Genomic DNA, 112,108 nt, shown 5'->3' with positions numbered 1-112,108 from the left:
CCTATCACGTCGGCGCCCTGGTCGATGAGTGCGGCGGCGGCGGCGCGTTCCTTCACCGGGTCGTTCCAGGCGCCGGTATAGATCACGTTCACTGTGGCGTTCGGGTTCATCTTCTGCGCGCCGAGCGCGAAGGCGTTGATGGTCCAGTTCACCACGCCGAAGGGGTTGGCTGCGACGAAGCCGAGCTTGCCGGTCTTCGATGCGGCGCCTGCGGCCATGCCGCAGAGGTACTGGCTTTCGTAGGTGCGGCCGTAGAACGATTCGAGGTTGCTGCCGTTGGTGGTGCCCGAGCCGTTGAGGAAGGCGACATCGGGGTACTTGGCGGCCAGGTCCTTGAAGCTGTCGGAATAACCGAAGGCCGTGCCAATCACGATGTTGGCCCCGCGCTGGATGAACTTCTCCGCAGCGGGCTTGATGGCCGATGCGTCTTCGGGCACGTTCTCGACGAACTGGATCTTCTGGCCGATTTCCTTTTCGATCTTCACGCGGGCCTCGTCGAAGGCCTGCGTCCAGCCGCCGTCGTTCTTCGGGCCGAAGTAGAGCATCGCGATCTTCGGCTTGTCCTTCAGCGTGAAGCCGTCGGCGGCCGCGGCGGGCAGTGTGGTGAAGAACGCGCCGCTGGCTGCGATGGTCATCGCGAGGCCCAGGCCGGGAGTGAGGGTGCGCAACTGCATGGGGCTACCTTTGGTGAGAGGCTTTGAAGAAATGGAGGACGGAAAAAAGAGAACGAGCGCAGCGCGCGTCACATCATGAAGTTGATGCGAAACACATTGCCCTCGGGATCGAGCAGCACCGACTGGTACCAGTTGTAGTAGGTGACGTACGGCGGCTTGACGAGCGTGGCGCCGGCTTCGAGCGCGACCGGCACCATGCGGTCGACGTCGGCCTGGCTGTCGACGTCGATGTTCAGCAGGAACTTGACGCCGCGTGTGTCTGAAAACTCGCTCAGGTGCAGCAGTTCGTAGGCATCGAGTGCGTTGAAGCCAAGGCTCGACTTGCCGGTGTCCAGGCCTCGGAAGATGGGTGAGCGGATCGCTTCGATCTCTTTGAAACCGAATACTCGCTGGTAGAAGCCGCTGAGTGCGACCACGTCTTTTGCGAAGACGTTGACGTAGGAGAGGTGGGCCATGTCAGTTGCTCATTGGGCGTTTGCTGTTGTTCTTGTTCGGGGTGCGAGCACGCCGTCGGCGTGATCGCACCCCGAAGAACAGCAGGCAGTCATCTCAAGCCATCGCCTTCGTGCCACCAAAGGTCGTCTGCTTGACGAACTTCGACGTCAGGTGGTCCCCAGAAGAAATCGGCGCGTATTTCGCCGACTCCCCGGGCGCGAGGCAGCTAGGCAGGCACTCGACCATCGCGTCGTAGTTCGGCTGATGGAAGAACACCAGCGATTGCCGGCGATTGGTGCTGGCGATCTCGAAAGGCGGGTTGATCACACGGTGCAGCGTGGACACCCACTGGTCGTTGGTCCACTGCATCATGAGGTCGGCGATGTTGACCACCAGACCACCCTCAACCTGCGGCACGTCGACCCACTGGCCGGCCTTGTTGAACACCTGCAGGCCCTTGTCGTCGGGCAGCACGATGGTGAGGCTGCCGTAGTCGCTGTGCGCCCCCGCGCGCAGCTGGCCGGGCAGCGGTTGCTCGCGCTGCGGCGGATAGCTCAGCACGCGGAACATGCTGATGTGCTTGTCGATCTTGTCGTCGAAGAAGGTCTCGGGCAGCGACAGGCCGAGCGCAAAGACACGCATCAGCGAGCGCGAGAGATCGCTCATCGCCTCGAAGTAGCCTTCGTAGGCTTCGCGGAAGCCTTCGATGGGCGGCCAGCTGTTGGGCTCGAAGTGCGGGCCGGCGGCGGGGCCGCGGTGGTAGTCGTCTTGCGGCACGTTCGACGGGCCGATAGAGAAAGATTCCTTCAGGTCGCCGGGGGCCGCTTCTTCGAGGCTGTACGAGAGCCCTTCCTCGCCCACCGCGCTGTAGCCGCGCACCGCGTCTTCGCGCGGGCGGTCGACCTTGCGCTTTTCACCCAACGGCATGTCGAAGAACTTGCGCGAGAGCGACGACACGCGCGAGATCAGCTCGGGCGCAATGCCGTGGTTCGTGATGACGAGAAAGCCGATGCTGCGGCAGGCCTCGTCGACCTTCTTCGCGACCTCGGCCTTGCCTTCGGCGGTGCCCGCGAAGTAGGGCTCTAGATCGATGATGGGGACAGACAGCAGGGTCATGGCAGGTTCCTCATGCTTGGCATGCCTTTCGCCATGCAACGTCTGTGCCAGTTGGACCAAATGGACAAAACGCATTCGTCGCGTCAGCATGGTGCGCAACGACGCGCTGCGAAGGCTGCTGCGGCGCAAGGCGATGCACCACGGCCTTACAGTGGTGCGCTGTGTTGCCTGCCGATTCACCAACGAACGAACAAGAGCGAGGGAAGATGCCGAAGACCAAAGCGCTGGCTGCCAGTGCCAGCAAAGAGAAGAGCCCAGCGCGCAAGCGCGCAAAACCCGCGGTGCGCAGCGCGTCCGCGGTGAGCCGCCGGCTGCGCCAGATCGAGGACAAGCGCAGCGCGATCCTCGGTGCGGCGCTGGGGCTGTTCTCCCGCTTCGGCCTGCATGGCACGTCGATCGACCAGGTGGCGGCACGCGCCGATGTATCGAAGAGCAACCTGCTCTACTACTTCGCGAACAAGGAAGAGCTCTACGTCAACGTGCTGCGCGATCTGCTCGCGCTGTGGCTCGAACCGCTGCGCGGCTTCAGTGCCGAGCAGGACCCGGCGGAGGCCATCGGCGACTACATCCGCCGCAAGCTGGTGGTCTCGCGCGACAGGCCCGATGCATCACGGCTCTTCTGCCTGGAAATGATCCAGGGCGCGCCATTGCTGCGCGACGAGCTCGACCGCGAACTGCGCACGCTGGTGGAGAAAAAGTCGGAGGTGATCCGCGCGTGGGTCGAAGCGGGAAAGCTGGCGCCCGTCGATCCGCATCACCTGATCTTCGCGCTGTGGGCGGTGACGCAGCACTACGCGGACTTCGGCGTGCAGGTGCAGGCGCTGTCGGGGCATACGCTGGACGATGAGGCGTTCTTCGAGAAGACCGTCGAGAACGTGCAGCGCATCTTTCTTCAAGGCATCACGCCGCGCTGATTCGGGAGGAGGTCAGTGCGGCGGCGCCGCGATCTCGTGATAGCGCCGGTCGAAGTAGATCAAGCCCTGCGTCGCACCACCGATGACAATGGCCACCGCTTCGCAGAACAGCACGTCGTGCGTGCCCGCGCTCGTCGCATGCACCATGCGGCAGTCGAAGGACACGGCTGCGTCGTCGAGCATCGGCGAGCCTGTCATCTTGCGGCTCCACTGGCCGGCGGCGAAGCGCTCATCCATCGGCGTCTTGCCGCCGAACAATGCGGACAGCGACTGGTGCCCCGCGGCCAGCACGTTCACGCACAGCACGCCGTTGGTCTTGAATGCCGGGTACACCGAAGCCGAACGGTTCAGGCACACCAGCAGCGTCGGCGGCTCGTCGGTCACGCTGCACACGGCCGATGCCGTGAAGCCGGCGCGTCCCGCGGGGCCGTCGGTGGTGATGATGTTCACCGCCGCGCCCAGCCGCGCCATCGCGTTGCGGTAGTCGGCCTTCTCCAGGCTCGGCAGCAGGCCGGCGGGGTTCGATGACGATGAAGCAGCGTGGGAGGCCATGGCATTCAGCAGCATGTGGTGAGTCCTTCAGGCCAGCACGCAGGCCTCGTCGAAGGGCAGCCGCGGCAGGCGGCCGAACACCTTCGACGCATCGCCGTGGCCAAGGTTGATGAGGAAGTTGACGGTCCAGTCGGTGCCTTCGAAGAAGGCCGCGTCGACCTTCGCCTTATCGAAGCCCGACATCGGGCCTGCATCGAGGCCGACCGCGCGTGCTGCGAGCAGCAGGTAGCCCGCCTGCAGGCTGGCATTGCGAAAGGCGGTTTCGTGCGCGGCCTCGGGGCTGCCGGTGAACCAGCTGCGCGCATCGGCATGCGGGAACAGCGTGGGCAGCTTGTCGTAGAACTTGCGGTCCCACGCGGCGATGACCGTGACTGGCGCGGCCATGGTCTTGTCGAGGTTGCCCTTGGAGAGAGCGGGTGCGAGGCGTTGCTTGCCTTCGGGCGTGCGCACGAATACGAAGCGCGCGGGCGAGCAGTTGGCCGAGGTGGGACCGAGGCTCGTCAGCGCATAGATCTGCTGCAGCTGTGCGTCGGTGACGGGTTCGCCGGTCCAGCCGTTGTGGGTGCGCGCGCCGGTGAATAGCAGCGACAGCGCGGCGTCGTCGAGTGTGGATGCAAGAATTGTGGTCATGCTGGAACGGCGGATGCGCTGACCCGCGAGAGAAAGTCGAGCAGGCTGCGGTTGAAGGCTTCGGCTTCGGTCACGCTGTGGGCATGGCCGCCGTGCGGCATGAAGTCGAGCGTGACGTCGCTCAGGCCATCGGCCAGGCGCTGCGAGCAGGTCCACGGCACGAGCGTGTCGTCTTTCGCCGCGGCGATGAGCGTGGGCGCGGCGATGTCGGCGAGGCGGGCGTCGATGTCGAAGGCACGCAAGGCGGCGATGCGCGCGCGCATGTTGGCCTCGCCCGGGAAGTGCGCGAAGGCGTGATCGACTTCGTCGGCCACGCGCTGTGCGTGTTCGGCGGCCCAGGCTGCGGGGTACAGGAAGATCGGTTGCGCTTCCACGTACGCGCGCGGGCCGCAGGCGCCGAGCAACGTAAGTCGCGCATCGAAGCAGCGCGCCGAATGCGGGTTGGGCTTGGACCACGCGTTGATGAGCACAAGGCTCGCAATGCGCGAGGGCGCGTCGAGCGCGAGCTGCAAACCCACGAGGCCGCCGAGCGCATGGCCCGCGAAGTGGCACTGCGAAGTGTTCGTGGCATCGAGGATCTCGATCACGTCCTTCGCCATGTCTTCGATGGCATACGTCTCTGGCAACGCTGCAGGGCTGCGGCCGGTGCCGCGCTGGTCGTACGCAATGACGCGGTGCCCGGCGGCAACCAGCGCGCCGAGCTGCGGCTGCCAGAACCCGGCCGAGCCACCGAGGCCCGACGACAGCAGCACGGTGGCTGCGGCATCGGACGGTCCGTGCACCTCATAGTGCAGGGCGCTCATGAAGCTCAGCCCTTCTTGCCGACGTGCGCGATCGAGGCAATTTCGATCAGCGCATCGGGCTTCACCAGGCCGCACTGGATGCAGTAGCGCGCGGGCTTGGTGCCGGGAAAGAACTCGGCATACACCGCGTTGATCTTCCCGTAGTCGGCCCAGTCCTTGAGCATGATCTGGTTGAAGGTCACGTCGTCCATGGTGCCGCCCGCGGCCTCGACCACGCCCTGGATGATGGTGAGTACGTGACGAGCCTGCGCGGCTGCGTCGCCCACATGCACCACGTTGTTGTCCTTGTCGAAGGGCAGCGTGCCCGACACGTAGAGCACGCCGTCGGCGAGCGTGCCGGGAACATAGGGGGCGAGTGGCACGCCGGTGCCGGGCGGGATGATGGCTTGCTTGGGCATGAAGAGAGCTCCTTGAAAAGAATCAGACAGTGGCCGCTTCGGCCGGTGCGGGTTGGGTGATGGATGCGGGTGCGAAGGTGCTGCAGAAGTGATCCACCGTGGAGACCCATCCGAAGAAGGTCTCGACGTTGTAGACCGATGCCTTCTGGATCGCGGGTCCGCCGAGTTCGTGCGTGGCGTCTTCGAGCATCACGGCGAAGTATTCGAGGTGGAATGCGTCGCGCAGCGTCGATTCGACGCACACGTTGGTGGCGATGCCGGTGAACACCAGGTGGCGGATGCCGCGCGCGCGCAGCGTGCTGTCGAGCGTGCTGTTGAAGAAGCCGCTGTAGCGCGTCTTCGGCACGACGATGTCGCCGGGCTGCGGCTTCATCTCTTCGATGAGTTCGTAGTCCCAGCCGCCCTTGGCGAGGAACTTGCCCTGCAGCTCGGGCTTGGCACGCATGGTCTTGAGCGCGTTCGACTTGTGCCAGTTCGGCGAGCCAGGGCCGCCGGCCTCGACGTATGCAGCGTCCCAGCCGTTCTGCAGAAACACGACCAGCATGCCGGCCGCGCGCGCCGCCGCTATGGTGCGCGCGATGTTGACGATGGTGCCTTGCGCGCCGGAGATGTCGAAGCCGGCCGAGTCGACGTACCCGCCGATGGATGCATAGGCGTTCTGCATGTCGACGACGATCAGCGCCGAATCGGTCGCGTGCAGTGCCAGCGGTTCGGGGCGCGCGGGCAGCACCAGCGGTGCCGGGGCGCCCGGCAGGCGCGGTGCGCCGACGGGGGTGTTCGATGTGAGGGTGGTGTTGCGTGCCGGAGTGCTCACGTGACGCTCCTGTTCAGGCCGCGAGGCGTTCGGGTTCGACCCGCGACGGCACGGGGCTCTGCACGTGCGCGCGGCTCTTCATCAGCGGCTGGATACGTTCGCCGAAGGCCTCGACGCCCTGCAGGAAATCGTCGAAGGTCAGCAGCACGCCTTCGGTGCCGGGCACCTCGGCCATTTCGTCGAGCATGCGCGCGATGTTTTCATACGAGCCGACGAGCGTGCCCATGTTGATGTTCACGGCCGAGGTCGGGTCGGCCATCTGGCGCACGTTGGTGTCGGCGCCCGACTTGGTGTCGGCCGCGCCCTGCTGGCCCAGCCATGCGATCGCTTCATGGTCGGCGCCGGCCTTGTAGTGTTCCCACTTGGCGCGTGCGGCTTCGTCGGTCTCATCGGCGATCACCATCATCAGCACGTAGGTGGTGACGTGGCGCCCGGTCTTCGTGGTGGCTTCGATCAGCTTCTCGGCCGCGGGCGCGAAGGCCTTGGGCGTGTTCACGCCCTTGCCGAAGCAGAAGTTGTAGTCGGCGTACTTCGCGGAGAACTCCATGCCCGCGTCGCTCTGGCCGGCGCAGATCACCTTCATGTCGGCCTGCGGCTGCGGGCTCAGGCGGCAGTCGTCCATCTTGAAATGGTCACCCTTGAAGTCGGACTGGCCGGTGCCCCAGAGGTCGCGCAGCACCTGGATGTATTCGCTCAGGTACTGGTAGCGCGTGCCGAAGAACTGGTCGCCGGGCCACATGCCCATCTGCGAATACTCGGGCCGCTGCCAGCCGGTGACGAGGTTCAGGCCGAAGCGGCCGTTGGAGATCGAATCGATGGTCGACGACATGCGCGCCACGATGGCCGGCGGCATGACCAGCGAGGCGGCGGTGGCAAAGAGCTTGATCTTGCTGGTGACCGCCGCGAGGCCGGCCATGAGCGTGAAGGACTCCAGGTTGTGGTCCCAGAACTCCGTCTTGCCGCCGAAGCCGCGCAGCTTGATCATGGACAGCGCGAAGTCGACGCCGTAGCGCTCGGCCTTCAGCGTGATCTGCTTGTTGAGTTCGAAGCTGGGCTTGTACTGCGGTGCGTTTTCCGAAAGCAGCCAGCCGTTGTTGCCGATGGGAATGAAGATGCCGACGTTCATGGAAGGGCTCCTGTTGCGAGGTCGCGAAGCTCCTTGCATGCACCGTGCCAGCTGGATAAGTCGTTTCAAATCAATGGCTTATGGAAAAGTTGCCTCTACATTTTGACCATTTGGTCCAAAGTGGAGCAGACGTTCCAGCCGGATTGCGGCAGCACGGTGCAGGCCGGACCAAAGCGGTGCAGTGCCGCCGTCACGGACAGCGCGGCAAAATCGCGCAATGCCCAAGACCCCACTCCGCGCCGCTGCGGCCATCGGCGGCACTGCCGACGACGTCGAAGCGGCCTTCTATGAAGCGCTGCAACGCGGCGACATCGATGCGCTGATGGCCTGCTGGGCCGACGAGGACGAAGTGTTCTGCGTGCACCCCGGCGGCCCACGGCTGGTGGGGACCGTGGCGATCCGCGCGGCCTTCGAGCAGATGTTCGGCAACGGCGCGATCCATGCCATGCCGGCTCGGGTGCGCAAGATCGAGTCGCTCGGCAGCGCCGTGCACAACGTGCTCGAGCGCATCGAGGTGCTCACGGCCGAAGGCCCGCGCCATGCCTTCGTGCTTGCCACCAACGTCTATCACAAGACCGCCCAGGGCTGGCGCATGGTGGCGCACCATGCGAGCCCGGGCAGTGCGCGCGAGCCCGACGACGCGAACGATCCGCCCCAGACCCTGCATTGATGCCTTCCTTCGTCACTTCTTCTTCGGCTTCTTCTCCTGCCGCTCTCCAGTCGATGGACTACGCGGCGCCGTGCTGGCTGCCCGGCGGCAACCTGCAGACCATCTGGGCCGCGCTCTACGCCCGGCGCTTCGAAGGGCCGGCCCCGGTCTACCGGCGCGAACGCTGGCCTACGCCGGACGGCGACTTCATCGACGTCGACTTCGTGGATGCGCCAACGCCAGGCCCGAGGCCGCTGCTGGTGCTGTTCCACGGGCTCGAAGGCTCGTCGCGCAGTCATTACGCCGAAGCCTTCGCTGCCTTTGCAGCGGCTCGCGGCATGGCCTTCGCGGTGCCGCATTTCCGCGGCTGCAGCGGCGAACTGAACCTGGCGCCGCGCGCCTACCACTCGGGCGACTTCGAGGAGGTCGGCTGGATCCTGGCGCGCATGCGCGATCAGCATGTGCAAAAGGGCGGAGGGCCGGTGCTGGCGGCGGGTGTGTCGCTCGGCGGCAATGCGCTGATGCGCTGGGCCTCGGAGGCGGGCGAGACCGCTTCTGGCGTGGTGGGTGCCGTGGCCTCGGTCTGCGCGCCGCTCGACCTTGCGGCGGGCGGCGAAGCCATTGGCCAGGGCTTCAACAAGCTGGTCTACACGCGCATGTTCCTTGCGACCATGAAGCCCAAGGCGCTGGCCAAGCTGGCGCAGTTTCCGGGCCTGTTCGACCGCGAGCGGCTGATGTCGTCGCGCAACCTCTACGACTTCGACAACGTCTTCACCGCGCCGCTGCACGGCTTTCGCGATGTCGACGACTACTGGTCGCGGGGCTCGGCCAAGCCGCACCTGGCTTCGATCCGCGTGCCTGCGCTGGTGGTGAATGCGCGCAACGATCCGTTCATTCCGGCGCGCAGCCTGCCGAAGCCCGGTGAGGTGGGGGCGCACGTCACGCTGTGGCAGCCCGCGCACGGTGGGCATGTCGGCTTTCCGATGGGGCTGCCGCCGGGGCATGTGCGCGGCATGCCGGAGCAGGTGGGCGGCTGGCTGCAGCTGCATGGCGGCGCTTCGGCTGACGGTAGGGGCTTGTCGCCAGGACGAGAATGACGCGATGGACGACATCGTCAAACAAGCATTGGCCAAGTGGCCCAACGTGCCGCACTGCTACGGCTGGCTCGGCCTCGACGCGCGCGGCAACTGGTACATGCGCGACGACCGCACGCAGGCCATGGGCCCATTCCGCTCGGCCAAGGGCTCGATGCTGCGGCACGACAAGCTGATCGACTTCATCCATCGCAACTACGAGCACGACGACGAAGGTCAATGGTTCTTCCAGAACGGGCCGCAGCGCGTGTATGTGGAGCTGGAGGCTTCGCCGCTGGTATGGCGGGTCGCCGAAGACGAGGGTGGTGGTTTCACCGTCACGGCCCATACGGGCAAGGCGACCGAGGTATCGGGCTGCCTGCTCGACGAGGACGGCCGGCTCTATCTGGTTTCGCCTTTCGGGCTCGGGCTGGTGCACACGCAGGACGTGGGCATCGCTGCCGAGGCCGTCGAACGCGGGCTGTGGATACCGGAGGCGGTGCAGGCCAGCGAGCTGCCCGGCCGCTTCGGACACGTGCTGAGCCCGGCTGAGCGCCACGCCGAAGCGGCCACACCAGCCCCGGCCGCACACCCATGAAAAAAGCCGGCGCTGAGGCCGGCTTTCTTTCGTGACTAGGGAAAACGCTTACTTGGCAGCAGCGCTGGCCGCAGGGGCCGCACCCGAGGCACCTTCAGCGGGTGCAGCAGCAGCAGCAGCCGGACGGTCCGGCACCGGGAACTTGGCTCCGCCGGCGTTGGCCATGTAGACCACTGCACGACCCACTTCGAGGTCTTCGAAGTCGCCGCCGCCCTGCGGGGGCATGGCGCCCTTGCCCTTCAGGGCATGCTCGAGGAGCGTTGCATAGCCTTGGCCGATGCGGGGACCCCAAGCGGCTGCGTCCTGGAAGTGCGGGGCGCCGGGAATGCCGGGCGCTCCGTGGCAGGCGACGCACTGGGCCTTGAACACGACCTCGCCTGCAGCGAGCGGGCGGTTGGCGTCGCGGATCTCGATGGCTCCGACCTTCTTGAGGCGTTCGGCCACTTCGCGGTCGCGCGCTTCCTTGGTCACGCCATAGAGCGACATGCTGTCGCCCTCCGCGATGCCTGCGGGCTTGGTGCCCGAGACCACGTAGGAGACAAGACCCACGATGATCAGGATCGGGGCTATGAAGGAGAAAAATACCGCGAGCAGCAGTTGCTTCGGGTTCTTGATCGGCCCGGTGTGGGCTTCTTCTGTGGCCTGGTAATGCGGGTCTGCGCTCATTGGCGTCCTCAATTATCGGGGGCTCGTCGGGGGGCTTGTCCTAACCAACCGGCGATTATAGAGAGGCCCCTTGCCCGAACGGACAAGGGACCACCCTTATCGGACGCCTTGGCGTCTCAGCCCTTGTCGCGTGTGGCCCAGCCGCCACCCAGCGTCCGGTACAGCGTGACCTGGTTCTGCAGTTGCAGCAGGCGCGTGGTCACGGCCGATTGCTGCGCCGTGAACAGCGAGCGTTGTGCGTCGAGCAGGTCGAGCGCGCTGGCGATGCCGTTGCGATAGCGCAGGTCGGAGAGCTTGAAGCGCACCGCCTCCGCATCGGCCTGCGCACGCTGTGCGCGCACCTGCTCGCCCAGCGTGGCGCGGCCCGCGAGGGCATCGGCCACTTCGCGGAACGCGGTCTGGATCGATTTCTCGTACTGCGCCACCGCGATTTCGCGCCCGGCCTTGGCTGAGTCGAGCGTGGCGATGTTGCTGCCGGCGTCGAAGATCGGCAGCGTCACCGTCGGCGCGAAAGACCAGGCCTTCGAACCGCGATCGAACAGGCCCGAGAACTCGCTGCTCGCGGTGCCGATGGAACTCGTCAGCGACACACGCGGGAAGAAGTTCGCGCGCGCCGCGCCGATGTTGGCGTTGGCCGCAATCAGCTGCTGCTCGGCCGAGCGGATGTCGGGCCGTTCGGCCAGCAGGTCGGAAGGCAGGCCGGCAGGCACGTCGGGCATCGGCTTGATGCCGTCCAGGCCCTTGATGCCGCCCGCCGTGGCGTCGGGTGGTACCGGCGCGCCCAGCAACAGGGCGAGGGCGTTCTCGTCCTGCATGCGCGCGCGCTGCTGCTCCGCATAGGATGCGCGCGCCGTTTCCAGCAGCGAGTTGGCGGCCTGGAAGTCGAGCTCCGACGACACGCCGTTGTCGAAGCGCATCTTCGTGAGGCGCACCGACTCTTCGCGCGTGACCATCGTCTGGCGCGTGATCTCGAGCAGCTCATCGTCGGCCAGCAGCGTGAGCCAGCCGTTGGCGACCGACGCGATCAGGCTGATCTGCACTGCCTTGCGCGTCTCGTCCGTGACGAGGTACTGCGCCAGCGCCTGGTCCTTCAGCGCGCGGATGCGGCCGAAGAAGTCCAGCTCCCAGGCGTTGAAGCCCAGGTTGACGCTGTACGACGACGACACGCTGCCCACGCTGGAGTCGAAGGCCTGGTAGGGGTTCGGGCTCGAGCGCGAGCCCGAACCCGTGAGGCCCACAGCCGGGAACAGCGCCGAGCGCTGGATCTGGAACTGCGCGCGCGCCTGCTCGATGTTGAGCACCGACACCCGCAGGTCGCGGTTGTTCACGAGCGCGGTCTGGATCAGGCCCGCGAGCCGCGCGTCGGTGAAGAAGTCCTGCCAGGGCAGGTTGGCTGCGGCCTGGCCGGGCGGCTGCGCCGGGTCGCCCGGGTAGGTGGTGGGCACAGGCGCGGCGGGGCGCTCGTAGGTCGGAATCAGCGAGCAGCCGGCCAGCAGCATGGCGGCGGCCAGGGCTGTGGGAATCAGTTTCTTAGTCATGTTTTTCCTCCGCGATGCCGGCGGCTTCGGCGTGTCGCTTGTCGGCTTCATGCTGGCGCGCGCTGCCCTTGAACAGGGTGCGCACCACCACGAAGAACACCGGCACGAAGATCACGGCCAGTGCAGTGCCCGTCACCATGCCGCCGAGCACGCCGGTGCCGATGGCGCGCTGGCTGGCAGAGCCGGCGCCCGAGGCGATTGCGAGCGGCACCACCCCGAGGCCGAAGGCCAGCGAGGTCATGATGATCGGGCGGAACCGCAGGTGGGCGGCGGCCAGCGCCGATTCGATGACGCCCTTGCCCTGCGCCTGCAGGTCCTTGGCGAACTCGATGATCAGAATCGCGTTCTTCGCGGATAGGCCGATGATGGTGATCAGCCCCACCTGGAAGTACACGTCGTTCGAATAGGCGCGCAGCATCGTCGCCACCAGCACGCCCAGCACGCCCAGCGGCACCACCAGAATCACCGACAGCGGGATCGACCAGCTTTCGTACAGCGCGGCCAGGCAGAGGAACACCGCCAGGATCGCGAAGCCGTACAGCACGATGGCCTGCGAGCCCGCGAGCTTTTCTTCGCGCGACTGGCCGGTCCACTCGAAGCCGAAGCCTTGCGGCAGCTGCGCGGCGAGCTTTTCCATCTCGGCCATTGCGGCGCCCGTGCTATAGCCGGCGGCGGCGTCGCCGCTGATGCGGATCGCCGGGTAGCCGTTGTAGCGCACCGTCTGCGTGGCGCCCGTGACCCACTTGGTGGTCGCGAAGGCCGACAGCGGCACCGGCTGGCCCTGCGTGTTGCTGGCGTTCAGCTTGAGCAGGTCGTCGGGCTGCATCCGCGCCGGAGCGTCGGCTTGCACCACCACGCGCTGCAGGCGGCCGCGGTTCGGGAAGTCGTTGATGTAGCTCGAACCCAGGCCGGTCGACAGCGTCGCGTTGATCGCGTCGAAGCTCACGCCAAGCGCATTCGCCTTGTCGCGGTCGATGTCGATCTGCAGCTGCGGCGCGTCTTCCAGGCCGTCGGGGCGAACCTGCGCCAGGACCTTGCTCTGCGAGGCCATGCCCAGCAGCTGGTTGCGTGCGTTGATCAGCGCCTCGTGGCCCGCGCCCGAGCGGTCCTGCAGACGGAAGCTGAAGCCGCTGGCATTGCCCAGTTCAGGAATGGGCGGCGGGCTCAGCGGGTAGATGAAGGCGTCGCGGATGCCCGACAGCGCACCGAAGGCACGGCCGGCCAGCGCGCTGGCCGAGTGGGCCGGGTCCTTGCGCTCGTCCCAGTCCTTCAGCGTCACGAAGGCGAGGCCCGCGTTCTGGCCCTGGCCCGAGAAGCTGAAGCCCATCACGCCCACCATGCTCTGCACTTCGGGCTGCTTCAGGATGAAGCCCTCGACCTGCTGCATGACCGACAGCGCGCGCTCCTGTGTCGCACCAGGCGGCAACTGCACGTTCACGATGATGTTGCCCTGGTCTTCCTGCGGCAGGAACGAGCTCGGCAGCCGGGTGTAGGTGAACACCACCGCGCCGATGATGGCGAGGTAGATCACGAGGTAGCGGGCAGCGCGGCGCAGGATGCGAGCGACCACGCTCTCATAGCCCTTGGCCGTGCGCGCGAAGCCGCGATTGAACCAGCCGAAGAAGCCGGTCTTCTCGTGATGGTGGCCGGCCTCCACCGGCTTGAGCAGCGTGGCGCACAGCGCCGGCGTGAGCGACAGAGCCATGAATGCCGAGAAGGCGATCGAGGCCACCATCACCGCCGAGAACTGGCGGTAGATGTTGCCGGTCGAACCCGCGAAGAACGCGAGCGGCACGAACACCGAGATCAGCACCACCGTCACGCCGATGATGGCGCCGGAGATCTGCTTCATGGCCTTGCGCGTGGCTTCGAGAGGCGGCAGCCCCTCCTCGCTCATGATGCGCTCGACGTTCTCCACCACCACGATGGCGTCGTCCACCACGATACCGATCACCAGCACCATGCCGAACATGGTCAGCACGTTGATCGAGAAGCCGAGCGCCAGCAGCGAGGCAAAGGTGCCCAGCAGCGCGATCGGCACCACGATGGTCGGGATGATCGTGTAGCGCCAGTTCTGCAGGAACAGGAACATCACCACGAACACCAGCGCCACGGCTTCCAGCAGCGTCTTGACCACTTCGGTGATCGAGATCTGCACGAAGCGCGAGCTGTCGTACGGAATGTTCCACTTCACGCCCTGCGGGAAGTAGCGCTCGAGTTCGGCCATCTTGGCGCGGACCGCCTTGGCCGATTGCAGCGCGTTGCCGTTGGGCGTGGGCTGGACGCCGATACCGACCGCGGGCACGCCGTTCAGGCGGGCCGAGGTGGCATACGACTGGCCGCCGAGTTCGACGCGCGCCACGTCCTTCAGCCGCACGGTCGAGCCATCGGTGTTGGCGCGCAGCACGATGTTCTTGAACTGCTCAACGTTGACGAGCTGGCCGTTCACGGTCACCGTGGCCGCGATGGCCTGGCCGGGAATGTTGGGCAGGTCGCCGAGCGTGCCCGAAGACACCTGGGCGTTCTGTGCACGGATGGCGTTGTTGACGTCGGTCGCCGACAGGTTGAAGCCCTGCAGCTTGGCCGGATCGATCCACACGCGCATCGCGTTCTCGGAGCCGAACAGCTGGGCCTGGCCCACGCCGACCACGCGCTGCAGCTCGGGCACGACGTTGCGCGCGGTGTAGTCGCCGAGCGCCACCGGGTCGATGTTCGGGTTGTCCGAGGACAGCATCACGAACATCAGGAAGTTGTTGCGCGACTTGTCCACGCGCACGCCCTGCTGCGTCACGGCAGCCGGCAGGCGCGGTGTTGCGCGCGACAGCCGGTTCTGCACGTCCACCTGTGCGAGGTCGTCGTTGGTGCCGGCCTCGAAGCTGATCGTGATGGAGCCGGTGCCGTCGGCCTGGGCCACCGATTCCATGTAGATCAGGCCTGGCGAGCCGTTCATTTCACGCTCGATGACGGACAGCACGCTGTCCTCGAGCGTCTGGGCCGAGGCGCCGGGGTAGGCGACGTTGATGACGATGGCGGGGGGCGCCACCGGCGGGTACTGCGAGATCGGCAGCTGGGTGATTGACACGCCGCCCACCACCAGGATGAACAGTGCGATCACCCAGGCGAAGATCGGTCGGTCGATAAAAAATTTGGCCATTTGCGGGCGCGCTCCTGATTACTTCTTCTCGGCCGCGGCCTTGTCGGCCGGGGCGGCAGGCGCCGCCGGTGCGGACCCCGCTGCGGCCGGCGTGGCCGCGGCGTTCGGGTTCGGCTTGGTCCAGGGGACAGCCTTCACCGGCGTGCCGGGCGGCATCATCTGCAGCTTCTGGAAGCCGTCGACCATCACCTGCTCGCCGGCCTTCAGGCCATCGAGCACCACCCACTGGTTGTCCTTGGCGGCGCTGATCTTCACGGTGCGCTTGCTGATCTTGCCGTCCTTGTCGACCACTGACACGGTGTCACCCTGCTGGGTGCGCGTGACGGCCTGCTGCGGCAGCGTGATCGCGTTGGTGGCCTGTGCCTGTTCGAGCTTCACGCGAACGTACAGGCCGGGCAGCAGCTCGCCCTTGGGGTTGGGCACTTCGGCGCGCAGCGTGACCTGGCCGGTGGTGGAGTCGACCGTGAGGTCGGAGAACAGCAGCTTGCCTTCCAGCGGGTAGTCGGTGCCGTCCTCCAGCACCACGCGGATGGTTGCGGCTTCCTCGCCGCTCGCGCGCTTGTATTGGCCGGCGGCCACTGCGCGGCGCAGCTTCATCGCGTCGGAGGCCGACTGCGTGAAGTTCACGTACAGCGGGTTGATCTGCTGCACCACGGCGAGCTCGGTGGCGTCGCCTTGGCCCACCAGTGCGCCTTCGGTGACGAGGGCGCGGCCGATGCGGCCCGCGATGGGCGAGGTCACGTCGGCGTAGCCCTGGTTGATCTTGGCGGTCTGCAGCGCCGCGCGGCCCGAGGCCACATCGGCTTCGGCCTGCTTGGCAGAGGCCACGGCGGTCGCGTATTCCTGCTTGCTGACCGCATTGGCTTCGACCAGCGGCTTGTAGCGGTCGGCGAGGGCCTTGGCCTGCACGGCATTGGCTTCGGCGCGGGCCAGCGTGGCCTGGGCGTTCTGCGTGGCGGCCACCAGCGGGGCGGGGTCGATGCGGAACAGCAGCTGGCCGGCCTTCACGTCGCTGCCTTCGCGGAATTCGCGCTTCAGCAGGATGCCCGAGGCACGGGCGCGGACCTGGGCGACGCGGGAGGCCTCGAGGCGGCCGGGCAGTTCGGTGACGAGGCCGACATCGGTCGGCGCAGCCACCACCACGCCCACCTCGGGTGCAGGGGGATGGCCGCCACCGCCGGCGCCGCCCGGACCGGCGGGCGCATCGCTCTTGCCACAGCCCGCAAGGACCAGCAGGACGACGGCGGCCACGGTCGCGAGACGCGGCGAAAAGGACGAATGACGCGAAACATGCAGGAGAGGCATGCGATTCCTTTGAAGCGAAGACGGGAGATGGCGCGTTCGCGGAACAAACCGGAAACCTGTGTAGCCAGGTGGGCCATCGAGGAAACCGGCGAGTTTACATACATTCATGGATGTATAGTGACAACCACGAATGGCCCCACGATACATAGAGGGCGTTGTCTTTACAAATCAGGAGACTTGGTGGCACGTCGGACGAAAGAAGAAGCATTGGCCACGCGGCATCGGTTGCTCGATGCCGCGGAGCTGCTGTTTCAGGCGCAGGGCGTTTCGCAGACCACGCTGCAGCAGATCGCGCAGCAGGCCGGCGCGACGCGCGGCGCCATCTATTGGCATTTCAAGGACAAGGCCGACCTCTTCAACGCGATGATGGAGCGGGTCATCCTGCCGCTGGAAGCCGCGCCGAAGTCAGCCACCGCAGGCTTCGCGGACGACCCCCTGGCCGAGATCGAGGAGGGCATGATCCACGCGCTCACCCTCATGGCCACCGACCCCCAGGTGCGCCGCGTGTTCGACGTGGCGACCCACAAGGTCGAATACACCCACGACATGGCCTCGGTGCAGCAGCGCCACCTCGACGCCCGCAACGCCTGCGTGGGCGACTTCGAGAAGGCCCTGCGCCTGGCCGCGCGCCGCGGCCATATCAAGCTGCCGCTGCCGGGCAACGCGGCGGCGCAGGGGTTGCACGCACTCATCAGCGGGCTCATCCAGAACTGGCTGCTCGACCCCGAGGCCTTCGACCTGGTGCAGACTGGAAGGCGCACTTTCCGGGTCTATCTGGCGGGGCTCGGGTTCGCCCGGCCGCTGCCAGGCGCCGCTGTTGCGGCTGAAGCCGAAACGGTCGCCGCCTGATAAGCGATAATGCGTGGCTCCGGTGCATGCCGGACCCCAATTCCTCGCTGTATTTCAACGGATAGAATTCGGCCCTCCGAAGGCTGAGATCCAGGTTCGATTCCTGGCGGCGGGACCAGACCCTCATTTCAACGGGTGTCACACCATCTCAAAAACCGCTCGCTCCATAGGCGTAGCGGGTTTTTCTTTGCCTCGGCGCATCTCAGCCCGTAGCATCCCATGTCGGTACTTTGTCGGTACTTCTGCAGGTACTCAGCAGGGGTGGAAATCGAGGTACCGACATACCAAGGATGACTGATGGCGCTGACAGACACGTTCGTAAAGCAGGTGAAGCACAAGGGCTCGGTGATCGGCGAGCGCTATGCCGATGGCGGTGGCATGTACCTGAGGGTCAAGGCCGCCGGCAAGTACTGGCGCTTGGACTATCCTGATGTCAACTTGCCTGTACGGCACTTTACCAACCCAGAGGAAATCACATCTGAAGACATCGAGCGCGGGGCTTGCGAGTGCCGCGACCTCTGGCGCTTGGGGCGCAGTGTCGTACAAGACCTTGCGCTGGTCGTCGAAGGCGCCGGAGTCATCGTTGTCCGCGAAGAGACGGGCATCGCTCAGATCGAGGGGCTTTCGGCCTGGAGCAAAGTCGTTGGGCGACCGCTCATCCCGCTTTCTGCCGACAAAGACAATGGCTATCGCAGCAGGTTTGACCTCGCGCATGAACTCGGCCACCTAGTCCTGCACCGTCATATCGTTCGACCGACCGACCGAACGAGATCGGCACAACCTCCTAGAAAAGCAGGCTCACCGGTTCGCAGGTGCTTTCTTACTGCCGGCCGAGAGCTTTGCAGCAGAGGTTCGCATCCCTCCAACACTTGATGATCTGTTGATCCTCAAGCGCCGGTGGGGAGCGTCTGCCGCAGCGGTCATCATGCGTCTGAAAGCCTTGAACATGCTGAGCGAAGACGGTGCACTCACCCTTTTTAAACGATGCTCCGCACGGTGGGGAGCCAAGTCGGAGCCTGGCGATGGTGATCGAGTGCCCGAACAACCTCGCCTCCTCCGCCGCACCATCGACCTGCTGGTGGATGAGAACGTGATGCCGCTCGCATCCATTCCTCAGCGCATTGGGTTAGCCGCGTCCGACATTGAGGCCCTCGCTGGACTTCGAGAGGGCTACTTCGAGGGAAGGAGCAATGTGGTTCAGTTTGCACGCATGAGAAATAGCTCACCAGCATCGAGCGGGCAGTCCGACCAGCCCAGCACAGTTGTGCCATTCAAAGCACCAGTCAAAACCTGACCCCGCCTCGTTTCCAGGTACAGCAAGTTATGCAGCCAAGAGGCCGTGCTCCTTGCAACCGGTGTGAGGTACCCGTTCGCTGAGTGAATTCGCGCGCAGTTATAGAAGCCCTCGATCCAGTCCAGGATGTCCAATCGTGCCTAGGCACTGGTGTCGAGCGTGTCTGGTGTGCCGTTGGAACGGCAACTGAAATGCCTTCTATTGCGACCTATCGTGGCTTGCTGAAGACCCTTGCATGTTTGACGGTATTTTGATATTCAAGCTTAGGACGATTGTGGTTCCAAAGACCTCAGATCACCAATCAGCAGGGATGCCACGGCTTCTTCCGGAATGGCCAGTCCGTGCGACTGCATGGTGGTGCCCAGGGTGGCATCCCAAGATGCATTCACGGTGGTTTCCGAGAGATCCCGCTCTTTGTGCGGAAACGAATCGACGGCTTGGCTGTAGTCGTCGGACCGGAATCGCCACGGCGTGGCCGCGCACAACCGCATGACGTTGTTGGCGATATGGATACCAGCCCAATCGAAGTCCCCGTGGTAGAGCAGCGTGGCACCAGCCTCGGCGAGTTGCGTCAGCAACACCCTCTGGGCTGCAGCAGGCATGCCGTCGGTGCAGACCAGTGGCGCGCAGGCACGCCCCAAGCGGTCGGCCGCGATGGACACGATGTTGGGGTTCTCGCAGACACGGACGATCTGGCCAGCCACCGACCAGGTGATTGACGTTCGCAGCAACTGGCGCAGGGACAGATAGCCGGGTTCGCCAGGCGCGGCAAGTGGAACGGAGCCGTGATCGACTGGCAGGTTCAGGAACAGGGCAGGGCGAGCCAGTTCATTGACCAGAACGCCCGCCTGTGCCCAGATGTCCCGCGCCCGTTCTGCAGGGCGGTTGATGTTCTCCGCCTCCGTGACGTCTTCAGAGAGGTCGTGCTCCTGTGCGGCATCGTTGGCGCCGTACCGCAATACGGCCAATACTAAGGTGGCCGTTGGCTGACCGTTGTCGAGTGCATGCGCATTGCCGAGCACGTCAGCCGCCAGCTGAGCGCGTGTCAAACCCGCGGCTGGCAGATGCAGAAAAACCGCAGTGACCTGCTTCAGCAGCCTCGTGGCCGTGTCGGGATTTTGTCGGGCCATACGCTTGATCAAACTGGTAGCCGAGGTTGTTTGCAACCAGGCGCTGAGCACCAGATGCGGTGCGTGGGTGCTAAAGACTGAGTCCCAGCGCGCACGCAGTTCTTCCTTGGCCGCAGTCCGATTGATGAGAGGGCCGTCGATTCGTTCCAGCGCCTCGCGCAGCGAATCCGAAATTTCCGCATTGCGCAAAGCGGCATCGAACTGGGCGATATCAATGCGAACAGATGGTGTGAAACGAGACGGGAGACCGACGATCAACGCGAGAGCTTCATGTTCGACGGGGCTGAGACCTGTGAGCTGAAGCACTCTTTTCTCAGAATTGTCGCCATGGCGCTCGAAGTGCCGCCTCAATCGACGGCGCAAGGCACTGAGTTCGGGTCCCCCGAGCCGGCGTTCCAACTTCGCATCGCTGTGCGGGGGCATCGTCATTCCTGCAAGGATGTGGGAAAGCGGCGGTCCGGGTCCTCTTCGCGTCGCTTCGCGCGGCCGTCCCAGATCCATCGAGAAACGAACACTGCATCCATCCCTTCGCGCCGCTGCAACTGACAGATGGAAACGCCTGGCAGTTCCGCATAGCACGCCCACTCGCGCTCGCTCGTGATGACGAAATCGAGATCGAACTCGTGGATCAGCCCCATGCAGTGGGCGCGCGCTGCGTCATCGATGCCCGCAAAGGCTTCGTCGAGCAACATCAATCGGGGGGCATGCGGGCTGCCACCCCGTCCGTAGAAGCTGGAAATCGCTGCGAACAGAGGGACCGTCAGGCCCAGCGCCCGTTCGCCACTAGAGGCAGGTCCGGAGAGCTTGCGCCACGGATCGCCCTGCTGATGTTGACGCTCGACACGGAAGCGATGCCAACGACGGTAGTCCAGCGCGCGGGCCAACTGGTCGATCAGGCTGCCGCCGGGGCCGGCAGTATCGGCATCTGAACGGGCGCGCTCCATGGCGATCTGTTGCTGCAGCATGACGCCCACGACCCGCCGGTCTTCCGTCGACCACATATCGGAACTGCTGTTGAGTAAACGCTCGCGTGCAACACCCAATCCTGCCGGCGCCCCTTCTTCGACGGTCAGCGGTTGCCATTGCAGTCGATAGCGCACGCCCGTGGACGTAGGACGCTTGTGAAGCTCTTCGTTGATGGCGGTAACCTGCTTGTCTGCAGCTCGCATGAGGCGCTGGATTTCGGCCGCGATCTCAGCTTGCAGGTGATTCTCCAGAACTTCCCGCTCCTTGGCGGAAAGAAGCTCATTGCGCTGGGCGATGTCATCGGCCAGCCGGGCTGCCAGGGTGTCGGGCCGCTCAGGTCGGTTCTGATACATGACGTGTACAGAAAAGCCCCAGTCGTTGGGTTCGGAGGTCGCCTGGTGGCCCAATGCGCTCAACGCACGCTGCAGTTCGGTCAGGTCTTCTGCTACCTGACGTTGGATGCGGCTCCATGCTGCGTCATCGTCCTGTACCTTGGCGAGCGCTTGCTCTGCCCGTCTCGCCAGATTCAGTGCTGGATCGATGGTCCAGGGCGCAGTCTGATCTGGGATCGGAAAATCCGGTAGCGCGGAAGCCAGCAGACTGCTGTCGGCGAAGTGCTGGAGCCGTTGGATCGCTTGTGCGCGGGCGGCGGTGCGCTCGTCCAACAGCCTTTCCGCACTCTGCGCCTCAGTGCTGGCGACGGCGCGTGTTTCGCTGGCTTTCGTGCGCTTGGTCTGGTTAAGGTCTACGACACCATCAGCGGTTTTCACTTCGTTCGCGGCTGCAGTGAGCTGCAGCCGAAGGGACTCTACTTTCGCGCCAATGGAGCTTTTGAGGACTCCGTAGCGCGTCTTGGCCTTCTCTGCCCGCTCGCTGGCAATGGCCAGCTCCTCTTCCCGTTGCTGCGCTGTGCCGCGCGCTTCTTCCTCGCGCTCCTGCTGTTGGAGATGGTCAGGGCCAGCGCTGCACCATTCACGCGCAGCCTGCATCAGGTGCTGATGGGCATCGGTGAACCGGTCCAATGCATCCGACACAGGCGATAAATCATCGAGTGCGCTGGGCAATTGAAGGTCAGCGGCGTCACGCTGCACGGCGTCACGTGCGGCCTGCAATTCTGATTCCGCGGTTCGGCATTGGCTATCGGCCGCGTCAAGGCGCTTGCCGGCCTGCAGGACGTCGCGTGCTGCGCTGGCGGCCGCCTGGATCGCCTTGTGAAGCGGACCATCCGACGGCGTTTCGCTCCATTCGCGTTCTGCGCTGCTGCGGGCTGTCGCCAGGTCTTCGAGTTCTTGCGCCAGTCGTTCATCTTCATCGTCGATTGCCAAGAGCCGTGCGGCAATCTCTTCGAGGCGGCGCTGCCGCGCGCGCGTCCGGGCTGTGTGGCCGATGTAAACGGCTTCCGGTTTTTGCCAAGCCCCCGCCAATGCGCCAAGGCGGTACTGGCCGTCGGCTCCAATCCACGATTCGGCCTCACCGGAATCATTCGAGCTGCATGCCACCGTTGCGAGAACGGCCGCCACAAACGCCGATGAAACGGTGCTGTCGTCGGGCACGACCGCCTGAAGCACATTGGCCAGGCTGTCGGTGAAAACAGACGGCCGTTGCACCCATGCGCTGTCCAGCAACGGCGTGCCATCGGCGTGCGTCAAAACTCCGTTGGGCGATAGCCATGCGTCGAGCAGGCCCGAGGCTTCGAGCGCCGCCTCCAGCCCGGCGCGTTGGTGGGCTTCCACATGAGGAAGAAAATCGACCAGTTGCCAAAGCGGTGCGCCCACGCGTCCCTCCCGGAGACCCGGAATGCGCGTGGCCGGCGTCGGCGGTGCCGCGTCATGGCCTGCAGCCAGCCGATCCCTCTCGCCAACGAGCGTGGCGCGCTCCAACTCCAGATCGCCCCCTCGGTTGTCCAGTTTGAGCTGCTGACCCGCATGCCGCAAGGCGGCCTGTCGATAGGCCTCCGTCAGCGCCGCAAGGACCGGGTTTGGGCCCTCCGGCAACGCAACCCATGTGGCGAGTTGTTCGAGTGGATCAAGGGCATCGAAGCGCAGATGTACCAAGCGGGCGCAATGGGAAGACCATGCGTCTGCCAATTCGTTGCCCGCGGCCTCTGCCTCCTGATCGGCAACAGCCCGAAGTTCGGCCGATTCTTCCAGCTCCGCCTGGCGCTCGCGTTGCGTGGATTGCGCTGCATGAAGCATTGTTTGCTTGTTGGTCGCTGCGACATGGCGCTGCTCAAGATGGCGGATGCTCTCGCGACGTTTGTTCGAGGCTTCCCGCAACAAAACTGCGGCAGGTGCGAGCTGCGCGATCGGAAGCTGTGCCAGATCCTCCAGTGCCAGCGCGGAGAGTGGGTTGTCCACGAGTGCAGCGTCCGTGCCGGCCAGCGCCGCTTCTGAAACGCACCGTGCGCGGGCGATCAGAAGATCACTCTTTGCCGCTTCGAAACGCTGGTTTGAGCGCCGACTGCGCTCTTCTTCACGAATCAGGGCTTGCCGCGCACTGTCACGCAACTGGATGGCCGTATTCGCCTCCTGTTGCCGTTCCGTCGCATCCTTCTCGGCCTGGCTCAGGCGGTTGGCATCCTGGTTAGCTGGATCGCTTTGAAGCGTTTCCAACCGTTCCCGGGCGGCAACCAAGAGCCGCTTCGCATGCTCGTGATCGGCGATGGCTTGGGCCTCGTCGGCTTGCGCGGTCACCAGTGCGGCACTCGCCTTGTTGCGATCCTCGCTGGCGTTGTCGAATCCGGTCTGAGCCTGCCGCAGTTCCTTCGCTTGGCGTCTCGTCAGCGTGCCTGCGTAAGTCCGGTAGCGTTGTTCGAAATGCTGGACGGCCCGTTCCAGTTGGCGTGTTTCGTCAAGTTGGATGCGATCTTCTTCCAACTGGTTCAGCGCTTCGGCGACGTCGCCGAGCAACTCCGTTGGCAAGGGCGGGAGCGCCTCGGTGAGCGCGTGGGACAGGCCCGCTTCATCCGGCTTCTTCGACAATTGTGGCTGGCGCAGCTGAATCAAGGTATCCATCAGCGCTTCATAGCGCTTGGTACCCAGTTGGAACAAGCGCTCGTCGACTGCTCGGCGATAGCTGTGGGCGTTCTCGAAGATCTTGCCTCGCCCCCGTGCTTCAACCGCTTCACGCAGACGCTCTCGGGTGAGAACCACGCGTTGTTCGTTGGTCAACCAGATGTCTTGGCCAATGCGGGGGTCTTCGCCTGCTGCGCCCCCCTCGAGGATGAAGAACCAGCTTTCCACTTGGGTTTTGCCCGTGGCCGCGGACAGACCGGCTCCCAGCGTGAGGTAGCGGTGCGTGCCGTCCGGCATCCGGCGACCGAATTCGATCCAGGTGTAGCCGATGCGGCGTTGATATCCACTCATCAGCAGGTTCCAGGCCATCTTCTTGCCGTTGTCTCCGTCAGGCTCGATCCGCGAGGGCCGCAGGTTCGCATCGAAGAGAAATGGCAAGGTCAGCGAGAGCACCTTGGATTTTCCGGTGCCGTTGTTGCCGCGCAGGAGCAAATGGCCGTCCCTGAACCAGAACTCTTCGCTGTCGTAGTGGAACAGCTCGACCAGGCCGAGCCGAAGAGGCTGCCAGCGATCACGCAGAGGCTCTGGCAGCGTCGGACGCAACGATGAAGGCAAATCAAAAAGTGCGTCTGTCATGTGTCGAAGAACGAATCTGCGGCGCCATTTTGGACGGCGTGAGTGGAAGGTGGTCGGATCTGAGTTTCACCGATGGCGAATCGAGCGATAGCCGCCAAGGGGCGGATCTGGCCGTTCTGATGCGCAATGAGTTGAAGTTTGTGCAGCCTGTCCAGCGTGATGTTGGCCAGTTCCTTCTCGGCGCCGGGCTCGCGCGCCGATTTGCGCCAGTAGCGGCCATACCGGTCTACCGCACCCCGCAAGAACGCTGCGATCGCATCGTCCGTGGTGACTGGAGAGGCTTGCGCATCGTGCAATCGTTGAGCCAGATGTTCTGCGACCAGCAACGTGGCGTGGGCCTCGGTACCTTCCGCAGGCATAGAAATATCGGTCAGCTGCCCGGATTCATCGGTCAGTGCCAGCCCTTCGGCGCGTTGCTCTGCAATCAGGCCGGCCGCCTCGCACAGCCGTCCTGCCATCGCACCGCGCTGGTTGACGAAATAGGCTTGCGTGTCCGCGTCCAGGGAGGCCGTGTAGATCACCGGGTCATCCAGCAGCCGGCGTGCAAGGTGATGGCGCAGCGCATCTCGGCGTCCCTGCTCACCATCGGCCGCATGTTCGATCACCAATGATCGCAGTCGGTCCTCGAAATCGACTGGCATGTCCTCCAGCCGCCACGTGGAGGGCCCTCGCACGGCCGCGAGCATGCCGGCCAGCATGCGACGTTGCACGTCGTAGAGCGCGTCGTGCTGGGCCGCGCTGTGGTCGTGAATAAAGCTCTCCTCATCCCCCGCCACGCGTTGCAGCACACCGTGCTCAAGCAGGGTCTTGCAGACGGCGACGAGATCTCGACGATCCGCGGCACTGCGCAACGTGAACTCGAACCCGCGCGAAGTCAAGGTGGCTTCCGTTGCCCACTGCACCACGCGCTCACCCAGCAACTGCAGCGTGATCTGCGGATCGGCCCGTTCGAGCACGGCGCAGGCCAGGCAGAGCAGGACATAGCGGCGTTTGTCGTAGGTCGGCAAACCTCGCGTGTCGTCGGTCAGGTTTGCCGGACGTTTGAACAATCGAGCACCTTCGCGCTCAATATGCAGGGGCCAGCCGGCTTCGCGCGCGAACCAGTCGCGCAGCCGTTCGGCCTGACGCCTGACGGCCGGAAAGTCCTCGTTGCCAGGAGCCATCAATGGGCGCATCAAAAGGGCACGAACGCCGCGACTGAACTCGTCTTGCTGCTGCGCCTTCTGGAGTTCTCCGATGCGCTGGCTGTCTTGGCGGGGCAGGGGGCGAACACTCATATCGACTCCTGCGTGAAGGCGATCGTGAGCAGGTGGTCTCTGCCTGAGAAGACGCCCGCCGGCGTGCTGATATGGGCCCAACTACCGCGATCTAACGGTTCCATTCGGATCTGCAGTAGTCCGTCCCCGGTCTGGCGCTCGATGGTCTGATCTGGACTTGACTGTTCCGCCAACGCTTCGGCGAGCAAGCTCAAGAACAGGCCGAATGCGTGGGTATCGAGATCACCGAGTTCTGACAGCCGGGTGGGGCGGCCGCTCGCCAGACGCTGGCGCGCCGCATCGACCTGGCGTGACTCCTCCGCGAGTTGCTGCGCCATCAGCGCGCGTTCGGCGCTGCGATCGCGCACGCGTGCCAGCGCACCGCGCGGTGCCGCCTCTCCATATTCGCGCAAGCGTGGGCTGATCTGCAGCGGTGGGGCATCCGCCCAGGAGGTGCTGGGTGGCAGATCCTCCTCCGCTTGGGGATTGAGTGAGAAATGGCGGGCCGGTTGGAGCGCGAATGCGGCCCGTGCCATGCGATGTGCCTGGCTCTCGGTTTCGCAGGCAGCAAACCACCGGGCCAGTGTTCGGAAGTCCGCCGAACGATCACTGCGCCCACTACGCCGTTCATTCATGGCGGCTATCGCACCCAGCAACTGTGGAATAGCAGCACGGGCCCGCGCGCGCAACAATTCTGCCTGGGGCGGTTCAGCGCCCGTTGCCAGGAACCAACCTCGCAGTCCTTTCCACCGTTCTCGCCATGCGCGCCAGCGACGCATCTCTTCGTCGGTCTGATTTTGCGCATCGCCAGGCGCTGTGTCGCGCGCCTCGCGCGCTGCGATCTGAAGAAAGACGGCGTCCACACGCGATGATAGGTATTCGATGAGTTGAGCGATGCCGTCCGAGCGGCGCACCAAGTCGCTCATGAAGCGCTCCAGGTAGTCGATCAGGCGCCGCTTATAGGCGATGACCGTGTTGGCCTCGGCCTGCTGGAGTTCCAGGCTGCGCGCCACACCTGCCATGAAGGCCTGGGCGTTTTCGGCCAGGTCCTCAAACACCCGAACTAGGTCGCGCAGGATCTCATGCATCTTGGCGACATCTGCTCCTTCAGCTGAGGCCGATTCGTCGATGAGGTGCCGCAGTGACTCAAGTCCACTGGCGATGTCCTCCAATGCGACAGTCTGCAGTTGGGCTCGACGCCGCAAGGTCTGGAAAAAGACGGACAACCCAGCTTCCGCGGCTTCACCGCCATGGGACAGGCGATAGAGAAAACGCGCACGGTAGAAGTCGCTCAGTGACGACACACGCGCGGTGTCGGGCTGGGATTCGAGGTTGCCCCAGACGGCCAGTTGAGCCAAGGCGCCATTAACTTCCTCAATGCGTGGAGAAGGTGAGGGCCAATCGGCTTCAGCCAGCACCTCATCGGGACGCAGTTGGAGCCGGTACTGCCGCTTGGCTGCCGCGAAAACGTCCATGATGCAGCGATAGAACGCGGCCTTCTCCACATTCAAGTGCTGAAAAAGCTCGGCCGCCGTATTTGTCGTGAGCACAGAACTGGCTCCTGTTTTAGACCTTCGCTGAGGCGAATGTTATAAATAGTAACCGGAAGGCTTGCCTGAACGGCTTGCGAGTCAGTTCATGGGGAGTGCGGCTTTGTTTTGCGGCGTGATTCTGTGATTCCTCCGTAAGTCTCGCAACTGAGCTTGTCGCCTCGATAAGCCACGCGACTTCGTCATTCGATCGTCGCGCGGAACGGATGCCAAGAACGGATCCGCGCAAATGGTGATCCACCCAGATCGCTTGATGGCGGAGCCACCGCTCGAGAAGCCGCCGCCAAAGTGACCAAAATCGATCCTCCTTTGAACCGAAATGCGAAACGAAGTAGCCGCTGAAGTCCTGTCCGTCATTGACCAGTATCTGATCGAGAAGGGAAAACAGAACATCTACACCGTCCTAGAGGGCCAGGGCGTTCGCGATGTGAAGGCGAAGGTCTTCGACTATGCGTGGGAGGTCCCTACTGGCGCGCCCATCTTCACCGTTTGGGCCGAGGGCGTCGCCGTGCACCCGATGTCTGGCCAGATGTTCTATGTGGAAGACTTGGCCAAGCGCACGAGGTTGCTTGGAGGCGCGGCGATGGACCCCGGGCAGCTCAAGCGCGCGGAAGAGCGGAGCAAAAAAAAGAAAAGGCGCTATTAACTAAATAGCAACTTATTCAGTGCCCATGCGGCTTGCGAGTGGTAGGTCGTGATGGGCTTGAACCATCGACCAACGGATTAAGAGTTCGCTGCTTGCGACCGCGGTGGGGATTTTGCTGCTCGGTCAATGCGGCCTCAGTTTCGAGTAGCAGTTCGCCTGCGGTGCGACCCAGAGCGTGCGCGATGCGCAAGATCATCGCGAGCGTTGGCATGTGCTCGCCACGTTCGATTTTTCCCATATGGGATCGTTCGATACCGGCCTGATGGGCCAAGGCTTCCTGTCCAACACCATCCGTTGTTCGGAGCGCTCTCACGACTGCGCCAAACGCAAGGGCAGGCTCAACCTCAAATGTCGTTGCCCCTAGCGGCCTTCCCCTCCGAGTTACGTGCTTCTGCATAGACAGAAGGCTCGGATATAGAGACAATTAAAACCACGTTATCTTTAACTCATTAGTCACTCTCTTGAAGCAGGTCTCTCAGTCGAACTACGCATCGCCGCTGCCAACGAAATCCAAATGACACGTCGCCAAGTCGCCTTGCCTCTGCCAACAGCCCGCCCTCTGCGGCTGCCGGCCTCGGTGACGCGCGTCCAGCCTCGGCAGCCAGCGCCAGTCGTGCGCAGCCTGTCCGCCTCGCGCATCGGCGCGCAGGTGAGGGCGCTTCGCATGGCGGCTGGTGTGTCCGGCGGCGCGCTGGCGCAGGCCTCGGGGATTTCCTCCTCGATGCTCTCGCGCATCGAGCGCGGGCTGGTCTCGCCTTCGGTGGAGACCCTGGAGCGCCTCGCGCAGGGGCTTCATGTGCCGACGTCGCGCTTCTTCAGCGACCAGGCGCGCCGCACGGATTTCTGCCACGTGCGCGCTGGACGTGGTGTCCTTGTCGACCGCATCGGCGCGGTGGCGGACTACCGCTACGAGCTGCTGGGCCACTTGCTGTCGGGCAACCTGTTCATCGAGCCCTACATGGTCACGCTGCTGCCCGGCGCCGACCCCTACGTGACCTTCCAGCATCCTGGCCTGAAGTTCCTGTACTTCCTGTCCGGGGAGGTCAGCTACCGCTACGCTGGCAAGACGGTCGAGGTGGGGGCAGGGGACTCGCTGCTGTTCGATGCGACTGCGCTGCATGGCATCGATACCATTCATTCGGGGCCTGTTTCGTACCTCTCGGTGGTTTTCACGCTGCGCGAGTAGGCTGCTCGCGGCGACGCTGTCGTGTTGTGGAGCGAGGTGGATGCCCAACCAAATTGATCGCCCGCGCATTCGCTATGTGCCGTATTCCCCTTCCTCATCCTTTCCTCAATGTTCGGCATGCCGAACATGCTCGAATGCACCGGCACGCAGGTCAAGGACCTCGGATTGAGAGGCGAGGGCATCGACTTCATGGGCAGCAACTTCGAGCACTTGCAGTTCGAGGACACGATCCTCAACAGCGTGGTGTGACGGGGCGTTCTTCGCATGATGCTGCGCAGGCGTACGCACAGTTGCCATGGTCCCCGCACTCGTGACACCATGGCCGCATGCCCTACCAACTCCATTACTGGCCCACCATCCAGGGCCGCGGCGAATTCGTGCGGCTCGCGCTCGAGGCGGCTGGCGCTGACTATGTCGACGTGGCGCGGCTACCTGAAGCCAAGGGCGGAGGCGAGTCTGCCCTCGGCGAGCGGCTGGGCGACCCCAACAGTGCGCGCCCCGCGTTCGCGCCGCCGTTTCTCGTCGATGGCGACATCGTGGTCGGGCAGACCGCCGCGATCCTGCTGTACCTGGGGCCTCGGCTCGGCCTGTCTGGCGTGGGCGAGTCCGACGGGCTGTGGACACACCAGCTGCAACTCACCATCGCCGACGTGGTAGCCGAGGCGCACGACACGCACCATCCGATCTCGGTTGACGCCTACTACGAAGACCAGCGCGACGCGGCGGTTCAGCGCGCACGAGCCTTTCGTGACGAACGCATCCCGAAGTTCCTGAACTGGTTCGAGCGGGTGCTCCAGCGCAACCCTGCGGGCAGCCTGCACCTTGTGGGTGACGTGCTGACCTATGCGGACCTGTCGCTGTTCCAGCTGGTGGACGGCCTGCACTACGCATTTCCGAAGGCCACGGCGAGAGCACTGGCCGCAACGCCCGCGGTCGAGAAGCTGCATGCCAACGTCAGGCGTCGCCAGCGCGTGCATGACTACCTGCAGAGCCCGCGCCGCATTGCGTTCAACGAAGACGGTATCTTCAGGCGCTACGCCGAGCTGGACGGCTAGGGCTAGGCTTCCTTCGCGCCATTGCGAATGCGCAGCGCGGTTTCATACAGCGTATTGCGCGGCGCGCCGCTGATCTCGGCAGCCAGCTTCACCGCGGTCTTCACAGGCAGTTCGGCCAGCAACAAACGCAGCACACGTTCACCTTCCGCGCCGCCGTCGCCGCTTACTGCTACGGGGTGCAGCACCAGCGCGAACTCTCCACGCGTGCGGTCGCGGTCGGCGCTGAACCACTCGGGCAGGGCGCTGGCCGCGACGGTGGCGATTTCCTCGAACTGCTTGGTGAGCTCGCGGCCCACGGTGATGCGGCGCTCGCCCAGCGTAGCCAGTGCGCGCGCCAGGCTTTCGATGCGGTGCGGCGCTTCGAGTAGCACCACGGCGCGCGGCTCCTGTGACAGGGCCTGCACGGCGGTGTCGCGCTCACCGGCCTTGCTCGGCAGAAAGCCGGCGAAGACGAAGGCGCTGCTGCTGGCGTTGCCGTCGCTACCGCCATCGGCCACGAGGCCCGCCGCGCTGATCAGCGTGGTCACGCTGCTGGCGCCCGGCAGCGGCAGCACGCGCTGTCCGGCCGCGCGCACGGCTGCGGCCAGTCGCGCGCCGGGGTCGCTCACGCCGGGAGTGCCGGCGTCACTGACGTAGGCGATGCGCTCGCCCTGCGCGAGCCGCGCGACCACGGTCTGCGCGGCCTCGGCTTCGTTGTGCTGGTGCACCGCCAGCAGCCGCGCGCCGGAGCGGTCGATGCCGTAGGCGCGCAGCATGCTCTGGGTGTGGCGCGTGTCCTCGCAGGCGATGGCGTCCACCAGCTGCAGCACGTGCAGCGCACGCAGCGTGATGTCGGCCAGGTTGCCGATGGGCGTGGCGACCACGTAGAGCGTGCCCTGCGGATAATGCTGCGCACCCGCGGCGTCGTGCGCGGCCGCGAGGGCGGCGCCGAAAGAAGCAGGGGCGAGTGAAGCCAAGAGGTTTCTCCGTCGGAACGAACGAACAAAAAAGAAGATTGCAGGCAGGGGGCGATGAAGACCACCACAACGAAGCATCGGGGCGATGCGGCGGAAGACGCCGCACTCGATCACCTGCGGGACGCCGGCCTGCTGCTGCTCGCGCGTAATTATCGGACGCCCGGGCGCGGCGGCGGCGAGATCGACCTGATCATGCGCGATCCGCGCGGCTCCTCAGGCGGCACGCTGGTGTTCGTCGAGGTCCGTCAGCGCAGCGCCGGCACGCACGGCGGCGCGGGCGGCAGCATCACAGGGCTGAAGCAGCGGCGCATCGTGTTCGCCGCGCAGCACTACCTGAGCCGGCTGCGCGTGGTGCCGCCATGCCGTTTCGACGTGGTGCTGGTCGAGGAGAAAATCACCTGGCTTCAAGGCGCCTTCGATGCCGGCTGAAGTGCCCCGCATGGGGAACTGAAGCCCTGCCGAGGGCTCCACAACTCACACGTCTTGTTTCACAACCCCCAGTTATCATCCCGCCTCATGCTTGAGCAACGTATTCAGCAGCACTTCATCGATAGTGCCGACCTCAAATACCAGACCGGACCGGTCCTCAGCAAACCCATCTCTCAAGCGATGCAGGCCATCCTGGCCTGCGTGACCAGCGGCGGCAAGGTGCTGGCTTGCGGCGCCGGCGTGTCTGGCCTGCTGGCGGCCCAGTTCGCCGCGCAGTTCGTGGGCCGCTTCGAACGCGAGCGGCCCGAGCTCGGTGCCATCGCGCTGCCCGGCGACACCACCGACCCCGAGGCCGACAGCGCCAGTGCTGCGGACTCCGATCGCTTTGCCCGACAGGTGCGTGCGCTCGGCCAGGCCGGCGACGTGCTGCTCGCACTGAGCGCCAGCGGGCAGTCTGCGTCGGTGCTGGCTGCGGTGGCGGCCGCGCACGAGCGTGACATGACCGTGGTCGCGTTGCTGGGCAACGCCGTTTCGGGCGTGCCTTCGGCTCCGGGCGCGGGCAGCAGCGGCTCGGGCGGCGCCATTGGCCGCGCGCTGCGCGAAACCGACGTCCAGATCAGCGTGCCGCACGAGCGTGCGGCGCGCATCCACGAAATCCACCAGATCGCGCTGCATTGCCTGTGCGACGGCGTGGATGCCCAGTTACTCGGAGAACAGGAAGCTTCCTCATGACCATGACGACCATGAAGACGACATCGACCCAGCGTTTCGCCCTTGCCCTCACCTTGGGCGCCGCATTGGTTGCAGGCCTTTCCGCCTGCGTGCCGCTCGTCGTGGGCGGCGCGGCCGTGGTGGGCGTGGGCATGGTGGCCACCGACCGCCGCAGCTCGGGCGCGCAACTGGACGACCAGGGCATCGAACTGCGCGCCGCGGCCCGCGTGCGCGACATTGCAAACGACCAGATGTACGTGAGCGTCACCAGCTTCAACCGCCAGGTGCTGCTGACCGGCGCCGTGGGCAGCGATGCCGACCGCCGCCGTGTCGAGGACGAGGTGAGCCGCATCGTGAACGTGCGCTCGGTGGTGAACGAACTGACCATCGGCGCCTCGAGCACCTTCCAGGACCGCTCGAACGACCTCTACATCACCGGCAAGGTGAAGGCCTCGCTGCTCGATGCCAAGGACATCTTCGCCAATTCCTTCAAGGTGGTGACCGAGCGCGGCACGGTCTACCTGATGGGCATCGCCACGCGGCGCGAAACCGACCGTGCCACCGAAATCACGCGCGGCATCTCGGGCGTGGTGAAGGTGGTGCGGGTGGTCGAGATCGTGAGCGAAGCGGACCTGGCAGCCAGCCAGGCGGCGAACCAGGCTGCGGCGCAGCGCGGCGGTACGGGCCCGGCGCCGGTGACGTCGGCCTCGCCGTCCACGCCTTCGTCGTCGTCGTCTTCTTCCACCTCGCGCGTGCCGCTGCCGCCGATGGAGCCGCTGCCTGCGTCGGGCTCCACGTCCACGCAGCCTTCGGGCAACGCGACGACCTCGCCGGTGCGCTGACAAACAGGCAGCAGCGTCGCAATGAAAAAAGCCCGCATCAGCGGGCTTTTTTCATTTGAGTCGAATGATGAGGCTCGACGTGTCCCAGCGTCGCCCGCCGGCCTGCTGAACATCGGCATAGAACTGGTCGACCAGCGCCGTCACCGGCACGCGCGCGCCGTTGCGCTTGGCCTCGTCGAGCACCAGGCCCAGGTCCTTGCGCATCCAGTCGACCGCGAAGCCGTAGTCGAACTTGCCTTCGATCATGGTCTTGCCGCGGTTTTCCATCTGCCAGCTCTGGGCCGCGCCCTTGCTGATGACGCCCAGCACAGCCTCCATGTCGAGCCCGGCGCGCTGGCCGAAGGCGATGGCTTCAGACAGGCCCTGCACCAGGCCCGCGATGGCGATCTGGTTCACCATCTTCGCGAGCTGGCCGGCACCGCTTTCGCCCAACAGCGTGACTGCGCGCGAGAACGCCATGGCCACGGGCTTGATGCGCTCGAACGCCGCCGCGTCGCCGCCGCACATCACGGTGAGCGCACCGTTCTGTGCGCCGGCCTGGCCGCCCGAGACCGGCGCGTCGATGAAGTACAGGCCCAGCGCCTGCGCGGCCTTGGAGAGTTCGCGCGCCACGTCGGCCGAGGCGGTCGTATGGTCGACCAGCACCGCGCCCTTCTTCATGCCGGCGAAAGCGCCGTCGCCGCCCAGTACCACTGAGCGCAGGTCGTCGTCGTTGCCGACGCAGCAGAACACGATGTCGGCGCCGGCGGCCGCTTCGCGCGGGGTGGCGGCATGGCGCCCGGGCGGGCCGAACTCGGCGGCCCAGGCCTGTGCCTTGGAGGGGGTGCGGTTGTAGACCGTGACGCTGTGGCCGGCCTTGGCCAGGTGGCCTGCCATGGGGCCGCCCATGACGCCGAGGCCGAGGAAAGCCACTGTCTGCGCGGGGACGGATTCGTAGGTGCGGGTGTTGATGCTGCTCATGGGGCGACAGCTTAAAGCCATTCCGCGACAGGTGCGATGGCCTAAACCTGTACGTGAACGTACAGGTTTGAGTAGAATGCCCCGACCATGACCGACCCGAGCCCCGCCAAGACCATCACCGTGCGCGATGCCGCGGCCCGGCTCGACGTGACGCCGCGCACGCTCAAGTACTACGAGGAGCTGGGCATCGTGGTGCCGGTGCGCAGCGAGGGCGGCTACCGCCTCTACGAGCAGGCTGACCTCGACAAGCTGGCGCGTGTGCTCCGCATGCGCTCGCTGGGTTTTTCGCTGACAGCCATCACCACGATGCTGCAGCAGCCGATGGAGGCGCCGGCCGAAGGCGGGCGCCCGCGGCTGTCGAACGCCTCGCTCAAGACGCTGCGCGAAACGCTCACCGGGCAGTTGGGCACGCTCGATGCGCGCGTGGCGCAGGTCCGCAGGGAGCTCAAGGAGGCGGCTTCGCTACAGGCTCAATTGCGGCGCGACCTCGACTATGTGGAGCGTCGCCTGGCCGGCGAGCCGGTGGAAGAGGCGCTCGAACAGCGCCGCAAGGAACGGCCGGCGTCATGAACACTTCGGCTCTGGCGCGGCCTTCGCGCGGCAATGCCGCGGCCGCGCTGCTGCCCTGGGCCATCGGCCTCGTCACGGCCATCGACTATTTCGACAACGCGCTGTTCGCCTTCTTCGCCAGCTACATCGCCGGCGGCGTCAACGCCTCGCCCGACGAACTCGTGTGGGCTTCGAGCGCCTATGCGCTGGGCGCGGTGCTCGGCATCCTGCATCAGCATGCGTGGATCGAGCGGCTGGGTTACCGGCGCTACCTGGCCGTCTGCATGTTCGCCTTTGCCCTGGGCGGCGTGGGCGCGGCGCTGTGCGACAGCTCGGTGCAGCTCACGCTCGCGCGCGCCGTGCAGGGCTACTTCGTCGGCCCGATGCTCGGCGCCTGCCGCATCCTGATCCAGATCGGCATTCCGCCCGCACGCCGCGCCAAGGCGCTGAAGGCGTTCATGGTGCTGATCGTCTTCGGCGGCGCTCTGGCGCCCATCGCGGGCGCCTTTCTCGTGACCAACTTCGATTGGCGCTGGCTGTTCGCGAGCACCGCGCCGGTTGCGGCGCTGATCGGGCTGCTCGTGCTCTGGACGCTGCCCGACATCGGCGACGTCGAGCCGCACGAGCGCACCGAGCCGCACTACGTCGCCTACGTGGTGTTCGCACTCGCGCAGGCTGCGCTGCAGGTGGTGCTGACGCGCTCGCACTTCGAGCTGTTCACCGGATCGCCAGCGCTGATCGGCCTCACCATCGCCGGCGTGGCGGGGCTCGCGTGGTTCGGCTGGCAGCAATGGCAGCACCCCGCGCCGCTGGTGCGGCTGCATGCACTGCGCAACGCATCGTTTCGCGTGGGGCTGGCGCTGTACGTCGTCTACTACTACCTCTCGACGGGCTTCAGCTACCTGCTGCCGCGGATGATGGAAGGCGGACTCGGCTTCACCGTGGGAAACACCGGCTATTTCACGGGCGCGGCCTCGCTCGCGACCGGGCTGCTGGTGTTCGTCTACCTGAAGTACTCGGCGCGGTTGGCGCGCAAGAAATGGCTCATCGTCACGGGCTTCGGTATTGCGGCGCTGGCGGCGTGGTGGCTGTCGCGGGTCACGCCGCAGGCGGGGCGCGAGGCCTTGCTGGTGCCGCTGCTGTTGCGCGGGCTGCTGATGCTGTTCGTCGTGCTGCCGGTGGCGAACCTCACTTTCAAGCCATTCGCGGCAGAGGAGTTCGCGCACGGCTACCGGCTGAAGAACCTCGTGCGCCAGTTGGCGATTTCATTCGCGACCTCGAGCGTGATCGCGCTGCAGCAGCACCGGCTGGCGCTGCACGAGGTGCGGCTCGGCGAATCGGCCAATCCCGCGAACGCGAGCTTCATGCAGGCGCTGGATTCGTTGACCCGTGGGTTCGCGGCGGCGGGCCACGCTGCCGGCGAGGCACATGCCATGGCGCTGGGCACGCTGTACCGCACGCTGGAACAGCAGGCCACGTTCATGGCCTCGCTGGACGGGTTCACCGCGATGGCGGTGGTTGCGCTGGCGGCGGGAATCTTCGCTGCGTGGCAGCGAACGATCGATTGACTGCCGCTCAAACGATCGCGAAGTGCTCCGTGCCTGCAGCCAGGTCGGTGCTGCGCGCACGCTGGCTGTTCAGCTTGATCTGCAGCCGCAGGTCGTTTGCCGAGTCCGCGTTGCGGATGGCATCTTCGAAGGTGATCGAGTGGCTTTCGAACAGGTCGAACAGCGCCTGGTCGAAAGTCTGCATGCCCAGGTTGCGGCTCTTGCGCATGATCTCCTTGATCTCGCCGACCTCGCCTTTGAAGATCAGGTCGGAAATCAGTGGCGTGTTCAGCAGCACTTCAACCGCGGCCACCCGGCCCTGGCCGTCTTCGGTTGGCACCAGCCGCTGCGAGACCAGCGAACGCAGGTTCAGCGACAGATCCATCAGCAGCTGTGCGCGGCGCTCTTCGGGGAAGAAGTTGATGATCCGGTCCAACGCCTGGTTGGCGCTGTTGGCGTGCAGCGTGGCCATGCAAAGGTGGCCGGTTTCGGCGAAGGCCACGGCATGCTCCATGGTCTCGCGGTCGCGGATTTCGCCCATCAGGATCACGTCTGGGGCCTGGCGCAGCGTGTTCTTGAGCGCGGCTTCCCAGCTGTCGGTATCGATGCCCACTTCGCGCTGCGTCACCACGCAGTTCTTGTGCGGATGCACGAACTCGACCGGGTCTTCCACCGTCACGATGTGGCCGTACGAATTTTCGTTGCGCCAGTCGATCATCGCGGCCAGCGTGGTCGACTTGCCCGAGCCCGTGGCGCCCACCATGATGGTGAGGCCGCGCTTGGTCATCGACACGTCTTTCAGAATCTGCGGCATGCCCAGGCCGTCGATGGTCGGCAGCTTGGCGGGAATGGTCCGCAGCACCATGCCGACCTTGCCCTGCTGCACGAAGGCGTTCACGCGGAAGCGGCCGATGCCGGTCGGCGAGATCGCGAAGTTGCATTCCTTGGTGCGCTCGAACTCCGCCGTCTGGCGGTCGTTCATGATCGAGCGCGTGAGCGCCAGCGTGTGCGACGCGCCCAGTGCCTGCTGCGACACCTTGGTGACCTTGCCGTCGACCTTGATGGCCGGCGGAAAGTCGGCGGTGATGAACAAGTCGCTGCCGTTGCGGCTCACCATGAGCTTGAGCAGGTCGTTGATGAACTGGCTGGCTTGATCGCGTTCCATGATGTCTGTGCTCCGAAGGGCTGTGGATCAGCCGGGGAAATTCTCGGGAATCTTCGCCTTGCCGCGGGCTTCTGCAGCCGAGATGGTATTGCGGCGCACCAGCTCTGTCAGGTTCTGGTCGAGCGTCTGCATGCCCGAGCCCTGGCCGGTCTGGATGGTGGAGTACATCTGCGCAACCTTGGCCTCGCGGATCAGGTTGCGGATGGCTGGCGTGCCCAGCATGATCTCGTGCGCCGCCACGCGGCCCTGGCCGTCCTTGGTCTTGCACAGCGTCTGCGAGATCACGGCCTGCAATGACTCCGACAGCATCGCGCGGATCATTTCCTTTTCCTCGCCCGGGAACACGTCGATGATCCGGTCGATGGTCTTGGCGGCCGACGAGGTGTGCAGCGTACCGAACACCAGGTGGCCCGTTTCGGCCGCGGTCATGGCGAGGCGGATGGTTTCGAGGTCGCGCAACTCGCCCACCAGGATGGCGTCCGGGTCTTCGCGCAGTGCGGAGCGCAGCGCGTTCGAGAACGACAGCGTCATCGGGCCCACTTCGCGCTGGTTGATCAGGCACTTCTTCGACTCGTGCACGAACTCGATCGGGTCTTCCACCGTGAGGATGTGGCCGTACTCGTTTTCGTTGAGGTAGTTGACCATTGCCGCCAGCGTGGTCGACTTGCCCGAGCCCGTGGGGCCCGTCACCAGCACCAGTCCGCGCGGCTTGAGCGCGAGTTCACCGAAAATCTTCGGCGCGTTCAACTGCTCCAGCGTCAGGATCTTCGAGGGAATGGTCCGGAACACCGCGGCCGCGCCGCGCGCCTGGTTGAAGGCATTCACACGGAAGCGCGCAAGGCCGTCGATCTCGAACGAGAAGTCGACCTCCAGGAACTCTTCGTAGTGCTTGCGGTGCGTGTCGCTCATGATGTCGTACACCATGGCGTGCACGCCCTTGTGATCGAGCGCGTCGACGTTGATGCGGCGCACGTCGCCGTTCACGCGGATCATGGGCGGCAGGCCTGCGGAAAGGTGCAGGTCGGAGGCTTTGTTCTTGACGCTGAACGCCAGCAATTGGGTGATGTCCACGGGGCTCCTCGGCTCGAGTTCGGTGACGTTTTGATACGATTTTGGACGATTATGACGATGATTGGCGACGACCTCCAGCAAGTAAACAGCCGGATCGCAAAGGCATGTGTAACGGCCGGCCGCGACCCGGGTGAGGTGCGGCTGCTGGCGGTGTCAAAGACCTTCGGGCCGGAGGCGGTGCGCGAGGCCCATGCGGCGGGCCAGTCGGCCTTCGGCGAGAACTACGTGCAGGAGGGGCTGGACAAGATCGAAGCCCTCGCCGATCTGCGCGCCACCCTCGAATGGCACTGCATCGGCCCTCTGCAAAGCAACAAGACGCGGCCCGTGGCCGAGCACTTCGACTGGGTCCACAGCATCGACCGGCTGAAGATTGCCGAGCGCCTGTCGGCCCAGCGGCCGACTCACCTGCCGCCGCTCAATGTATGCCTTCAGGTTAATGTGGACGGCGGCGCCAACAAGTCCGGCGTGCCGCCTGAAGAGGCACTGGCGCTGGCACGCGCTGTGGCGGCTTTGCCACAGCTGCGGCTGCGCGGGCTCATGGCGATCCCCGAACCGGCGGCGGACTTCGAGGCGCAGCGCGCGTTGTGCCTGCGCGCGCAAGCGGTGTACCAGTCGATTCGCGACGCGGGCATCGAACTCGACACGCTGTCGCTCGGCATGAGCGCTGATCTTGAAGCGGCGATCAGCGCAGGCAGCACGATGGTGCGTGTCGGCACGGCGATCTTCGGTGGGCGGGCACGCAAGCCCGCCTGAGGTCAGCTGGCGCGCTCACACCCCCAGCGGGAGGCGCGCGCTGCTCTTCACTTCTTCCATCACCGCATAAGTCCGCGTCTCGCGCACGCCGGGCAATTGCCACAGCACGGTGCCCGCGAACTCGCGGTAGGCGGCCATGTCGGCCATGCGGGTCTTGAGCAAATAGTCGAAGCCGCCCGCGACCATGTGGCATTCCATGATCTCGTCGCGCACCTGCACGGCGGCCTTGAACTGGTCGAACACATTGGGCGTGGTGCGGTCGAGCAGCACCTCGACGAAGACGGTGAAACCGCGGCCCAGCTTGTGCGGATCGAGCCGCGCCTCGTAGCCCAGGATGAAGCCGTCGCGCGTGAGCCGCTGCACCCGCGCCAGCACCGCGGTGGGTGAGAGCGCCACTGCCTCGGCCAGCTTGAGGTTGGTGATGCGGCCGTCCTCCTGAAGGATCTTCAGCAGCCGGAGATCGATGCGGTCCAGGTCGAGCATCAGAAGATTATCCGGCCCGAACGCTGATTGCTGGCGGAAGATGCGGCCTATGACCGCTGACCATAGGAGATAGAACCAAGGCGCTGGCGGCGGTCTACCCTGGCCTACCCAGGGCGCCGCCGTGCGCCGCCAGCTCTTTCGCGCGCTCTCAGCGAACCTGGGTCTGCGACTGTGCCGCCGCTTGCTGATTCTTGAGCTGGTCGACCAGTGCGCCGTAGGCGGGGCTCGCGCGCAGCTTGGTGTATTCGGCTGCCGCCTGGCGGTAGCCGGGCTTCGTCATATCGGCACCGGCTTCGCCGCTCTGCTGGGCCGCCAGGCCTGACTGGATCCACAGCCGCGTGTCGGCCGCCACCGCGGCGCGGGTGTTGGCCGAGACCACGACCGCCTCTTGCTGATAGCCGCTGGTGTAGCCCTGCGTGGGCGCGGTCTTCAGCCACTGCACTGCGTCGGCGGTCACCGCGGAGCGCGTCGTCGACGAGGTCAGCGGCACGGGACGCGGATCGCCCTCGGCGTAGTTGCCGGCGAAGCTCGGCGCTGCGATCACGCCCAGCAGGGCGGCGAGGGTGGCGGTGCCGAGCAGTCGGGTGGCGGAAGCTTGCTTGTTCATTCGGGACTCCTTGAGGGTGGTTGGGTTGCCTTGGTTGGTGAAGCCAACTCTACGAAGCGCATCCGCGGGGTCGATAACCCGTAGATGACGTTTCTGTCAGGTACATCGATGCGATGTGCCGCCCGGGGCTGCGAAACCAAACCTCTCTTGCATAACCGCCAGCGCGGCGCGCATAAGCCATGGCGCGACGCGCGGGAGAGGTCTATCGTTGCGGCCACCCGTTTAAACCAAGGGATCTCTCATGAGCGAAAAACTCTCCTTCGTCAATCCGACCGCGAACAGCCCATGGGGCACCTATCTTTCGCAGGTCGACCGCGTCGTGCCGTACCTCGGCCCGCTGGCCCGCTGGGTCGAAACCTTGAAGCGCCCTAAGCGCGCGCTGATCGTCGACGTGCCGATCGAGATGGACGACGGCACCATCGCCCACTTCGAGGGCTACCGCGTGCAGCACAACATGAGCCGCGGCCCGGGCAAGGGCGGCGTGCGCTTCCACCCCGACGTCACGCTCGAAGAAGTGATGGCGCTGTCGGCCTGGATGACCATCAAGACCGCGGCCGTCAACCTGCCGTACGGCGGCGCCAAGGGCGGCATCCGCGTCGACCCCAAGAAGCTGTCGCTGCAGGAGCTGGAAAAGATCACCCGCCGCTACACCAGCGAGATCGGCATCATCATCGGCCCGCACACCGACATCCCCGCGCCCGACGTCAACACCAACGGCCAGATCATGGCGTGGATGATGGACACCTACTCGATGAACGTCGGCGGCACCGCCACCGGCGTCGTTACCGGCAAGCCGCTGCACCTGGGCGGCTCGCTGGGCCGCGTCAAGGCCACGGGCCGCGGCGTGTTCGTCACCGGCCGTGAAGCCGCTCGCCGCCTGGGCATGGACCTGCGCGGTGCGCGCATCGCCGTGCAGGGCTTCGGCAACGTGGGCTCGGTCGCGGCTGAACTGTTCGCGGAAGCCGGCGCCAAGATCGTCGCGGTGCAGGACCACACCGGCACCATCGTCAACACCAACGGCCTCGACCTGGCCAAGCTGATCCCGGTGGCCAACAAAGACGGCGTGGTCGCCTTCAAGGCCGGCGGCGACATCGTGCCGAACGAAGACTTCTGGAACGTCGCCTGCGACATCCTGATCCCGGCCGCACTCGAAGGCCAGATCACTGCCGAGCGCGCACAGAAGACCACCGCCAAGCTGGTGCTCGAAGGCGCCAACGGCCCCACGGTGCCGACCGCCGACGACATCCTCGCCGAGCGCGGCGTGCTGGTCGTGCCCGACGTGATCTGCAACGCCGGCGGCGTGACCGTGAGCTACTTCGAATGGGTGCAGGACTTCTCGTCCTTCTTCTGGGACGAAGACGAGATCAACGTGCGCCTCGACCGCATCATGATGAACGCGCTGAACCAGATCTGGGACACGGCGGACAAGCACAAGATCACGCTGCGCACGGCGACGTATGCGGTGGCTTGCGAGCGCATCCTGATGGCTCGTCAAGAACGCGGCCTGTACCCCTGATGATTTCTTGACGCTCGGGGACGGTACGCTCGGGGGATGAGCACCATCCCCGCGCAGAAACTTCCTCCTCTCCCAGCGGACAGCGCCGCCCGCCTGCAGGCCCTGATGGCCGGCGGGCAGCGCAAGCTGCTGGGGCTGGTCGGCGCACCCGGCGCGGGCAAGTCCACGCTCGCGGCGGCGCTGCTCCAGTCGGTGGGTGCAGATCGCGCCCAGGTCGTCCCCATGGACGGCTTCCACCTCGCCAACGTCGAGCTGCAACGGCTCGGCCGCTCCGGCCGCAAGGGCGCGCCCGACACCTTCGACAGCGCCGGCTATGTCGCGCTGCTGCAGCGCCTGCGCGAGCAGCGGCCCGATGGCGACATCGTCTACGCCCCCGAATTCCGCCGTGAGATCGAGGAGCCGATTGCCGGCGCCATTGCGGTGCTGCCGACGACTCAACTCGTCATCAGCGAAGGCAACTACCTGCTGCACGACGTCGGCCCGTGGGCTGGCGCGGCGGCGATGTTCGACGAGGTCTGGTACGTGGACATCGACGATGCGGTGCGTGAGGAGCGCCTGGTGCGGCGCCACCAGCAGTTCGGCCGCAGCGCCGAGGAGGCGCGCGCCTGGGTGGCGAGCACCGATGCGCCCAATGCACGGCTGATCGCGGCGACGCGGGCGCGCGCGCATCACGTGCTGCCCTGGTCCTGAAAATCTCGCGCGGCAGGGAACGCTGGCGCGCGGGCGCGCTCGAAGCCTTGCCGGCAAGGCGCCGGTTAGCATTCGCCGCTCCATGCCGTCCATGCACCTCACTTCTTTCCCAGTTGTTCGCGCCCGGGTTCTCGTACTCGGCCTGCTGTCCGCCCTTGTACTTGCCGGCTGCGGCAGCACATCGCGCCGTGTGAACTACGAGCCCGAAGCCTTCGGCTCGACCACCACCCATACCCGCGACTACGAGGCCACCGAGGCCCAGACCTGCGAGGCCGCGCGCCGCGCGCTGCTGAGCCAGGGCTACATGATCACGGCTGCCAACGCCGACCTCGTGACCGGGCGCAAGAGCTTCCAGCCGGCGGCCGAGGTGCATGTCGAGGTCGAGTTCCGGGTGGTCTGCGCTCGCGAGAGCACAAGAAGCGGCAAGGCCAGCAAGAGCACCGTGGCTTTTGCGACCGCGCTGCAGGACCGCTATGGCATCAAGAAGGTGAACAACTCGGCCAGCCTGGGCGTGGGCGCGATCGGCTCGCTCTCGCTGCCGTTCTCGGGCAGCGACGACGCGATGGTGAAGGTCGCGAGCGAAACGCTGACCGACGAGCGCTTCTACGACCGCTTCTTCGCGCTGCTCGACCGTTTCCTCGAAGGCCCGGAAGCGGAGGACGAAGCCGGGGCGCCCGCGGAAACAACGCCGGTCGCCTCGCCGCCTGCTCCCGCCGCTGCCCAGCCCGCCGTCACCTATCCGGTGAACTCGTCGCCGAACCGGGGCTGACGCCGGGCTCCAAAGTACCAAGATACGTCTTACAATCTGGGCATGGCTTCCACCATCCCGGATCCGGCGCAATGCGCCTCGCGCCTTCGCACTTCGGTGTCGCAGCTGACGCGCCAGTTGCGCAGCGGCAGCGCCGCGCCCGACGGCCCTAGCGTGGCCAAGCTCAGCGTGCTCGGCCAGTTGCATCGGCATGGGCCGTGCACGCCCACCACGCTGGCAGGGCTCGAACGCGTCAAGCTCCAGTCGCTGACCCGGCTGCTGGCCGAGCTGGAAGCCGAAGGCTGGATCGGCCGAACGCCGCACCCGACAGATGGGCGCCAATGGCTGCTGTCTCTCACGGCCGAGGGCATACGCCGCCTGAAGGCGCTCATGCGTTCGCGCGAGGCGGCATTGGCCGAGGTGATCAGCGCCACGCTCGATGCCGATCAGCGCGCCTTGCTGCTGCGGGCCTGCGGGCTGATCGACGGCATCGCCGCCGCGCTGGAAAGCAGCGATCCACCGGCGCCAGGAGCATGAACGGCGCCCCGGCACTGCAACGCCTGACTGGCCCCTGGCGCCACGGCCGCTGGCGTCCCGGCGTACAACTGGCAGCGGCGGTGGCCATCGCCTGGGGTGTAGCCACAGCGTTGCACCTGCCCGAAAGTTTCTGGGCGGTGATGAGCGTGCTGATCGTCATGCGCCCGAGCGCCGGCTCCACGCTCGATGCCGGATGGAACCGCGTGAGCGGCACGGCCGCCGGCGCGCTGTGCGGCCTGGCCGGTGTCTATCTGCAGCACCACGGCGCGCCGATGCTGGCGACCACGCTTGCCGTCGTCATGTTGCTGGCGTTTGCCAGCGCGGCCGCGCCGGGCTTGCGCAGCGCACCGGTGGCCGCGTTGATCATCCTGTCGGCCGGCGGTATTCCCGGCCATTCGGCGCTGCAGGTTGCGCTGCTGCGCATGGCGCAGATCGGCATCGGCGTGGGAGTGGCGCTGGCGGTTTCGACGCTCGTGTCCGAGTACCACGCGGGCGCGCGTTTCGACGAGGGCTGCGCCGCGTTGCTGCACGGCATCGCGAAACGCATGGCCGCTGCGCGAAGGCCTGCCGGTGCCGAGGCGGAGCGCATTCACGCGGGCACGCGCGCGTCGCTGGGCCGGCTGGCCGTGCTGGCCGGCGGCGCTGACCTGGAGGCGCGGTGGTGGCGCCGCGGCACCGCCGGGGGGCGCAGCGCCTATCGCGACAAGGCCCGGCTGGCGGCGCGCATCTTCCAGGACGCCGTGGTGCTGGATCGTGTGTTCCGGCAGATGCAGGGCGCGCAGGCCGACGCCGCATGGCGCGAAGCGGCGCAGGCTGCCGGTGCCGCAGTCGCCGGCATGGCCGATGCGCTCGCGGGCAAGGGCACGCCACCGGACCTCGATGGGCTCGACCGCTGCGCGCAGGCGTCGCAAGACTCCCTGTCGAATGCACTCCTGGCCGCGCCCCTGAGCCTGCTGCTGGACGACCTGCGCAACTTGCAGAGTGCTCTTGTTCGCCCACTGCCGGAGCGGCCCACCCACTAGAATCTTCCGAAAATCAATCGTTTCGGAGAGGGACGGGCATGGAAGATCAGTCGCAGGACGCGCGCTACGCGCCTCCGCAATCCCATGTGGAGGACGTGCTGCAGCCGGGCCAGACGCAGCCCGGCGAACTCGCAACGCGCGGCACGCGCTTCCTCGCCGCGATGCTCGATGCCGGCATCTCCATCGCCGTGATATGGCTCCTGGCGAAGTTCACACCCATCAACCTCTGGGAGGACGACGGCCTCGGACTCTGGGAGCCACGCATCTCCAGCGCGGCCTCCGGCATCGTTCTCTACCTCGTTCTGCACGGCTATCTGCTGGCCACTCGCGGCCAGACCATCGGCAAGGCGCTGTTCAAGATCCGCATTGCCCGGCCCGATGGTTCGCGGGCGCAGATCGGACGCATCCTGGCCCTGCGCGACGGCCCGGCGTTCTTCACGACCATCTGGCCGTTGCTCGGGCCGATCTACGTGCTGATCGACAGCCTCTTTATCTTCCGTGCGTCGCGCCGCTGCCTGCACGACCAGATCGCCGACACCGTCGTGTTGCAGGCCTGAGCGAGCGCTTCGCCAGTGCGCCTCGACACGCTCTACACCGCCGAGACCCCGGAAGGCATCGCGCTCTCGCTGCGCCCGGCCGGCCTCGTCGCGCGCGGGCTGGCGTATCTCATCGACTTCGCGATCCGGCTCGGCATCTTCACCGTGATCTCCATCGCCGTCGGCATGATGGGCAAGATGGGCTTCGGCATCCTGCTCATCAGCTACTTCTGCCTCGAGTGGCTCTACCCCGTGATCTTCGAACTCACGCGCGCGGCGGCCACGCCCGGCAAGCGCGTGATGGGGCTGCGCGTGGTGATGGACTCGGGCCTGCCCGTGACGCCTGCCGCCGCGCTCACCCGCAACCTGCTGCGCGCGGCCGATTTCGTGCCGGCCTTCTACGGCGCGGGCATCGTGTCGATGCTGTGGCGGCGCGACAGCAAGCGGCTGGGTGACCTGGCCGCCGGCACGCTGGTGGTGTTCAGCGACCACGTGAGCCTGCACGGCGAGGTGCCCGCGGCCGAACCGCAGGCCCCCGCACGGCCGCTGTCGGCGCGCGAGCAGATGGCCATCGTCTCGTGGGCCGGTCGCGCGACGCGCCTGACCCCCGAGCGCTTCGACGAACTCGCCCGCGTCGCCGAACCGGTGCTGGGCCCCGACACTTCCGGCGCCTCCGCGTCGCAACGCCTGCTGGGCGTTGCGCAGTGGGTGCTGGGCCGCCGCGCCGGCGCCGATGCGCGAGGAGGCGGGCGATGACGCCACTCGATTTCGAAGCAGCCTACGCGCCGCTGTGGACCGAACTCGAGGCCGTCATCCGCGTGGCCGAGACCAAGCGCAAGTTCGACGGCGCGCGGCTCGCCACGCTGTACCGCCGCGTGTGCGAGCACCTGGCGCTGGCGCAGGCGCGCGCCTACCCCATTCACCTCACCCAGCGGCTCGAAAGCCTGACCCAGAGTGCGCACCGCCTGATCTACCGGCAGCACGACTACGGTCTGGCGCGCTTCGCCCGGCTGGCGCTGGTCGACTTTCCCGAGGCGGTGCGGGCGCATCGCGTCTACCTGCTGGTGTCCGCGCTGATGTTCTTGCTGCCCCTGTTGGCGGCGGGCTGGGCGGCCTACCGCGACCCGGGCTTCATCCTGCACCTGCTCGATGCCAGTGCCGTGCAGCAGTTCGATTCCATGTACAGCGACAGTGCCGAGTCGCTGGGCCGCACGCGCAGCGCGGGCGACGACTGGCAGATGTTCGGCTTCTACATCATGCACAACATCGGCATCGGCTTTCGCTGCTTCGCGGCCGGCATATTCGCCGGCGTGGGCAGTGCCGCGGTGGTGGTGTTCAACGGCGTGCAGATCGGCGCGGTCGGCGGCTACCTGATCGCGGCGGGGCATGCCGAGAACTTCTGCTCCTTCGTCATCACGCACTCGGCCTTCGAGCTCACGGCCATCGTGCTGGCGGGCGCGGCCGGCCTGCGGCTCGGCTACGCGTGGGTTGCGCCCGGCCGCTACACGCGGCTCGAGTCGCTGCGGCTGGCCGCGCGCCATGCCGTGGTGATCGTCTACGGCGTCATCGGGCTGCTGCTGGTCGCCGCCGCGATCGAGGCCTTCTGGTCGTCGGCGCGTTGGATCGCGCCGGCCGTGAAGTACGGCGTGGGCGGCGCCTGCTGGGTGCTGGTGCTGGCGTACCTGGGCTGGCAGGGCCGGCCGCGCGCCGCTGCTGCTGCAAAGGCTGAAGACCGTGCAGGTTGACGGCCTCGCCATCGCGCTGCGACCACGGCCCATGGCCGAGGCTGCGGATCTGGGCGCCCAGCTGGTGCGCAGCCATGCGCGCTCGGTGTGGCGAACCTTCCTGCCGGTGTACGTCGTGACCGTGCTGCTGGCGCTCTGCACGGTCGAGATCGCCGGCTGGCTGCCCAGCCTGCTGATCTTCTGGCTCAAGCCCTGGTTCGACCGCAGCCTGCTGTTCGTTCATTCGCGCGCGGTGTTCGGGCAGGAGACGCGCTGGTCCGACCTCTGGCAAAACCGCCGCGCGGTGTGGGGCGGGCAACTGCTGCGCACGCTGCTGTGGCGGCGGTTTTCGCCCTGGCGTTCATTCACACAGGCAATCGACCAGCTCGAAGGCCAGCGCGGCAGCGCCCGGCGCAAGCGGCGCACGCAGTTGCTGCGCGGACGGCGCGGCGCGGCTACGGGCATGCAGATGGTGTTCGCCAACGTGGAGATGGCGCTCGACATCTGCCTGCTGTCGCTGCTGTTCTGGTTCGCGCCGGAGGGCAGCGCGAAGGATCTGTTCGGTTGGCTCACGCAGTCGGACGTTCCGCTGCAGAGCCTGCTGACGGCGGGGGCCTATGCGCTCGTCGTCGGCGTGCTGGAGCCGTTCTACGTGGCGGCCGGTTTTGCGATGTACCTCAACCGCCGGGTAGAGCTCGAAGCGTGGGACATCGAGCAGGAGTTCCGCCGTGGGTTCCGCTGACACCTCCAGGCTTTGCGCACTTCGTATCGCGGCGGCTGTGTTGGCTGTGTGCGCCATCGTCGCGATGACGCCGCCGGCAGTCGCTGCCGAGGCCCCGACCCGCGAACAGGTGAAGACCGCAGTCGACAAGGTCCGCGCCGATCCGAACATGCCCGGCACCAAGACCGAAAGAAAGCTGCGCTTCAAGGAACGCGACGACGAAGAGGAAGACGAACCCGAGAAGAAGACCGACAGCCTCGACTGGCTGCGCGATTTCATCAGGTCGGTGGCCGAGGGCGCGCGCTGGCTCATCTGGGGGCTGGGCGCGCTGGCGCTGGCCTGGCTGGTGGTTCGCCTGCGCCGCTGGATGCAGGTGCGTGCCGGCGGTGCCCGGCCCGGCAAGGAACTGCTGCCCAGCCATGTCGGCAGCCTCGACATCCGGCCCGAAAGCCTGCCCGACGACATCGGCAATGCCGCGGCCGCACTCTGGCAGCGCGGCCAGCACCGGCCCGCACTGTCGCTGCTGTACCGCGGTGCACTGTCGCGCCTCGTGCACGCGCACGGGGTGCCGGTGCGAGCCGCGAGCACCGAGGGCGAATGCATGCTGCTCTCCGCGACCCGGCTGGCGCCCGATGCACAGGCCTTCTTCGTGCGGCTGGTCGGGGTCTGGCAACTGGGGGCGTACGGCGGTCGGCTGCCTTCCACCGCGCAGGTGCTGGCGGTCTGCGGCGAGTTCGATCGGCACCTTTCCGCCGCCGTGCCGGCCGTCGCCGATCTGAAGGGCGCCGTCGCATGAACGCCTGGCTGGTTCGCATCGGCTCGGTGCTCGTGCTGGCGGCAATCGGCTTCTGGCTGGTCTCCGCCACCGAATGGGCCGACACCGAAATACCGACGCCCGCGAGCGGCGAGGCCAAGAAGAATTCGTTCTACGGCGCGCAGGTGATGCTGCGCGAGCTCGGCGTCCAGGTGGTCAAGCACGACAGCCTCGACACCATGCCTCCCGCGCAGGCACGGCTGGTGCTCGCCTCCAGCCACTGGGACATGTTCCCCGAGCGCGAACAGCGCCTGCGCCAATGGGTCGAGCAGGGCGGGCACCTCGTGATGCCCAGCCACCTCGTCAACAGCGACCTGCTTGAAGGCTGGATCCCGCTGGTCCGCGAAAAGCCGCCCGCCGGGGACGAGAAGAAAGAGTCGAAAGAGCCGTCCAGACCCAGGAAGCGACTGCCCAAGTCGCAATTTGCCGAACCCGCCAAGGACGCGGATTGCCATGCGGTGACCGAGCCCGAAACCGTGCCCGCGAGCTTCACAGGTGGCCGCAGCTTCCGCATCTGTACCTGGTGGTCGCCAGCGCGCTACCGGCCCGCCGACAAGCAGCCGCCGCCCCTGTGGACCGTGCTCGGCGCGAAAGGCACCGAAGCGATCCGCGTGCAGGTCGGCCGCGGCACCGTCACCGTGATGCCCTGGGGCCTGTGGCACAACGCGAGCCTGACGCGCGGCGACAACGCGCTGTTCGCCGTTGCCGCGGTGCAGGCGCGCAGCGGCGCCGAAGTCTGGTTCGTTGCCGAGGAAACGCGCGAACCCTTCCTGCGCTGGATCTGGAACAAGGGCTGGGCGGCCCTGCTCGTGGGCCTGCTGGCGCTGGCTGTTGCGCTTTGGCGAGCGGCCGTGCGCTTCGGGCCGCTGGCGCCCTCGGCCGGCACGCATCGGCGTTCCATGGCCGAGCAGGTGCGCGGCACCGCCGGCTTCCTGCACATGCACGGCGCCGACGCGCTGCACGCCGCGCAGCTGCGCGCGCTGAACGAATCCGCCGGCCGCCAGCTGCGCGGCTATGCGCGCCGCGATGCCGCCGCGCGCGCCGCCGCCATCGCGCAGGCCACCGGGCTGGAGGCGGCCATGCTCGTTCGGGCGATGGGCGAGCGGGCTCGCCATGCCGGCGCCATGTCGGTCGACCTGGAGGTGCTGGAAACCGCGCGCCGGCGGCTCGACGCCCACGGGCCGTTCATGCCTTCACCTTCTTCTTCAACCACATCCTGAACCGAGAGACGCTCATGCAAGCCATCCAACCCGAAGAACTGACGCGTGCGGCCCAGTGGCTGCAGACGCTGCGCGCCGAGGTCGGCCAGGCCGTGGTCGGCCAGCTCGAGGCGGTCGACCAGACGCTGATTGCGCTGGTTGCTTCGGGCCACGTGCTGATCGAAGGCGTGCCGGGGCTCGGCAAGACCCTGCTTGCCCGGGCGCTGGCGCAGGCCATGACGCTGCGCTATGCGCGCGTGCAGTTCACCCCCGACCTGATGCCCTCGGACATCACGGGCCACGCGGTGCTCGACCTCGCCGCGCGCGGCGAGAGCAGCCTCGGCACGCTGCGCGTGCACCAGGGCCCGGTGTTCACCAACCTGCTGCTGGCCGACGAAATCAACCGCGCGCCGGCCAAGACCCAGAGCGCGCTGCTCGAAGTCATGCAGGAGTACCAGGTCACGCTCGAAGGCACGGCCATGCCGCTGCCGCGCCCATTCATGGTGATGGCCACGCAGAACCCGATAGACACCGAAGGCACCTACCCGCTTCCGGAGGCACAGCTCGACCGCTTCCTGCTGAAGATCGACATCGGCTTTCCGAGCCACAGCGAAGAGAACGCCATCGTGCAGCTGACCACGCGCCAGCGTGCCGGCAACCAGTTTCCGCTCGAGGCCGTGCGCCCCTGCCTCGACGAGGCGCAGGTGCTCGAACTGCAGCGGCTGGCCTGCCTGGTGCAGGCCGACGAGCGCGTGATCGACTACGCGGTGCGCATCGCGCGCGCCACGCGCGACTGGCCGGGCCTCTCGTCCGGCGCCGGGCCGCGCGGAACCATGGCCCTGGTGCGCGCCGCCCGCGCCGCCGCGCTGATGGCCGGGCGCGACTTCATCACGCCCGACGACGTGGCGCGCCAGGCGCTGCCCGCACTGCGGCACCGCGTGATGATCTCGCCCGACGCGCAGCTCGAAGGCCTGGGCGTCGACACCCTGCTGCGCGCCGCCCGCGACAGCGTAGAGGCACCAAGGCTCTAGGCCCGCGGATGCGCGCTGCTGTTCCGATCCCCGCGCGTGCGGCCGTGCTGGCGCTGGCCGGCCTGACCGTGGCCGCGTCCGTGGCGCTGCTGCTGGGCGTGCCGGTGGGCTACGTCGCCATCGCGGCGGGCGTGCTGCTTGCGCTGGGGCTCGTGCTGGCGGGCGTCGATCTCTGGCAGAGCCTGCGCCTGTGGCGCGCCGCGCCGTTGCGCATCGAGCGCAGCCTGCCCGGCGCCTTCTCGCTCGGCGTGCCCACGGTGCTCACGCTCACGCTGGTGAACGAAGGCGCGCAGGCCTGGCAGGTGTCGGTGTTCGACGAGCTCGACGCCCACTTCACCTTCGAGGGCCTGCCGCAGACCGTCGCCGTGCCGGCGCTCTCGCAGGTTGCGCTGCGCTACACCGCTACCGCAACGCAGCGCGGCGTCGCGCAATTCGGCGCCACCCAGCTGCGCTGGCGTACCCGCTTCGGCTGCTTCGACATGCGCCAGACGCTGGGCGAACCGCGCCGGCTGCGCGTGTATCCCAACTTCGCCGCGCTGGCGCGCTACGCGTGGCTGTCGGGCGACCGGCGGCTGGCGCAGATCGGCATCAAGACCTATGCGCAGCGCGGGCTCGGCACCGACTTCCGTCAACTTTCTGACTACAAGACCGGCGACTCGCTGCGCCACATCGACTGGAAAGCCACGCAGCGCCAGCGCCGGCCCATCGTGCGCGAGTTCCAGGACGACCGCGACCAGTGCGTGCTGTTCCTGCTCGACTGCGGCCGCCGCATGCGCGCCGACGAGGGCGCGCTGGCGCTGAAGGCCAACAGCCACTTCGATGAGGCGCTCAATGCGCTGATGCTGCTGAGCTACGTGGCGCTGAAGGAAGGCGACGAGGTCGGCGCCATGACTTTCGGCTGCCCTGCCGAAGAGCGGCGCGACTTCGCCCCGCGCAAGGGCACCGCCACCCTCAACGCGCTGATGAACCGGCTGCACGACATCCAGCCCGGCGCCACCCATTCGGACTACCTCCTGGCCGCGCAGGAAATGCTGCGCGTGCAGAAACGGCGCGCACTGGTCATCGTGCTGACCAACTTCCGCGACGAGGACGCGGCCGAGCTGCGCCCTGCAATCAAGCTGCTGCGCCGCAAGCACCTCGTGCTGGTCGCGAGCCTGCGCGAGCGCGTGCTCGGCCGCATCGCCAGCCAGCCGCTGGTGCATGCGCGCGACGCCGTCGATGTTGCGGCGGCGCATCTGTTCGAGCAGTCGCGCCGCGATGCTTTTGCGCGGGTGGTCGGCAACGATCCGCTCTCGGTAGACGTGGAGCCGGCCGACCTCGCGGTAGCGTTGGTGAACCGCTATCACGCCGTCAAAAGGGCTGGTCTTTTGTAAAGGTCTTTGCCCAAAATGTGAACTTCACAACAGAGGAGAGAGAAAAGCACATGACCGAGATGACCAATCCCTATGCCGCGCCCCGCGCCACGGTAGCCGATGTGTACGAGGGCGATGCGGGCGTCCAGCCCGTGAAGCTGTGGTCCGCCAAGGGCCGCATCGGGCGGGCGCGCTTCCTGGCGTACACGATGTTTTCGTACATCATCTTCATCGTCGCGGCCACCTTGCTGGGTTTCATCCTCGGCATCGCCGGCCTCGGGCGTTCCGAGGGGCTGATCGTGGCGCTGACCTTCCTGCTCGCGATTCCGTACTTCGTCTTCTACGTGCTCACGGGCATCCAGCGCTCGCACGACATGGACTGGTCGGGCTGGATGCTGTTCCTGGCGCTGATCCCGCTGGTCGCGCTGATCTGGATCTTCAAGTCGGGCACCAAGGGCAGCAACCGCTTCGGCGCGCCGCCGCCGCCCAACACCACCGGCGTGCTGATCGGCGCATGGCTGCTGCCCGTCATCGTGGGGCTCGGCATCGTCGCGGCCATTGCGCTGCCGGCCTACCAGGGCTACGTGACGCGGGCCAAGGCCGCGCAGGTCGAGCGCCCCTGACCTGAAGAACTCCTAGCGCACCAGCGTCGACTTGCCGAAGAGGCTCTCGATGAGTTCGACGGCCACTTCCGCCGTCTGGTTGCGCACATCGAGCGCCGGGTTCAGCTCCACCACGTCGAGCGAGCCCAGCCGCCCGGTGTCCGCGATCATTTCCATGCACAGCTGCATCTCGCGGTAGGTCGGCCCGCCGCGCACGCCGGTGCCCACGCCGGGCGCGTCCGCCGGGTCGAGGCAGTCGAGGTCGAAGCTCACGTGCAGGTGCGTGTCTTCGTCCACGTCCTGCAGTGCCTCTGTCATGGTCGTGCGCATGCCGTGCTCGTCGATGTGGCGCATGTCGAACACGCTCAGGCCCAGCGTGCGAATGGCTTCCTTCTCGTCGCCGTCCACGCTGCGGATGCCGATGAAGCGGATGGCGTCGTGCTGCAGCGCCGCGCGCTCGCCGCTCCAGCCCGTGAGCACGGCCGGCCCGTGGCCCAGCAGGCATGACACCGGCATGCCGTGCAGGTTGCCGCTGGGGCTCGTGGTCTCGGTGTTGACGTCGGAGTGCGCGTCGAGCCACAGCACGCGCAGCTTCTTGCCGCGCTTGCGCGCATGCCACGCGACCGCGCTGATCGAGCCGATGGCCAGGCAATGGTCACCGCCCAGCATCACCGGCACGTTGCTGGCACCCAGCGCGGTGTCGACGGCCGCGTACACCGAGCGGTTCCAGGCGATCACTTCGTCGAGGTGGCGCAACCCGTTGGTCGGCGGCGCCCAGGGCGTGGCCGGGCCCGCGAGGTTGCCGCGGTCGATGACTGTGTAGCCCTGCCGCACCAGCGCCTCGGGCAGGCCCGCAACGCGCAGCGCGTCGGGCCCCATGCCGGCGCCGCGCACGCTGGCGCCGATGTCGGTCGGCGCGCCGATCAGTTCGAGGGTGACGGGGGTGCTGCTGACGTTGCTCATCACGGCTTCTCCAGGTGTTGCCACAGGTACGCGTAGCCCAGTGCGTCCATGAAAGCGGATTCCTTGTTGTCCGTTGCAGCGCTGTGGCCGCCTTCCAGGTTCTCGTAGAAGCTGCTGTCGTACCCCAGCGCCACCATCTTTGCGTGCATCTTGCGCGCATGCACCGGGCCCACGCGGTCGTCGCGCGTGGAGGTGGTGAAGAGGGCGGGCGGGTATGCTTGGCCCGGCTTCGCGTTCTCGTAGGGCGAGAAGGTCTGGATGAATTCCCACTCGTCGGGCTGGTCGGGGTCGCCGTATTCCGCGATCCACGAGGCGCCCGCCGACAGGTGCGTGTAGCGCCGCATGTCGAGCAGCGCCACCTCGCTCACGACGGCGCCGTAGAGCTTCGGGTACAGCGTGAGCATGTTGCCCATCAGCAGGCCGCCGTTGCTGCCGCCCATCGCGCCCAGGTGCCCGGGCGAAGTGATCTTTCGGGCGAACAGGTCTTCGGACACGGCCGCGAAGTCTTCGCAGGTACGCAGCCGGTTCTCCTGCAGTGCGGCCTGGTGCCAGCGCGGGCCGTACTCGCCGCCGCCGCGGATGTTGGCGATGACGTACACGCCGCCCTTGTCGAGCCACGCACGGCCGATGCTGCCGCTGTAGCTCGGCTGCAATGAAATCTCGAAGCCGCCATACGCGTACTGCAGCGTGGGGTTCTTGCCGTTGGCCTGCAGGTCTTTGGCCGCAATCTCGAAGTAGGGCACGCGCGTGCCGTCCTTCGAGGTCGTGAAATGCTGGCTCACGCGATAGCGCGAGGCGTCGAAGAAGGCGGGGCTGTCCTTCAGCACCTCGGGCTCGCCCTGGCCGATGGTGCCAATGTAGAGCGTGGTCGGCTGCAGGAAGCCGCTCACGGTGAGGAAGTAGTCGTCGTTCTCGTCCTCGTCGATGCCGCCCGCCGCGATGGTGGAGAGCGCGGGCGCGCCGCCGAGGCTTTCACGCGTCCACGCACCTTTGCCGTTCGATGGCGGCGTGAGCACTTCGAGGCGGTTCACCACGTCGTGCATCACGTTGACGATCAGGTGGTTGCGCGTCCACGAGTGGCTGTCGAGTGCGGTCGTGTCGTCGGGCTCGAACAACACGGTGAGCTCGCGCCGGCCCGCCATGTAGTCGTCGAACTTCGCGGCCAGCAGCGAGCCCGACTTGAAGGTGGTGCCGCCCACGGTCCAGTCGGTGCGCGGCTCGATCAGCATCCACTCGCGCGTGATCTCGGCCAGCGAATCGTCGGGCACGTCGATCTTGGCGAGCTTGCCGTCGGCGCCGCGCAGCCAGGTTTCGCTTTCGTAGAAGTCGATCTGGCGCGAGACGAAGTCGCGTTCGAAGCCGGGCGAGTTGTCGCGGTAGGCGCTGACGGACATGTCCTCGTGCGCGCCTTCGTACACCGTCACCGCGCCGGCCAGCGGCGTGCCGCGCTTCCATTCCTTCACGATGCGCGGGTAGCTGGAGCTGGTCATCGAGCCGGGGCCGAAGTCGGTGGCCACATAGAGGTGGTCGATGTCTTTCCAGCCCACGTGGTTCTTGGCCTCGGGCAGCGAGAAGCCGCCTTCGACGAACTGCTTGGTTTCGAGGTCGAACTCGCGCACCACGTCGGCATCGGCGCCGCCGCGCGACAGCGAGATCAGGCAGCGCCTGTAGTCGGGCTCCAGGCAGTCGGCGCCGTGCCAGACCCAGTTCTCCTTGTCGGCTGCGGCCAGCGCGTCGAGGTCGATCACCGTCTCCCACACGGGCTGCGGCTTGCGGTATTCATCGAGCGTGGTGCGGCGCCACAGGCCCTTGGTGTGATCCTTGTCGCGCCAGAAGTTGTAATAGAAGCGCGGGCCGATCTTGCGGACCATCGGAATGCGGTCGTCCGAGTCGAGCACCTCGAGGATGCCCTGCTGGAGCGCCTCGAACGCGGGCGACTGCGCATAGGCCTGCACGGTGAGCGCGTTCTGCGCGCGCGCCCAGTCGAGCTGCTTCTCGCCGTCGATGTCCTCGAGCCAGAGGTTGTCGTCCTGATGCTGCTGCGGGGAGGGGCTGGATGTCATGGCCGCAGTGTACGGAGCCTGTGTGAAACGGGCGATGTGAGCAGTTGTTGCCCTGCCCGCCGGGCACCTGGCACTTTTTCGCTACTTCGGGCAAACCCCTGTCTCGCGGGTGCCTTCCCCCGGTGGAAACACTGAAGAACCAGAGGCCCACGAACGCGATGCCCGCGCTATCCTGCCTAGCGGCGCATGCCCCACCAAGGAGACACAACACATGAAACACCTGAGCGGTCTTGATGCCACCTTCCTGCACCTGGAAACGCCGGAAATGCCGATGCACGTGGGCTCCCTGAACGTGCTCGACCTGCCCAAGGGCTACAAGGGCGACTTCTACGAAGACGCCAAGAACTTCATGGCCAGCCGCATCCACCTGGCCGACGTGTTCACGCGCAAGCTCGCGCTGATGCCCTTCGACATGACCAACCCGGTGTGGGTCGAGGACGACGACATCGACCTCGACTATCACGTGCGCCACATCACGCTGCCCAAGCCCGGAACCAACCGGCAGTTGCAGCAATACGTGGCCCGGCTGCATTCCTCGCTGATCGACCGCAGCCGGCCGATGTGGGAGTTCTACATCATCGACGGCCTCAAGAGCGGCCAGGCGGCGCTCTACACCAAGGTGCACCATGCGGGCATCGACGGACAGGCCGGCGTGGAAGTAGGCAAGGCCATCTTCGACCTCGAGGCCACCGGCCGCGTGGTGAAGCCGCCGCGTTCGCGTCCGCGCAGCAGCGGCTACCAGCTGGGCATGGCCGAACTCGCCACCGCTGCGCTGCGCAACACCGCGCAGCAGTACGTGAAGCTCTTCAAGATGGCGCCCGCCATCGCGCGCGCCATCGGCGGCCTCGCCAAGCCCGACGAGAAGGCGGCCGAGAAGGACACGGCCGCCGCACCGAAGAAGTTCAACCTCTTCGCGCCGCGCACCTCGCTCAACGTGTCGATCACCAACCAGCGCACCTTTGCCGGCCGCACCATCTCGCTGGCCGAGACCAAGTACATCGCCAAGCACTTCGGCGTGTCGCTCAACGACGTGGTCATGGCCACGGTGGCCGGCGCGCTGCGCCACTACCTGGCCGACAACAACGAGCTGCCGGCCAAGCCGCTGGTGGCCGGCGTACCGGTGAGTCTGCGCGAAGCGGGCGACCAGACAGCCAACAACCAGGCCAGCATGATCCTCGTGAGCCTGGCCACCGACATCACCGACCCGGTGCAGCGGCTGAAGGCGATCAACGCGTCGTCGACCTCGTCGAAGTCGACCATGAACCGCTTCAAGGCCGTGATCCTCGACGACTTCCCGACCTTCGCCGCGCCCTGGCTGGTGTCGGGCATCGCGTCGATGGTGGGGCGCTCCGGCATCGTCAACCTGCTGCCGCCTGCGGCCAACGTGGCTATCTCGAACGTGGCCGGCGCGCCGTTCCCGATGTACTTCGCGGGCGCGCTCGTCACCTGCTACTACCCGGTGTCGATCGCCAGCCACGGCACGGCGCTCAACGTCACGGTGCAGAGCTACAACGGCCGCATGGACTACGGCCTGATCGCCTGCCGCCGCGCCGTGCCCGACATCACCGAGATCGGCGACTACCTGCTGGCCGAGCACAAGCTGTTGATGGAGCTGACGCAGAAGCACCCGGCCGCCGCCGGTGCAGCGCCCGCGCCGGTGCCGGCGAAGACGATCGAGGAGCCGTCGGACGAGGCCGGGCACGCGCCCGTCGCCGCTGCAAAGAAGAAACCTGCCGCGCGCAAGAAGGCTCCAGTCAAGGTCGCAGCGAAGAAGGCGCCCGTGAAAGCAGCTGCAAAGGCACCGGTCAGGACCGCGGCAAAGAAAGCCACGCCCAAGCCGCCGGCCCGCAAGGCCGCGCCGGCCAAGCGCTCCGGCAGCCCCAGGGCCGCTGCGGCATGATCGGCGCACGGAGCCCGGCCTGCTGAAAGAAAATTGGGGCAGTTGGACTAGTTTTCCGACCGTTCTAGTTTTTCAGGCCTAGGCCCCACAGAAGAAGATAGGCCCATCGCGAAAGACATACCGTTTCCTTCGCGAACCTTTCAACTTCAAGGAAATCACCATGTCCACGCAAACCACCATCGCTTCCGCAGCTGTTCACGTCGTCGGCCAATACAACGACGCTGGCAAGACCCTGGTCGGCGTTTACCGCACCGGCGTGCATCGCCTCCTGGGCGGCGCAGCTTCGCGCTACAGCAACTTCCTCGGCAGCCGCCAGATTCCGCTGGTGAGCGAGCAGGTCAAGGCCAACCTGATCGGCGCGCAAGAAAAGATCAACGGCTTCCTGGCCAACCGCCTGGACATCGACACCAGCCGCATCGTGAACGTGATGGACCGCGTTGCCGCCGGCACCACCAGCGGTATCGAATCGGTCGCCAGCCGCGTGGCTCGCGTCGAATCGCCGGTCGCCACCTCGGTGATCAACGCCCTGGGCGCGCTGAACCAGCCGATCGCCACCGTCTCGGTGCAGATCGCCGACAAGATCGTCGCCGGCACCAAGCAGATCGAAGCCCGCGTGAGCGGCGCCGAAGAAGCCAAGCCGGTTCGCACGGTGAAGGCCAAGGCTGCCGCCGCCAAGAAGCCGGTTCGCCGCGCTGCTGCCCGCAAGGCGGCCTGACCCCCGGGGCGCTTTGCGCCCCTTTTCTTTTTTCCGGTATCTGGAGCACTGCATGGCGACCCGTCCTGACGAAACTGCAAAGTTGAAGAAGAGGGCGGCGCCTGCGAAGAAGACGCCGGTCGCGAAGAAGGCGCCCGCGGCAAAGAAGCCCGCGGAGCCCGGCAAGGCCGAAGTCCTGCTGCGCGCCGGCCTCAAGGCGCTGGACAACGTGCGCAACGACGTCGCCAAGCGCCAGGCCAACGTGATCGAAGGCCTGCTCGGCATCGGGCAGGGCAAGGTCCCCAGCCTCGACAGCTTCGGCATCCGCAAGTTCGAGGACGTGTTCGACCAGCGCGTCGCCACTGCCATGCAACGCCTGGGCATGCCCGGCCCCGCCGAAGTGCAGGCCCTGCGCGACGAGATCGCGCAACTGCGCGAACGCGTGGCGCAACTCGAAGGCGAAGGCACCGGCGCCGCCACCTCCCGTGGCCGCAGCGCCAAACGCTGAGCGACAACCCGACAAGCCGGTTGTGGCCAGTTCCAACACCACACGCGACCGCATCCTGCAGGCCAGCCTCGCGCTGTTCAACGCGCAAGGCCTCGCGGCCGTGTCGACCCACAAGATTGCCGCCGAGCTCGGCATCAGTCCGGGCAACTTGCACTACCACTTCAAGGCCAAGCAGCTGATCGTCGAATGGCTGTTCCGGCGCTTCGAGCAACGGCTCGAGGCCCTGAACGGCTCGTCGGCATCGATCGCGGCCATCGACGACCTCTGGCTCGCGCTGCACCTGCGCTTCGAGGCCATCGACGAATACCGCTTCATCTACCGCGACATGGCCTTCCTGGCCAGCGAATACCCGGCGCTGGGCCAGCGTGCGCAGGCCCTCACCGCGCAGAACCTGCTGGCCGCGCAGACGCTGTGCGAAGGCCTGGTGGCCTCGGGCGTGATCGAGACCAGCGCCGAGCAGGCCCGCATCCTGGCGCTGCAGATGGTCTTCACCACCACCTGCTGGCTGTCGTTCGAGCGGCTCGTGCCGGGGCGCGACGCACTGGCGCAGGCCGACCCCGGTCTGGCGGCTTTCTACACGCTCACGCTGGTTTCTCCGTATGTTTCCAGCGAATCGAGGGCTTACCTTGATTACCTGAGGGGCAAATACCTCGGATAAATGACGTTGTTGTCCGACGGGGCATTGATTCTTTCGGCCTCATGTTCGTCTTGAAGAAGATAAAAACCAAAAAGGATCCATCCATCATCATGACCACCGCCACCGCCACCTACGCCAAGGAACCTGTCGCGCCGCCGTCGCGCCTGCTGCTGCTGGCTGAAGCCCGCGCGCTCTGGGAAACCGGCGCCGGCATTGCCATGTGGCCGCTGCTGCAGCTCACGCCACGCGGCGACGGACACCCGGTGCTCGTTCTGCCGGGTCTGGTGGCGGGCGACGGCTCCACGCTGCTGCTGCGCCGCTACCTGTGCAGCCGCGGCTACGACGCGCACGGCTGGGGCCTGGGCCGCAACTTCGGTCCGCGCGAAGGCGTGGAAGACGGCATGGTCGAGCTGCTGAAGACCCTGCACGACAACAGCGGCCAGAAGGTCAGCGTGATCGGCTGGAGCCTCGGCGGCGTGTATGCGCGGCTGCTGGCGTCTTCGTACTCGCACATGATCCGCAACGTCATCACGCTGGGCAGCCCGTTCTCCGGCAGCCCGCGCGCCACCAACGCATGGCGCGTGTATGAAGGCGTGAGCGGCCAGAGCTCGCACGACCCGCGCCGCATGAAGTTCGTGCAGCCCACGCCGCCCGTGCCGACCACCTCGATCTTCAGCCGCACCGACGGTGTCGTCGCATGGCGCTGCAGCATCGAGAAGACCGGCCCGCAGTCGGAGAACATCGAAGTCATTGCCAGCCACCTGGGGCTGGGTGCGCACCCGGCAGTGCTCTATGCGGTGGCCGACCGGCTGGCGCAGCCGGAGGGCGAGTGGAAGCCCTTCAATCGCGGGGTGCTGGGGCCGCTGGTTTATCCGGACCCTGATCGAGAGAGCTGAAGGAGGTTGTCTGTCGGTCTTCGTCAGATCCGGGAAGCGCAGCCGAGCGGCTACGCCTAAAGGTCAAGCTCGGCTCTGAGCTTTCTCCTGATGCTCTCCATCACCGATTTGTAGTCCGGGTCGAAGATGAAATCGATTTCTGACTCGGCTGCGGATTCGATCTCTCTCAGGACATGCTCTTCTTCCGGCGAGAGACCAAACTGGGCAATCTTGGTACAGATTTCCATCAGGATGGCCATCTTGGCTTGAGGCAGAGTGATGTTCACTTCCTTGTCGAAGTCGTACTTGTCGTTCGTCACAGGCTGCCTCGTGTTTGGACGTTGTTGATCTGGGCCGGATTGAGCCGCCACCCGGAAAGAAAGTTGTGAGAAGTATCCGTCATGACATTCAGGCCCGTGGAGGGATTGAGGTAGTGGATGACAGGGTCGCCACGATACGTTCCGTTGAACATCTGTGTGCCCGGATCCTGCACGTGCGCTTCCAAGGCTGATTGATAGTTTGCGGCCGCATTCTTGCCCCAAGGATCGTTCACGCCGAAGTCCTTGGCGTGCTTGTACTTGGCCTGTAGTTGTTTCTTGTCGTACTGAACCGTAGGCCTTGGCGGTGGTGCTGGAGGGGGAGGCGGGAGGCGTCGAACGACAGTGCCTTGTGCCGGGGGCTCCGGTGGCGGATTCTGCGTCGAAGACTTTCCTCCGACGGGCCGGCCGACCGGTTCGAGGGGGGCGCCGCGAGCGTTCTCCCCGGGTCTTGGCAGAGGCTCGGGGGCATTCTTCTTTCCGCCAAGACCCACATGCGCAGCGGCCATGTCGAATGCGGCCGCGCCGACTTGATTGGCCGCCGCTACTTGCTCCTCGCTTCCTCCGAGTACACGCGTGGCCGCACCGGGGGCGCCGAAGATCGGACCCAGCAAGGCGATGCCCAGCGTGTTGCCGAAGCGCAGGTTCTGCGCACTCAGCCAGGCACTTTCGCTGCCGGAAAGCCCGTTCTCCCAGCGTGGCCCCGGCGTATAGACGTCCTGCAGGAAAGAGACTCTTCTCTTGAGCTCCAAGGACTGTTCGGGCGGCAAGGGGTTCTTGCCGGTGTAGTGGTCGTTCAGCTGCTGGAGCTTGTCGTCCAGCGCCGACTTGGGGATTTCATCTGGCATCTTTTCGCATGCCTGCTGAAATGTCTTCGCGGCCTGCAGCGCATCCGTGGGCTCAAGGCGCGCGTCGCGACCAGTGCCGATCCACATCCGCTCGTACCACGGTATCTTTTCGAAGTCTGCCTTTTCCCGCTCGTACCGCTCGCTGCAGATGCCGGGCCGGCGCCGCACCATCGGCCCCTTGGGCACCTCGAAGGTCAGCACCCTGCCGAGCGTGCCGTTGCTGTTGAAAGAGGGGGGCGAGAAGGAGGAAGAGGGCGACGACGAGGAAGACGTGGACAGCACCTGCCCCAGCGTCTTCTTGTCGTCGGGAATCGAGCTCATCAGGCGGCCCCGTTCATCTCGCAGAGATCGCCGTGGCGGGCCACGGGGCGGCTCTCGACGAAGACCGTCTGCGAGCCGGAGATGATCTTCACGTTGCCCGCGCCGAGCGAGACCCCCGAGCGCACGCCGCTGCCCGCGTTGCCCGCCACGCCCTTGACGATGCTGTCGACCATCAGCACCTTCTCGCTGCGCGCGAACACGGTGTGCGAGTAGGCCGCTTTCTCGGGCGGAAGGATCGACACGATGTCGAAGGGAACGACCTGGTTGCCGACGATGCAGAAGTCCGGCGCCACGTTGACCACCATGAACCGCGACTCCGCATCTGCGATGTGCTTTTCGGCGCTCATGCCGGTATCCCTTGACGCGCGGCGCCACCGGCCGCGATGGCTTCGGTGATTGGCCGCTCGAAGAGGTCGACCGCCACCGTGTCGAGCGCCTGGTCGAGCGTGAGCCGCCAGGTCAGGTGCACGAGCATCTCGTCGAGGTCGATGTGCACGGTGTCGAGCTTCATGGCTTCGCTGCGCTCGATGCCGTCCCCGTTCCTGCACAGCGCCTCGATCCACAGGTGCGGGAGCTGGGTCTCGGTGCAGGGCGTCGAGGCGAAGAAGCCGCTCATGCGAAGGGATTCGTCGCCCCGCAGGCCACCGGCCACGACCTGGTCGGCGGGGGCGTACTGGAAGAAGCGTTCGTCGAAATCGTCGGCGTAGTCCATGTAGGGCTGTCCAGCGTGGCGTTCGCGCCAGGCGTCGTCGTAGGTTCCCGCCAGCGCGACACGCGGCTGCCAGAAGCGCGCGACCGGCCCGAAGCCGACGGGCTGGGCGTCCTTGTGGTTGGCGTGCTGCAGCGGTGCATCGGTGTGCTCGATCTGCGGGCCGGGGAACGGCTGTCCGGCGGCATGGCGCGCCCCGGGATGATCCTCGCGGGCTGCGCTACCGAACCATCCGGTGCCGCAGGGGTTGGCCGAGTGGGTGCGGGGCGGGGCCGATTCGTCGTCGCCCTGGTCGAATCCCCATCCGCCGTAGGCGAGCTCGTAGCGCAGCGGCACGGCGAGCGTGGGCTGCGCGTCGGACAGGCTGCGCTGCGCGGCGTCCGGCTGCCAGTCCCAGTGGCGCGGCCCGGTCAGACGCAGCGCCTTGTGCAGCAGCGGTGCGTCATGGTGCCTGTGCACCTGCAGCTCCGCGCGCCAATCGCGCCTTGGCGTCCAGTCGAGGGCGTGCGCGGTGCCCGTCACGTAGACATCGGCGTCGGGCTTGAGCAGCAGCACGTCGGTCGCCATGCGCAAGCTCGACAGCGTGGCGTGCGCGGCATCCCAGGGCTCGTCGGCGAAGACCGGGCCGCGATGAAACGCCGCCGGTTCGAGCCGGCCGGGCGCGAGCACGAAGCTCGCGCACACCACCACCACGTCGTGGAAGCGCCGCCCCTTGCCCATCTTGTCGAACTGGAAGTGTGGAAAGGGGGTGCCGTTGCGCAATTGCCTCAGGCGCGGCGCGGGGATCGGCGGCGCGGGCTCAGCCATGGGCGTTGCCCTTGTCCGCCGCCAGCATTCCGACGCCGGCGGAGACCGCGGCCGAGACAGTGCCGAGCACTTGTGTCGCATGGCCTGCAGCTTCGCCGCCTCCACCGCCGCCCCCGGCCACCTGCTGGGCGATCGAGGCGAGCTGCCCCGCCTTGCCAAGCAGGTCGGCGGGGTTGCCGCCCATCAGTGCGCCCAGGCTCGCCAGCGGGCTGCCCGGCGGCTCGGCCGGCGGTGGGGTCGGCACCGCGTTGGGTTGCAGAGCGGCGCCACCGCCCATGGGGTTGAGCCAGATGTGCTCGCCGTTGACGGTCACGTCGTCGCCTTGCGCCGTGATATTGATCTTCTTGCCCGTGACGGCAATCGAGCCGTCGGCCTTGAGCTGCACCACCGACGCGCCCACCCGCAACGAGATGGTCTTGCCGTCCATCTCGATGTGGCTACCCTTGTCTCCGCCCACGGACAGCAGGTACTTCTCGCCGACCTTGGTGGTCTGGGTCTTGCCGACCATGGTGTTGTCCATCATGCCGACGACGGTGTTGCGCAGCATGCCGACGTTGAAGGAGTAGGCCAGGCCGATATTCACCATCTTGGCGAGGCCCACGTTGTGCATGTAGGCCATGCCGATCGTGGCCATCTGGTTGCGGCCCACTTTCTTGCTGCGGTCGCGGCCCACCGAGTGGGTTTCGTCATGCTCGACCTCGATGTCCTGGTTGCGCTCGGCGTGCAGCCACACCTGTTCCTGGCCTTTCCTGTCCTCGAAGCGCAAGGCATTGGCGTTGGCACCGCTGCCGCCCTCGGAGCTGCGTGTGAGCAGGCCGCTCTGCGTGGCGTTGTCGGGCAAGCTCCACGGCGGCATGTTGTCGGCGTTGTAGACGCGGCCCGTCACGATAGGCCGGTCGGGGTCGCCATTCTCGAAGTCGACGATCACCTCTTGCCCGATGCGCGGGATCTGGATGCCGCCGAAGTTGGTACCTGCCCAAGGCGAGGAAACACGAATCCAGCACGAACTGTTCTCGTCCTTGGTGCAATAGCGGTTCCAGTGAAAGCTCAGTTTCACGCGGCCGTATTCGTCGGTCCAGATCTCGCGGCCCGCCGGGCCCGTGACGATGGCGGTCTGCGGACCTGTGGTGCGCGGCCTTGGCTCCGGCGGCACTGGCGCACGAAAAACCTTGCTCGTCGGGATGACCTCGAAGTCCACCCGGCATTCGAACTCCTGCTGCGAGCTTGCATCGCCCACGTCCTGCAGTCGCAGGTGTGTGTTCGTCACGAGGTACTGCCGATTCGCTTCGTTCTGAGGATGGCGCTCCAGCGTGAGCAGACAGCCCGGCACCACCGCACGCAGGTTGCCCGAGCCGCTGGCACGCTCGCCCTGACTGCCGACCTCCTCCATGCGCGTGCGCACCAATTGCTCGCCTTCGGATTCGACGACGTAGTCGCCCGGCCATCTGTAGTGCTCCCATGTGTTTTGCGCGGTCTTGCGCGGCATGGCACTGACTTGCTGCAACTCGGCCTTGGGGCGCTTGAAGTCGAAGTCGTCGGTGACCCAGCGGCCGCTTTGCAATTCCTCATGCGCATTGAAGCGGTCGCAGCGTTCTTCGCGTGCGGTCGCGTCGGCGGCATGGAAAGGAATGGTCTGATAGCCCGCGTGCGCGAAGGGCTGGTGAGAGGCCATGTCGTCCACGATCACCAGCTTGTGGTTGTTTTCTTCGTGCACGAAGCAGTAGTACAGGCCCCACTCGTGCAGCAGCCGGGCAATGAAGTCGTAGTCGGTTTCCCCGTACTGGACCTGGAACTCACGAGCCGGATAGCTTCGCGTGGCCCGTATCTCGAAGGGCAAGCCGTACTTGCCGAGAACAGTCTTGACGATGCCCAGCACGTCTTCGTTCTGGAAGATGCGGTAGTCGCTCGTGCGCGTTGCCAGAGTGAGCCAAGGCTCGACGACGGCTTCGTACAGCGCGCGGCGATTTTCCAGCCGCAGGAAGCGCACGCGCGTGACCAGCCCTGAGATGTGGCGCTGCTCCGGACCTGAGCCGGGCCTGCCATCCAGAACGATGTGCGTGGTGAGCGTCTCGCCGATCAACTGCTTGATGGCGACATTGGCCGCCTGACGCTCGTTGTAGCCCTGCTGTTCGGGGGTGGCGAGGGTCAGGGTATAGCGAAAAAGACGGCTCAAACCCTCTTCGCCTTCAATCGCGATGGGCTCCAGTGCCGGCTCGTTGCCGAACGCAGGCATTGCAGACGAGGAAGCGGTGAGAACACGCGCAAGCTGCGCGGTGCCTATTGGCATGAAATCTCCCTGGTGTTCTGACTGACGAAGCAAATCGTAGCAATTCGAGCCTGAAACGCCAGTAGCACGATAGATTGCTATCGCCCCAACAATCTGGTGGGACCGGGCGGGCGTTTTGCAAAGCCGGCTCGCGCGACCATGACTTCCGTCACTTGTGCCGCAGCGGCCCCGCCCAAAACAATAGCGGCGCCATGTACCCCGACCTGCCGCCCGTCTATCCCCGCATCAAGCACATCGACTTCCTCGAAGCCGTGCAGCCGATGCTCGACCAGATCGAGGCGCGGGGCGGCAACCGCGAGGCGCAGACGCCCGTGGCCTATCCCTTCGCCGGCGAATCCGACCTGCTGATGACCTTCGCGGTCGACACGCCCACGCAGTTCGTCACACTGACCCAGGAGGGCATGGAGGAAACGGGGCTCGACCCGCAGTCGCTGTACGAACTCGCGATCGACAACATGCTCCGGCAGGTGGCGCACAACCTCGATACGCAGGACCTCGTCATGTACAAGGCGCTGGTGACGGGCGACGGCTTCGAGGCCTGCATGCTGCTGCTGCCTGACCTCTGGGAGCAGTTGTCACAAGGGTTCAAGGGCGAGTTGATAGCCGTGGTGCCGAGCCGCAGCGTCATCTACTTCATGGACAGCGGAGCGAGCTTCGAGGCCCGGGGGAAGTCGATCACGGCCGAGACCATGCTGGGCCTCATGTGCTCGGCTGCCGCCGAGGTCAAGGCCGAGGCAGGGCCGCACGGCCTCTCGGACAAGGTGATGGCGCTGACTCCGGACGGCTGGCACGTTCGCGGCACCTTCGAGGACCACGCGTCGGCACTGGAGACCTGACGAGGCCTGCGCAGTCTTCCTTTCAGCTGCCGGCCCACACGTCCAGCACGTAGCGCTGGTCGGCAATCATCTTGTCCATCCACGCCGTGCTGTCTTGCCCGTGCTCGCGCGCAAGGTCGCTCAGCGTGCGGCGCACGTCGGGCTCCATGCGCGAGCCGTCGCCGCACACATAAACCACTGCGCCCGCTTCAAGAAGCTTCCACACTTCGGCCGCCTGCTCGCGGATCAGGTCCTGCACATAGACCTTGCGCTCGCCCGCGCGCGAGAACGCGGTGTGCAGCTTCATCACGCCGCGGTGCGCCCAGGCCTGGAGTTCGTCGGCATAGATGAAGTCCTGCTCGGGATGGCGGCAGCCGAAGAACAGCAGCGCCTCACCGAGCGCATTGCCCGCCTCGACCTGTGCCGCGCGCTCCTGCAGGAAGCCACGGAACGGCGCGAGGCCAGTGCCGGGGCCGACCATGATGATCGGCCGGCTCGCATCGTCCGGTAGCCGGAAGCCCTCGGCCGTGGTTTCGCGCACCACGCCGTGCACCGTGTCGCCGGCCTCCGCGCGCGCCAGGAAGTTGGAGCACACGCCCTCGAAGGTGCCGATGCCCGACTTGGCCGGGCCGCTCACCACACCCACCGTCACGCTGCACTTGCCCGGTGTCATCGTCGGCGACGAAGAGATCGAGTAGTAGCGCGGCGACAGCGGCGACAGCATTTCGAGAAACACCGCGAACGGCACCTGGCAGGCGCGGTGCTCTTCCAGCAGGTCGAGCAGCGATTTGCGCTTGTGGAGCACGTCGGCCTTGTATGCCGCCTGCGAAGCCTCGTCGCTGCCCGACAGCGCCGCGAGCCTGGGCTTGGTGAACGGGCACTCGGTATATGCCGCGAGCGTGGCGATCTGCTTGCGCGTGGCCACGTCCTGCAGCTCGACGTAGTCGCCCAGCAGGCGGTCGACCGCGATCACCTGCTCCACCGGCAGCGCTGCCTTGCGGCCCGCGCCTGCATGCAGGCGCACATGGGCCGTGCGGTCGAAGCCGAAGCGTGCCATCGCGCGTTCGACCTGCGCCGGGCTGTTGCGCGGCACCACGCTCAGGTGGTCGCCGGCGCGGTAGATCAGGCCCTCGGGCAGCATCAGCTCGACGTGGCGGGTGGAGCGGCCGGCTTCCCCGTTGCCTCCGCTTTGCAACTCGCGGTTCTCGATCACTCGCAGCGCCACTGCGCCCAGCGCATCGACGATCGCGTTCTTCTGCGGCGGCGGCAGTTCTTCGAGCGTGTAGAGCGGTTCGCTCTGCACGGGCGTGTCGGCGCCGGTCTTGATGTCGAAGGCCTTCACCAGCTCGGGCCAGAGCGCGTCGCTCCAGTCCTGGAAGGCGCCGTCCATGTCCTCGCGCGCATCGCCTTCGCCGCGCGAATGCACGCGCGTGGCGCCGAGCGCTTCGAGCCGTTCGTCGATGCGGCGCGGCACGGCCTGGTAGGTGGCGGCCCAGTCGGTGTTGCCGCAGCCGAACACGCTGAAGCGCACGCCGTTGAGCGAATCGTCGGCCTTGTCGAGCCAGCGATGGAACTCGGCCGCGTTGTCAGGTGCTACGCCGTTGTACGAGGCGCAGACGATGACCACCGCGCCGTTGGCCGGCAGCCGCTCGGCATAGTCGTCGAGCGAGGCCAGCTGCGTGGAGAAGCCGCGCATCTCGCCGGCCTCGGCGAGTTGGCGCGCAAGGTCTTCGGCAGTGCCGAGGTTGGAACCCTGCAGCACCAGCAGCGAGGTGCCATGGCGTGCAGCCTGGGGTTTGCGCGCGGCAGCTTGCACGGGCTGCACGGGGGCTGCGGCCGCGTCGGTCATGTTGCCGCGCGGACGCGTGGCCGGGTCGCGCAGCAGCGCCTTGATCTTGAAGTTCTCCGGCTTGATCGTCAGCGCTTCCTTGATCTTCAGCTTGTAGCCCGTGTGGTCCACGAGGTTGAAGCGCTGCAGGATCATGCCCAGCGTGAGCACCGCCTCCTGCAGGGCGAACTGCCGCCCGATGCAGGCGCGCTGCCCATTGCCGAAGGGCTTGAATGCGTTCACTGGCCGCTCGCGCTCGGCTTCGCGCGTGAAGTTGTCGGGGTTGAACTGATCGGCATCCTCGCCCCAGATGCCCTTGTCACGATGCAGCGCCAGCGCATGCATGATGATCATGTTGTTCTTCTTGATCGTGTACTGGCCGCCGATCTTCGTGTCTTCCTTGGCGCGCATCGAGATCGCGGGCGCGGTCGGGTACAGGCGCAGCGACTCTTTCAGCACCTGCATCACGTACTGCAGGCGGTTGACCTGCGCGTAAGTGGGCTTCTGCGTGGTGTCGGGGCCGAACACGTTGTCGACCTCTGCCTGCGCCTTGGCCATGGCCTCGGGGTTGTTCAGCAGGAAGTAGATGGCAAAGGACAGCAGGCCGCTGGTGGTTTCATGCCCCGCGATGAGAAATTCGATGCACTCGTCGCGGATCATCTTGTCGGTGAGCTGCTCGCCGCTTTTCTTGTCCACGCCCGCGATCATGTAGCTCAGCAGGTCGGGCTTGGTGGCGATGTCGGCTCCGCTCGTGCGTCGCTCCTCGATGATGTCTTCCACCATCTTGTGCATGTAGCGGATGTCCTTGCGCTGCTGGGCCAGCTCCTTCTTCAGCATCAGCTCTTCGAGCGGCAGGCCGCGGCGGTTCTGCACCGTCTCCAGCGTGCGCACCATCGCGTCGACGAAGGGATGAAAGCCCTCGCGGTAGAACGAGTTGAAGCGATAGCCGAAGCCGCACAGGCCGATGGTGTCGAGCGTGAGCGCTGTCATGTCGCGCACCACGTCCACCTCTTCGTCGAAGTTCAGGCGCTCCCACTTGGTGACCAGCTGGCCCGCGATGTCCAGCATCATCGGGTGATAGGCCTGCATCGCGCGCTGGCTGAAGTTGGCCAACAGGATGTTGTGCGGCTTCGACCAGGTCTCCTCGTGCGTATCGGAGGTGAAGAGCCCGTGCGAGGCTGCCCGCAGCCGGCGCAATGCACCGCGCGTGCTCTTGTCGAAGCGCGGCTCCTCGCAGAGCTCGTCGACCAGCGCGGGCGACGACACCACGATCACCGGCATGCCCGGCATGTCCAACCAATAGATGCCGCCGAGGTCTTGCGCGATCTTCCACATGTCGAGCACGGGAGAGTCGGACCCGATCGACAGCAGGTTCCCGACGAAGGGTTTCTTCGCCGGATGCGGGATCGGGTAGAGCGAGTTTTTGCCTGCCATGGGTTGTTGTGCCTTTGGAATGGACCCGCTTCGGATATCCGGGATGTAACAACCGGAGTATCCCGACGGCATGGGGGGCAGGCAGGACGGGGTTTCCCTTAGGCAGGGGAGTTCATTCAGGGCGCGATCACGCCGACGGGGGACATTCGCGAAGGGGAGTACCCGGTGTCATTCGCACGCACCCCGGAACTCAGAGAGTCAGGGCCGAACCATCCTGCACTCAGTCCCCTGCGCCAGCTCGTTCCCGGTATAGACCGCGTCAGTACGAAAGCCGTAGTTAGTACCTTCCCAGCCCGTCTTCACGGTCTTGCCGTCCACCGGCACGATGGTGTTGACCACCTGCGGCAGCAACAACTGGTGGTCTTCGGCACGCATGCGCACCGGCCCCACCACAGAGTCGAACGTCAGGTCTTCGAGCGCCCGCGCCACCTTGATGGTGTCGGCGCTGCCGGCCTTGTTGATGGCCGCGGCCAGCAGGCGCGGCGTCATGTCGATGCGCGGCGCGAGAAAGTCCTTGCCCGTCTTGGCCTTGTAGGCCTTGGCCAGAGCGTCGACCTTCGGCGTGTCGGCCTCGCCAGGGTGCCATTCGGCCACCCAGGTCAACTGCCCCAGCTTCGCCTGCGACACCGCAGTGACCGTGCCCGGCACCGAGCCCGCACTGTGGTTGAAGTAGCGCAGGTTGTAGCCCGCGTCGCCCGCCGCCTTCAGCAGCAGCGTCATGTCCTGGCCCCAGTTGCCGGTGATGACCGAGTCGGCCCCGCTCTGCTTCACGTTGGCGATGTAGGGCGCGAAGTCCTTCACGCGGCCGATGGGGTGCAGCGCCTCGCCCACGAACTGGATGTCGGGCCGCGCCAGGCCCACCAGCTGGCGGCCGTAGCTGGCCCACTGCTTGCCGTGCGCGTAGTCCTGGTTCAGCAGGTAGACCTTCTTCACATCCGGCGTCTTCTTGATGTAGTTGGCCAGCGCCTTCATCTTCATCGCCGTGTTGGCCTCGGTCTGGAAGTGCCAGAAGCTGCAGCCCTTGCCCGTCATCTCGGGGTCGATGGAAGAGTGATTCAGCACGATCAGCTCCTTGCCCGGGTTGCGCTGGTTCCAGCGCGCCACCGATTGCACCAGCGCCGTGACCACCGACGAGCCCGAACCGCCCGTGACGATCGCCTTCGCACCCTGATCGATGGCCGCCTGCAGCGCGCTCTGGCTCTCCTGCGCCGAGAGCTTGCTGTCGAACTGCAGCAGCTGCAGCTTCGTGCCGCCGAGCACGCCGCCCTTGGCGTTGATGTCCTCGATGGCGTACTGCGTGTGCATCAGCATCAGCTCGCCGACGTTGGCAAAGGGGCCGGAGAGCGGATCGATGTAGGCGATCTTGTAGGTCTGCTGTGCTTGCGCGTGCGCGGCGCCGGCAGCGGCCAGCAGGCAGGCAAGGGCGATCCGCGCCAATGGCGCCTTCTTGAACTTCATGGTTTGTCTCCGGGGTGGTTGTCTTGTCAGTTCTTCGCTTGCAGCCCGATCACGCGGCTCGCGAGCTTCGTGAGCTCGGCAACCACCTCGTCGGGCGACAGGCGTCCACCCGGGCGGTACCAGCTGTACAGGAAGCCGGGCAGGCTGCAGGCCGCGAGCGCGGTGATCTTGGTTTCCGCAAAGTCGAGGTCGCCGTCGCGCCGCGCTTCTTCGAGCAGCGGGCACAGCAGGTCGTAGAAGTGGTGCGCCAGCTTCTTCTGCGCCGCGATGTACTCCGGCCGGTACACCTGCGGCTCGCGATACGGGAAGAAGGCGACGGGGTGGTGCGTGATGGTTGCGCGAATCAACCGCTCGATGCCTTCGAGCACCTTCTCGCTCGCGCGGCGCGGGTCGGTGGCCGCGAAGTCGAGCGCGGTGAAGCAGTCGACCGCCGGGCGCCACGACAGCGTCTCGAAGATCTCCTGCTTGTCGCGGAAGTAGTAGTACACGAAGGGCTTGGTCACGCCCAGCGCGCGCACGATCTGCGCCATGGTCGTGTTGGCGTAGCCCTGCGCCGCAAAGAGCTGCGCGGCCGCCTGCAGGATGCGCTCGCGCTGCAGGTCGGTGCCCTGCGTGGCCGCGCGCTGGCGGCCAGTGCCCTGGGGCAGATGCGGCTGCGCCGTCGTGTCGCTCTGGTCTCCAGAGGGTTTGTGCCGTGTCGCGGAAGTTATACCCATGGGTAGGATTGTTCGTGCACCATGCACCATTGGCAAGCGCCTGCCCGGTGCAGGCGGCTATCGATAACCCTGAGAAAGTGACGCCATGGAGACATTGCCCGACCGCCCGCAGCAGCCGCTGCACGAGTACCTGCGCACCCACGCACGCGAGCGTGGCGGCAGCACCGCCTGCCTCTGGTACGGCCATGCGATGAGCTGGGCCGAACTCGACCGCGCCAGCGACGCCTTCGCGGCGCGCCTGCAGGCGCTGGGCGTGAAGAAGGGCGAGCCCGTGGTGCTCTTTCTCAACAACTGTCCGCAGTACCTGGTCGCGCACTTCGGCATCCAGAAGATCGGTGCCATCGTCTGCCCGAGCGGCCCGCTCAACAAGGAGCACGAGCTGGCCTACCAGGTCAACGACCTGAAGGCGCGAGTGATCGTCGCGGCCGCGCCGCTGCTGCCGGTGGTGCGCAAGGTGCAGCCGAAGAGTGCGCTCGAACACGTGTTCGTGGTGCACTACGCCGACCTGCTGCCCGACCCGTCGTCGCTCGACCTGCCGGCCGAACTGGCCGCAGAGCGCAAGGCCGAACGCAGCGTGCCCGAAGACTGCGAAGACTTCCTGGCCGTGATGCGCGGCAACGCCAAGCCGCAGCCCGTGGTCATCGACATGGACGACGTGGCGCTCATGACCTACACATCGGGCACCACGGGCCTGCCCAAGGGCGCGATGCTGAGCTACGGCAACGCGCTCTTCAAGACGCGCGCCGCGGCCGACTGCAACGGCGTGGGGCCGGGCGACGTGCTGCTGTCCATCGCGCCGCTGTATCACATCGCGGGCATGCTGATGGGTGTCAACGTGCCGGTGCTGACCGGTGCGGCATCGGTGCTCTTGCACCGCTTCGACCCGCGCGCCGTGCTGCAGGCCATTGCCGCCTACAAGGTGAGCTGGTGGTACAGCATCGCGCCGATGAACGTGGCCTGCATGCAGGTAAGCGACATCGACAGCTTCGACCTGCGCAGCCTGAAGATGAATCCTGTCACGAGCTTCGGCATCACCTTCACCGAGCCGCTGGCGCGGCAATGGCGCACGCACGCACCGAACTGCACTTCGTTCGAGGCGGCCTACGGACTGAGCGAAACCCACACCTGCGACACCTACACGCCGCACCATGCGCCGCGCTGGGGCACGCAGGGCATCGCGGTGCCGGGCGTGACCATCCGCATCATCGACACGGACGCGCAGGCCGACATGCCGGTGGGCGAAGTCGGCGAGATCGTGCTCACCAGCCCAGGCACCTTCAAGGGCTACTGGAACAAGCCCGAAGCCACTGCTGCCACGCTGCGCAACGGCTGGGTGCACACCGGCGACATGGGCAAGCTCGATGCCGATGGCTATCTCACCTTCATCGGCCGCTTCAAGGAAATGATCAAGGTCTCGGGCTACAGCGTGTTCCCCGAAGAGGTCGAAACCATCCTCATCAAGCACCCGGCAGTGGCGCAGGCGGCCGTCATCGCGCAGCCCGATGCAGAGAAGGGCGAGGTCGTGAAGGCATTCATCGTGCGCAAGCCAGGTGCCGGGCTCGATGCCGACGCCCTCATCGCCTGGGCGCGCGACAACATGGCGAGCTACAAGGCGCCGCGCGCCGTGAGTTTCATTGACGCATTGCCGACGACCGGCGCGGGCAAGGTGCTGCGCCGCTTGCTCAAAGACAAAAGCTGAGAGGTTCCGTTTGCTGTTCTCCAAAGTTCTGATTGCCAACCGCGGCGAGATCGCCGTGCGTCTGGTGCGCGCGCTGCGCGACCTGGGCATTGCCAGCGTGGCAGTGCATGCGCGCGACGACACGGCAGCGCTGCATGTGCAGCTGGCCGACACAGCAGTCGCGCTCGATGCGACCGGGCCTTCGGCGTACCTCGATGTCGCGGCGCTCATCGCGGTGGCCAAGGCGCAGGGCTGCGATGCGGTGCACCCCGGCTATGGCTTTCTCAGTGAGCGTGCCGATTTCGCACAGGCCTGCGCGGACGCCGGCCTTGTCTTCATCGGCCCCACGCCGGAGCAGCTCGGCCTGTTCGGCGACAAGGCCCGCGCACGCGCACTGGCCACGCAATGCGACGTGCCCGTGATGCCTGGCAGCGCCGGCGCAGTGACGCTCGCACAGGCGCAGGCCTTCTTCGCCGAGCAGCATGCGCAGGGCGCGGGCGTGATGGTCAAGGCCATCGGCGGCGGTGGCGGGCGCGGCATGCGCGCGGTGCTGAACGCTGAAGAACTGCCCGAGGCGCATGTGCGCTGCATGTCCGAAGCCAAGGCCGCATTCGGCATCGAGGGCGTGTATGTCGAGCGGCTGATGCGCAATGCGCGGCACATCGAAGTGCAGGTGCTGGGCGACGGCCTCGCCGTGGCCAGCCTCGGCGAGCGTGAGTGCACGCTGCAGCGGCGCTTTCAGAAGCTGGTGGAGATCGCGCCGAGCCCTTCGCTGCCTGAGGCCTTGCGCGCGCAGGTCACGCAGGCTGCGCTGCGCATGGCGAAGACGGTGGGCTATCGCGGCCTCGGCACCTTCGAATTTCTGGTCGATGCGGCATCGACGACGCTGCCCTTCGTCTTCATCGAGGCCAACCCACGCCTGCAGGTCGAGCACACGGTGACGGAGGCAGTGACGGGGCTGGATCTCGTGCAGTTGCAGATCGCCGTGGCAGCGGGGCAGTCGCTGGACGAACTTGGTGTTGAACCCGATCGCACCGCACCGCAGCGCGGCTTCGCGGTGCAGTGGCGCATCAACGCGGAGACGCTCGATGCGCAAGGCAACGCGCGGCCTTCGGGCGGCACGCTCGCGCGCTTCGACCTGCCGGCAGGCCCCGGCGTGCGCGTGGACACGCACGGCTACACGGGCCTTGCGCCCTCTCCGCACTACGACACGCTGCTCGCCAAGCTCATCGTGCATTCGCCGTCGCCGCGTTTCGAAGACGCACTGCGCCGATCGCTGCGCGCGCTGGACGAATGCCATATCGACGGCATCGCCACGAACCTGTCGCTGCTGCGCGCCATCGCGGCGCGGCCCGAGTTTGCGACGCAGGCGGTGCATACGCGTTTCGTGGAGGCGCATCTGGGCGATCTGCTGGCGGTTGCGGCAGCGCTTGAAAAGCATTCAAAGAAGACGGTGGCAGTGCCCGCAGCACAAGCCGTTGTCACCGATGGCGACTCCGACGAGCTGACCGTCAAGGCCCCGATGCCAGCCCGCCTCGTGCAGTTCGAAGTTGCCGTCGGCGACGTGCTGCCCGCTGGCGCGCAACTCGGCGTGCTCGAGGCCATGAAGATGGAACACCTGCTGCACGCACCGGTAGCCGGCCGCGTGGTCGCGCTGCTGGCCGAGCCCGGCGACTACCTGGTCGAAGGCCAGTCGCTGCTGCAGCTGGAAGCCGTCGATGCGCAGGCCGTCGAGGTCGAGGCGCGCGCCGAGCACGACTTGGACGCGATCCGCCCTGACCTGCAGAAGGTCATCGACCGCCACGCGCCCACGCTCGATGCGAATCGCAAGGCCGCCGTCGACAAGCGGCACGCACAAGGCGGCCGCACCGCGCGCGAGAACATCGCCGACCTGTGCGACACCGCAGCCGACCCCGGCAACTTCATCGAATACGGCGCGCTCGCCATCGCCGCGCAGACGCGGCGACGCACGCTCGAAGACCTGATCGCCAACACGCCCGCGGACGGCATGGTCACGGGCCTGGGCAGCATCAACGCAAAGCAGTTCGGCCCCGAGGTGTCGCGCTGCGCCGTGCTGGCCTACGACTACACCGTGCTGGCCGGTACGCAGGGCATGCGCAATCACCACAAGACCGACCGCCTGCTGGCGGTGGCGCATCAGCTCAAGCTGCCTGTCGTGCTGTTCGCCGAGGGCGGCGGTGGTCGTCCCGGCGATACGGACATGCCGATCGTCGCGGGCCTGAACAACCACACCTTCAGCCAGTTCGCGGCGCTGTCGGGCAAGGTGCCCGTGGTGGGCATCGTGCATGGGCGCTGCTTCGCGGGCAATGCGGCGCTGCTGGGGTGCGCCGACGTGATCATCGCCACCAAGGGCTGCAACATCGGCATGAGCGGCCCCGCGATGATCGAGGGCGGCGGGCTCGGCACCTTCGCGCCCGAGCAGATCGGGCCCAGCAGCGTGCAGTCGCGCAACGGCGTGATCGACATCCTGGTGGAAGACGAAGCCGCAGCCGTCGCTGCAGCCAAGCAATACCTGTCGTACTTCCAGGGCGCGACCACCGACTGGCAATGCGCCGACCCGCGCGCGCTGCGCCATGTGGTGCCCGAAAACCGCCTGCGCGTGTACGACGTGCGCGCCGCGATGCGCGGCGTGGCCGACACAGGCTCGCTGCTCGAACTGCGCGCGGGTTTCGGCGCGGGCATCGTCACTGCGCTTGCGCGCATCGAGGGCCGGCCGGTTGGGCTGATGGCCAACAACCCGCATCACCTTGGCGGCGCGATCGATGTGGAAGCGGCCGACAAATCCGCGCGATTCATGCAGCTTTGCAATGCGCACGGCCTTCCAATTGTTTCGTTGTGCGACACGCCCGGCTTCATGGTCGGGCCCGAAATCGAGGCGCAGGCACAGGTGCGTCATGTGTGCCGCATGTTCATGGTGGCTTCGCATCTGCGCGTGCCGTTCTTCGCCGTGGTGCTTCGCAAGGGCTACGGACTGGGCGCGCAGGCGATGACTGCGGGCGGCTTCGACGCGCCGGTTTTCACCGTGGCCTGGCCCACCGGCGAATTCGGCGCGATGGGGCTGGAGGGTGCTGTGCGGTTGGGTTTTCGCAAGGAACTGGCCGCTGCACCCGAGGGTGCGGAGCGCGATGCGCTGTTCAAGAAACTCGTCGCGCAGCAGTATGCGAACGGCGAAGCGATCCACATGGCGCAGACGCTGGAAATCGACGCGGTGATCGACCCGGCCGAGACGCGCACCTGGTTGGTGCGTGGCTTGTCTTCTGCCACGAAGGGCTCGAGCGTTGCTGCTCCCTACGTAGACACTTGGTAACCCGGCCTTAGACCTCGTCACGCGCGGGGGAACAGTGGCTCCGTACACTGCGACGCTTTGCGCGCATGAAACTGGTTTCCATTTGGGCAGAGCGCCTGCGCGACGTGACCGTCGCGCACTGGGTGGCAGCCCTTTGCCTCGCAGTGCTGGCCGTCGGCGTGCAGGCTGTGACGCCCGACGACCATTCACGGCAGCCCGCCGAGGCGCATTGGGTTGCGAGCTGGGCCGTGGCGCCGGTCGATTTCACGGAGATGGCCGCAGCCCCCGGTGGTGCGAACTATTCGTCGCCTGCCGGCAATGACCTGCGCGGGCAGACACTGCGCCAGAAGGTTGAACTGTCGCTCGACGGCGAGCGCATCCGCATCCGCTTCTCGAACCGCTTCGGCAAGACACCGCTGCGCATTGCCGCCGCAAGCGCGGCACGCGGCACCGGCGCCGATGCGTTCTCGCCGGCCACGCTGCGCGTGCTGCGCTTCGGCGGCCGCACCACCATGACCGTTGCGCCCGGCGCGGACGCCTGGAGCGATGGCATCGACCTGCCGGTGCAGGCGGGCCAAACGGTGGTCGTGAGCGCCTTCTTCGACCGCACCACGCCGTTTGCCACTGTCTCCATGCTGGAGCCGGGCGCGACATGGATAGCGCCCGGCAACGCAGTGATGGCACCGAAGCTGAAGAACCCCTCGCCACTGGTGCTGAACCAGATCGTGACCGGGCTCGACGTGCTCACCACCAAGTCCGTGCGCACCGTCGTGGCCTTCGGCGACTCGATCACGATGGGCACCTCGGAGGGCAACTTCGGGGCCTACCCCGACATGTTGGCCACTCGCTTGCGTGATACGCAGCGCGAAGGGCAAGACGTTGCGGTGCTCAATGCCGGAATTGGCGGCAATCGCCTGCTGGCCAACGGACTGGGGCCCAGCGGCCTCTCCCGGTTCGAGCTCGATGCGCTGCGGCAGAGCAGCGTGACGCACGCGATCATCCTTATGGGCACCAATGACATCGGCCGCACCCTGTTCGCCAAGGTGCCGGGCGCCGAGCTGAAGCCGCGCGACATGCCGACGGCTGAGCGCATCACCGAGGGGTTGGAGCAACTGGTCAAGCAGGCCCGCGCCAAGGGCGTGAAGGTGCTGCTCGGCACCGTGCCGCCATTCAGGAACACGCCTTACTGGAGCGAGGGCAACGAGGCCATGCGCGAAGCCGTCAACCGCTGGATCCGCGGCCAGCAGGACATCGACGGTGTGGTCGATTTCGATGCGGCATTGCGCGACCCTGCGGACCCGAAGGCGCTGAATCCGCTGTTCGATTCGGGCGACCACCTGCACCCCAACAAGGCCGGCCATGCGGCGATGGCCACGGCCATCGATCTGCGCGAATTGCAGGAGTGAGCGCTCGCCGGGGCGCTCGAAGGCGCTCAAAGGCGCTCAAAGGCGCTCAAAGGCGCTCAAAGGCGCTCAAAGGCGAGTCACAGCTTTACACAAGACTCCGTGCATTGCTTACAGGCGGTTCACATGGACTGGGCAGCATGAAGGCTCCTCCAACAACTCATGAGGAGTCCTTCATGAAAAAACTCGCATTGGCTCTTTCCGTCGGCGCTGCATCGCTTCTGTCGGTGGGCGCATTGACTGTTCCCACGGCCGCGCAGGCGCAACCCGTGGTCATACAGGTGGCGCCGCCCCCTCCGCGCTCCGAACGCGTGCCCCCGCCGCGCCGCGGCTATGTGTGGGCGCCGGGGCACTATGAGTGGCGCGGTGGGCGCCATGTATGGACCCGCGGCGTCTGGGTGCGTGCCCGTCCGGGCTATGCCTACCGTGCGCCGGAGTGGCGCGAGGAAGGCGGACGCTGGCAGTACAACGCAGGCCGCTGGGACCGTGACGGCGACGGCGTGCCGAACCGCTACGACCGTCGGCCGAACAACCCGAATCGCAACTGACGCTGAGCGGGATGCATGCCTCCCAAGCGGAGGCATGCTTTTTTCGGAGGCCTAGCGGAACACCACCGTGCGGTGCCCGTTCAGCAGCACCCGGTGCTCGCTGTGCCACTTCACCGCACGCGCCAGCACCTGGCTCTCGGTGTCGCGGCCGCGGGCCGTGAGGTCTTCCACGGTGTCGGTGTGGTCGGCGCGGGCCACGTCCTGCTCGATGATCGGGCCCTCGTCGAGGTCGGCCGTCACGTAGTGGGCGGTGGCACCGATCAGCTTCACGCCGCGGTCGTGTGCCTGGTAGTAGGGCTTGGCGCCCTTGAAGCTGGGCAGGAACGAGTGGTGGATGTTGATCGCGCGGCCGGCCAGGTTGCGGCACAGGTTGTCGCTCAGGATCTGCATGTAGCGCGCGAGCACCACGAGTTCGGCGCCTTCGGCCTCGATGATTTCAAGCTGCTTCGCCTCGGCCTGTGCCTTGGTCGCGGCCGTCATCGGGATGTGGTGGAAGGGCACGTTGTAGCTGGCGGCCAGCTGGTAGAAGTCGCGGTGGTTCGAGATGATGGCGCGCACGTCGATGGCGAGCAGGCCGCTCTTCCAGCGGAACAGCAGGTCGTTGAGGCAGTGGCCTTCCTTGCTGACCAGGATGACCGTCTTCATCGGCTCGGCGGCGGCGTGCAGTTGCAGCGTCATGCCGAAGCCGGCGGCGAAGGTCTTCAGCTCTTCGCGCAGCGTGGTTTCGCTGTGGTCGCCGCAGGCGAAGCGCACCCGCATGAAGAAAAGACCCGTGTCGTGGTCGTTGTACTGGGCGGCCTCTTCGATGTTGGCGCCGCGCTCGAGCAGGAAGCCCGACACGGCGTGCACGATGCCCGTCCGGTCGGGGCAGGAGAGGTTCAGGATGTAGGCGGGCGAGGTAGGCGTAGAGGTCGTCATCAGGGCGTGATTGTCGCAGGGGTGCCAGAATCGCGATTTTCCTCGACCACATAACCGCAGGAGACACGCATGGCCTTCCAGGACTTCAACATGGACAACCAGTGGTTGCCCTTCACCCCCAACCGTCACTTCAAGAAAGACCCGCGGGTGTTCGTCGGGGCCGACGGCATGGAGTTCACCACGCACGACGGCAAGAAGGTGATCGACGGCATCTCGTCGCTGTGGTGCGTGGGTGCGGGCCATAACCGCAAGCCCATCAACGAGGCGATCAAGAAGCAGCTCGACACGCTCGACTACGCCACCGCCTTCCAGGTCAGCAACGACAAGGCCTTCAAGGCGGCCGAGATGATCGCCTCGCTCGCGCCCGGCGATCTCAACAAGGTGCTGTTCTGCAACTCGGGCTCCGAGGCTGCCGACACTTCGATGAAGGTGGCTCTGGCCTATCACCGCGCGCGCGGCGAAGGCCACCGCAACGTGTTCATCGGCCGCGAGAAGGGCTACCACGGCGTGGGCTTCGGCGGCATGTCGGTGGGCGGCATTCCGGGCAACCGCAAGGTGTTCGGCTCGGCCTTTTTGCCGCGCGTGGACCACATGCGCTTCATCCATGACCCGGTGAACCACGCCTACATCCACAACGAGGAGCCGGTGTGGGCCGAAGACCCGCTGGTCGAGCTCGAAACCCGCATCCTGCCGCTGCACGACCCGAGCAACATCGCCGCGATCATCGTGGAGCCCGTGGCCGGTTCGGCCGGCTGGTACCTGCCGCCCAAGGGCTACCTGAAGCGCCTGCGCGAGATCTGCGACAAGCACGGCATCCTGCTGATCTTCGACGAGGTCATCACGGGCTTCGGCCGCATGGGCACCAACTTCGCGTCCGACTACTTCGGCGTGGTGCCCGACATGCTGAACTTCGCCAAGTGCGTGACCAACGGCGTCATTCCGCTGGGCGGCGTGATCTGCCGCGACAAGCTCTACGACGCGATGATGAAGACCGACGCGCCCGAGCACGTGGTCGAGTTCTTCCACGGCTACACCTACTCGGGCCACCCGGTGGCCTGCGCAGCGGCCATTGCCACGCTCGATCTCTTCAAGGAAGAAAACCTGTTCGCGCGCGCCGGTGAAATGGGCAAGGTGCTGGGCGATGCCTTCCACAGCACCTTCAAGGGCCTGCCCAACGTCATCAGCATCCGCAGCCTCGGCCTTGCCGCAGCGGTGGAGCTTGCGCCCATCGCGGGCACGCCGGGCAAGCGCGCCTATGAAATCTTCCTCGACTGCTTCCACAAGGGCGCGCTGGTGCGGCCAGCGGGCGACGTGCTGGTGATTGCGCCGCCGTACATCGTGGAGAAGTCGCACATCGACACGCTGGTGAACACGCTGGCGGATTCGATCAAGGCACACGCCTGAGCGGGAAGGCAGCGCCGGCGTGAGCCGGAGATCGATGTCCGGATACGGCGAGTGAAGGCGGCGGGGAACGCGCAGCATGTGAATGTTCGCGGCCCTGCCGCCTTCTCTTTTGTGAGGACACGAACATGAAGCTGCAACTGAGCCATCTGGCTTCGCCGATGGGCGAACTTCTGCTGGTCACCGACGCTGCCGGTGCCATTCATGCGCTGGATTTCGCGGACCATCGCGCCCGCCTGCATCGCCTCCTGCGGGAACTTCACGACAAGGTGGAGCTGACCGAAGGCGCCGCGCCGCAAACGGTGGCCGATGCCCTCGATCGCTACTTCAACGGCGATCTCACGGCCATCGAAACGCTGCCCGTCGCAAGGCTGGGCAATGCGCTGCAGCAGCAGGTCTGGGAGGCGCTTCGCCGCATTCCTGCAGGCCGCACGACCAGCTATGGTGAACTGGCGCGGCAGCTCGGCTTCGACGATCCGCGCGCGGCCATCGATGTCGGTGCCGCCAACGGGTCGAACCCGATCAGCATCGTCGTGCCGTGCCACCGTGTGATCGGCAAGAACGCAGACCTCAAGGGCTACGCCGGCGGGGTCTTCCGCAAGCGGCATTTGCTGCAGCACGAAGGCGCGCTGCCGGCCGCGGTCGGGAAAGTCGGTGAAGCATTTCTTCTGCTTTGACAGAACTCGGCGAGCGCTTCACGCTTCGGTCCTCACTAGAAGAACGGGGGACGAAGATGTCGAAAAACATCGAGCGATGGATGAGCCGGCCGCTTCCTGCGGGTCGCCAGGTCGCTCTCGTGATGGTGACGCTCGGCTCTGTCACCGCCTGGTTGTTGTTCTGGTTCGGCGACTAGCCTGACCTGCTGACGCGCACACCTGCATGCGCGCCTGCGACCCCTGCGGCCTGCGCGAGCCCTTGGGTTGCCCTCCTCATTTCTACCGGTTCCCGGGATACCTCCTACCGGTTCCCGGGATACCGGCCGTGGCCGTCGATCCCTAGCATCCCCTCCCGAAACGTAGCACTTATGAGTTCATCAAGTGCGTCTTCCAGAGAGGGACCGTCATGCAACGCGTATTTCTTATGGCACTGGTGTGTGCGCCTTTGGCTGCGCTCGCCAACAACGTCGGCGAGAACGCCGCATGGCAGTTCCAGACCAGCACCGACAAGGTGAACCAGGCCGCGATCCAGGACATGATCCGCAAGCAGAAGAGCGGCTACTACTCGGCGCCGGTCTACAACACGACCAACAACATCGGTCGCCAGTACAACTGCAACGTCTCCGCGACCTCCACGGGCAACGACGGCAACAACAGCACGGTCGCGAATTCGCCTTCCACTTCGGGCGCGACTTCGAATGCCTCGGGCAATGACAGCCGCACCGCGGTAGGCACCCTCGGCGGCGCGACGGTAGGCACCACGCAAGCCAACTCCGGCGCGGTCGGCTCGGCCATCGTGGGCGGCACCAGCACGCAGGTGCAGGGCGCGGCCAACCAGGCTCTGAACTCGAATCAGAGCAACTCGGGTGCGCAGACCGCGAGCGTCGGCGGCAGCTCGGCGTGCGCGTTCGGCGTGCTCAATTGAACGGGGCAAGCGACATGCAATACCCCATCACCCGCACCTTCGCGCTCGCAGCCATCGCCACGGTGGCGCTCGCCGGTTGCGTCTCCGCTCCGCAGCAACGCTTTGCGCCCAACGAGGCACCCGTGGTGCTCGGCCCCTCGGTGCGCGACAACATCACGCCGATGGAGGCGGTGCTCGCCTGCTACGCCGACCACATCGCGGCTACGCGGCGTCCGCCCATCGTCATCGGCGTGGGCGACGTGAAGGACTACACCGGCAAGTACAGCATCAACGAAGGCAACGCGATCACGCAGGGCGGCGCGCTGATGGTGTATTCGGCACTCGGCAAGCTCGGTGGCGCAGTGAGCATCGCCGAGCGCTTCGACCCGGTGATCGCCGAGCGCGAGCTCGCGTATGCCGACCGCCGCCAGCTCGGTGACGGCCGCACGCACCAGGTAGGCGGCCCCAACGGCGGCCAGGCGGTGCCGTGGCTGCCGTACTTCGGCGGCACGATCAACAAGTCTGATTACTTCATCGTTGGCGGCATCACCGAGCTCAACTACAACATCAACTCGGGCGGCGCGGAGTTCGCGGTGAACCAGGTGGGCGTGAAGGCGCGCACCTTCAGCCAGTCGGTGAGCGTGGACCTGCGCATCGTCGACACCAAGTCGCTGATGGTGGTGCGCACGGTGAGCCTCACCAAGCAGTTCAATGGCTACGAAGTGGGCCTGAACGTGTTCCGCTTCTTCGGCAGCAAGCTGTACGACGTGGACATCGGCGCCAAGGGCCAGGAGCCTGTGCAGATGGGCGTGCGCGCGGCGCTCGAAGAGGGCGTGGTGCGGCTCATGGCGGCCGTCACGCAGGTCGACCACCGGCCTTGCATGACGATGCGCCCGGGCGCCGGCGAGCAGATTCCTGTCGTGCCCGCGGCCGACCTGCGCAAGGTCGACAACCCGGGCGATGCCGCCGTAGGCGGCGCGGCCGTGACCTCGCCCGTGGTGCAGAGCGGCGTGGCCGTCAATGCCGCGGGGCAGGGCGGCGCGCGCCTCACGGGCACGGCGACGCAGGTGTCCTTCGACTTCGGCGCGACCACGCTCGGCGGCAGCTCGCTTGCGCTGATCGACCAGATCGCGGGCCTGGCCAAGAAGGGCTCGACCGACATCGTGCTGGTGGCGCGCGACACCGAGAACTGGGACGCCCGCAAGCGCGACGAGCTCACCGACCAGCGCATCGCTGCCGTCACCTCGGCCCTTGCCAACCGCGGCGTGGCGCCGGGCGCCATCAGCCTCACATGGCGGCCCGATGCCGCCGACACGTCGATCCACCGCGACGGCCCGGGCCTGCAGGAGATCGCCAAGCTGCGCATCGGCAGCGCGGTGGTCGGCGGCGCGGCGCCAACCTCTTCTTCCGACGGCGCAGTCAAGGGCGACTGACCTGCCGTTCCGCGCGCATCGCGCATCCACTTTCCGACCCAGACCGCTTCCACAACATCCGAGGAGTCACGCCATGAAAGCACGCAAGATCCAGAGCCGGGCCGTACGCGCGCCCATGTTCAGCCGCAGCAGCATCGGCACGGCCGTCGCGATGGCGCTGATTGCAGCAGCCTCCGGCGCACAAGCCGCGGAGACCTCGGTCGACGCTGCCTACAACGGCACCGCCACCGGCACGCCGACGGTGAACTCGGACATCAACAACACCGGGGCCGTCAACGCCACCATCACCAGCGCCACCGTGGGCACGACCTCCACCGGCACGCCGCTGAATCCCAACCCGGTGGCGATGAGCACCAGCGGCAACCTGGTCGGCGCGAGCGCCACCGGCAACAGCTTTGCCAACAGCATCCAGCCGGCGCCCGGCACGCCGGTGAACAACGCCGCCACGCTGGGCGTGGCGACCAACACCGGCGTGATCAACAGCGCAGTGAGCAGCAGCAAGCTGGCGGTGGAATCGAGCACGCTGCAGACCGGCAGCGTGGTCAACGCGGACAACACCATCTCGGCCACCACCACGCTCAACAGCGGCAGCTCGGCGGTCTCGGGCGCCGCCGCGGTCGGCGCCTCGCCGCAGGCCGGCACCTCGGTGCTGACCTATCCGGCGGGCGCACCGCTGTTCGATGCCAAGGGCAACATCGTGGTGACCTCGCTGCAGTCGGCCACGGGCGCGAGCTCCAGTGCGCAGGTGCTGGGCAACACGGTCGACCTGATGCTGACGGCGAGCCCGGGCATCACGCTGACGACGGCAGCCGTGCTCGAACGCAATTCGATCTCCGCGGTGCTCAAGGCCAACAGCGCCACCAGCACGGCCGAAATCCAGTCGGGCGGCGCGCCGGCCTTCGCGGGCTCGGCGGTGGTCGCGAACCTGCAGGCGAACGGCAACGGCATCCTCGCCGCCACGCACAGCGCAACCAATACGGGCTCGGTGATCACGGGTCTCGTGAGCGGCGTGCCTGCCGGCGGCTCCAACGTGCTGCAGGGCTCGCTGTCGGTGCAGGGCAATGCGATCTCCAGCGCGGCCACGGGCAACGAGGCGCTGGGCACCACCGCCGGCACGGCGGGCAACCGCATCCTGATCGACGACGTGACCATCGCGGGCACCGGCACGGCAGCCACCGCGGCCAACAACAGCATCCACAACGGCGTGGGCGTGACCAGCAACGTCAACAGCGACCTGGCCATCGTCAACAGCCAGGGCAACATCGGCGTGACCACCTTCGCCCAGACCGCGGGCGCACAAATCCTGGCCGGCGTGCAGTCGAGCAAGAACAGCCAGGTCACGCTCGCGGACAACAGCATCACGGCGGACGCCACCGGCAACACGGCGTCGAGCGCGATCGCCAGCGGCAAGAACGCGGCTTCGTTCACCGGCACGGCGGCGGTGTCGAACCAGCAGGCCAACTCGGCGGCACCGCTGACGGCGTTCCTGCTCCCGTCGGTCATCTCGGCGCAGACGGGCGAGTCGCCCGGCACGGGGCAGACCAGCGGCAGTTCGGTCACCGTGTCCGGCAACACATCGGCGGCCACCGCGCAGGGCAACCAGATCACGCAGAGCCTGGCGATCCAGGCAGCCACTGTAGCGCTGGGCAACGGCAACGCCGTGCTCACGGGCGGCACCGACTCCGACGGGCGCGTGTCCGCCAGCGGCGCGGCGACGCTCACCAACCTGCAGGGCAACTACAACGGCAGCGGCCCCGCGGCGCTCAACTTCGGCTCGCAGATCCTGCTGACCGCCAGCGGCGGCGGCGCACCGGTCGCGAACAACACGCTGGCGCTGACCGACAACCGGCAGGAAGCCGTGGCGCTCGGCAGCGGGGCCACCAACACGCTCACGCTCAGCGGCAACTCGGTCGGCACGGGCGCGGGCATCGCGAGCGTGCAGATGTCGGATGCAACCTCCGGTGCCGGCGCGGCGCTGTTCGCTCCTGAAGCGCGCATCACGGTGAACGGCAACCTCACGGGCGGCTCGGTCGCGCTCACCGACAACCTGCAGCGCGCCATTGCCTACGGCAACTCGGCGACGAACACGCTGGGCGTGAGCGCGGGCAACCTGGCCGCGGCGCCAGGCCCGTTCCTGGGCGCACCGGCCTCGACCGTCACGGTCGATGTGCTCAGCGGACTGCCGTTCAGCAACGCGGCCGGCGCCCTGCCGACGGTGACTGCGGCCTACGGCATCCTGAACGACCAGTCGGTGCAGGGGAACATCGGCAGCTCGGCGACCGGCTCCAACACCTTTGCGGCGAACGTCAACGGCAATGTCTCGGGCGCCAGCGTCGCGAACAGCGACAACGCCTTCGTCGCAGCCACCTACGGCAACGACGCCGCCAGCGGCGTGACGCTGGGCCTGAACAACGTGAGCGGCTCGAATGCCTCGATCGCCAACGTCACCAACACGCAGGCTGTGGCGGGCACCAACACCGTCATCTCGGCCATCGCGGCCGGCGGCATCGTGGCGCGCACCACGGTCACGGGCACGCTGAGCAACAGCTCGGTGTCCAGCTCGGACAACGCGGCGCAGGCACTGGCCTACGGCAGCCGCGCCACCGGCAACACGGTGAAGGTGACGGGCAACAACATCGACACCTCCGGCCTCTCGCTGGCGGGTGCGACGCTGACGGGCAACGTGCTCGCCACCACCGCCGCCTTCAGCGTGCAGAACGCGCAGTCGGGCCAGGGCACGGTGTCGGCGCAACGCAGCGGCGGGCCTGAAGTGCAGACCACCGTCACCGGTGCCATCAGCAACTCGAAGGTGGACGCCAGCGGCAACACCACGCTGGCCGGCGCGACCAGCAACAGCGCCGTCAACGGCGTGAGCGTGGATGCAGTCGGCGTCTCGACCACCACCGCAGTGCAGAACCTGCAGCTCACCAGTGCGGCGGTCAGCTCGCTGACCGGGCAGGAAGGCGCGCTGCTCAACAACAAAGACGGCGTGCAGGTGGTGCTGGGCGGCGCGAGCATCCAGAACTCGCAGGTCGCTGTCGACGGCAACGCCGCCGGCGGCTCGGCCACGGGCAACGCTGCCGTCAATCGCATCGACGTGAAAGGCAACACCATCGCCGTGGGCGACGGCTTGCCGCTTGCCGGTGCGACCAGCCTCGCGGGCCTGGCAGGTGCGGTCGGCGACCATGCGCTGTCGAGCATCCAGCTGGTGACGAGCCCGACGATCTCTTCCAAGGTGGCAGCCGCCTTCGGTGTCGACACGGCGCCCGGCGCGGTGATCTCCGGCTCGACGCTGAGTGCCTCCGGCAACACGCAAAGCGCGAAGGCCGTGGCCAACACGGGCAGCAACGCCATCACGCTCGCGGCCACCGATGTGTCGGCTCGCTCGGCGCTGCTGTCGGCACAGGGCAGCACGGCGGCGGTGGAGTCGCGCTCGTTCATGCAGGCCTTTGCGCCGGCCTCGGTGACGGGCTCGTCGGTGAAGCTCTCGAACAACAGCAACTCGGCGCTGAGCGTGATCAACGACGTGGACAACAAGGTCGCCGTTGCGGGCGGCTCGTCTGTCGCATCCTTCGTTCCCGCGATCATTCTTCAGGGTGCGCTGCCCGGCAACACCGCGGCGCTGGGCGACCAGGTGCTGGTGAACCGCCAGTCGGCCGGAACCTCGGCCACCAGCACCGCCGACACCGCGATCTACAACGAAGACAGCCTGGTGCCCGCCAACGCAGGCCTGGTCAACAGCAGCTTCACCGCCTCGGGCAACTCGACGTCCTCGGAAGCAGCGGCCAACCGCGCTACCAACGCTGCCTCGCTGACCGGCGGCGCATCGCAGTCGGCCAAGACTGCGGTGCTGAACGCGCAGGACAGCAACGCAACCGTGGCAGCCAACGCCAACAACGTGACCAGGCTCACGTTGACCGGCCCCAACGCGCTCACCGGCAGCAGCGCCACGCTCGACGGCAACATCACCAGCGCAGCCGCCACCGGCAGCGCTGCCACCAACAGCATCGACGTGAAGAGCAGCACCATCGCCGGCAGCACGCCGCTGCCGGCCGTGGCCGCAGCCGGCCCGGCGCTGTTGGTGACAGTGACGGCAGACCACGCACTGGCCAACGTGCAGATGGGCACCGGGCCTGTGTCGGCCACCGCGACGGGCATCGTGGGCATCGACACGGCACCGGCATCCATCGTCGGTACCTCGACGCTGGGCGTGACGAACAACGGCCAGAGCGCGAAGGCCGTGGCCAACACGGCGCTCAACAGCGTGACGCTCGCGGGCTCCAACGTTGGCGCGCGCTCGGCGCTGCAGTCGACGCAGTCGGGCACCGCCGCGGTGACGGCAACGTCCACGCAGGAGCTGTTTGCACCGGCCGCATCCACCGCCTCGACAGTGCGTCTCTCGGGCAACAGCAATACGGCGCTGGGCGTGATGAACGATGCGACCAACACGCTGAGCGTGAGCGCGGTCAACACCCTGCCGCCGGGCGCGACGGGTTCTGCCACGCTGAACGAGACCGGCAGCGCCGACAACGTGGTGGCCACCGGCGACCACGTGCTGTCGAACCGCCAGTCGGCCGCATCGACCGTCAGCAGCACGGCCAATACGTCGATCCACAACGACGACAACGCCGCACCCACGCCGGGGCTGATCAACGGCGCGCTCACCATCTCGGGCAACAGCACCTTCGCAGAGGCCACGGCCAACCGCGCGGCCAACACCGCCACGGTGGCGAGCAGCGCGACGCAGGGGGCCAGCGTCGGCATCGTCAATGTGCAGGGCAGCACGGCCGGAGTGACGGCGACGGCCAGCACGGTGGCGAATGCGACGCTGGCGGGCGCGGTGCCGCTCAACGGCAGCAGCGTCTCGCTCGACGGCAACACCACCGTTGCCCTGGCGCGCGGCAATGCGGCGACCAACGTGCTCGAGTCCAGCGGCGGCAGCAGCTACGGCGGCGCGGCGACGGTGAGTTCGTCGAGCCTGGTCGGCACGCCGCTGGCGCTCAACGTCGGTGCGAGCGCGGCCATTCTCAACAGCCAAAGCAACTCGGGCGCGGTGTCGGCAACCAGCGTGGGCACGAGCTACCAGGTGGCGCTCAACAGCACCGGGGCTGGCGTGTCGAGCGGCTCGGTCGGCGTCACGGGCAACGCACTGGCGGCGCAGGCCGTCGGCAACAGCGCGACCAACCGCTTGACGCAGACGGCGCTGAACACGGGCGCGCCGAGCGCGGCCATCGGCAACTACCAGGTCAACACCGGTGCGGTGACGGCCACGGTGACGAGCGTGAACTTCGGGGTCGGCGTGTCGGGCGCTGTGGGCAACAGCACGCTGCGCACCACGGGCAACCAGATCACGGCATCGGCCACGGGCAACTCGGCGGTGTCGGCGATTACCTCGCGCTGAGCTGCTGCGTACTGAAAGAAAAAGCCGCGGGCCTTTGGGCTCGCGGCTTTTTTCTTGTCGATGGGGCGCTCAGGCTTTCGGTTGCGGTCTTGCCTGCCGCTTGAACTCTGCGCAGTAGTCTTTTTCGGGCAGGGGCGGTGTCCGCCATGTGCGGTCGTAGTCGCCCGCTACTGCCTCGGGCGAGGGAGCCGCCGGCGTGGCCATCAGCCGCACCGTGGCGACCTTGACGTCGTCGGGCAGGTGCTGCGGCACGCCGAGCGTGCGCACGACGTGGCCGGCTCCGGCGATCAGCAGCACCGTCTGGCCTGGGCGTTTCGCCTTGACGATGGCCTGCGCCATCGCGCGGTCGCGGCCGACCTGGATGCGCGTCATCGGGACGATCTGCGACTCGGGGAGCATCCTGCAGTGGCCATCGCGCACGGCGTCCTGCTGCGCGGTGTAGGCCTCGCCGTTGAGCTGCACGTCGAGCGAGACGTCGGCCATGGCGTCTTTCATGCGGACGCGCGGCAGGTTGGCGCCGACCACGGGCACGCCCGCGCGCACTGCGGCCATCACGGCGGGGCCGTAGCTGGCCCAGGGCCAGGCCTTGTCGCTCCAGTCGAGGGCGGCCTGCACCTGGGCCTCGGTGGCGGTGGGCGTGAGCTGTGCGGTGCTGCGGCCTTCCTCGGCCATCTCGAGCGCCAGCGCGGCGAGGTGGCCGCGCGCGACCAGCGCCTCGACGGTTTCGCGCTCGATGACATGGTGCTCGGGCGCGTCGTGCTGCTCGCCGAGCAGCAGGGCATCGATCGGCTGGAGCGCTGCGACGCGGCGTGCGATAGGCGCGTCGGGCGCATCGGCGCCGGAAGAGGACAGCGCCGAACAGCCCGTGAACGCCGTGACGGCGAGCAGGGGGAACAGCAGGAACCGGGAGGCCCGAACGGGCCAGTTTGGAGGAGGCATCGCGCCATCGTATGCCCTCGGCACGCGCACGCAGTGCCGTCCATTTCCCCCTGTCCCTGTCGTCCGTGCCCTCCCGCTTTTTTTCGTTCGCGCGCTGGCCGCGCAACCGCCGCCGAAGTTCCGGTGGATTTACCGTTGAACACCTCTGAAACTTTTAGCTGACAGCCTGCTAATTTTTTACTAAGTCTTTGGGTTTACTCGGCCCGTCGCGAACAAGTCATACCAAAGACCACATGTGACTCGCGATACGGGCCGGATATCCATCTATCCGGAGGTTCAATTTCCGACACTTACGGGGTAGATATGAATAACTTGAGACTCGGTGGCGCCATTGCCACGGCCCTGGTGGCGCTTGCCGTGCTGCCGCTCCAGTCCGCACACGCCACGACGGCCACCACGACCTTCAAGGTGACGGCCACGGTGCTCAGTTCCTGCGCCATGGCCACGCCCGACACGCTCGCGTTCGGAAGCTTCACCCCGGGCACTGCGCTCACCGGCGCGACCTCGTTCACCGTGCAGTGCACCTACGGCACCACCTACTCGCTGGGCATGAGCGCAGGCACCAGCGGCTCGGTGACGGCCCGGACCATGACGAGCGCCACGGCGACGAGCGGCTACAACAGCCTGTCGTACGGTCTCTACAAGGACTCCTCGTATGCGACCAACTGGAGCAACAGCACGACGGGGTCGGACTACACCGGCACAGGTTCGGCCGTGACCCATACGGTCCACGGCAAGGTCCCGGCCGCCCAGTACGCAGTGGCGCCCGCAACGGACTACACCGACACGATCACCCTGACGCTCACCTACTGAGCGTTCACGGTCCATGTCCCTCGATTGGGCTATGCGCCAGCTCCTGGCGCGCGCGGCGATCATCCTCGGTTCGGCGGCGGCGATGGCCGTCTCGGCCGTTCCTGTCGACGTTCGGGCCGCGAGCATCCAGATCGCGCCGGTCCGCGTCGTGCTGCAGCCCAACCGGCCGGTCGCTTCGCTGGTCGTGACCAACGACGGTGCCAGCGAGATCTCGATGCAGGCCGAGGTCATGAGCTGGGCGCAGAAGGATCAGCAGGATGTCTATGCGCCTACGCGCGAGGTACTGGTCAATCCGGCCATCTTCCGGATTCCGGCCAATGGCCGGCAGATCGTGCGCCTCGGCCTGCAGGTGCCCGCGCTGGCCGATGAGCGCAGCTACCGCATCTTCCTGAGGCAGCTGCCGCGCGACAAGGCGCTGCCAACGGGGACCGAGGGGGCGGGCGCTGAATTGCAGACGCTGCTGCAGCTGGTCTTGCCGATCTTCGTGCCTCCTTCGTCGCCTGCGGGAGCGCCTTCGGTCGCGTGGCATCTGAGCGCGTCGGCGCTGACCATCGACAACCTGGGGCGCGAGCACATCCAGATCACGCAAGTCACCGTGCGCCATGCGGATGGCAGCGAACTCTTGCGTCAACGTATGTCGGTCTACGTGCTGCCGCAGCAAAGCGCCAGGTTGCCGGTCGCACTGCCTTCACTGCCGCCGGGCGCCAGACTCCAGTTCGAGGCGCAGGCGGACTCCGAAGTGCCGCTCTCTCCCGTCTTCCTGCAAGTTCCCGGTGCGACGGCTGCAGCAGCTCAGTAGCCTGGTCGCTTTCGCTTGCTGGCTGCCGGTGGCACACATGGCGCAGGCCCAAGTGATCGCGGACGACCGGGTGTTCACCCCGGTGATCATCGACGTCGAAGTCAATGGCACGGCAGAGGGGCCTGCACGCTCTGCGCTCCGGCACGGGGGCAAGCTCCTGTTCAGCCGCGCCGATTTGCAGGCGTGGCGCGTCATCGTTCCCGCCCAGGCGACGGCCGTGGTCGAGGGGGCCGATTACTACGACCCCGCTGCGTTGCCCAATGGCAGCGTGGCGCTGGAAGAAAGCACGCAGACGGCGCAAGTGCGCTTGCCCGTGACGGCATTCGTGGCCAGTGCACTCACCGGCAAGGCCGCGAACCGGCCGTCGCCGACGCCCTCGGTCAATGCCGCCTTCGTCAACTACAGCATGGCGTTGCAGCACGACAGCAACGGCATTGCCGCATCGGGACTGCTCGACAGCACGGTTTCGGGCCAATGGGGATTGCTGGCGAACAGCGTGCTCGTCGGCCAGTCGGCCTATCAGAATGCGACGGGCCTTTCGTCGCTGAGCAAGATGGTCCGGCTCGACAGCTACTACCGCTACGACGACCCGGATCGCCTGACGCGGCTGACAGTCGGCGACGCCATCACGCAGAACGCCGCGTGGTCCACGCCGTCGCGCTTTGCCGGGGTGCAGTTCGGCACGCAGTTCGGCCTGAGCCCCGGGTACATCAGCTATCCGGTGCCGTCGCTTACGGGCGGATCGGCCGTCGCGTCGACGCTCGAAGCCTATGTGAACAACACGCTGCACTATCAGGGGCAGGTCGATTCGGGCCCGTTTTCGTTGAGCAACGTGCCGGTGCTCAGCGGCGCGGGTGAGATGAGCTTCTCGGTGTCCGACGCGCTGGGCGTGCGGCGCACCGTCACGACGCCTTACTACGTGAGCACGAATCTGCTGCGCGCGGGCTTGTCGGACTACTCGGTCAACGTGGGGTGGAGCCGCCTCAACTATGGCCTTCAGAGCAATGACTACGGCAGCCCGTTCGCTGCCGGCAACTGGCGCCGCGGACTCAGCGAGACGGCCACCATGGAACTGCATGGCGAGGCCGGTGCGCAGGTTCAGGTTGCCGGCGCCGGCCTGACCTGGGTGTGGGCGCCGCTGGGGGAGTTCGGACTGCACGGCGCGGCCAGTCGCTCGCAGGACTCGGGCAGCGGAACGCTCGGGCGCGTCTCGTTCGCGCACATCGCTTCTGAGTGGAGCTTCTCGGCAAGCCGGCAATCCGCCAGCGCAGGCTTCATGCAGGTTGCATGGCTGGACAGCCAGACGCACACGACCGGGCAGACTCAACTGTTCCTGGGGCGCTCCCTTGGCCGCCGCTATGGCAGCCTGGGCCTGGCCTACACGGCATTGCGCTACAGCGGCGGCGACGAGGCCAAGGTGCTTTCGCTCAACCATTCCATTCAGCTCGGCGCGGTGTTCCTGAACACCTATGTGGCGCGCACCGACTCGGGCGCCACGGCGAATCGCCAGCGCGTCGCATCGGTCGGCTTGAGCCTGACCCTTCCGCTGGGCGACCGGCAGACCGCATCGGCCACGATCAACCGGCAGAACGGAAAGACCACCACCACGGTCGACGTCAGCCAGGCGACTCCGAGCGATGAGGGGCTGGGCTGGCGCGTCGTTGCCTCGAATGGCGAGACAAAGCGCGCCCAGGCCGAGGCAACCTGGCGGACCCCCTATGCGAGCTTCAACGCGCAGGTCGTCGACCTCAACAAGGAGACCAGCGCCAGGGTGCTTGCCGAGGGTTCACTGGGCTATACGTCGGGCATGTTCTTCGCGGCGCAATCGTCCAGCGACGGCTTTGCGCTGGTGACGGTGCCCGGCGCGGCCGGCATCAAGATCTACCGGGAGAACAACCTGGCGACGACGACCGACGGCGAGGGGCATGCCCTCGTGACCGGGCTGCGTGCCCATGAGCTGAACAAGATCAGCGTGGACAACGGCGATCTGCCGATCTCGGCGCAGGTGCACTCCGACGTGCTGCAGGTCGTGCCATCGTACAAGGGCGTTGCGGCGGCCACCTTCGACATCTCGCGCGACCTGAGCGCCACCATGCAGATCCGGCTGCCCGACGGGTCGCCGCTGCCGGCTGGCATCGACGTTGTCGGCGAAGGCCGTCCGTCTCCATTGATCACCGGCTACGGCGGCACGCTGCAGCTCGATCGCCCCCGTGCGGGCGAACGCTTCGAGGCGAATTGGCGCACTGGCCATTGCAGTTTCACGGTCGGCCCCATTCCGACCACCGGCACGCTGCCACAAATCGGGCCCTACACATGCGAAACGATGCTTCCAACTACAGCGCGCTGATCTGGGTTGCCGGACTGATTGGCGCGCTGGCTGCCACGTCGGCACATGCGACATGCACGTCGACGGGGCTCGGGACGCCGACCTGCTCTGCCACCATCAGCGCGACGGCCCTGAGCTTCGGAAACTACAGCGCGTCCACGACGAGTGCCACCGCAAGTACCGGCACCATCACGGTGGCGGCCACGTTCTCGGGAAGTGTCTTCGGAACCAGCACCTTGAGCTATACGGTCAGCCTCAGTGCGGGGAATTCGGGAACGACCACGAGCCGCTATATGAGCTATGGCAGCTACACCCTGAACTACAACCTGTACACCAGTTCGACCTATGGGACGGTCTGGGCGACCAGCACGGTGTCGGGCAGCGCGTCCGCCTCAGGTGGGTTCGGGACCAGGACGGCAAGCACCACGCACACCGTCTACGGTCGCCTGCCTGCCGGCCAGTACACGGCTGCGCCGGGCAGCTATACCGACACCATCACGGTGACCGTGACCTACTGAGTTGTTGTTTCCGGGGTTTTCGGTTCAGTGCACCAACACGGGGGTGTGGGCCAGCTCGGCGTAGCCTTCGAGCGTGTCTTCGACCTCTTCCTGGGTGGGAGTGTTGAGCTGCCAGGCGGCGATCTGCTGCTGGAACAGTTCGGCCCAGGAGCCGTCGAGGTACACCTCCTTGCCCGAACGCTTGTCCACGATCTCGAAGCCATGGCGCTCCAGAACCGGCACATTCGGCTGCGCGGGCTCCTCGCCTTCATTGGGCTGCACGTGTACGACGACGAAAGACTCCGAGTCATAAAGCATGTTCATGGCGGGCCCTGTGAGTATGTCGATGGCGTTCATGGGGTTTAGATAGCAATCAACGCGCCAGTTTCAAGATAGGTTGTCTATTTGTAAAACCAACAGGCTAATCGGCATATCTCCAGGACCTTTTGCTTCGATAGTGTGACTTTCTCCTCAATTCGAGGGGCCTGCGGGTAGGGGTTTGCGCAATTGGGCGTCAGCGAAGTCGCCGTTTGCTTCCGTCTGCCTGATGCGCACGGGCAGATAACCGTACGCTGGCGCAAGCCAGAGCTCCAGTTTCCTATCGAAATCCCGGCGCGGGTTGCGGGTGAGCTTGCGCGCGGTGTATTCGCCGGCCGGGAGGGCTATCTTTTCCTCTTCGCCGACCACGAAGACCCAGACGTCGGCATCGCGCGGCCCCACGGTCTGGACCGAGATCCGGGTGCCCGCCGGATAGCGATCCGGGCTGGCCGCCAGCAGGCCGCCGAGCTGCATCATGACGCTCATGCGGTCCTGCGCGCCGGCCAGCAGGGGCACGGGGGGCGTGTTGTTGCTGAACACGATCTGCCCCTGGTCGCGCACGAAATGCGACGCCACCTCGGCCTTGCGGCTTTCGGAGTACCGCTCGGGCTCTAGGCCGGAGGGGCCGATGCGGCCGGTGCTGTGCCAGTTGAGCAGGGTGAAGAACACCGCCTTGAGCGTCAGCCGCCCGTCGTAGCGGGAGCCATCCTGCAGCCAGACGAGCTCACCGAACACGCCCCGCTGCGGGGAGGCCCCCACCTGGCCCGTGGCTTCGAAATCGAGCGTGACCGAACCGGGGATCCTCAGCGCCTGGGTGCCGGCGATGGTTCCCGAGGCTTCGCTGCCGCCGGCCGCCTTGGTGCCGCTGCTCGCGCCACCGGCAGGGGAAGGCGCTCCAGCCGGGGCGCTGGCGGCTGCTTCGGGCGGTGTTGCTCCTGAATCGGGAGCAGCCTGGGCCGTCAGGTCGGGTGTTTCCTGAGCAGGGGGCAAGGAAGCGTCTGGCTCCGGCGCTGGCGTAACGGCTGCAGGAGCCGGCTTCGGACGGGGCGCCGACGGCTCGCGGGGCCGGCGCGGCTTGGGCGGCGGTGCCGGCTTGGCTTCCGCCGGGGCGGCAGCCGGCGCAGCGGGCTTTTCAGAAGCCGGCGGCGCGATCACGATCGTCCGCGTGCTGAACTTGCTCGCCAGCGGCGAGGGTTCCGGCCCGATGGCCACCGGCGCCAGCCCGAGCACCAGCAGGTGGATCAGCGCCACCAGCAGCGTCAGACCGATCAGCACCCGCCACGACGGACGCCCGGGCAGGCCGGGAGGCAGCAAGGAAGAAGGAGGGGCGACGAGCGTCGGCATCAGTGTGTGGAGTGAGGCGCCGGCCCGGAGGTTCACGAAGACCACCTCGGTACACTGCCGCCCGTTCAACCAGTTTAAGTGGGAGCGGCGCCCGGCCTCGTGCACGCGCCGTGTCCCGCGCCATCACGCACGCACCGCATCATGAAACTCGCCACCCTGAAGGACGGCTCGCGCGACGGCCAGCTCGTCGTTGTCTCGCGCGACCTCACGCTCGCCCACTACGCCACCGGCATCGCGAGCCGGCTGCAGCAGGTGCTGGACGACTGGGGCTTCATGAGCCCGCAGCTGCAGGACCTGTACGACTCCCTCAACACCGGCCGCGCGCGCCACGCCTTCCCCTTCGATCCGTCGATGTGCATGGCCCCGCTGCCGCGCGCCTACCAGTGGGCGGATGGCTCGGCCTACATCAACCACGTCGAGCTGGTGCGCAAGGCGCGCAACGCCGAAGTGCCCGAGAGCTTCTACACCGACCCGCTGATGTACCAGGGCGGCAGCGACGACTTCCTCGGCCCGACCGACGACGTGATCGTGCCCAGCGAAGCCATGGGCATCGACTTCGAGGCCGAGATCGCCGTCATCACCGGCGACGTGCGCATGGGCTCCACGCCCGACCAGGCGCTCGACGGCATCCGCCTCGTGATGCTGGCCAACGACGTGAGCCTGCGCAACCTGATTCCGGCCGAGCTGGCCAAGGGCTTCGGCTTCTTCCAGAGCAAGCCCGCCACCGCCTTCAGCCCCGTGGCCGTGACGCTCGACGAGATCGGAGAGGCCTGGCAGGACGGCCGCGTGCACCTGGCGCTGCAAAGCAGCTGGAACGGCCGCAAGGTCGGCATGTGCGACGCCGGCCCGGAAATGACTTTCCACTTCGGCCAGCTCATCGCCCACATCGCCAAGACGCGCAACGTGCGCGCCGGCAGCATCGTCGGCAGCGGTACCGTGAGCAACAAGGGCGTGGAGAAGAACGGCCACATGGACTGGCCCAAGGGCTATTCGTGCATCGCCGAGAAGCGCTGCATCGAGACCATCCAGACCGGCCAGCCCTATACCGACTTCATGAAGTTCGGCGACACGATCCGCATCGAGATGAAGGGGCTCGACGGGCGTTCGCTGTTCGGTGCGATCGATCAGGAGATCGTGTCGACGGCCGGGCGGCCGAAGGAGGCGCCGGTGTCGCTGGTGAAGCCCGCCCCGGCGCAGGAAGAGACCGCGGAAGACTGAAGCCGCGTTTCAGCCCGGACCGGCACCGCGCAGCAGTTCTTTCTGCGACCGTATGCCCAACCGCCGGAACGCCCGGTACTGATGCGTGCGCACAGTCGTCAGCTCCACGCCGATCTCGCGCGCCGCTTCCTTCGCCGTCTTCCCAGCCATCAGGTGGCCGATGACCTCGCGTTCGCGCAGGCTCAGCCTCAGCAGCCGCGAGGCCAGCGTGGGCTCCACCGCCTCCCTTACGGCCACAGCGCTGCGGCCATGCGCCGCGGTGGCGTCGGCCAGCAGCGTGGCGTGCGCCTCGATGCGCGCGAAGTCCGATGCATCGAACTCCGGCTGCGCGAGGCTGCGGTAGAAGCTCACCGCCACGCGCTGCCCCGTGGGCAGCAGCAACAGCACCGACGCTCGTTCGCGGATGCCGACGTCGCCATAGCAGGCGGCGCGGTAGGCCGGGTCGGCCACTTCGTCGGCGTGCTGGTGGCCCAGCCATAGCTGCGCGCGTTTCGGCAGCTTGCGCGCAGCGAGCCAGGCCATGTTCGGGTCGAGCAGGTCGAAGCGCTGCGCCACATAGCGTTCGGTGGTGCGCTCTGCCGTGCTGCCGTAGCTGCTGGCGGCAGACACCGCCTCGATGCGGCCGGTGGCATCGACCACGAACACGGTGCAGAAAGTCACCGGCATCACGCGCTGCATCGCCTTGAGGTAGCTGGTTGCCAGATGCGGCGTGCCCACGCCGGAGAGCACGTCGCCGACGACGGCTGCGGCCAGCGCGGTGTCGGTGGGGTGGATGCGCCAGCGTCTCATGCGTGAAGAAAAAGAAGAGCAGTTCGGGTAAGTACCTCGTACGAAGTTATGACATTGACGGCCCCCGCGCATCGGGACAATCCCGTCGGATGACGAACTCTCCCGATGCTGCCAGCGGCCCCGTGCCTCCGCCGGCCAGCGCCACTGAACTGCCGCCGTCGGTCGGCGCCTTCCACTACACGCGCTACAAGCCCTGGACGCCGCCGCTCGAAGAAGGCGGTATCGAACCCGGCCGCCATCCAGTGGTGATCGCGGGCGGTGGGCCGGTCGGCATGGCGCTCGCGCTGGGGCTCGCGAACCACGGCGTGCGCAGCGTGATCCTCGAAGCCGACGACACGGTGTGCGTGGGCAGCCGCGCGGCCTGCATCTCGCGGCGCAGCCTTGAAATCATGGAGCGGCTCGGCGTACTGCCCGGCTTCATGGCCAAGGGCCTGCCGTGGACTGGCGGTCGCAGCTTCTACAAGACGGCCGAGGTGTTCCGCTTCGAGATGCCGCACGACGCGCAGCAAAAGCTGCCGCCGATGATCAACCTCGAGCAGTACTACGCCGAGCACTATCTGCTGGAAGAAATCTTCCGCCGCAACGAGCAGACCCCGGGGCTCATCGACATCCGCTGGGGCACCGAGCTCACCGGTCTCGCGCAAAGCGATGAGGGCGCGACGCTCGACGTGCGCAACGCCGAAGGCGCCTACCGGCTGCACGGACAGTGGCTCGCGGCCTGCGACGGCGGCCAGAGCTTCGTGCGCAAGGCGATGGGGCTCACGCTCGAGGGCACGGGTTACGAAGGCCGCTACGTGATCATCGACATCGAGCTGCACAGCGGCCACCCCACCGAGCGCCGCGCGTGGTTCGACCCGCCGTGGAACCCCGGCTCGACCGTGCTGATGCACCGCCAGCCCGACGACATCTGGCGCATCGACTACCAGCTGCGCTCCGGCCAGAGCACCGAAGAAGCGCTGCAGCCGCCGGCCGTGGCCGAGTTCGTGCAGCGCCACCTCGACGCCATCGGCGAAGGCCACCTGCCGTGGAAGACGGTGTGGACCTCGGTCTACCGCGCCGGCGCGATGACGCTCGACAGCTATCGCCACGGCCGCGTCGTGTTCGCGGGCAACGCGGCGCATGCAATGCCGATCTTCGGCGTGCGTGGGCTCAACTCGGGCTTCGACGATGCGGACAACCTCGCGTGGAAGCTGGCGTTCGTGGCCAGGGGCTTGTCAGATGCGGCGCTGCTCGACTCGTACTCGCATGAGCGCATCGCGGCCTTCCACGTGAACGCCGAGAACGCGATGCGCAGCACCGAGTTCATGTCGCCGCCATCTCGGGGCTTCGACCTGCTGCGCGAGGCGGCGCTGTCGCTGTCGGAAGCGCATCGCGGCATTGCGCAGCTCATCAATCCGCGCCAGACGCAGGCCGTGCGCTATGCCGATTCGCCACTGTCTAGCGAGGGTGACGAACTGCCGAGGGGTCCGCTGCCGGGCGAGGTGATGCCCGAGCAACAACTCGCGCAAGGCCACCTCACCGACTGGATCGCGCCGACCTTCACGCTGCTGGTGCTGCGGCCCGATGTGGCCCCGCTGCCTGCAGCCGACATTGCGCAGGCACTGCAGGGCGCGCTGCCCTTCGTCGTGCGCAGCATCGCGGCCCCGGGCATCGACGGCGTCGACGGCGCCGACGCGCATGCATCTCCCGCCGTCTTCGAAGCGCTCGGCGCGCAAGACGGCGCGGTCTACCTGCTGCGTCCCGATGGCCACGTGGCCGCGCGCTGGCATCGCCTGCCGCCCGGCGCCCTGCAACCTGCACTGGCCCGCGCGGCCCAGGAGCCCCTCGCATGACCACGACACCGCTGAACCCCGACGCCCGCGACCGCCTCTATGCCGAGTGCGCACGCGCCATCACCGAGGCGGGCGCCGAGCGCGAATCGCTGTTCCTGGCGCGGCTTGCGCTGCTGCTGTTCGAGCAGGTCGGAGACGAGGCGCGCTGCCGCGCCGCGCTGGCCGATGCGCTGCACGCGCTGCCCGTACCATCGCTGTCCGCTTCCTGACCTTCCAAATTACAAACGACTGGAGACTGATCCATGGATCGCCGCACCCTTCTCGCCACGCTCGCTTCCGGCGCCGCAGTGGCCGCCACGCCTTTCGCCCACGCGCAGGAATACCCCGCGCAGCTCATCAAGTGGGTCGTGCCCTATCCGGCGGGCGGCGGCACCGACGTGATCGCGCGCGTGCTGGCCGAATCGATGCGCCAGACGCTGGGCCAGCAGATCGTGGTCGACAACCGCCCCGGCGCCTCGACCAACATCGGCGCCGACCTCGTCGCCAAGAGCAAGCCCGACGGCTACACGATCCTCTCGGCCGACAACGCGGTGCTGGCCTTCAACGAGCACCTGTTCAGCAAGCTGCCGTTCAACCCCGAAAGAGACTTCACCTACATCGGCGCGATCGGCAAGTTTCCGCTCGCGCTGGTGGTGCATCCGGACTTCCCGGCGAAGAACTTCAAGGAGTTCCTGGCCTACGTGAAGGCCAATCCCGGCAAGGTCAACTACGCCTCGCCCGGCAACGGCTCGCCGCACCACCTGGCAATGGAAATGTTCAAGGTGCGCACCGGCACCTTCATCACCCACATTCCGTACCGCGGCGCGGCGCCGGCCATGGCCGACGTGATGGGCGGGCAGGTGCCCTGCATGTTCCTCGACCTGGCCTCGGGCCTGTCGATCATGCAGAGCAACAAGGTGCGGGTGCTGGCCATCGGCTCGGGTGCGCGCAGCAAGCTGCTGCCCAATGTGCCGACGCTGGCTGAAGTGGGCGTGCCCAACACCGAAGTGTTCGCGTTCCAGGGCATCCTCGGCCCGGCCGGCCTGCCGCCCGCGGTGGTGAACAGGCTCAACGGCGACCTGAACAAGGCATTCGGCACGCCGGCCGTGCAGAAGCGTTTCGAAGACTTCGGCATGGAGGCGATGCCGGGCTCGCCGGCGCAGTTCGCGGCGCTGTCGCGCGCGGAGTCGAAGCGCTGGGGCCCGATCATCAAGCAGGCCGGCATCAAGCTGGACTGATGCCGGCAACCGGCGTTTGCCCTAGCGGGTAAACGCCTTTCGCGAGCCGTCTTCGAGGACTTCGTCGTCGCGCTGCAATTCGCCGCTTTCGTCCCAGGTGCGCTCGCGCGTCACGCGGCCCTTGGCGTCGAAGCTCGACTCGGCCAGCAGCGTGCCCTTCTCGCTGAAGCGCTGGTGGGTGCCGACCGGAATCTGCCGGTTGCGGCCCGCGATCTCGTAGCGGCCCTGCGCGGCGCGCTGGCCGCTGTCGTAGAACTCGGTGATCTCGACCGCACGCGCGTCGCCGCTGCCGCTGTATGCCGACTTGCTGCGCGGCTGGCCGTTGAGGTAGTAGCCGTCGTCGACGATCGGCTCGCCCGCGCTGTTCCAGCGCTGGTCGCGCACCAGCGTGCCCTTTTCGGAGAAGGCCTGCTCGCGCACGCGGATGCTCGCGCGCTCGACCAGCAGGTACACCGTCTCGCGGCGCTTCACGCCTTCGGACGAGTAGTTCTGCTCGGTGCGCTGGTTGCCCACGGTTTCGTCCAGCGATGCGGTCTTGCCGTTGTCGTAGAAGCTCTGCGAGCGAACCCGCTTGCCCGACACGAAAGAAAGCCGCGAACGCAGGCTGCCGCGCGCGTCGAACAGGTCGACCTGCGACGGGCCGGTGCCCGTGAAGCCGCAGAGCTTGGCGTCGTCCGCCACCGGCGCGAGCGTGGGCGCGTCCGCGCAGCGCAGGGCCGAAAGCTGGCCGTTCTCGGTGAATTCGACCGACGCGCGTTCGCTGCCGCTGCCGGTGTCGGGATAGAAGATGGCGCGCCGCAGCTTGCCGTCGAGGTAGAAGTTGCGCACCAGCCCGCGCTCCTGGCCGTCGTCGTAGGTGGCGTCGCGCAGCACGCGGCCCGTGGGCGAGAACTCGCGGGCGCGGCCGTGCAGGTTGCCCTTGGCGTTGAGGCTGTGCTCCTTGGCGAGCTTGCCCTTCTCGTAGATGCGCACCAGGCCCATCGACACGCCGTTCTGGATCTGCTCTTCGCGCTGCAGCTCGCCGGTTGCGTGGTCCTTGCAGCGCAGCAGGCCGGTCTTGCCGGCGGTGCTGCTGCCGTTGGCCGGGTTCACGCTGCGGCCGTTGAGCTCGCAGTCGAGCTGCGCGTGCGCCGCCGTGGCACAGAGGAGTGCGAAGAGTGCGGCGGCGCCGCGAGGGGCGATCCGGCGCGGGGTCATTTCACTTGTCGTACAGCGTTTCGAGGGAGCGCAAGCCCTTGATCTCGATCGGGTTGCCGAACGGGTCGAAGAAGAACATCGTCCATTGCTCGCCCGGCTGGCCCTCGAAGCGCAGCTGCGGCTTCAGCACGAACTCGGTGCCGGCGGCTTCGAGCCGCGCGGCCATTGCCTGCCAGTCGGGCAGGGCCAGCGCGAGGCCGAAGTGCGGCATCGGCACCATCACGTCGCCGACGCGGCCGGTGCGGGCGGTGGCGAAGGGTTCGCCGAGGTGAAGGGAAATCTGGTGGCCGAAGAAGTCGAAGTCGACCCAGGTGTCGGTGCTGCGGCCTTCGGCGCAGCCGAGCACGTCGCCATAGAAGCGGCGGGCGCCGTCGAGGTCGCGAACGTTGAAGGCAAGGTGGAAGATGCTCTGCATGGTTTCGGATTATGGGCAGCGGTGCTGTGAGAATGCCGGACTTTCTTTCATCGTGGAGCAAGCCTTGCGGATACTCCGGGTCCTCGCCGCGCGGATGCGCGGCATGCATGTCATCGCGCGGATGCGCGACATCCTCTCTCTTCTTCCTTCCGCGCCGGATTTCCGGCGCATGCCACGCCAGATCCTGGCTGGCGCGTGCTGTGTGTTCAGCTTCGCGGCGGCGCATGCCGCCTGCCCGCCATCGGCCATCGCCAGCCTCGAGAAGCCGGGCATGGGCGTGCGCAACGGCGTCGACCGCGGGGTGCTCTGGCGCATCGAGCGCGACGGACGCACTTCGTGGCTCTACGGCACCATCCACGTCGGCCGCGGCGACTGGGTGCGGCCCGGCCCGACCATCCAGAAGGCGCTGGCGCAGAGCGACACCCTCGCGCTGGAGCTCGACCTGCGCGACGAGGCCACCGCCCGCGCCATGGCCCGGCCGGCCGACCCGGAGCTGCTGGCGCGCATGCTCAGCGGCGAGCGCGCCCGCCGGCTGGAGCGCCAGAACTCTGAAGCCTGCGTGCCGCCGGGAACGCTGTCGAAGCTGCAGCCGATCCTGCAGGTCACGGCGCTGGCCGGCCTGGCGGGGCGTGCCGATGGGCTGTACCCGGAATTCGGCGTGGACGAGACGCTGGCGGTCTCCGCCCGCAACAGCAGCAAGCCGATCGTCGCGCTCGAAAACGCGGCTGAACAGATCAAGGTGCTGACGGGCGAGTCCGAAGCCGAAGAAGCCGAGCAGGTCGATGCGGCACTCGACGAGCTGGAGTCCGGCAAGCTGCGCGGCCAGCTCAAGGAACTGGCCGATGTCTGGGCGCGCAGCGACGCGGCCAAACTGGCTAGCTATCCCGAGTGGTGCGACTGCCTCAAGACGCCTGCCGAGCAGCGTCTGATGAAGCGCCTGCTCGACGACCGCAACCCGAACCTGGCCGATGGCATCGAGCGCCTGCACGCCGGCGGCAAGGGCGTCTTCGCGGCGGTCGGGGCGTTGCACATGATCGGCCCGCAGGGGTTGCCCACGCTGATGGCTGCGCGTGGCTTCACCGTGACGCCGGTGCTGACCAACGCACAGGCGCAGACGGCGCAGCCGATGCCCGCGCTCGCGGCGCCATCGCCCGCGCCAAGGGCCGTGCGCGGCGGCAAGGCCGTGAAGGGCCAGCGCGGGCAGGCGGTGCAGAAGGGTGGCAAATCGACGAAGGCGGCACCCGCTGCCAGCGGCGCCAAGGCCCCCGCCAAAGCGCCAGCCAAGGCCGCGGCCCCTGCCGCCAAGGGCAAAGTGCGCAGATAATTGCCCGCCATGCACGCGTTGCGAACCCACACCCGCTTCCTCGGCCTCGTCGGCCGCTGGGTGCTGCTGTGGTTCGTGATGTCGCTGGGCGTGGCGGTGGCGTCGCCGCTGGTGAATCCGCAGTCGATGGAGCTTGTGTGCTCCAGCGCCGGCTCGATCAAGGTGGTAGTCCACACCGAAGACGGCGCGCAGGAAATGGGCGCCTCGCACATGGACTGCCCGCTGTGCGTGCTGACCGGCGCGCCGCCGCCGGCCATGGCGGTTCCGGTTTTCGATCTTCCCTTGCCGCTGGGCCGCGTGGTCCAGTCCATTCCCGCCGCGCGCCTGGCCGCGGCCACCGCGGCACCGCTGCCGGCGCGCGGGCCCCCGACTTTCTCCTGACGCTCTCAAAACCATAGCTGCATACGCACGACCGAGTGCGTGTGCGGCCTGTCTGGCTTGAAGTTTCGTGGAGAAGGTTCCTCTTGAAAAAGCATTCCCGCGCCCTGGCGATCGCCATGGCATTTCCTCTTGGCGCGCCTGCGCTGGCGCAGCAGCAGCCCGCCGAAGCGCCTGAAAGCGGCACCGGTGGCCGTTCGCTCAGCACCGTCACCGTGAGCGGCGGCCGGCCGACCTCGCTGCCGGCGCAGATCCCCACCACCATCGAAGGCGTGACGCACGACCAGATCGTCGAAACCGTCAACGCCACCGACAGCGAAGACGCGCTCAAGTACCTGCCGAGCCTGGTCGTGCGCAAGCGCTACATCGGCGACTTCAACCATGCCGTGCTCGCCACCCGCGCCTCGGGCACGGGCAACAGCGCGCGCTCGCTGGTCTACGCCGACGGCATCATGCTGTCGAACCCGCTGGGCAACGGCGCCACCTACGCGCCGCGCTGGGGCATGGTGTCGCCCGAAGAAATCGAGCGGGTCGACGTGCTCTACGGACCGTTCTCTGCTGCCTACCCCGGCAACTCGGTGGGCGCGGTGGTCGACTACGTGACGCGCATGCCCACGCAGCTGGAGGCGCACGTCAAGCTCAGCGGCTTCGTGTCGAACTTCGATCTGTACAACAGCCATTCCTCCCCGGCCGGCCAGCAGCTCGACCTGTCGCTGGGCAGCCGCAGCGGCGACTGGTCGTGGTGGCTCAGCGCCTCACGCACCCACAGCAAGGGGCAGGCGCTGGTGTTCGGCAACCGGCTGGTGAGCGCGGGCACGGTCGGCAGCGCAGGCACGCCCGTGACCGGCGCGGTGCTGGGGCTGAGCCCGTCGAACCAGCCCTGGTGGCTGGTGGGCGGCTCCACCATCTACGACACCACGCAGGAGCAGGCCAAGCTCAAGGTGGCGTACGACTTCTCGCCCACCGTGCGCGCCACCTACACGCTGGGCGCGTGGAACAACACCACGCACGGCGGCGTCGACACCTGGCTGCGCGATGCGCTCGGGCGGCCGGTGTACGGCGGCAGCGTGAACATCGGCGGGCGCACCTACAACCTCGATTCACCGAGCGCCGCGCTCGCACCGACTAAGACCGCGCTCACGCACTACATGCACGGCCTCTCGGTGAAGAGCCACACCGGCGGCGTGTTCGACTGGGAGGTGGCGGCGAGCCTGTTCGACTATTCGAGCGACACCTCGCGCACGCCCACCACACCGCTGCCGGGCGCCTTCAGCGGCGGGCCGGGCCGCACCACCGACATGGGCGGCTCCGGCTGGAACACCTTCAAGGCGGCCGGCACCTGGCGGCCTACCGGCTCGGCCGAGGGCGTGGGCGCGCACGTGGTCGACTTCGGCTTCCAGCAGGACACGGCGCGCCTGCGCACCAGCGTCGGCAACACGCTCGACTGGATCAGCGGATTGCCCGTCACGCCGTTCTCGGCCTTCAACGGCAACACCCGGCTGCAGTCGCTCTACGTGCAGGACACCTGGCGCTTCGCGAAGGACTGGAAGACCACGCTCGGCCTGCGCCACGAGCGCTGGGAAGCCTACGGCGGCCAGCTCGGCAGCGCGGCCACGCTGCTGAACTTTGCGCCGCGCAAGAACAGCTACGACTCGCCCAAGGCCGCCATCGCCTGGCAGGCCACGTCCGACTGGCTCCTCAAGGCCTCGACCGGCCGCGCGGTGCGCATGCCGACGGTGAGCGAGCTCTACCAGGGCTCGATCAGCGGAAACCAGATCATCAACACCAATCCGAACCTGCGCCCCGAACGCTCGTGGACCACCGAGCTCAGCGCCGAGCGCGACCTGAAGGGCTGGGGGCTCGACGGCGTGCTGCGCACCACGCTGTTCTTCGAGAACACGAAGGACGCGCTCTACACGCAGGCCCTCACCAACCTCGTGAGCACGGTGCAGAACGTCGACGCCATCCGCACGCGCGGGCTCGAGGTGGCGATGAATGCGGTCGACGTGGGCGTGCGGGGGCTCGACCTCGGCGGCAGCCTCACGCTGACCCGCTCGAAGATCACCGCCAACAGCGGCTTTCCCGCCAGCGTCGGCCACGACCAGCCGCGCGTGCCGAAGGTGCGCGCCACGCTGCTCGCCACCTACCGGCCGGACGCCAACTGGAGCTACACCGTCGGCGCGCGCTACAGCGGCAAGCAGTACGGCACGCTCGACAACAGCGACCCCAACGGCTTCGCGTACATGGGCTTCTCGAAGTTCTTCGTGGTCGACGCGCGCATACGCTACCGGATCGACAAGCAATGGAGCGCGTCCTTCGGCATCGACAACCTGAACAACAACAAGTACTGGGCCTTCCACCCGTACCCGCAGCGCACCTACGTGGCCGAACTCAAGTTCGACCTTTGACTCTTTCACTCCAACTGCAAGGACACGATATGAACAAGACTTCGATGACCGCCCTCAAGACCGCTGCTGCCTGCGCCATGCTGGCGGGCATGGGCGCCGCCGTGGCGCACGTCACCCTGCCGCCGGGCGGTGCCACCGTCGGTAGCGACTACAACGCCGCTTTCCGTGTCGGCCACGCCTGCGAAGGCGCCAAGGCCACCACCGGCCTCGCCGTGCGCCTGCCCAAGGGCTTCGTGCTGAGCGATGCGCAGGAGCGCAAGGGCTGGAAGCTCGATGTGCAGAAGAGCGGTGATGGCGAAGTGCGCTGGACGGCAGAAAAGCCCGAGAACGCGCTGCCCGGCAGCGAACGCGCCGAGTTCGTGCTGCGCGGCAAGGTGCCAGCGACGCCCGGCACGCTGTGGTTCAAGGTGCTGCAGACCTGCGACACCGGCGTGGCCGACTGGGCCGAGGTGCCGGCCTCGGGCAACTCGACCGCCGGCCTGAAGAGCCCGGCCGCCAAGTTGAACGTGGTGGCGCAGGGCGTGGCCACGGTCGACGTACGCGACGGCTGGGTGCGCCAGTCGGTGCCGGGCCAGAGCGGCACCGGTGCCTTCATGAAGCTCACTGCGCCCACCGGCACGAAGCTGGTGAGCATCTCCACCCCGGCCGCCGGCATTGCCGAAGTGCACGAGATGAAGATGGAAGGCGACACCATGAAGATGCGCGAACTGACCGGCGGCCTCGACCTGCCCGCGGGCCAGACCGTCGAGCTCAAGCCCGGCGGCTATCACGTGATGATGATGGACCTGAAGGGCGCGCTGGCCAAGGGCGCGACCGTGCCGATGACGCTGAAGTTCGAGGACGCCAAGGGCGTGAAGACCGCGCTGGACGTGACGCTGCCGGTGGGGGCGCCCGAAGGTGCCGATGCAGGCGGTTCGGCGCACCAGCACAAGCACTGACGGCGTCTACAGAAGCTGGTCGGGCGCCAGCGGCCCGAATAGCTTGAGCAGCAGCCGCAGCGTGGCGCTGGCATCGGGCTCGGTGGTGGTGTCCTTCAGGCCGCTGCCCTCGGGCGCGCGCCACAGCAGGGAGCCGTCGACCAGCTCGACATGCCACGAGCGCTCGCGCATGCCGCGTTCGATCTGCTCGGACGCGGCGCGCGAGAGTTCGTTGCTGCGGATCAGCAGCGCGATCTCGGTGTTCTGCAGTTGCGATCGCAGGTCGAGGTTCATCGAGCCGACCACCAGCAGACGGCCGTCCATCACCAGCACCTTGGAGTGCAGCATGGCGCGCGATTCGCCGGTGGCGCTGCTGCCGCCCGAGGAGCCGAAGACGTTGCCGAAGCCCGCCTGTTCGCTGCGCAGTTCGTAGAGCTCGATGCCCATTCCGAGCAACTCCTCGCGGTGGCGCGCGTAGCCCACGTGCGCCACTGGCGCGTCGTTCGAGGCCAGCGAGTTGGTCAGCACGCGGATGCGCACGCCCCGGGTGCGGGCTGCGGAAAAGGCTTGCAGCATGTCTTTTCCGGGCACGAAGTAGGGCGAGATGATGAGCAGGTCGGCGCGCGCCTGGCCGATCAGCTGCAGCAGGCCTTCGACCACGGTGTCGCCGCTGGCGGCCAGATCGGACGCGGCTTCCAGCGAGGCCGCACCGGGCGAGGTGCCGGCCTTGTCGCCGGGCCGGCTGACCAGGAGGCCCGGTGCTTTCGCGCTTTCGGGGCCTGAATCGGCGGGGATCTTGCCGGGCTTGTCCGCCAGCATCGCGGCTGGCGCCCAGACGAAGGTGGCGGTGCGCAGGTCCAGCGGCTTCTCGTCCCATGCGCGGGCGCGCTGTTCGGCGGTGGGAGGGGCGTTGTCCGAGGCTTTCTGCTGGCTGGCAGATTCTTCGGCCAGCTCCTGGTCGGCCTTGCGCGCGCGGTCGCGCATGGCCTGCAGTTCCTCGCGCGTGACCAGCGATTGCACCGGATAGGCGCGCTCGTTGTTCCAGTAGCTGTCGAAGCTGCGCGAGAGGTCTTGCACGATGGGTCCGGCCGCCAGCACGTCGACATCGACGAAGTTGCCGTTTGTCGCGTTGCCGAAATACGCATCGCCGAGGTTGCGCCCGCCCGTGACGCCGAGCACGTTGTCGGCCAGGAACAGCTTGTTGTGCATGCGCTGCTGGATGCGCGAGGCGTCGTCGATCGAATTGAGCAGGCGGCTGAAGGTGGAGTCGCGCGAGCCGGCCAGCGGGTTGAACAGGCGCATCTCGATGTTCGGGATGAAGGCCAGGCCCAGCACCAATGCGTCGCGGCCGGTGGTGTGGAAGTCGTCGAGCAGCACGCGCACCCGCACGCCGCGCTCGGCCGCCGAGCGCAGGCCGCGCAGCAGGCGGCCGGTGCTGGCATCGGCGTGGATCGCGTAGTACTGCAGGTCCAGCGTCTTCTGGGCACCCTCGATCAGCGCGAGCCGGCTGCCGTAGGCGGCCTGCGGACCGCCCAGGAGCAGGAAGCCGGATTCGTAGCGGGCCTTGTCGGTCTGCCGGCGCTGCTGCACCAGGTCGGCCATCGCGGTGCCGGCGGCTGGTGAGGCGAGAGCGGTCGAGACGGGCCGGTCGACGTTCTGGGGCAGCTGTGCGCAGGCACCGAGGATCAGCAGCGCGAGAAGCGCAGTGGATCGGCGCAAGAACGTCTGGAAGGAAGAAGGCATGCGGCTTTCCCGGGGCTTGGAAGGGTGAGCCGCATATATAGCCTAGTCGGCGCCCGCCCGGCGTCGGACGGGCGGACGATCGGCGCCGACGGGTGTCAGCGTCCGGCGGTGAGCTCTTCCTGGCGCTCCAGGGCGGAGAGCAGTTCGTCGTCGATCCTGGCGTGGCGCTCGGCCAGTTCGGCGGCGCGCGACGCGTCGCTGGCGTAGATGGCGCCGCCGTCGAGTTCGAGCATTTCGGTGATGCGCGTCTGCTCGGCTTCGAGGGCTGCGATCTGGGCGGGGAGGGTGTCGAGTTCGCGCTGCTCTTTATAGGAGAGTTTCTTGCGGGCGCCTGATGCCTTGGGGGCGGTGGCTTCCGCAGCCGGGGCGGGTGGGGGGGCTGGTGCCGGGGCGGGTGCCGCGGCCGCGCGCTGCTCGGCGATCTCGCGGGCGCGCTTGGACTGGATCAGCCAGTCCTGCACGCTGCCTTCGTACTCGCGCCAGTTGCCGTCGCCTTCGTAGGCGATGGTGCTGGTGACCACGTTGTCGAGGAAGGTCCGGTCGTGGCTCACGAGGAACACGGTGCCGTCGTAGTCCTGCAGCAGGTTCTCGAGCAACTCCAGGGTGTCGATGTCGAGGTCGTTGGTCGGCTCGTCGAGCACCAGCACGTTGGCCGGGCGCGCGAACAGGCGCGCCAGCAGCAGGCGGTTGCGCTCCCCGCCGCTGAGCGAACGCACGGGGGAGTTGGCACGCGCGGGGGAGAAGAGGAAGTCCGAGAGGTAGCTCTTGACGTGCTTCTTCTGCGAGCCGATCTCAATCCACTCGCTGCCGGGGCTGATGAAGTCTTCCAGGGTGGCGTCGAGGTCGAGCTTGTCGCGCATCTGGTCGAAGTACGCCACCTGCAGGTTGGTGCCGCGGCGGATCTTGCCGCTGTCGGGCTCGAGCTCGCCCAGGATCAGCTTCAGCAGGGTCGTCTTGCCCGCGCCGTTGGGGCCGAGCAGCCCGACCTTGTCGCCGCGCAGGATGGTGCCGCTGAACTTGCGGATGACGGTCTTTTCGCCGAAGGATTTGGTGGCCTCGGTGAGCTCGGCCACGATCTTGCCGCTGGACTGGCCGGAGGCGACGTCCATGTTGACGCTGCCTTGCACTTCCCGGCGGGCGACGCGGCTGGCGCGCAGTTCCTGCAGGCGGGTGATGCGGCTCTGGCTGCGGGTGCGGCGGGCTTCCACGCCCTTGCGGATCCAGATTTCTTCCTGGGCCAGGAGCTTGTCGGCCTTGGCGCTGATGACGGCCTCCTGGGCGAGCTGCTCTTCCTTCTGCAGCAGGTATTGCTCGAAGTTGCCGGGGTAGGAGCCCAGCTTGCCTCGGTCCAGCTCCACGATGCGGGTGGCGACGCGGTTCAGGAAGCTGCGGTCATGGGTGACGGTAACGACGCTGCCCTTGAAGTCAATCAGCAGCTGTTCAAGCCATTCGATGGAGTCGAGGTCCAGGTGGTTGGTGGGCTCGTCGAGCAGAAGGACGTCTGGCGCGGCCACCAGGGCCTGCGCCAGGGCGACGCGCTTGCGGGTGCCGCCGGAGAGAGAGCCGACGCGGGCGTTGCGATCGAGGTGCAGGCGGTGTAGCGTTTCTTCCACGCGCTGCTCCCAGTTCCAGGCGTCGAAGGCTTCGATTTGAGACTGGAGGGCATCCAGGTCAAGGCCGTCCGCACCGGAGAGATAGAGATCGCGAATGGCAATGACGGGGGCTAGGCCCTGGCTGGCTGCGGTGAAGACATCCGCATCCATATCTAGAAGAGGTTCCTGGGCCACATAGGCCACCCGGAGGTTCTGCTGCAACTGGAGGGTGCCGTCGTCGGTCTTCTCCAGGCCGCCCAGTATCTTGAGCAGGGAAGACTTGCCCGCGCCGTTGCGGCCGATCAGGCCGATGCGCTCTGATTCGAGAAGAGAAAAGTCCGCATGATCCAGCAGCGGGACGTGACCGAACGCCAGTTGGGCGTCGAGGAGTGTGATGAGTGCCATGTGGCGCGGATTATCGGAGGAGCCAATGTCAGGGCTTGACGGCAGGGAGATGGGCTCTGTATGGAGGGGCTCGAAGAGGCCCCTTTTCAAGTTTCTTTGGGCTGGTCTTGCACGGCCCCAGATCTGTCATATACTCGTGGGCTTCGCTGATGAATGCCACTGGTGTTCGAGGCAGTTGATGCTTCTTCTGGGGCGTTGATTGTTGGCGGTGAAGAA

General features: G+C 66.8%; 98 protein-coding genes, 1 tRNA gene and 2 pseudogenes (1 of these 101 cut by a window edge). 58 read left to right on the top strand and 43 right to left on the bottom strand.

All coding sequences use genetic code 11. The features are described 5' to 3' along the window. The 3 genes from BMW87_RS23840 to BMW87_RS23830 all read right to left on the bottom strand — a co-directional run. Positions 1-674, bottom strand: partial view of a BMP family ABC transporter substrate-binding protein gene (locus BMW87_RS23840; protein WP_093057712.1) — the 5' portion only. The gene continues 433 nt to the left of window position 1, outside the view; the window shows 674 of its 1,107 coding nt (coding positions 1-674); the start codon lies at positions 672-674; the stop codon falls past the left edge of the window. A gap of 68 nt (positions 675-742) precedes the next feature. Next, positions 743-1,129 carry a VOC family protein gene (locus BMW87_RS23835; protein ID WP_093079022.1) on the bottom strand — a complete coding sequence of 129 codons (387 nt, stop codon included), beginning with the start codon at positions 1,127-1,129 and terminating at the stop codon, positions 743-745. A gap of 94 nt (positions 1,130-1,223) precedes the next feature. Next, entirely contained in the window at positions 1,224-2,225 is a 1,002-nt protein-coding gene (locus tag BMW87_RS23830) for an isopenicillin N synthase family dioxygenase (RefSeq protein WP_093079020.1), read from the bottom strand. Positions 2,226-2,431: 206 nt separating this feature from the next. Between BMW87_RS23830 and rutR the strand changes: the two genes are divergently transcribed. Continuing rightward, entirely contained in the window at positions 2,432-3,139 is a 708-nt protein-coding gene (gene rutR / locus BMW87_RS23825; RefSeq protein WP_093079019.1) for an HTH-type transcriptional regulator RutR, read from the top strand. A gap of 12 nt (positions 3,140-3,151) precedes the next feature. Here the strand turns inward: rutR and rutF are convergent, their stop codons facing one another. The 6 genes from rutF to rutA are packed head-to-tail and all read right to left on the bottom strand — an operon-like array spanning position 3,152 to position 7,462. After that, positions 3,152-3,706, bottom strand: a complete 555-nt coding sequence (gene rutF / locus BMW87_RS23820) for an NADH-dependent FMN reductase RutF (RefSeq protein ID WP_093079017.1) — start codon at positions 3,704-3,706, stop codon at positions 3,152-3,154. Between the two features lie 12 nt (positions 3,707-3,718). Beyond that, on the bottom strand, positions 3,719-4,321 hold the full coding sequence (locus BMW87_RS23815; protein ID WP_093079016.1) for a malonic semialdehyde reductase: 603 nt from the start codon (positions 4,319-4,321) through the stop codon (positions 3,719-3,721). Continuing rightward, positions 4,318-5,124 (bottom strand): pyrimidine utilization protein D, encoded by an 807-nt coding sequence (rutD, locus tag BMW87_RS23810; protein ID WP_093079014.1) that lies wholly within the window; start codon positions 5,122-5,124, stop codon positions 4,318-4,320. Before rutD ends, BMW87_RS23815 begins: the two co-directional genes overlap by 4 nt. Before the next feature lie 5 nt (positions 5,125-5,129). Further along, on the bottom strand, positions 5,130-5,522 hold the full coding sequence (rutC, locus tag BMW87_RS23805) for a pyrimidine utilization protein C (protein WP_093079013.1): 393 nt from the start codon (positions 5,520-5,522) through the stop codon (positions 5,130-5,132). Positions 5,523-5,544: 22 nt separating this feature from the next. Continuing rightward, positions 5,545-6,336: a pyrimidine utilization protein B gene (gene rutB / locus BMW87_RS23800; protein WP_256216886.1), complete on the bottom strand. Its 792-nt coding sequence runs from the start codon at positions 6,334-6,336 to the stop codon at positions 5,545-5,547. A 13-nt stretch (positions 6,337-6,349) separates the two neighbouring features. Further along, a complete protein-coding gene (gene rutA, locus BMW87_RS23795) occupies positions 6,350-7,462 on the bottom strand; it encodes a pyrimidine utilization protein A (RefSeq protein WP_093079011.1) in 1,113 nt (370 codons plus the stop codon). A 217-nt stretch (positions 7,463-7,679) separates the two neighbouring features. Between rutA and BMW87_RS23790 the strand changes: the two genes are divergently transcribed. The 3 genes from BMW87_RS23790 to BMW87_RS23780 are packed head-to-tail and all read left to right on the top strand — an operon-like array spanning position 7,680 to position 9,782. Further along, positions 7,680-8,132, top strand: a complete 453-nt coding sequence (locus BMW87_RS23790) for a YybH family protein (protein WP_093057704.1) — start codon at positions 7,680-7,682, stop codon at positions 8,130-8,132. 53 nt (positions 8,133-8,185) lie between these two features. Further along, on the top strand, positions 8,186-9,208 hold the full coding sequence (locus BMW87_RS23785) for a YheT family hydrolase (protein ID WP_093079010.1): 1,023 nt from the start codon (positions 8,186-8,188) through the stop codon (positions 9,206-9,208). A gap of 4 nt (positions 9,209-9,212) precedes the next feature. Next, positions 9,213-9,782 carry a DUF2946 family protein gene (locus BMW87_RS23780; protein ID WP_093079008.1) on the top strand — a complete coding sequence of 190 codons (570 nt, stop codon included), beginning with the start codon at positions 9,213-9,215 and terminating at the stop codon, positions 9,780-9,782. 48 nt (positions 9,783-9,830) lie between these two features. On the opposite strand, the gene BMW87_RS23775 is transcribed toward BMW87_RS23780, so the two are convergent. The 4 genes from BMW87_RS23775 to BMW87_RS23760 all read right to left on the bottom strand — a co-directional run bounded on the left by BMW87_RS23775 (position 9,831) and on the right by BMW87_RS23760 (position 16,445). Then, positions 9,831-10,448, bottom strand: a complete 618-nt coding sequence (locus BMW87_RS23775) for a c-type cytochrome (protein WP_093079007.1) — start codon at positions 10,446-10,448, stop codon at positions 9,831-9,833. A gap of 116 nt (positions 10,449-10,564) precedes the next feature. Then, a complete protein-coding gene (locus BMW87_RS23770) occupies positions 10,565-11,986 on the bottom strand; it encodes an efflux transporter outer membrane subunit (RefSeq protein ID WP_093079005.1) in 1,422 nt (473 codons plus the stop codon). Further along, positions 11,979-15,140 carry an efflux RND transporter permease subunit gene (locus BMW87_RS23765; protein ID WP_093079004.1) on the bottom strand — a complete coding sequence of 1,054 codons (3,162 nt, stop codon included), beginning with the start codon at positions 15,138-15,140 and terminating at the stop codon, positions 11,979-11,981. Before BMW87_RS23765 ends, BMW87_RS23770 begins: the two co-directional genes overlap by 8 nt. Positions 15,141-15,158: 18 nt before the next feature. Beyond that, the gene (locus tag BMW87_RS23760; protein ID WP_093057698.1) at positions 15,159-16,445 is read right to left on the bottom strand and encodes an efflux RND transporter periplasmic adaptor subunit; all 1,287 of its coding nucleotides are present in this window, start codon (positions 16,443-16,445) and stop codon (positions 15,159-15,161) included. A gap of 177 nt (positions 16,446-16,622) precedes the next feature. Between BMW87_RS23760 and BMW87_RS23755 the strand changes: the two genes are divergently transcribed. The 3 genes and pseudogenes from BMW87_RS23755 (at position 16,623) to BMW87_RS35370 (ending at position 18,588) form a co-directional block, all read left to right on the top strand. Then, on the top strand, positions 16,623-17,294 hold the full coding sequence (locus BMW87_RS23755; protein ID WP_093079002.1) for a TetR family transcriptional regulator: 672 nt from the start codon (positions 16,623-16,625) through the stop codon (positions 17,292-17,294). Between the two features lie 43 nt (positions 17,295-17,337). Further along, positions 17,338-17,412 (top strand) — tRNA-Arg (locus BMW87_RS23750). A gap of 179 nt (positions 17,413-17,591) precedes the next feature. Beyond that, positions 17,592-18,588, top strand: a pseudogene (locus tag BMW87_RS35370) (ImmA/IrrE family metallo-endopeptidase). A 263-nt stretch (positions 18,589-18,851) separates the two neighbouring features. Here BMW87_RS35370 and BMW87_RS23740 read toward each other — a convergent pair. Genes BMW87_RS23740 through BMW87_RS23725 form a run of 4 tightly spaced genes read right to left on the bottom strand, consistent with a single transcriptional unit; the run spans position 18,852 to position 27,140 of the window. Then, complete coding sequence (locus BMW87_RS23740) at positions 18,852-20,147, bottom strand: TIGR02679 family protein (RefSeq protein ID WP_093079001.1); 1,296 nt, start codon at positions 20,145-20,147, stop codon at positions 18,852-18,854. Next, positions 20,144-24,334, bottom strand: coding sequence for a TIGR02680 family protein (locus BMW87_RS23735; protein WP_093078999.1), 4,191 nt, complete (start codon positions 24,332-24,334; stop codon positions 20,144-20,146). Before BMW87_RS23735 ends, BMW87_RS23740 begins: the two co-directional genes overlap by 4 nt. Further along, the gene (locus BMW87_RS23730) at positions 24,331-25,611 is read right to left on the bottom strand and encodes a TIGR02678 family protein (protein WP_093078998.1); all 1,281 of its coding nucleotides are present in this window, start codon (positions 25,609-25,611) and stop codon (positions 24,331-24,333) included. Before BMW87_RS23730 ends, BMW87_RS23735 begins: the two co-directional genes overlap by 4 nt. Then, a complete protein-coding gene (locus BMW87_RS23725; RefSeq protein WP_093078996.1) occupies positions 25,608-27,140 on the bottom strand; it encodes a TIGR02677 family protein in 1,533 nt (510 codons plus the stop codon). Before BMW87_RS23725 ends, BMW87_RS23730 begins: the two co-directional genes overlap by 4 nt. Positions 27,141-27,459: 319 nt before the next feature. Here BMW87_RS23725 and BMW87_RS23720 point away from each other — a divergent pair, with 319 nt between their 5' ends. Then, the gene (locus BMW87_RS23720; protein ID WP_093078995.1) at positions 27,460-27,786 is read left to right on the top strand and encodes a hypothetical protein; all 327 of its coding nucleotides are present in this window, start codon (positions 27,460-27,462) and stop codon (positions 27,784-27,786) included. A 106-nt stretch (positions 27,787-27,892) separates the two neighbouring features. On the opposite strand, the pseudogene BMW87_RS23715 reads toward BMW87_RS23720, so the two are convergent. Next, a pseudogene (locus BMW87_RS23715) lies at positions 27,893-28,183 on the bottom strand (helix-turn-helix domain-containing protein); the annotation flags it as partial. 216 nt (positions 28,184-28,399) lie between these two features. Between BMW87_RS23715 and BMW87_RS23710 the strand changes: the two are divergent. The 3 genes from BMW87_RS23710 to BMW87_RS23705 all read left to right on the top strand — a co-directional run bounded on the left by BMW87_RS23710 (position 28,400) and on the right by BMW87_RS23705 (position 30,027). After that, a complete protein-coding gene (locus BMW87_RS23710; protein ID WP_093078993.1) occupies positions 28,400-28,972 on the top strand; it encodes a helix-turn-helix domain-containing protein in 573 nt (190 codons plus the stop codon). Between the two features lie 117 nt (positions 28,973-29,089). Beyond that, positions 29,090-29,221 carry a hypothetical protein gene (locus BMW87_RS35545; RefSeq protein ID WP_256216885.1) on the top strand — a complete coding sequence of 44 codons (132 nt, stop codon included), beginning with the start codon at positions 29,090-29,092 and terminating at the stop codon, positions 29,219-29,221. Positions 29,222-29,298: 77 nt separating this feature from the next. Beyond that, the gene (locus tag BMW87_RS23705; protein ID WP_093078992.1) at positions 29,299-30,027 is read left to right on the top strand and encodes a glutathione S-transferase; all 729 of its coding nucleotides are present in this window, start codon (positions 29,299-29,301) and stop codon (positions 30,025-30,027) included. Positions 30,028-30,029: 2 nt separating this feature from the next. On the opposite strand, the gene rsmI is transcribed toward BMW87_RS23705, so the two are convergent. Beyond that, positions 30,030-30,983 carry a 16S rRNA (cytidine(1402)-2'-O)-methyltransferase gene (gene rsmI, locus BMW87_RS23700; protein ID WP_093078990.1) on the bottom strand — a complete coding sequence of 318 codons (954 nt, stop codon included), beginning with the start codon at positions 30,981-30,983 and terminating at the stop codon, positions 30,030-30,032. Positions 30,984-31,037: 54 nt separating this feature from the next. On the opposite strand from rsmI, the gene BMW87_RS23695 reads away from it, so the two are divergent. The 3 genes from BMW87_RS23695 (at position 31,038) to BMW87_RS23685 (ending at position 32,965) form a co-directional block, all read left to right on the top strand. Then, the gene (locus BMW87_RS23695; RefSeq protein ID WP_093078989.1) at positions 31,038-31,412 is read left to right on the top strand and encodes a YraN family protein; all 375 of its coding nucleotides are present in this window, start codon (positions 31,038-31,040) and stop codon (positions 31,410-31,412) included. Between the two features lie 87 nt (positions 31,413-31,499). Then, complete coding sequence (locus tag BMW87_RS23690; protein ID WP_093057690.1) at positions 31,500-32,144, top strand: SIS domain-containing protein; 645 nt, start codon at positions 31,500-31,502, stop codon at positions 32,142-32,144. Then, positions 32,141-32,965 (top strand): BON domain-containing protein, encoded by an 825-nt coding sequence (locus BMW87_RS23685; protein ID WP_177192832.1) that lies wholly within the window; start codon positions 32,141-32,143, stop codon positions 32,963-32,965. Before BMW87_RS23690 ends, BMW87_RS23685 begins: the two co-directional genes overlap by 4 nt. Before the next feature lie 51 nt (positions 32,966-33,016). Here the strand turns inward: BMW87_RS23685 and BMW87_RS23680 are convergent, their stop codons facing one another. Beyond that, positions 33,017-33,925, bottom strand: coding sequence for an NAD(P)-dependent oxidoreductase (locus BMW87_RS23680; RefSeq protein ID WP_093078987.1), 909 nt, complete (start codon positions 33,923-33,925; stop codon positions 33,017-33,019). Between the two features lie 87 nt (positions 33,926-34,012). Here BMW87_RS23680 and BMW87_RS23675 point away from each other — a divergent pair, with 87 nt between their 5' ends. Continuing rightward, on the top strand, positions 34,013-34,495 hold the full coding sequence (locus tag BMW87_RS23675; protein WP_093078986.1) for a MerR family transcriptional regulator: 483 nt from the start codon (positions 34,013-34,015) through the stop codon (positions 34,493-34,495). Then, positions 34,492-36,042, top strand: coding sequence for an MFS transporter (locus tag BMW87_RS23670; RefSeq protein WP_093078984.1), 1,551 nt, complete (start codon positions 34,492-34,494; stop codon positions 36,040-36,042). The genes BMW87_RS23675 and BMW87_RS23670 overlap by 4 nt, the downstream gene beginning before the upstream one ends. Positions 36,043-36,049: 7 nt before the next feature. Here the strand turns inward: BMW87_RS23670 and BMW87_RS23665 are convergent, their stop codons facing one another. Both BMW87_RS23665 and BMW87_RS23660 read right to left on the bottom strand, forming a co-directional pair. Continuing rightward, complete coding sequence (locus BMW87_RS23665) at positions 36,050-37,186, bottom strand: PilT/PilU family type 4a pilus ATPase (protein ID WP_093057686.1); 1,137 nt, start codon at positions 37,184-37,186, stop codon at positions 36,050-36,052. Positions 37,187-37,213: 27 nt separating this feature from the next. Then, a complete protein-coding gene (locus BMW87_RS23660; RefSeq protein WP_007833310.1) occupies positions 37,214-38,257 on the bottom strand; it encodes a type IV pilus twitching motility protein PilT in 1,044 nt (347 codons plus the stop codon). 51 nt (positions 38,258-38,308) lie between these two features. Here BMW87_RS23660 and BMW87_RS23655 point away from each other — a divergent pair, with 51 nt between their 5' ends. Further along, entirely contained in the window at positions 38,309-39,010 is a 702-nt protein-coding gene (locus BMW87_RS23655; protein ID WP_093078983.1) for a YggS family pyridoxal phosphate-dependent enzyme, read from the top strand. A gap of 15 nt (positions 39,011-39,025) precedes the next feature. On the opposite strand, the gene BMW87_RS23650 is transcribed toward BMW87_RS23655, so the two are convergent. Next, positions 39,026-39,493 carry an Lrp/AsnC ligand binding domain-containing protein gene (locus BMW87_RS23650; protein WP_093057684.1) on the bottom strand — a complete coding sequence of 156 codons (468 nt, stop codon included), beginning with the start codon at positions 39,491-39,493 and terminating at the stop codon, positions 39,026-39,028. A 148-nt stretch (positions 39,494-39,641) separates the two neighbouring features. Beyond that, entirely contained in the window at positions 39,642-40,100 is a 459-nt protein-coding gene (locus BMW87_RS23645; RefSeq protein ID WP_093078981.1) for a hypothetical protein, read from the bottom strand. A gap of 241 nt (positions 40,101-40,341) precedes the next feature. Between BMW87_RS23645 and BMW87_RS23640 the strand changes: the two genes are divergently transcribed. The 14 genes from BMW87_RS23640 to BMW87_RS23575 all read left to right on the top strand — a co-directional run bounded on the left by BMW87_RS23640 (position 40,342) and on the right by BMW87_RS23575 (position 52,613). Further along, positions 40,342-41,616, top strand: a complete 1,275-nt coding sequence (locus BMW87_RS23640) for a Glu/Leu/Phe/Val family dehydrogenase (protein ID WP_093057682.1) — start codon at positions 40,342-40,344, stop codon at positions 41,614-41,616. Between the two features lie 36 nt (positions 41,617-41,652). Beyond that, entirely contained in the window at positions 41,653-42,306 is a 654-nt protein-coding gene (locus BMW87_RS23635; RefSeq protein ID WP_093078980.1) for a nucleoside/nucleotide kinase family protein, read from the top strand. 91 nt (positions 42,307-42,397) lie between these two features. Next, positions 42,398-43,075 carry a DUF2242 domain-containing protein gene (locus tag BMW87_RS23630; RefSeq protein ID WP_371258849.1) on the top strand — a complete coding sequence of 226 codons (678 nt, stop codon included), beginning with the start codon at positions 42,398-42,400 and terminating at the stop codon, positions 43,073-43,075. A 42-nt stretch (positions 43,076-43,117) separates the two neighbouring features. After that, positions 43,118-43,591 (top strand): MarR family winged helix-turn-helix transcriptional regulator, encoded by a 474-nt coding sequence (locus BMW87_RS23625; protein ID WP_093078977.1) that lies wholly within the window; start codon positions 43,118-43,120, stop codon positions 43,589-43,591. Then, positions 43,588-44,613 carry an FUSC family protein gene (locus BMW87_RS23620; RefSeq protein WP_093078975.1) on the top strand — a complete coding sequence of 342 codons (1,026 nt, stop codon included), beginning with the start codon at positions 43,588-43,590 and terminating at the stop codon, positions 44,611-44,613. The genes BMW87_RS23625 and BMW87_RS23620 overlap by 4 nt, the downstream gene beginning before the upstream one ends. Positions 44,614-44,651: 38 nt before the next feature. Then, entirely contained in the window at positions 44,652-45,170 is a 519-nt protein-coding gene (locus BMW87_RS23615; RefSeq protein ID WP_093057677.1) for an RDD family protein, read from the top strand. Between the two features lie 15 nt (positions 45,171-45,185). Further along, complete coding sequence (locus BMW87_RS23610) at positions 45,186-45,905, top strand: RDD family protein (protein WP_093057676.1); 720 nt, start codon at positions 45,186-45,188, stop codon at positions 45,903-45,905. After that, positions 45,902-46,894: a stage II sporulation protein M gene (locus BMW87_RS23605; protein WP_093078974.1), complete on the top strand. Its 993-nt coding sequence runs from the start codon at positions 45,902-45,904 to the stop codon at positions 46,892-46,894. Before BMW87_RS23610 ends, BMW87_RS23605 begins: the two co-directional genes overlap by 4 nt. Next, positions 46,884-47,615: a hypothetical protein gene (locus BMW87_RS23600; protein WP_093078972.1), complete on the top strand. Its 732-nt coding sequence runs from the start codon at positions 46,884-46,886 to the stop codon at positions 47,613-47,615. The genes BMW87_RS23605 and BMW87_RS23600 overlap by 11 nt, the downstream gene beginning before the upstream one ends. Next, a complete protein-coding gene (locus BMW87_RS23595) occupies positions 47,602-48,390 on the top strand; it encodes a DUF4129 domain-containing protein (RefSeq protein WP_256216884.1) in 789 nt (262 codons plus the stop codon). Before BMW87_RS23600 ends, BMW87_RS23595 begins: the two co-directional genes overlap by 14 nt. Continuing rightward, entirely contained in the window at positions 48,387-49,628 is a 1,242-nt protein-coding gene (locus tag BMW87_RS23590) for a DUF4350 domain-containing protein (protein WP_093078971.1), read from the top strand. The genes BMW87_RS23595 and BMW87_RS23590 overlap by 4 nt, the downstream gene beginning before the upstream one ends. Before the next feature lie 14 nt (positions 49,629-49,642). Then, on the top strand, positions 49,643-50,638 hold the full coding sequence (locus BMW87_RS23585; protein ID WP_093078969.1) for an AAA family ATPase: 996 nt from the start codon (positions 49,643-49,645) through the stop codon (positions 50,636-50,638). Between the two features lie 8 nt (positions 50,639-50,646). Then, positions 50,647-52,011 (top strand): DUF58 domain-containing protein, encoded by a 1,365-nt coding sequence (locus tag BMW87_RS23580; RefSeq protein WP_093078967.1) that lies wholly within the window; start codon positions 50,647-50,649, stop codon positions 52,009-52,011. A gap of 50 nt (positions 52,012-52,061) precedes the next feature. Further along, positions 52,062-52,613 carry a DUF805 domain-containing protein gene (locus BMW87_RS23575; RefSeq protein WP_093057670.1) on the top strand — a complete coding sequence of 184 codons (552 nt, stop codon included), beginning with the start codon at positions 52,062-52,064 and terminating at the stop codon, positions 52,611-52,613. A gap of 12 nt (positions 52,614-52,625) precedes the next feature. Here the strand turns inward: BMW87_RS23575 and rocF are convergent, their stop codons facing one another. Then, entirely contained in the window at positions 52,626-53,555 is a 930-nt protein-coding gene (rocF, locus tag BMW87_RS23570; protein ID WP_093078965.1) for an arginase, read from the bottom strand. Continuing rightward, positions 53,555-55,618, bottom strand: coding sequence for a prolyl oligopeptidase family serine peptidase (locus tag BMW87_RS23565; RefSeq protein ID WP_093078963.1), 2,064 nt, complete (start codon positions 55,616-55,618; stop codon positions 53,555-53,557). The genes rocF and BMW87_RS23565 overlap by 1 nt, the downstream gene beginning before the upstream one ends. A gap of 211 nt (positions 55,619-55,829) precedes the next feature. Between BMW87_RS23565 and BMW87_RS23560 the strand changes: the two genes are divergently transcribed. From BMW87_RS23560 to BMW87_RS23540, 5 genes are all read left to right on the top strand, one after another. Beyond that, the gene (locus BMW87_RS23560) at positions 55,830-57,518 is read left to right on the top strand and encodes a WS/DGAT/MGAT family O-acyltransferase (RefSeq protein WP_093057667.1); all 1,689 of its coding nucleotides are present in this window, start codon (positions 55,830-55,832) and stop codon (positions 57,516-57,518) included. 160 nt (positions 57,519-57,678) lie between these two features. Continuing rightward, on the top strand, positions 57,679-58,233 hold the full coding sequence (locus BMW87_RS23555; protein WP_093078961.1) for a hypothetical protein: 555 nt from the start codon (positions 57,679-57,681) through the stop codon (positions 58,231-58,233). A 52-nt stretch (positions 58,234-58,285) separates the two neighbouring features. Continuing rightward, positions 58,286-58,720 carry a phasin family protein gene (locus BMW87_RS23550; protein WP_093078959.1) on the top strand — a complete coding sequence of 145 codons (435 nt, stop codon included), beginning with the start codon at positions 58,286-58,288 and terminating at the stop codon, positions 58,718-58,720. Between the two features lie 22 nt (positions 58,721-58,742). Further along, positions 58,743-59,378: a TetR/AcrR family transcriptional regulator gene (locus BMW87_RS23545; protein WP_093057664.1), complete on the top strand. Its 636-nt coding sequence runs from the start codon at positions 58,743-58,745 to the stop codon at positions 59,376-59,378. Between the two features lie 89 nt (positions 59,379-59,467). Beyond that, the gene (locus BMW87_RS23540; protein ID WP_093079092.1) at positions 59,468-60,253 is read left to right on the top strand and encodes an esterase/lipase family protein; all 786 of its coding nucleotides are present in this window, start codon (positions 59,468-59,470) and stop codon (positions 60,251-60,253) included. Between the two features lie 56 nt (positions 60,254-60,309). Here BMW87_RS23540 and BMW87_RS23535 read toward each other — a convergent pair whose 3' ends face one another. Genes BMW87_RS23535 through BMW87_RS23515 form a run of 5 tightly spaced genes read right to left on the bottom strand, consistent with a single transcriptional unit; the run spans position 60,310 to position 65,521 of the window. Then, positions 60,310-60,552 carry a hypothetical protein gene (locus tag BMW87_RS23535; RefSeq protein WP_093078958.1) on the bottom strand — a complete coding sequence of 81 codons (243 nt, stop codon included), beginning with the start codon at positions 60,550-60,552 and terminating at the stop codon, positions 60,310-60,312. Next, positions 60,549-61,718 carry a colicin D domain-containing protein gene (locus tag BMW87_RS35365; RefSeq protein ID WP_218137524.1) on the bottom strand — a complete coding sequence of 390 codons (1,170 nt, stop codon included), beginning with the start codon at positions 61,716-61,718 and terminating at the stop codon, positions 60,549-60,551. Before BMW87_RS35365 ends, BMW87_RS23535 begins: the two co-directional genes overlap by 4 nt. Continuing rightward, complete coding sequence (locus BMW87_RS23525) at positions 61,718-62,065, bottom strand: PAAR-like domain-containing protein (RefSeq protein ID WP_093078957.1); 348 nt, start codon at positions 62,063-62,065, stop codon at positions 61,718-61,720. Before BMW87_RS23525 ends, BMW87_RS35365 begins: the two co-directional genes overlap by 1 nt. After that, complete coding sequence (locus BMW87_RS23520; protein WP_177192831.1) at positions 62,062-63,234, bottom strand: DUF2169 family type VI secretion system accessory protein; 1,173 nt, start codon at positions 63,232-63,234, stop codon at positions 62,062-62,064. Before BMW87_RS23520 ends, BMW87_RS23525 begins: the two co-directional genes overlap by 4 nt. After that, positions 63,227-65,521 carry a type VI secretion system Vgr family protein gene (locus BMW87_RS23515; RefSeq protein WP_093078954.1) on the bottom strand — a complete coding sequence of 765 codons (2,295 nt, stop codon included), beginning with the start codon at positions 65,519-65,521 and terminating at the stop codon, positions 63,227-63,229. Before BMW87_RS23515 ends, BMW87_RS23520 begins: the two co-directional genes overlap by 8 nt. Positions 65,522-65,712: 191 nt before the next feature. Here BMW87_RS23515 and BMW87_RS23510 point away from each other — a divergent pair, with 191 nt between their 5' ends. Next, a complete protein-coding gene (locus tag BMW87_RS23510) occupies positions 65,713-66,357 on the top strand; it encodes a DUF1444 domain-containing protein (protein ID WP_093078952.1) in 645 nt (214 codons plus the stop codon). Positions 66,358-66,379: 22 nt separating this feature from the next. Here BMW87_RS23510 and BMW87_RS23505 read toward each other — a convergent pair whose 3' ends face one another. From BMW87_RS23505 to BMW87_RS23495, 3 genes are all read right to left on the bottom strand, one after another. After that, complete coding sequence (locus tag BMW87_RS23505) at positions 66,380-69,598, bottom strand: bifunctional cytochrome P450/NADPH--P450 reductase (RefSeq protein WP_093078950.1); 3,219 nt, start codon at positions 69,596-69,598, stop codon at positions 66,380-66,382. Positions 69,599-69,796: 198 nt separating this feature from the next. Next, on the bottom strand, positions 69,797-71,056 hold the full coding sequence (locus tag BMW87_RS23500; RefSeq protein ID WP_093078949.1) for a branched-chain amino acid ABC transporter substrate-binding protein: 1,260 nt from the start codon (positions 71,054-71,056) through the stop codon (positions 69,797-69,799). 26 nt (positions 71,057-71,082) lie between these two features. Beyond that, complete coding sequence (locus tag BMW87_RS23495; protein ID WP_093078947.1) at positions 71,083-71,772, bottom strand: TetR/AcrR family transcriptional regulator; 690 nt, start codon at positions 71,770-71,772, stop codon at positions 71,083-71,085. 85 nt (positions 71,773-71,857) lie between these two features. Between BMW87_RS23495 and BMW87_RS23490 the strand changes: the two genes are divergently transcribed. From BMW87_RS23490 to BMW87_RS23475, 4 genes are all read left to right on the top strand, one after another. Then, the gene (locus BMW87_RS23490; RefSeq protein ID WP_093078946.1) at positions 71,858-73,471 is read left to right on the top strand and encodes an AMP-binding protein; all 1,614 of its coding nucleotides are present in this window, start codon (positions 71,858-71,860) and stop codon (positions 73,469-73,471) included. 13 nt (positions 73,472-73,484) lie between these two features. Then, a complete protein-coding gene (locus tag BMW87_RS23485; protein ID WP_093079089.1) occupies positions 73,485-76,778 on the top strand; it encodes a carboxyl transferase domain-containing protein in 3,294 nt (1,097 codons plus the stop codon). Positions 76,779-76,843: 65 nt separating this feature from the next. Further along, positions 76,844-78,163 (top strand): SGNH/GDSL hydrolase family protein, encoded by a 1,320-nt coding sequence (locus BMW87_RS23480; RefSeq protein WP_093078944.1) that lies wholly within the window; start codon positions 76,844-76,846, stop codon positions 78,161-78,163. Between the two features lie 173 nt (positions 78,164-78,336). Then, positions 78,337-78,708: a YXWGXW repeat-containing protein gene (locus BMW87_RS23475; protein ID WP_093057657.1), complete on the top strand. Its 372-nt coding sequence runs from the start codon at positions 78,337-78,339 to the stop codon at positions 78,706-78,708. 51 nt (positions 78,709-78,759) lie between these two features. On the opposite strand, the gene purU is transcribed toward BMW87_RS23475, so the two are convergent. Next, a complete protein-coding gene (purU, locus tag BMW87_RS23470; RefSeq protein ID WP_093078942.1) occupies positions 78,760-79,626 on the bottom strand; it encodes a formyltetrahydrofolate deformylase in 867 nt (288 codons plus the stop codon). 69 nt (positions 79,627-79,695) lie between these two features. On the opposite strand from purU, the gene BMW87_RS23465 reads away from it, so the two are divergent. From BMW87_RS23465 to BMW87_RS23445, 5 genes are all read left to right on the top strand, one after another. Then, positions 79,696-81,030 (top strand): omega-aminotransferase AptA, encoded by a 1,335-nt coding sequence (locus tag BMW87_RS23465; protein ID WP_093078941.1) that lies wholly within the window; start codon positions 79,696-79,698, stop codon positions 81,028-81,030. Positions 81,031-81,155: 125 nt separating this feature from the next. Beyond that, positions 81,156-81,704, top strand: coding sequence for a methylated-DNA--[protein]-cysteine S-methyltransferase (locus BMW87_RS23460; protein WP_093057654.1), 549 nt, complete (start codon positions 81,156-81,158; stop codon positions 81,702-81,704). Positions 81,705-82,089: 385 nt separating this feature from the next. Beyond that, positions 82,090-82,608 (top strand): hypothetical protein, encoded by a 519-nt coding sequence (locus BMW87_RS23455; RefSeq protein WP_256216883.1) that lies wholly within the window; start codon positions 82,090-82,092, stop codon positions 82,606-82,608. A gap of 14 nt (positions 82,609-82,622) precedes the next feature. Beyond that, positions 82,623-84,020 carry a CsgG/HfaB family protein gene (locus BMW87_RS23450; protein ID WP_093078939.1) on the top strand — a complete coding sequence of 466 codons (1,398 nt, stop codon included), beginning with the start codon at positions 82,623-82,625 and terminating at the stop codon, positions 84,018-84,020. A gap of 73 nt (positions 84,021-84,093) precedes the next feature. Next, complete coding sequence (locus tag BMW87_RS23445; RefSeq protein WP_093078938.1) at positions 84,094-89,421, top strand: beta strand repeat-containing protein; 5,328 nt, start codon at positions 84,094-84,096, stop codon at positions 89,419-89,421. Positions 89,422-89,490: 69 nt separating this feature from the next. Here BMW87_RS23445 and BMW87_RS23440 read toward each other — a convergent pair whose 3' ends face one another. Beyond that, a complete protein-coding gene (locus BMW87_RS23440; RefSeq protein WP_093078936.1) occupies positions 89,491-90,360 on the bottom strand; it encodes a ChaN family lipoprotein in 870 nt (289 codons plus the stop codon). 303 nt (positions 90,361-90,663) lie between these two features. Between BMW87_RS23440 and BMW87_RS23435 the strand changes: the two genes are divergently transcribed. The 4 genes from BMW87_RS23435 to BMW87_RS23420 are packed head-to-tail and all read left to right on the top strand — an operon-like array spanning position 90,664 to position 94,816. Continuing rightward, positions 90,664-91,173: a Csu type fimbrial protein gene (locus BMW87_RS23435; protein WP_093078935.1), complete on the top strand. Its 510-nt coding sequence runs from the start codon at positions 90,664-90,666 to the stop codon at positions 91,171-91,173. Positions 91,174-91,204: 31 nt separating this feature from the next. Next, entirely contained in the window at positions 91,205-91,972 is a 768-nt protein-coding gene (locus tag BMW87_RS23430; protein WP_177192830.1) for a fimbrial biogenesis chaperone, read from the top strand. Positions 91,973-92,009: 37 nt separating this feature from the next. Further along, on the top strand, positions 92,010-94,319 hold the full coding sequence (locus BMW87_RS23425) for a fimbria/pilus outer membrane usher protein (RefSeq protein WP_177192829.1): 2,310 nt from the start codon (positions 92,010-92,012) through the stop codon (positions 94,317-94,319). Further along, positions 94,286-94,816: a spore coat protein U domain-containing protein gene (locus BMW87_RS23420; protein WP_093078930.1), complete on the top strand. Its 531-nt coding sequence runs from the start codon at positions 94,286-94,288 to the stop codon at positions 94,814-94,816. The genes BMW87_RS23425 and BMW87_RS23420 overlap by 34 nt, the downstream gene beginning before the upstream one ends. Positions 94,817-94,840: 24 nt before the next feature. Here BMW87_RS23420 and BMW87_RS23415 read toward each other — a convergent pair whose 3' ends face one another. Together BMW87_RS23415 and BMW87_RS23410 are read right to left on the bottom strand one after the other, a co-directional pair. Beyond that, entirely contained in the window at positions 94,841-95,119 is a 279-nt protein-coding gene (locus BMW87_RS23415; protein WP_176929076.1) for a BTH_I0359 family protein, read from the bottom strand. Positions 95,120-95,266: 147 nt separating this feature from the next. Then, positions 95,267-96,457 carry a DUF3108 domain-containing protein gene (locus BMW87_RS23410; protein WP_093079087.1) on the bottom strand — a complete coding sequence of 397 codons (1,191 nt, stop codon included), beginning with the start codon at positions 96,455-96,457 and terminating at the stop codon, positions 95,267-95,269. Positions 96,458-96,598: 141 nt separating this feature from the next. Between BMW87_RS23410 and BMW87_RS23405 the strand changes: the two genes are divergently transcribed. Further along, complete coding sequence (locus BMW87_RS23405) at positions 96,599-97,675, top strand: fumarylacetoacetate hydrolase family protein (RefSeq protein WP_093078929.1); 1,077 nt, start codon at positions 96,599-96,601, stop codon at positions 97,673-97,675. 9 nt (positions 97,676-97,684) lie between these two features. Here the strand turns inward: BMW87_RS23405 and BMW87_RS35710 are convergent, their stop codons facing one another. Continuing rightward, the gene (locus BMW87_RS35710; RefSeq protein WP_093078927.1) at positions 97,685-98,464 is read right to left on the bottom strand and encodes a helix-turn-helix transcriptional regulator; all 780 of its coding nucleotides are present in this window, start codon (positions 98,462-98,464) and stop codon (positions 97,685-97,687) included. A gap of 89 nt (positions 98,465-98,553) precedes the next feature. On the opposite strand from BMW87_RS35710, the gene BMW87_RS23395 reads away from it, so the two are divergent. The 3 genes from BMW87_RS23395 to BMW87_RS23385 are packed head-to-tail and all read left to right on the top strand — an operon-like array spanning position 98,554 to position 101,513. Next, complete coding sequence (locus tag BMW87_RS23395; protein ID WP_093078926.1) at positions 98,554-100,296, top strand: FAD-dependent monooxygenase; 1,743 nt, start codon at positions 98,554-98,556, stop codon at positions 100,294-100,296. Then, positions 100,293-100,505 carry a DUF2783 domain-containing protein gene (locus BMW87_RS23390; protein WP_093078924.1) on the top strand — a complete coding sequence of 71 codons (213 nt, stop codon included), beginning with the start codon at positions 100,293-100,295 and terminating at the stop codon, positions 100,503-100,505. Before BMW87_RS23395 ends, BMW87_RS23390 begins: the two co-directional genes overlap by 4 nt. A gap of 33 nt (positions 100,506-100,538) precedes the next feature. Continuing rightward, entirely contained in the window at positions 100,539-101,513 is a 975-nt protein-coding gene (locus BMW87_RS23385; RefSeq protein WP_093059945.1) for a Bug family tripartite tricarboxylate transporter substrate binding protein, read from the top strand. 21 nt (positions 101,514-101,534) lie between these two features. On the opposite strand, the gene BMW87_RS23380 is transcribed toward BMW87_RS23385, so the two are convergent. Together BMW87_RS23380 and BMW87_RS23375 are read right to left on the bottom strand one after the other, a co-directional pair. Continuing rightward, complete coding sequence (locus tag BMW87_RS23380; protein WP_093078923.1) at positions 101,535-102,710, bottom strand: toxin-antitoxin system YwqK family antitoxin; 1,176 nt, start codon at positions 102,708-102,710, stop codon at positions 101,535-101,537. Position 102,711: 1 nt separating this feature from the next. Beyond that, on the bottom strand, positions 102,712-103,125 hold the full coding sequence (locus BMW87_RS23375) for a VOC family protein (RefSeq protein WP_093078921.1): 414 nt from the start codon (positions 103,123-103,125) through the stop codon (positions 102,712-102,714). Between the two features lie 169 nt (positions 103,126-103,294). Between BMW87_RS23375 and BMW87_RS23370 the strand changes: the two genes are divergently transcribed. The 4 genes from BMW87_RS23370 to BMW87_RS23355 all read left to right on the top strand — a co-directional run bounded on the left by BMW87_RS23370 (position 103,295) and on the right by BMW87_RS23355 (position 108,173). Beyond that, positions 103,295-104,449, top strand: a complete 1,155-nt coding sequence (locus BMW87_RS23370; protein WP_256216882.1) for a TraB/GumN family protein — start codon at positions 103,295-103,297, stop codon at positions 104,447-104,449. Between the two features lie 9 nt (positions 104,450-104,458). After that, entirely contained in the window at positions 104,459-104,830 is a 372-nt protein-coding gene (locus tag BMW87_RS23365) for a DUF2946 family protein (protein ID WP_093079084.1), read from the top strand. A gap of 116 nt (positions 104,831-104,946) precedes the next feature. Then, the gene (locus BMW87_RS23360) at positions 104,947-107,235 is read left to right on the top strand and encodes a TonB-dependent receptor (RefSeq protein ID WP_093079083.1); all 2,289 of its coding nucleotides are present in this window, start codon (positions 104,947-104,949) and stop codon (positions 107,233-107,235) included. A 29-nt stretch (positions 107,236-107,264) separates the two neighbouring features. Continuing rightward, the gene (locus BMW87_RS23355; RefSeq protein ID WP_256216881.1) at positions 107,265-108,173 is read left to right on the top strand and encodes a copper chaperone PCu(A)C domain-containing protein; all 909 of its coding nucleotides are present in this window, start codon (positions 107,265-107,267) and stop codon (positions 108,171-108,173) included. Positions 108,174-108,179: 6 nt separating this feature from the next. Here the strand turns inward: BMW87_RS23355 and BMW87_RS23350 are convergent, their stop codons facing one another. Continuing rightward, a complete protein-coding gene (locus tag BMW87_RS23350) occupies positions 108,180-109,895 on the bottom strand; it encodes a phospholipase D family protein (RefSeq protein ID WP_093078920.1) in 1,716 nt (571 codons plus the stop codon). Positions 109,896-109,990: 95 nt separating this feature from the next. Beyond that, on the bottom strand, positions 109,991-111,892 hold the full coding sequence (locus tag BMW87_RS23345; RefSeq protein ID WP_093078918.1) for an ATP-binding cassette domain-containing protein: 1,902 nt from the start codon (positions 111,890-111,892) through the stop codon (positions 109,991-109,993). Positions 111,893-112,108 lie beyond the last annotated feature (216 nt).

The organism is Variovorax sp. OV084 (assembly GCF_900111625.1).
Taxonomy (GTDB): Bacteria; Pseudomonadota; Gammaproteobacteria; order Burkholderiales; family Burkholderiaceae_C; genus Variovorax.
The sequence above is the reverse complement of the archived record's forward strand: the minus strand, read 5'-3'. Positions and strand labels throughout refer to the sequence as shown.

What these genes read in the sequence shown, in the direction of transcription:
- BMW87_RS23835 (WP_093079022.1), bottom strand. Translation starts at nt 1,129, where the DNA reads ATGGCCCACCTCTCCTACGTCAACGTCTTCGCAAAAGACGTGGTCGCA.
- BMW87_RS23830 (WP_093079020.1), bottom strand. Translation starts at nt 2,225, where the DNA reads ATGACCCTGCTGTCTGTCCCCATCATCGATCTAGAGCCCTACTTCGCG.
- rutR (WP_093079019.1), top strand. Translation starts at nt 2,432, where the DNA reads ATGCCGAAGACCAAAGCGCTGGCTGCCAGTGCCAGCAAAGAGAAGAGC.
- rutF (WP_093079017.1), bottom strand. Translation starts at nt 3,706, where the DNA reads ATGCTGCTGAATGCCATGGCCTCCCACGCTGCTTCATCGTCATCGAAC.
- BMW87_RS23815 (WP_093079016.1), bottom strand. Translation starts at nt 4,321, where the DNA reads ATGACCACAATTCTTGCATCCACACTCGACGACGCCGCGCTGTCGCTG.
- rutD (WP_093079014.1), bottom strand. Translation starts at nt 5,124, where the DNA reads ATGAGCGCCCTGCACTATGAGGTGCACGGACCGTCCGATGCCGCAGCC.
- rutC (WP_093079013.1), bottom strand. Translation starts at nt 5,522, where the DNA reads ATGCCCAAGCAAGCCATCATCCCGCCCGGCACCGGCGTGCCACTCGCC.
- rutA (WP_093079011.1), bottom strand. Translation starts at nt 7,462, where the DNA reads ATGAACGTCGGCATCTTCATTCCCATCGGCAACAACGGCTGGCTGCTT.
- BMW87_RS23790 (WP_093057704.1), top strand. Translation starts at nt 7,680, where the DNA reads ATGCCCAAGACCCCACTCCGCGCCGCTGCGGCCATCGGCGGCACTGCC.
- BMW87_RS23785 (WP_093079010.1), top strand. Translation starts at nt 8,186, where the DNA reads ATGGACTACGCGGCGCCGTGCTGGCTGCCCGGCGGCAACCTGCAGACC.
- BMW87_RS23780 (WP_093079008.1), top strand. Translation starts at nt 9,213, where the DNA reads ATGGACGACATCGTCAAACAAGCATTGGCCAAGTGGCCCAACGTGCCG.
- BMW87_RS23775 (WP_093079007.1), bottom strand. Translation starts at nt 10,448, where the DNA reads ATGAGCGCAGACCCGCATTACCAGGCCACAGAAGAAGCCCACACCGGG.
- BMW87_RS23770 (WP_093079005.1), bottom strand. Translation starts at nt 11,986, where the DNA reads ATGACTAAGAAACTGATTCCCACAGCCCTGGCCGCCGCCATGCTGCTG.
- BMW87_RS23765 (WP_093079004.1), bottom strand. Translation starts at nt 15,140, where the DNA reads ATGGCCAAATTTTTTATCGACCGACCGATCTTCGCCTGGGTGATCGCA.
- BMW87_RS23760 (WP_093057698.1), bottom strand. Translation starts at nt 16,445, where the DNA reads ATGCCTCTCCTGCATGTTTCGCGTCATTCGTCCTTTTCGCCGCGTCTC.
- BMW87_RS23740 (WP_093079001.1), bottom strand. Translation starts at nt 20,147, where the DNA reads ATGACGATGCCCCCGCACAGCGATGCGAAGTTGGAACGCCGGCTCGGG.
- BMW87_RS23735 (WP_093078999.1), bottom strand. Translation starts at nt 24,334, where the DNA reads ATGACAGACGCACTTTTTGATTTGCCTTCATCGTTGCGTCCGACGCTG.
- BMW87_RS23730 (WP_093078998.1), bottom strand. Translation starts at nt 25,611, where the DNA reads ATGAGTGTTCGCCCCCTGCCCCGCCAAGACAGCCAGCGCATCGGAGAA.
- BMW87_RS23720 (WP_093078995.1), top strand. Translation starts at nt 27,460, where the DNA reads ATGCGAAACGAAGTAGCCGCTGAAGTCCTGTCCGTCATTGACCAGTAT.
- BMW87_RS35545 (WP_256216885.1), top strand. Translation starts at nt 29,090, where the DNA reads ATGCCGAACATGCTCGAATGCACCGGCACGCAGGTCAAGGACCTCGGA.
- BMW87_RS23705 (WP_093078992.1), top strand. Translation starts at nt 29,299, where the DNA reads ATGCCCTACCAACTCCATTACTGGCCCACCATCCAGGGCCGCGGCGAA.
- BMW87_RS23695 (WP_093078989.1), top strand. Translation starts at nt 31,038, where the DNA reads ATGAAGACCACCACAACGAAGCATCGGGGCGATGCGGCGGAAGACGCC.
- BMW87_RS23690 (WP_093057690.1), top strand. Translation starts at nt 31,500, where the DNA reads ATGCTTGAGCAACGTATTCAGCAGCACTTCATCGATAGTGCCGACCTC.
- BMW87_RS23685 (WP_177192832.1), top strand. Translation starts at nt 32,141, where the DNA reads ATGACCATGACGACCATGAAGACGACATCGACCCAGCGTTTCGCCCTT.
- BMW87_RS23680 (WP_093078987.1), bottom strand. Translation starts at nt 33,925, where the DNA reads ATGAGCAGCATCAACACCCGCACCTACGAATCCGTCCCCGCGCAGACA.
- BMW87_RS23675 (WP_093078986.1), top strand. Translation starts at nt 34,013, where the DNA reads ATGACCGACCCGAGCCCCGCCAAGACCATCACCGTGCGCGATGCCGCG.
- BMW87_RS23670 (WP_093078984.1), top strand. Translation starts at nt 34,492, where the DNA reads ATGAACACTTCGGCTCTGGCGCGGCCTTCGCGCGGCAATGCCGCGGCC.
- BMW87_RS23665 (WP_093057686.1), bottom strand. Translation starts at nt 37,186, where the DNA reads ATGGAACGCGATCAAGCCAGCCAGTTCATCAACGACCTGCTCAAGCTC.
- BMW87_RS23655 (WP_093078983.1), top strand. Translation starts at nt 38,309, where the DNA reads ATGACGATGATTGGCGACGACCTCCAGCAAGTAAACAGCCGGATCGCA.
- BMW87_RS23650 (WP_093057684.1), bottom strand. Translation starts at nt 39,493, where the DNA reads ATGCTCGACCTGGACCGCATCGATCTCCGGCTGCTGAAGATCCTTCAG.
- BMW87_RS23645 (WP_093078981.1), bottom strand. Translation starts at nt 40,100, where the DNA reads ATGAACAAGCAAGCTTCCGCCACCCGACTGCTCGGCACCGCCACCCTC.
- BMW87_RS23640 (WP_093057682.1), top strand. Translation starts at nt 40,342, where the DNA reads ATGAGCGAAAAACTCTCCTTCGTCAATCCGACCGCGAACAGCCCATGG.
- BMW87_RS23635 (WP_093078980.1), top strand. Translation starts at nt 41,653, where the DNA reads ATGAGCACCATCCCCGCGCAGAAACTTCCTCCTCTCCCAGCGGACAGC.
- BMW87_RS23630 (WP_371258849.1), top strand. Translation starts at nt 42,398, where the DNA reads ATGCACCTCACTTCTTTCCCAGTTGTTCGCGCCCGGGTTCTCGTACTC.
- BMW87_RS23625 (WP_093078977.1), top strand. Translation starts at nt 43,118, where the DNA reads ATGGCTTCCACCATCCCGGATCCGGCGCAATGCGCCTCGCGCCTTCGC.
- BMW87_RS23620 (WP_093078975.1), top strand. Translation starts at nt 43,588, where the DNA reads ATGAACGGCGCCCCGGCACTGCAACGCCTGACTGGCCCCTGGCGCCAC.
- BMW87_RS23615 (WP_093057677.1), top strand. Translation starts at nt 44,652, where the DNA reads ATGGAAGATCAGTCGCAGGACGCGCGCTACGCGCCTCCGCAATCCCAT.
- BMW87_RS23605 (WP_093078974.1), top strand. Translation starts at nt 45,902, where the DNA reads ATGACGCCACTCGATTTCGAAGCAGCCTACGCGCCGCTGTGGACCGAA.
- BMW87_RS23590 (WP_093078971.1), top strand. Translation starts at nt 48,387, where the DNA reads ATGAACGCCTGGCTGGTTCGCATCGGCTCGGTGCTCGTGCTGGCGGCA.
- BMW87_RS23585 (WP_093078969.1), top strand. Translation starts at nt 49,643, where the DNA reads ATGCAAGCCATCCAACCCGAAGAACTGACGCGTGCGGCCCAGTGGCTG.
- BMW87_RS23580 (WP_093078967.1), top strand. Translation starts at nt 50,647, where the DNA reads ATGCGCGCTGCTGTTCCGATCCCCGCGCGTGCGGCCGTGCTGGCGCTG.
- BMW87_RS23575 (WP_093057670.1), top strand. Translation starts at nt 52,062, where the DNA reads ATGACCGAGATGACCAATCCCTATGCCGCGCCCCGCGCCACGGTAGCC.
- rocF (WP_093078965.1), bottom strand. Translation starts at nt 53,555, where the DNA reads ATGAGCAACGTCAGCAGCACCCCCGTCACCCTCGAACTGATCGGCGCG.
- BMW87_RS23565 (WP_093078963.1), bottom strand. Translation starts at nt 55,618, where the DNA reads ATGACATCCAGCCCCTCCCCGCAGCAGCATCAGGACGACAACCTCTGG.
- BMW87_RS23560 (WP_093057667.1), top strand. Translation starts at nt 55,830, where the DNA reads ATGAAACACCTGAGCGGTCTTGATGCCACCTTCCTGCACCTGGAAACG.
- BMW87_RS23555 (WP_093078961.1), top strand. Translation starts at nt 57,679, where the DNA reads ATGTCCACGCAAACCACCATCGCTTCCGCAGCTGTTCACGTCGTCGGC.
- BMW87_RS23550 (WP_093078959.1), top strand. Translation starts at nt 58,286, where the DNA reads ATGGCGACCCGTCCTGACGAAACTGCAAAGTTGAAGAAGAGGGCGGCG.
- BMW87_RS23540 (WP_093079092.1), top strand. Translation starts at nt 59,468, where the DNA reads ATGACCACCGCCACCGCCACCTACGCCAAGGAACCTGTCGCGCCGCCG.
- BMW87_RS35365 (WP_218137524.1), bottom strand. Translation starts at nt 61,718, where the DNA reads ATGAGCTCGATTCCCGACGACAAGAAGACGCTGGGGCAGGTGCTGTCC.
- BMW87_RS23525 (WP_093078957.1), bottom strand. Translation starts at nt 62,065, where the DNA reads ATGAGCGCCGAAAAGCACATCGCAGATGCGGAGTCGCGGTTCATGGTG.
- BMW87_RS23520 (WP_177192831.1), bottom strand. Translation starts at nt 63,234, where the DNA reads ATGGCTGAGCCCGCGCCGCCGATCCCCGCGCCGCGCCTGAGGCAATTG.
- BMW87_RS23515 (WP_093078954.1), bottom strand. Translation starts at nt 65,521, where the DNA reads ATGCCAATAGGCACCGCGCAGCTTGCGCGTGTTCTCACCGCTTCCTCG.
- BMW87_RS23510 (WP_093078952.1), top strand. Translation starts at nt 65,713, where the DNA reads ATGTACCCCGACCTGCCGCCCGTCTATCCCCGCATCAAGCACATCGAC.
- BMW87_RS23505 (WP_093078950.1), bottom strand. Translation starts at nt 69,598, where the DNA reads ATGGCAGGCAAAAACTCGCTCTACCCGATCCCGCATCCGGCGAAGAAA.
- BMW87_RS23500 (WP_093078949.1), bottom strand. Translation starts at nt 71,056, where the DNA reads ATGAAGTTCAAGAAGGCGCCATTGGCGCGGATCGCCCTTGCCTGCCTG.
- BMW87_RS23495 (WP_093078947.1), bottom strand. Translation starts at nt 71,772, where the DNA reads ATGGGTATAACTTCCGCGACACGGCACAAACCCTCTGGAGACCAGAGC.
- BMW87_RS23490 (WP_093078946.1), top strand. Translation starts at nt 71,858, where the DNA reads ATGGAGACATTGCCCGACCGCCCGCAGCAGCCGCTGCACGAGTACCTG.
- BMW87_RS23480 (WP_093078944.1), top strand. Translation starts at nt 76,844, where the DNA reads ATGAAACTGGTTTCCATTTGGGCAGAGCGCCTGCGCGACGTGACCGTC.
- BMW87_RS23475 (WP_093057657.1), top strand. Translation starts at nt 78,337, where the DNA reads ATGAAAAAACTCGCATTGGCTCTTTCCGTCGGCGCTGCATCGCTTCTG.
- purU (WP_093078942.1), bottom strand. Translation starts at nt 79,626, where the DNA reads ATGACGACCTCTACGCCTACCTCGCCCGCCTACATCCTGAACCTCTCC.
- BMW87_RS23465 (WP_093078941.1), top strand. Translation starts at nt 79,696, where the DNA reads ATGGCCTTCCAGGACTTCAACATGGACAACCAGTGGTTGCCCTTCACC.
- BMW87_RS23460 (WP_093057654.1), top strand. Translation starts at nt 81,156, where the DNA reads ATGAAGCTGCAACTGAGCCATCTGGCTTCGCCGATGGGCGAACTTCTG.
- BMW87_RS23455 (WP_256216883.1), top strand. Translation starts at nt 82,090, where the DNA reads ATGCAACGCGTATTTCTTATGGCACTGGTGTGTGCGCCTTTGGCTGCG.
- BMW87_RS23450 (WP_093078939.1), top strand. Translation starts at nt 82,623, where the DNA reads ATGCAATACCCCATCACCCGCACCTTCGCGCTCGCAGCCATCGCCACG.
- BMW87_RS23445 (WP_093078938.1), top strand. Translation starts at nt 84,094, where the DNA reads ATGAAAGCACGCAAGATCCAGAGCCGGGCCGTACGCGCGCCCATGTTC.
- BMW87_RS23440 (WP_093078936.1), bottom strand. Translation starts at nt 90,360, where the DNA reads ATGCCTCCTCCAAACTGGCCCGTTCGGGCCTCCCGGTTCCTGCTGTTC.
- BMW87_RS23435 (WP_093078935.1), top strand. Translation starts at nt 90,664, where the DNA reads ATGAATAACTTGAGACTCGGTGGCGCCATTGCCACGGCCCTGGTGGCG.
- BMW87_RS23430 (WP_177192830.1), top strand. Translation starts at nt 91,205, where the DNA reads ATGCGCCAGCTCCTGGCGCGCGCGGCGATCATCCTCGGTTCGGCGGCG.
- BMW87_RS23425 (WP_177192829.1), top strand. Translation starts at nt 92,010, where the DNA reads ATGGCGCAGGCCCAAGTGATCGCGGACGACCGGGTGTTCACCCCGGTG.
- BMW87_RS23420 (WP_093078930.1), top strand. Translation starts at nt 94,286, where the DNA reads ATGCGAAACGATGCTTCCAACTACAGCGCGCTGATCTGGGTTGCCGGA.
- BMW87_RS23415 (WP_176929076.1), bottom strand. Translation starts at nt 95,119, where the DNA reads ATGAACATGCTTTATGACTCGGAGTCTTTCGTCGTCGTACACGTGCAG.
- BMW87_RS23410 (WP_093079087.1), bottom strand. Translation starts at nt 96,457, where the DNA reads ATGCCGACGCTCGTCGCCCCTCCTTCTTCCTTGCTGCCTCCCGGCCTG.
- BMW87_RS23405 (WP_093078929.1), top strand. Translation starts at nt 96,599, where the DNA reads ATGAAACTCGCCACCCTGAAGGACGGCTCGCGCGACGGCCAGCTCGTC.
- BMW87_RS35710 (WP_093078927.1), bottom strand. Translation starts at nt 98,464, where the DNA reads ATGAGACGCTGGCGCATCCACCCCACCGACACCGCGCTGGCCGCAGCC.
- BMW87_RS23395 (WP_093078926.1), top strand. Translation starts at nt 98,554, where the DNA reads ATGACGAACTCTCCCGATGCTGCCAGCGGCCCCGTGCCTCCGCCGGCC.
- BMW87_RS23390 (WP_093078924.1), top strand. Translation starts at nt 100,293, where the DNA reads ATGACCACGACACCGCTGAACCCCGACGCCCGCGACCGCCTCTATGCC.
- BMW87_RS23385 (WP_093059945.1), top strand. Translation starts at nt 100,539, where the DNA reads ATGGATCGCCGCACCCTTCTCGCCACGCTCGCTTCCGGCGCCGCAGTG.
- BMW87_RS23380 (WP_093078923.1), bottom strand. Translation starts at nt 102,710, where the DNA reads ATGACCCCGCGCCGGATCGCCCCTCGCGGCGCCGCCGCACTCTTCGCA.
- BMW87_RS23375 (WP_093078921.1), bottom strand. Translation starts at nt 103,125, where the DNA reads ATGCAGAGCATCTTCCACCTTGCCTTCAACGTTCGCGACCTCGACGGC.
- BMW87_RS23370 (WP_256216882.1), top strand. Translation starts at nt 103,295, where the DNA reads ATGCCACGCCAGATCCTGGCTGGCGCGTGCTGTGTGTTCAGCTTCGCG.
- BMW87_RS23365 (WP_093079084.1), top strand. Translation starts at nt 104,459, where the DNA reads ATGCACGCGTTGCGAACCCACACCCGCTTCCTCGGCCTCGTCGGCCGC.
- BMW87_RS23360 (WP_093079083.1), top strand. Translation starts at nt 104,947, where the DNA reads ATGGCATTTCCTCTTGGCGCGCCTGCGCTGGCGCAGCAGCAGCCCGCC.
- BMW87_RS23355 (WP_256216881.1), top strand. Translation starts at nt 107,265, where the DNA reads ATGAACAAGACTTCGATGACCGCCCTCAAGACCGCTGCTGCCTGCGCC.
- BMW87_RS23350 (WP_093078920.1), bottom strand. Translation starts at nt 109,895, where the DNA reads ATGCCTTCTTCCTTCCAGACGTTCTTGCGCCGATCCACTGCGCTTCTC.
- BMW87_RS23345 (WP_093078918.1), bottom strand. Translation starts at nt 111,892, where the DNA reads ATGGCACTCATCACACTCCTCGACGCCCAACTGGCGTTCGGTCACGTC.